Genomic DNA, 115,343 nt, shown 5'->3' on the forward strand with positions numbered 1-115,343 from the left:
ATACTTTTTTTTTGAGAGAGAGAGAGAGAGAGAGAGAGAGAGAGAGAGAGAGAGAGAGAGAGACGTAAATACGAGTTGTACACTGTCAGAAAACCTTATTCCAAATAGTTGAAAAGATTATTTGGAACAGGGTTTTTTGTGCATATATCTTAAATCGACATGAAATATATATATATTTTAATCATGGCTTTTCTTGTATCTGCATATAGTTATGCAAATCCTGTATGGAAGCGAAAAGTTATCAATTACGAACGCGGACAGTATGAGGCAGGGCCTCAGAACTGGATGATAGATCAATCTGAAAACGGATGGATATACTGTGCGAATAATAACGGACTACTTGAATTTGACGGAGTTAACTGGTCTTTATATTCAATCAGGAACCGGATTTTACGTTCGTTAAAAATTGTCAATAATAAAATATTCGTAGGCGGAAGTTCTGAATTCGGTTACTTCGCACCCAATGAGATGGGTTTCCTGGAATATAAATCTTTATCAGAGAAGATTACCGGTTGGACAGGAGAAGTATGGAAGATATTACTGTATAACAATATCATATATTTTATCAGTGATATGCATATACATATGTATAAAGACGGCCTCGGGATAAGAACTATAGCTATAGACAAAAAGATAGATTGTTCGGGTATAGTAGATGGGAAGTTATATATAGGCACCACAGAAGGCATCTTTTTCTTGAATAAGGAGAATAAGGTGGAGTTTCTGTCCACGTCTTCTTCACTATTGTCTCATAAGCTTGTCAGTATTCTTCCATATGAAAATCGGTTATTGGTAACTACCGCACAATTTGGATTGTATTTACTGGATAATAAAAGTATACAAAGAGTACATTCTGTTGCCGACGACTTTATTTTTACAAACCAGATGTTCAGCACTTCTATACTGGGATCGGTGGTTGCGTTAGGCTCAGTACAGAGCGGAACTCTCCTTTTCGATTTAAAGAATTCGCGGTTTAAGGAGATCTACAATCTTGATAATGGTCTGAAAAACAATACCATCCTGAGTTCATTTTTCGATAAAGATAATAATCTCTGGCTAGGACTTGATAAAGGGATCGGTCTTATAGACCTGAATACTCCTGTAAGCCATCTTTATGCCACTGTTTCTCCCGTCGGCACCGGATATTGTTCGGCTTTTTACAGAAATGAATTTTATTTGGGTACTAATCAAGGATTATATAAATCGGACCCGGATGGCACTTGCCGGTTAATAAAGGGATCGGAAGGGCAAATCTGGTCGATGCTGGAATACGATAATTCTCTCTTTTGCTCAGGAGATAATGGAATTATGGTTATAAATGCCAACGGAACATATAAAATAAATATACCCGGGATATGGGAAACTCATCCGATGGCTCCGGATAAGGATAAACTGATAGCAGGAAGTTATTTCGGCTTGGATATTATAGAGAAAAAGAACGGCAGATGGGTGCCATCGCACAGGGTAGGGAATTTTAACAATTCGAGCCGGGGATTCATTGAAGATGAAGAAAATCCTTATAGTTTTTGGTTAGTAAATGATAAGCAGAAAGTAGAAAAGATAACCTTCGATTCTGTATTTTATAGTATAATCAGCAGAAAAGAGTATACGCTGGGAAATTCGAGAACCAGTGAAAACCTGTTTTTCCGGAAAGTTGATAATAATCTTATTATTTGCGGCTTGGATGGAATTTACCAGTATAGCCGTATCACAGACAGTTTCGACAAATATACACAACTCGAATCGATGCTTGAAGGTCCCCGGTATTATGAATTTCTATATATAGATAAACTCAAGAATATATGGTTTGTATCGGATAGCAAATTGAAATTCAGAAAATATTCGCCTAATGGTTACAATGCTTCCATATACAACTGGGGGCTGTCCAATGAATTGATTATTAATCATGAGAACGTTTACCTGCCCGATTCTAAATCTGCGATTATATCTGTAGATAATGCTTTTATAAAGATAGATTTAACAAAAGACATTCATAAGTTAAAAAATATAAAGACTTATATAAAAAGTCTTTCCAGTAGCCGGAATGATAGTATTATCAGTACAGGGCAGGCCTCTGCACTTGTTTCTTTGCCCTATTCTTTAAATTCAATAAAGATAAATTTTGCAGCAACAGACTTCACGCAGACATCGGATATACTATATGTATACAGGCTTAAGGGTGTGGAGGACGAATGGAGCCTGCCCTCACCTATCGCATCGAAAGAATATACAAACCTGTCAGAAGGCAGGTATGTATTTGAAGTAAAAGCGTTTGTAAACGGGAATGCGGATTCGACAAATACGGCCTCTATCAGCTTTATGATTTTGCCCCCATGGTATAGATCTTCATTGGCATATATATTGTATTTCCTGATAATTATTATTTTCTTATTTGTTCTATATAAAAAGACAATCAGTAAACAAAAGAAGATAATATACCAGAAAGGTGAAGAATTAATTGCGCAAACCAAGCGCCATGAAGAAGAAACCAAGCTGAAAGATCAGGAAATATATGAACTTCAGAACGAAAATCTGAAAACTGAATTACGTTATAAAACACAGGAACTCAGTGGATATATGCTGAATGTAATCCGTAAGAATGAAATCCTTGAAGATGTTAAAAGGAATGCATTGAGTATCTCAAAATCTATAGACGAAGAGAAAGAAGTAAATATAATAAAGCAAAAAGTAATCCGTCTGATAAGCCAGATTAACAGCAATATAGAGCATGATACGGATTTTGAAGTGTTCAAATCGAATTTCGACCTTGTACATCAGGATTTTTTCCGGCTATTGGATGAACGGTTCCCGGGATTGAGCCGGAATGATAAAATACTGTGTGCTTACCTGTATATGAACCTTTCAACGAAAGAAATAGCTCCTTTATTGAATATATCTACACGTGGGGTAGAGGTAAACAGATACAGGCTACGAAAGAAGATGAATCTCGACCGGGATGTAAATCTGTCGGAATATCTGCAAAATCTAAAGTAATATTTTGACATTTTGATATGATTGAAGGCTGATATATGAAGATGTCAGCCTTTATTTTTGTTAAAATATTCCCCGTACTCTTTCTTTATATGAAATTTGTCGTTAAACATGCTTAGAAATATATTAAATATTTTCATTGGAAAAAATATAAATCTTATCTTCGGAAAATGCAATTGAGAGGAAGAAAGAATCTACTGATATACTATTTTAGTCCAACTTTCTGCTGCATTTAAATTTAACAAAGTAATAAATCGGTCTGCGACCTTAAGAACTCAATAATCATGGAAATCAGACTTAATAACCAGCTACCTGCATACCCCTCTTTCGTGGACGGAATACGCCGTGCTCCCGACCGGGGATATAAACTGACTCCTGCCCAAACAGAACTAGCTCTTAAAAATGCTTTACGATATATACCTAATGAACTCCATAAAACTCTGGCTCCGGAATTTCTCGAAGAATTGAAAACCCGGGGGCGTATATACGGGTATCGCTACCGTCCACAGGGTGATATTTATCCGAAGCCGATAGATAAATATAAAGGAAACTGTATAGAGGGAAAGGCCTTTCAGGTAATGATAGACAATAATCTGTGCTTCGATATCGCTCTCTACCCTTACGAACTGGTTACATACGGAGAAACAGGACAAGTTTGCCAAAACTGGATGCAGTACCGCCTGATAAAGCAATATCTGGAAGTAATGACTGGAGAGCAAACTCTCGTCATTGAATCGGGTCATCCTTTAGGTTTGTTCAGATCAAAACCGGATGCACCCCGTGTTATCATTACCAATTCGATGATGGTAGGTATGTTCGATAATCAGGCTGATTGGGAGATTGCCGCACAGATGGGCGTTGCCAATTATGGACAGATGACGGCCGGAGGATGGATGTACATAGGTCCTCAGGGAATTGTACATGGTACATTCAATACACTGCTGAATGCCGGGCGGTTGAAACTGGGTATTTCACAGAACAAAAATCTGAACGGTTACCTATTTGTTTCTTCCGGTCTCGGTGGTATGAGCGGTGCTCAGCCAAAAGCAGCCGATATAGCAGGAGCAGTATCTATTACGGCGGAAGTGGATTACTCACGGATAGAAACCCGTTATAATCAGGGTTGGGTACATCATATTGTTACGGATGCGGGCGAAGCCTTTAAATTAGCAAAGACAGCCAAAAGAGAAAGAAAATCTTGTTCTATAGCCTATCTTGGTAATGTTGTCGACCTGCTTGAATATGCCCATAAAAATCAGATACACATCGATTTATTGTCCGACCAGACATCATGCCATGCTGTATATGAAGGAGGATATTGCCCTGTCGGAATCTCTTTTGAGGAGCGCACCCGTTTATTGAAGAAAGACAGGAACACTTTTCGTAAGCTGGTGGATGAATCGTTAAGACGTCATTTCGAAGTAATCCGTAAACTCGTAAATCGTGGAACCTATTTCTTCGATTATGGCAATTCATTTATGAAAGCCATATATGATGCCGGGGTAAAAGAGATTTCTAAAAACGGAATAGATGAAAAGGACGGATTTATATGGCCATCCTATGTCGAAGACATCATGGGACCCGAGTTGTTCGACTATGGATACGGTCCGTTTCGTTGGGTATGCCTGAGCGGAAAGCACGAAGACCTGATTAAGACCGACCATGCGGCAATGGAGTGTATAGACCCTACACGAAGAGGTCAGGACAAGGATAATTACGACTGGATTCGCGATGCTGAGAAAAATCAATTGGTTGTAGGTACGCAAGCGCGTATACTTTATCAGGATGCTTTAGGGCGTATGAATATTGCCCTGAAATTCAATGAACTGGTACGCGATGGTGAAGTAGGCCCTATTATGCTCGGTCGCGATCATCATGATGTAAGCGGTACCGATTCTCCTTTCCGCGAAACCGCCAATATAAAAGATGGCAGTAATGTAATGGCCGATATGGCTGTACAATGTTTTGCCGGAAATGCTGCCCGTGGTATGAGTCTGATTGCACTTCACAACGGAGGAGGCGTAGGTATCGGCAAGTCGATAAATGGCGGATTCGGATTAGTTTGCGATGGAAGTGAACGAATCGATGGTATTATCCGTTCATCTATGTTGTGGGATGTAATGGGAGGAGTTGCCCGCCGTTCGTGGGCAAGAAACGGGAATGCAATAGAAACCTGCGAATTATTCAACCAATCCCATAAAGACGGATACCATATCACGATGCCTTATCTGGCTGATGATGAATATATAAAACAACTTTGTAAATAATGAAGAAACTGGTAACCCTGATATTATTATTCGTTTCACTAAACTCTTTTTCCCAACTGGATCTGGCTAAAGTGGCCATGGATATTACAATAGAAGGAAAATACCTGTATCAGTTGGAAAAAGCCGCATGGAGTGGGACAGATATATTCTCTAAAAGTTATAAAGAACCTCATCGGATAGGAGGCTACTTTTCCTTTATGGATGGTAATAAACCCAAATGTCTGGTCTTTTCTAAAGGGGATAATCCGAGAGTTCTCGGTGTTGTGTCTTTTGGTGATATAAGTATAGTAGAAACAGCTACAATAGATTTTAAGGAAAGAGATTTCAAAGTTTTCGAAAAAGAGTTATATACCATCCGTACAAAAGCTTTCGAAGAAGTGCAGCGGGATACTTTGTTCAAAGCTTATAACAATACCAGCCTGAATTTGATTCCCACTAACAAAGGAGGGGAAAAGATCGTATATGCTCTCACAGCGCCGAAAGTAACGGGCACAGTTCTTTTTGGTAACGATTACCTGATGGTCTTTGACAAAGGCAATAATCTGATAGAAAAGGAAAGGCTTCATCGCAATCTGATTCCTATAAAGTTTGATGATGAACAAGAGGCTATTGCTTCGGTGCATTCCCATGCAGAAGGAACAGACGAATTTATCACAGCCACCGACATATGCACACTGATGCTTTATGCGAAGTTTGCCGGCTGGAAGCAGCATATTGTAACGTCTCGATATTATGTAAGTATCTGGGATTGTGAGAATGAATCGCTAGTTATAATGACAAGGGATGATTATGAGAAATTGGGGAAAGAATCTAAAGAATAAAAACAACATACCATGAGCTCAAACAAAATCGTAGAATGCGTGCCTAATTTCAGCGAAGGGCGCGACTTGGAAAAGGTAGAAAAAATAGCGAATGCTTTCCGTGCAAAAGAAGGCGTAAAGCTACTCGATTACAGCACAGATAAAGACCATAACCGCATGGTCGTAACCGTAGTAGGCGAACCCGAACCTCTAAAGAAAGCTGTAATAGAAGCTATCGGCATTGCCGTAGAAACTATTGACCTAAACCATCACAAAGGGCAGCATCCGCGTATGGGTGCGGTGGATGTAGTGCCGTTTATCCCTATTCGCAATGTGTCGATGGAAGAAGCCATCAATCTATCCAAAGAAGTGGCTAAAGAAGTGGCAGACGAATACAACTTACCCGTTTATCTATACGAGAAAGCTGCATCTGCGCCACATCGCGAAAACCTGGCTACTATTCGCAAAGGAGAATATGAGGGCTTGAAAGATAAAATGGAATTGCCCGAATGGAAACCTGATTTCGGCCCTGCACAGCCGCACCCGACAGCAGGGGCTACCGTTATAGGCGCACGCATGCCGTTAGTGGCTTACAATGTGAACCTGAATACTGATAAGCTCGAAATAGCCGATGCTATTGCCAGGAAAGTACGTTTCCTCGGCGGTGGACTTCGCTTTTGTAAAGCTATGGGTGTGGAGCTTACCGACAGGGGTATTGTACAGGTATCGATGAACCTGACTGATTTTACGAAGACAGCTATCTACCGTGCCCACGAGCTGGTACGCATCGAGGCTAACCGCTACGGGGTAAGTGTTGTAGGAGCAGAAATTATCGGCCTTGTTCCCATGGATGCGCTGATAGATACCGCTGCCTATTACCTCGGGCTGGAAGGGTTTTCTACAAAGCAGGTATTGGAAACCCATCTGATGGAATAAAATAGGATTTAAAGATTTTAAATTTCAAAATTTAAAGATTCAGAATGAAACACGGGAATATCATCATAAAGAACGCAGCGCAACTGGTTACTTGTAGCGGATTCTCGGCAAAGAAAGGAAGGGAGATGTCCAACCTTTCAGTAATAGAGAACGGAACGGTTATCGTTTCCGGTGGCATCATCACCTATGTGGGAAAGGATGCTAATTGCCCGCCGCTATCAGATTTTCCTAACCATGAAATTATCGATGCTACGGGTAAGGCTGTACTTCCTGGCTTTGTGGATTCCCATACCCATTTCATATTCGGAGGATACCGCGAAGAAGAATTCTCGTGGCGTATGCGTGGCGATAGCTATATGTCGATTATGGAGCGTGGAGGTGGTATTCACAACACGATGACCGCGACACGCAATGCTTCGTTCGACGAATTGAAAAATTCGGGCCGGAAACGTCTCAACAGCATGCTGGCAATGGGTGTTACTACCGTTGAAGGAAAGAGCGGATATGGCATGGATAAGGCAACCGAGTTGAAGCAACTCGAGGTTATGAAATCGTTGAATGAAGAACACGCCGTAGATATTGTCAGTACGTTTATGGGTGCGCACGCTACCCCTACGGAATATAAAGGACGGGAGAACGACTTCCTCGATTATATGATTGAAGAAGTAATGCCCGAAGTAAAGGAAAAAAACCTTGCCGAATGCTGTGATATCTTTTGTGAAAAGAATGTATTCGATATCGAACAGTCGCGCAGGTATCTCACCGCTGCACGTGATCTGGGTTTCAAATTGAAAATACATGCCGATGAGATTGTCACTCTGGGCGGTGCGGAACTCGCCGCCGAGTTGAAAGCCCTTTCTGCCGACCATCTGCTACAAGCCTCGGATAAGGGAATCGGGGATTTGGCAGAGAGCGAAGTAGTGGCAACATTGCTTCCATGTACCGCTTTTTCTCTAAAGGAACATTATGCTCGGGGACGTTATATGATAGATTCCGGTTGTGCAGTGGCTTTGGCTACTGACCTGAATCCGGGGAGCAGCTTTACGAACTCTATTCCATTGCTGTTTGCCCTGGCTTGTATCTATATGCAGCTATCTCCCGAAGAAGCTTTGACAGCTTTAACCATAAACGGAGCGGCAGCAGTGGGAAAAGCTGATAAAACCGGTAGTATAGATGTTGGAAAACAGGGTGATCTGGTTATTCTGGAATATCCGTCATATAAATTTCTGCCATATCATATAGGTATGAATATTGTGGAAAAGGTGATAAAAAAGGGGATTCTTTTAGTTTAAAGATTTAAAAAGTTAACAATTTAAGGATTAATTATCTATATCTACAATGGCTAAGATTGAATGCTTTGAAGATTTGGAAGTTTGGAAATTATCAAGAGAATTTGCGAAAAGTATCTATCAACTTACAAGTGAAGGTGATTTTTGCAAAGACTTTCGATTGAGAGACCAAATAAGGGCTTCAGCAGGTTCAATTATGGATAATATCGCAGAAGGATTTGAACGCAAGGGAAATAAGGAATTTGTTCAATTTCTATATATAGCTAAGGGATCGTGTGGAGAAACACGAAGTCAACTATATAGAGCCTTAGATATTCATTATATTGATAAAGAAGTTTTTAATATCCATTATCAAAATGCAATGAGAATATCTCAATCCCTTTCAAATTTTATAAAGTATCTAAGACAATCAGAAATAGATGGAGTCAAATACCGAAAATAAATCATTAAATATTTAAATCTTAAATCATTAAATTATATGCTTGTAAATCTATCAGTTAAAGAATTCCTATCCCAAACAGCCGGCAATGATCCTGTTCCCGGGGGAGGTAGTATTGCCGCATTGAATGCCGCAATTTCGGCAGCCCTTGCCGAAATGGTTGCTAACCTTACCATTGGTAAAAAGAAATATGAAGATAAAGAAGAAATGATGAAGAAGATAGCAGCATCGGCAAACAACTATCGCGCACTCTTTATCCATGATATAGATGCCGATTCGGATGCATATGACAAAGTCTTTGCTGCATTCAAACTCCCGAAAGAAACAGATGAAGAAAAGGCCGAGCGCAGCAAACAGATACAGGCTACTACTAAAATAGCTGCCGAAGTGCCTATGGATGTCGCACGTAAAGCTTTTGCCATAATGGAGGTCATAGAGGAAGTCGCCGAACATGGTAACCAGAATGCCATAACAGATGCTTGCGTAAGTATGATGGCTGCACGTACAGCTGTATTAGGCGCGATACTGAATGTGAAGATAAATCTCTCCGCATTAAAAGATGAAGAGTATACCGCACGTATGAGAGAAGAATGCGGCCAGTTGGAAAAGGCGGCTGTAGCTAAAGAACAAGCTTTGCTGGAAAAGGTAAATAAAACACTATAACCTATGAAGAACGTCTATTATATCGGCTCGGGTGAACTAACCTTCGGAATACTGGAGCAAATCATAAACAAGAATCTGAAACTGGAGTTGGCTCCCGAAGCTAAAGATCGTATCCAGAAATGCCGCGATTACCTCGATGAAAAAATCAAGTCGCAGAAAACTCCCATGTACGGTATTACCACAGGGTTCGGTTCGCTCTGCAACAAGAACATATCTCCCGACGAACTTACCCGCTTGCAGGAGAATCTTGTGAAATCGCATGCCTGTAGTGTAGGCGAGGAGATATCTCCGGTCATTGTTAAGCTCATGATGTTGCTCAAAGCACATGCCCTGTCTCTTGGATATAGCGGTGTGCAGGTAATAACGGTTCAGCGTATTATCGACTTTTTCAATAACGATATTATACCTATCGTTTGCGATCGCGGTTCACTCGGCGCATCGGGTGATCTGGCTCCGCTCGCTAACCTTTTCCTTCCTTTGATTGGGGCGGGAGATGTCTATTACCAGGGTAAAAAGCGTGAAGCAATGAGCGTACTGGATGAGTTTGGCTGGAAGCCTATCCGCCTGATGAGTAAAGAGGGACTGGCATTACTCAACGGTACACAGTTTATGAGTGCTAACGGTGTATTCGCCATGCTCCGCGCATTTGCCATATCAAAGAAAGCGGATTTGATAGCAGCCTTATCACTGGAAGCCTTCGATGGTTGCCTCGATCCGTTCTATGAAGGAATACAAAAGATGCGTCCGCATCAGGGGCAGATCGACACAGCAGCCAACTTCTGCAAACTGCTTGAAGGCAGTGAACTTATTTCGCGGGAAAAGGCTCACGTACAAGATCCTTACTCTTTCCGATGTATTCCACAGGTCCACGGAGCAACAAAGGATGCAATGAACTATGTGGCATCAGTCTTGTTGACGGAGATAAACTCAGTGACCGACAACCCGACCATCTTCCCTGATGAGGATAAAATCGTGTCGGGCGGAAATTTCCACGGGCAGCCATTGGCTCTCTCTTTCGACTTTCTTGCGATTGCATTAGCCGAGCTGGGCAATATTTCCGAACGGCGTGTGGCCCAGTTGATTATGGGCCTTCGCGGATTGCCTGAATTTCTTGTCGCTAATCCGGGCGTCAACTCCGGCTTTATGATCCCGCAATATACATCCGCTTCGATGGTTAGCCAGAATAAGATGTACTGCTATGCTGCATCGAGCGATTCCATCGTATCGTCCAACGGGCAGGAAGACCACGTGAGTATGGGGGCGAATGCAGCCGTCAAATTATTCAAGATAATGGATAACCTGAATCATATTCTTGCAATAGAACTGATGAATGCTGCGCAGGGAATAGATTTCCGCCGTCCTGTAAAAACATCGCCGATACTCGAAAACTTCCTTAAAGAATACAGGAAAGAAGTAGCTTTTATCAATGACGATATTGTGATGTACAAAGAGATACATAAAACAGTGGCGTTCCTCAACAGAGTTTCTCTCGACTTCATTGATTGGCAATAATCTTTTCTATATAATATCCGGACAGCCATAGGTTCTGTTCTTTTATAAATAAGAACCTGATATAAAAAGAGTAACAAAAGTAATACCTTTTTCGGTTTTTTCTTTTGTTACTTTTTCTAATCAATCTTTAAATCCTTAAACATTAAATCTCTAAATCCTAGAACCAGCATTTGGCTCCGCCGATTTTCGATTCAAAAAACTAACACCCAAAAGCTATATATTATAGATAAAGATATTCGAGAAAAATCAACCTGTTTTATATAATCATCGGGGAACGATAATTTTCCGGTCTGACATATTCTTTCTAATTTTATTCCTCATAATAAAACAGCATGCTACGGGATTTTGCAGCCATAGATTTTGAAACAGCCAACGAACAACTATCCAGTGTTTGCAGCGTGGGTATCGTAATAGTGCGGAACGGAATTATCTGTGACCGCTTCTATAGTCTTATACAGCCGGAACCAAACTATTATACTTATGGAAACAGCAATGTGCATGGCCTTACATATGAAGATACTCTAAATGCCGAAGTTTTCTCAAAAGTATGGATGCAAATAGAACCTCTGGTTGGAGAACTGCCTCTGGTTGCTCATAATAAAGGCTTTGATGAAGCCTGCCTGAAAGCTGTATTTAAGACTTACCGGATGGACTATCCTGATTACAGATTCTATTGTACGCTGGCCGCGTCGAGGCGTCAGTTACGCCATCTGCCCAATCATCAATTACACACTGTAGCTGAAGATTGCGGATATATACTTACCAACCATCATAATGCACTTGCCGACGCGGAAGCCTGCGCAGAGATCGCGTTACAGTTATTATAAAACCATGCATTCTGTGCATGACTATACCTCAAAGTGAAAGCCTGTAAATGTTTTTCATAGAAAGGCAAGCAATATTTTTTAAAAAACCGTATATTTGATAATGACTAACAATTGAATGTATGGTACCAAAATCAGATATGAAGCTGGCAGTCCTTATCGATGCCGATAATATACCCTACTCCAACATAAAAGGTATGCTCGATGAAATAACCAAGTTCGGAATACCAACTATCAAACGCATTTATGGCGATTGGACAAAACCCTCTGTCTCGGGATGGAAACAACCCTTGCTCGAACATGCCATAACCCCGATACAACAGTATAGCTACACTACAGGAAAAAATGCAACAGACTCTGCCATGATTATCGATGCAATGGATATATTGCATAGCGACAAAGTAGACGGTTTTTGTCTCGTATCCAGCGACAGCGACTTCACCCGTCTGGCCGTGCGGTTGAGGGAATCCGGAATGTTTGTGCTCGGACTGGGGGAGAAAAAGACCCCTAACCCTTTTATCGTAGCCTGCGACAAATTTATCTACATAGAGATACTTGAGAATTCTGATAATCAGCAGAACACACAATCGCCGGGAGCATCCACAGAAACCAAGAGCCCTAATATTGAACCTGTGAACAAGAAGCTTATCCAGTTACTTAAGAGTACAATCCGCGATGTGGCTGATGATGATGGCTGGGCATATCTCGGTGAGGTGGGTAACCTGATCATTAAGAAGCGTCCCGATTTTGACTCCCGCAACTATGGTTTTCCAAAACTAACCCCCCTGATAAAATCACAGAAAAAGGTTTTTGAAATAGATGAACGGGATATTGACAAGAGCCGCACAAAACTCATTTATGTGAAAGTGAAAGAATAGATATCCTCTAAATTTTTAAATCAATCAACTATATTATTTCTCTAACTATAGGTATATGAATGCCTACAGTCGCCCTCTTTTTTATGCCTCTTAAATGTTATAATACTATAAAATATGTAACAGAGTCTTCAATCCGGCCTGCTTACGGCAATATTTTCCGTATATTGTAAAGAATCAACAAAACATATCAAATTTTTAACATTAAGATGGACAGAGTATTAAAATCATATACTCTCCACAATTTCCTTACTATTCCCCAGATAACATCATTATCGAAGGAAATGGTAAAGGATATCGAAGTTGTAGGAAGAGTATTACCATTTAAAACCAACAACTATGTGGTGGATGAACTGATAGATTGGGATAATCTTGACACCGACCCTATTTTTACATTGAACTTCCCGAGGCGGGGCATGTTAGAGAAAAAGCATTATACAACTGTAGAGCGGCTTTTAAACGAGCATACCGGCGACAACAGGGAGCTAAATGAGAAGATACAGCAAATACGATTATCCCTCAACCCTAATCCGGCCGGACAGGAACATAATGTTCCCTATCTGGGAGAAATAAAGCTGAAAGGTATTCAGCACAAATATCCGGAGACAGTCTTATTCTTCCCCAGCCAGGGACAAACCTGCCATGCATACTGCACATTCTGTTTCCGATGGCCGCAGTTTTCAGGGATGAACGAACTGAAATTTGCGATGAAAGAAGCCGACCTGCTCCTCAAGTACCTGCGCCTGCACACAGAAGTTACCGATGTACTGTTTACCGGTGGTGACCCCATGATAATGAATGCCTCTACTCTGGAAGCCTATATAAAGCCTCTGCTCGAACCGGAGTTCGACCATATCCGCACTATCCGTATCGGAACAAAGTCTCTGGCATACTGGCCATACAGGTATCTGAGCGATAAAGACAGCGATGATATTATCCGCCTGTTTGAACTCGTAAATCGTTCGGGTAAGAATCTTTCCCTTCAGGCCCACTTCAATCATCCGAGAGAACTATCTACCGAAGCCGTTGGACAAGCTATCGCCCGTATTCGCTCGACAGGCTCGCAGATACGCACACAATCTCCTCTCCTGCGCAATATCAATGACAAACCCGAACTATGGGCAAAGATGTGGCGCAAACAGGTAGATCTGGGATGTATTCCATATTATATGTTCATTGCGCGCGACACCGGATCGAAGCATTACTTCGAATTGCCACTGGAAAAATGCTGGCAGATATTCCGCCGTGCTTACAGACAGGTCAGCGGCCTGTGCCGTACTGTCAGGGGGCCCAGTATGAGCGACCATGCGGGAAAGATACAGGTGTTAGGCGTGCAGGAAGTAAAAGGAGAGAAGATATTTGTTCTCCGTTTTATACAAGGACGAAACCCTAAATGGGTGGATATTCCTTTCTTTGCCGAATATGAGCCCAGAGCGACATGGTTCAATCAGTTAAAGCCAGCCTTTGGTGAAGAGAAATTCTTCTTTGAAGAACAACGGACCAAATTGGAAGCCACTAAGCCATTCTTATTCGAATAGTGTCCGTTCTTTTGCTACAATATAAGAGCAGCTTCCGGGTATGATTACGGAAGCTGCTTTCTTTTATTTTGTTTGTACAGGATACCTGTTTCCTTTGTAGCTTTTGAGCATAGCGCGTGTGGAACCTATATTCAGCTTCGAGTCGAGCCGTACCGGCATACGGTTATTATCGTTGGTTATATACACCTTCATAGCTTCTTTCTTATCACTGAAAGCATCATCCATGATACTTAGGGTCAGCTTCATACAGCTATATTTATTATCGTCGTTCGCTTCCACGATCTCTATTCCCTCATATTCTATCACCATATTTACTTTTTTCTTTCCCGAAATAAAGTCGACTTTAACAGTCTCCCCTTTTTTCATTCCGGAATAATTGAGGGTGCGGGCATAATATACAACACTCATCATATCATACATACAAGAATGAGATGTCAGTGTTTCATTAAATTTAAAATCGCCGTTTTTATGTCTTATTGTATTTATGCTTACCTTATCACCTGTATAGGTATATGTTACCCTTTCCTTTGTATAATCTTTACCTTCCGCCGCATTCTTAACATAGGCGAGAGGCACTAAGTCTTTCGTAAGATAACACGACAAAGTATCATTCAGGCTGAATATTTTCCTTGCAGTACCTGTCGACTGAGCCATCAGTGTCATCTTAAGGGCATCGGTATTATTATACCTCTCAGCCACAGTCTTTAATGTAGATATTCCGGCTTTTGTATGGATGAGTCCGTATTTGAAATACAAATCATAAGTCATTTCCTCACCTGCCTGAAAGTAGATGTTATTTATTTTACATTTACCCTGCGCCTGTGTATGCATACTGACTAAAACCAATAACATCAGCGCTATTCCTGTAATTCTTTTAATCATACTCTTATTATTTTACCCGATCGGCATTAATATCCACTGTTCATACTTTGATTACTGCTGCCTCTCGCCCCATATTGGGAATTATTGCTTCTGCTCGAATTCGAATCGGTCGAGTTTCTCGATCTGTCTCTATTCTGCTGATTTTCTTTTTCCTCTTTTTCTTCGAGCTGCTTCCTTCTCGATTCTTTTTCCTGAGGTTTCTGTTTTGTAATTTCCAAAGGTTTCTGCTTCGCCAATGTGGCCGGATCTATTATCCAGGCCTCATCGTCATAGACTTCCGAGAATGCCCTTATTTTATATTCCTTCGGCGAATAACAAACCATTTCCGGCTGCAAACCTTTCTGGAAATCGCCTGTATCCCATATTCCGTTATTATTGCTGTCCAGTACAATGCGTACATAATATGACCCCGGATCCAAATCTTTAAAGACTGCAATATTATCTATGACCCGAGTTTTGCGAATTGGTTTATCCGACTTATCTAAAAGTTCCATAAAAGAGGGAATACTATCTATACCTGCAACTCTGATAGCAAGCTGTCCGTACTGATCTTCGGCCTTTACCTTAAATTTCTGGTCGATCTTATTATTCCATAACCCGTATATACTGTATATAGAAGCCGAGTCTATCTGTATACGGTATTCATTATTATACCCCCATTTATTCCGGATAGTATATTTTCTTGGATTCACACTATCTGCTTCGAGCTGGAACGGAATATCATAATACACAGTATCTCTCAACTGCTGTAATTTTATTTTATTCGATAAAGTATCCATAACAGGCTCTTCAAACAACAGCGAAATGCTTTTATGAGTATCCCATGCAGAGGAAAGGTTATTTGCTATGTTCAGGAAAGTGATTTCAGGTTCGTCACTCTCTTCTTCCTTTTTCTTTTTTTCTTTCTTCTTATCATCTTTTACGGGCTTTCGGGTTCTGTCCATAAAAGTCAGGGTATCAGTTACCGGCAGGGATTGATTCAGCGTATCTGTCTTCAGGTAAGTAACCCGGATAGACAATGTATCTATTGCCATCACCTCTTTGTCCTTGATCCAATATGTAATAGTATCGTTTTTAGGAGTTCGTTCCATTATAAACCAGTCTTTGCTTCCGTCAAAGTTCAACGGCTCTATCTGAGGCATCTCTGTAGGTGCTCCAAAAAAGAGGGACAACTTATTCCGGATACGTTCATGCTTCTGTAAAAACTGACGCTGAAAGCCCGATTTAAACGTCCGTAATATTATATTGTCCGGTAAAAAACGAGTATATTGTACTGCCACAACGGTATCTATCACTTTCTTTTCCTTATCCACATAAGTGGTATCGAAGCGTGAAGCTTTTTCAGATGCAGGCTCCACGATAGTTTCCATAAAAGCAATGGCTTCTGACGGATTATCGTACATATAATCGCGGTTAGAGTCATCCAGCGCGTACAACCTATACTTGCCGGGAGCAACACCACGGATGGTAAAATCACCGGATTCATTTGTGCGCGAGATGCGTTCAAACTTGGTTTTAGTAAAAGCTGTATCGTTCAGATTGGAATGAAGTCCGACATAAATACCTTTTACAGGCTCCAGATTATCTGCTGTAAGTACTTTCCCCGATACGGCCATAGAATCTACTATATCGCCTGTAGAGAAAGAGAAGGAAAAATTCTCTATCGGATTCTTCTCATTATTATCTACGATCGAATTTGTAAAGTCAATCGTATATGTCGTATTCGGCAATAAAGTATCCCTAAGCTCCACATTTACTTTCCTGTTTACCGTATTGATGACGGGAAACGCTTTCTGGGGCGGGGTAATGATTACATTCTCGGAAGGCCTTTCTATCGTAACATTTTCATCAAACTCGATGACTATCTTCCCTTTTTTTACCTGAGTTGCATTAAATCCGGGATTACTCCTTACCACTTTAGGGCCTTCCAGATCATAAGCACCTCCCGTTGGTGATGCCATATTGGCACAAGCTACTGCAATCAAGGAAATTGCAACTAAAATAAGCGAAAATAAGATATGCCTTTTCAAAAAATGTAACATCTGTTTTTCCAAGTTTTACGCAAAAATACAACGTTTTATACATAAATATGTCTCAAAGGACATAAAATAGCTTAAATCAGCCTCTAATCAGAAGCCTCTTCCCACCGAAGGAGAAAATCTGTGTAATAATCTATACAACCTTCTAAAAGGTAACAAAGGTAACAGATATATCAGCTATTAGCTGATAGCTTTTAGCCGTTAGCTTAGGCTATCGCATAAGTGGCTTTCAGTTAGCAGTTAACAATATTCTCACGCAGAGACGCAAAGACGCAAATTCTAACACATCACCATATTTACGTTTATTGACTATATTTGGTTAAAACCTGACAACTTTTTCCTGTTTTATTGCTGTTTATTTCACATATATTAACTATGTGTAGTTAAAAAGTAACAAAGGTAACAGCTTTTTCAGTCATCAGTCATCAGTTAGCAACTTGTATCTCGTACCTTGTCTACTTGTATCTATTTACTCACTATTTATTACTTTTTATCCTTTCGTCCTTTCGGATTTGCAATTCGAAAGTTTCTATTGTCAGGATTTATAATCCGTTAAAGAGCCTGTTGGATTGTAAATCCTGATAATAAAAAGCAGGGGATTACAAATCCCCTGCGACGCAGGGGCAGGGCTGTTAAGTTCTCCTCTTTGGTATATTGTTTTCTGCTGTCATTCTGAACGAAGTGAAGAATCTCGACTCTGAAAAACGAGATGTTTCACTTCGTTCAACATGACAAAGAGGATATGAGGATTCAGAACTTAAGAGCCCTGCCCCTTGGGGAAACAACGGCGGAGCCAATTAGAGGGCTTTCATCCTTTCAAAGAGCTATAAGCCAACAGCTATAAGCTATATACATAGATAAAGTGTTCTCCAAAACTTATAATTTTCTACTAACTGAATCCGCTAGTATTATCTGGCTTTCATTTCCCATATTGAACAATAAATCAATAATACTCATATTGGCTATGAATCCGAATCTTTGTTCAAAAACCTGATAATATGGTACGGGTGAAAAATCTGTATCCGACAATTTCCATTCTTTTTTGGGATGAATCAGTTCTCTGAAATCAGACTCCGTATCCGCAAATTCGGTCTTATAAGTCGCCGTATATTGTATTTGGGGCAGATTTATGTCTAATAAGCGAAGAATCAGATTATTTAGTTCTTCATTATAGTCGAACAAAAAAGAGTACTTTTTATGATAGAAGGGATAGAAATCGTCCTGATAGTATTCGAAAAAAGGTGTCGAATTATAAGCCGATATAATAGCATTCCAGTGCATATGCTGCCAGTTATCATGTTCGGCAATTCTGATATCTTTCATCAAAGTCTTATCTTTTGACGAATGTTCGACCGGAACAGACAGGGATATTTCACCATTCGCCGAAACGATGGTGCAACGGTTACGATATGTTTGCTTAATATAATTGTCGTTTTGCTCGATAAGGACACGGCCGGCAAGAAGAAATTTTGTATAATACTGAACCGGAGCGAGGTATGCAGAAGAAAGGTATATGCTATTTAATTCCATCTGTCACTTATTTTATAGAAGAGAAACAACGTTCCGGCCTTGTGCCGTTTTCATCGGAGCTATGCCAAATCAGGCTGGCCTTACCTACAATACTACTGAACGGAATGAAGCCGATAGACCGTGAATCTGTGGAATGAATACTGTTATCTGACAACATCCAGTAATAACTGTCTTCAAAAGTATAATCAACTTGCCTTATATCATCTATCAACAGTTCTCCCCCTTCAATTTTCACATCTTTTCCTTCCTGTTCCTGCAAAATCATCTGCTTATACATAATAAGGTTATTTTCGTCCAGATCTATTATTTTCCCTTTAAAGGGTATAAGGAACGTATGGCTTTTCAGTGTATCTTTTTTGCAGGGAACAAGCGTCAGCGAATCCGATAAACTTTCATTCAGCACAAATGCATCGTATTTGCTCAAGTGCGTGATTACACTATCGCCCTGCACCGTGCCTACGGGTACAGATATCTGCAACTCCTTAGCTATATCGTCCAGTTCTTTTTTAACCGATACCTTAAAACTGTATTCTTCCATTGTATTGGGACAGCCTGAATACGGCCTTCCGTTGATAATAAACAATCCATTCTCTACCCGCATGGAATCTCCGGGCAACGCAACGCAACGGCTGAGCAACAGGCTCCTCTTATCCAGTGGTTTATCTGTCTCCAGGGGATTGTTGAAAAGCACGATATCCCCCCTATCTACACCGCGTGCAAAAATTCTTTTATATGGTGCCTGCAAAGCGGTAGAGTAAGACTTAATACCGAATATTTTATCAAATGTGAACGGGATGCTCAATAAGGTTACCGGCATACGGATACCATAGGCCGTTTTATTTATCAGTATTTTGTCTCCCCTCAGCAATGTCATTTCCATTTGCGCGGAAGATACAGAAAATGATTCAAGTAAGAAACTACGCACCAGTAAAACAATGAGCAAAGTAACAAGAATTACTTTGCCCAAATAAACGTATATATTTTTCTTTTTTGAAGACATTGAATTAGTTACAGGTTACTTCGCCCTACGGGCAGTTACAAGTTACAAGTCAACAAGTATTTTTCCTCACTCTCCCTGTAAGTCCCCTCCGGGGGATTTAGGGGGCTTCACTTTTTGTTCCCCGATGTAAATAATCTGTTCCAGCGAATCTTACCGCTAAACCATCCTTTATCCTTATCCAGAGACAGCCATATAAACAATGGCTTACCTACGACATGATCTTCGGGAACAAATCCCCAGGAACGTGAATCGGCAGAATTATCACGATTATCACCCATCATAAAGTAATAGTCATATTTGAATGTATAAGAATCGGCCTGTTGCCCATTGATATACACTTTGCCGTCACGATAGTCAAAATCATTATGCTCATAATTTTTGATACAGCGGATATAAGCCGCAACTTTATAATCCACATCTGTATCAAATTTTATAGTTTCGCCACGCTTAGGAATCCATATTTTAGGAAAGTCACCTGAATAACAATCCTGAGCCCATGTAATAGGATATACATAGTCGCCATTACCGATATCACGTTTGATTCCCGCTTTTTTCTTAAACTCATTCATTGGGAAGACGGTCAGTACAAATGGTTTTTCTTTTATTTTTTCAACCATTGCTTTTGTCAGAGGAATCTGATATGCTAGTCCGAAACCGCCATTATTATACTTAAATCCGAGGCTGACCAGCCTCACACTGTCTGCGCCATCTATCCCCATGGGATTAAAAGAATATACCATTTTTTGCCCCATACTGTTGGTATACAAATAGTCATCCTCGCTGGCGCCTAATCCTTCAAATATCTTTGGAGCTATCTCGGTCCCGTCGGTCTGGATAAAATACAGTAACTGCATATTCTCCGGACTGGCAATCGGTTTATCATCTATGTAAACAATATCATTTATAAGTTCTATAGTTTCTCCGGGTAGCCCGACACACCGCTTCACATAATTTTCCCGTCTGTCTACAGGTCTGTATACTATATCTCCATATGTCCTTTTATCACTCCAGACTACATCTCGCCCAACCCTTTTAGCCAGTGCGTAATAATCTCCATTCTGATAATTAAGCGCTACCGTATCTCCGGACGGATAGTTGAACACGACTATATCGTTGCGTTCTATATGCCCTGTACCTGTAAACCGTTTATATTCCAACTGCGGTTTTTCCAGATACGACTTAAATCCGCCAACAGGAAACGTATGCTGCATCAATGGCAGCGAAAATGGAGTCATCGGGGAACGTGCCCCATAACTAACCTTGCTTACACAAAGGAAGTCTCCTACTAAGAGCGATTTTTCGAGTGACGAAGTCGGTATCTGGTAATTCTGGAAAAAGAATGTATTAATGATCCAGACACCTACCAATGCGAAAACGATAGCATCCACCCAGTCGAGGATTTTCCTCACATGCGGGTTTTTAGCATTGCGCCATGCTCCCCACGGGATAAATTTCGTAATATAGATATCTATAAAAACCGGGATAAGAATCAATACTCCCCAGTAGCCTGTCCAGATAACAAATAAAACACACAATATGCAGGCAAGGATGGCATATATCCATTGCCTTACACCGGGCCTCCGTTTTTCCTGTGCGCTATCTTTTCTAGTGTTATTTTCCATATTGTAAGTAAAAGCAGGTTTGCAACCTTATTTTAAAATTTAAGCATATCATCCATTCCCAGAAAGCCTTTTTTACCTTTGGTAAATTCAGCGGCAATAACTGCTCCCAAAGCAAATCCTTTCCGGCTTTTCGCATCGTGCTTGATGCTGATAATGTCGGCATCCGACTCATATATTATTTCGTGTATGCCGGGAACTTCGCCTTCACGGATACAATGGATAGCCAGATCTGATTGTTTTTCTTCAACTTCAAGATTCCAGCGTTCCTTGCGGCTGATATTTTCAATTACACCTTCTGCAAGCGTTATAGCTGTTCCGCTTGGAGCATCCAATTTATGAATATGATGTATCTCCTCCATCTTCACATCATAGTCCGGATAATTATTCATTATCCGTGCCAGATACTTATTCAACACAAAGAAGATATTTACTCCCAGGCTATAGTTCGATGCATAGAAAAAAGTCTGTCCTGTCTCCGAACATGCTTTTTTTACTTCATCCATATGTTCGAGCCAGCCGGTTGTACCTGCCACGACAGGAACATGTGCGGCAAAACATTTCCTGTAATTATCTATTGCACTGTCTGGCGTAGAAAATTCGATTGCCACATCGGCACTTTTGAAAGCGGGCGAACCGAAATCATCCGGATTATTTACATCTATGATAGATACAATATTGTGACCTCTCGAAACAGCTATCTTTTCTATTTCATGTCCCATTTTACCATATCCGATGAGAGCTATATTCATATTTGAGTATTTGTTAATTTAATCGATTAAAGCTTACAAATATACATAAAAACTTATTTCCAAAGGGTTTCCCTTTTAATTAATCCTTGATTATAAGCTTTTTTAAGGCCAAAGGCTTACTTGTCTACCTTCTAAGCAAATCGGCCAAAACAAGTTGCAATTCGGCATTCTTCTTTAATTTCTAGTTTTCACTTAGTTAAGCCTCTTAACCTAGATACAAAAGGTTAGTCGCCCTGACCTCCGATTTCTTACATCAATTAGTTATTCTTAACACTACGATGCACTCGCTGCATCCTCTGGAAATCAAAAAATCTTTATACCCAAATCCCTGATTTTCTTTATATCTTTCACACTTTTTTTACGAAAAACGAGTGCGGCAATGCAAATACCGATCGCCAGACAAAACAATAGCGAAGAGGTAAGAATAAAGTTATATACAGTATCCTGTAGCAATGACGAACCTTCATTATCCGTCCCCTCTTCGTATATCCTGATACAGCCGAGCATTGTACGATAGGCATACAATCCGGGGATCATCGTAATACAGGCAGGAAGTGTAAAGACGACAGGAGGTGTGTGTATGCGGTGAGCGCAATATATACCGGCAAGCCCGATAAATACAGTCCCGCAAAGTGTAGATGCGACCAAACCATAATCCAATTGCAACAGCACAAACCGGATACAATGCCCTACCCCTCCTAACAATCCTGCAATCAGCAAAGCTTTTCGGGGAGTCTCGAAAAGAAGCGCGAAGCCTATTGCTACAAAAAAACTCAGAAAAGCATCTCTTAATATATCTATTATCATCTCTAAAAATTATTAATGCCTATCAATGACATACTCATAAACATACCAATAGCTATACATAGCAAAATAAAGCCGCCGAATGCCCCACGCGCAATACCTGTGGGTATATATCCCTCCAGCAAATCTATAATACAATTAATCAACGGGACACCCGGTATAAGAAACAGTACAGCTGTTGCTACCGATATATCAGGTGATAAGCCACAACCGAACAATACATTCATGCCGGAGATCGTTGTAGTCGCAAAAGCAGAACATACAACGGCAATCATCAGATTGAAACCCTTTTTTACCATTTCCTGACGCACTGTAAGCCCCATGAGTGACGCTATAAAGGCAAAAGCTCCGTCCATCCAGTCGCCTCCGGCAAGCAAACATAAGCAACCACATGCTACCCCGATAAAAACGCGTATCAGCCAGACAGGATGTTTAGGCGCGGCTTTTATCTCATTCAGGCAATTTTCCAGTTCATCCAACGAAATTTTATTCTCAAACAGCTTCCATGTTAACAAACTGGTATTTGTCAATATGCCGAAATGCGCACCATGATGCCTCACCCGCCTGTTTCCGGTTACTGTATTTTCGGGATTTTCACGATCTGTAACCGTTACCGATACAGCAGTAAAGGAGAGAAGCATCTCCACCTTAAAACAAGTCGTATCGGCAATACGCTGCACATTCCGGTTTATACGTTCACAATGGGCGCCTGACTCTAACAGAATCGTACTTACCTCCAAAATCAGATCGGCAAATTTTGTTGCGGGCATACCTTTGTCCTCTGACGAAACATTTTCCATTTTGTTCGCTTTATAAAATTAATCTCCGGGAGAATAAATAATTCCGTCGGTACCTTACATAGAGATTTCTGTTATGCATAATAACTAAAACAATGCAACTTTGACTATTGCACAAAACCAACTCTGTCCGAACATGAATTTTTACTTCTCCGACTTGCCTCTAATCCTCGAAAGACAAAATCATACTATTACTGGCAGGTCTTCTGACTTACTCTTGTTTCTTGCAGCCTTCCCGACAGACAGTTAACAGTGAGCAGTAAACAGTTAATAAAATGATAACTGAAACTAATGACCGGTAACTGTCGATCAGTGGCATTGGGTATCGCTCGAAACAACATCAATGAATGTTAACTGTTCACTGAAAAGAGTTTACAGCAGCGGGCCTGTTCAGGATTTGCACCTGATTCCCTTTTCATTACTTATCCGAAGATGCGGACTTGTAACACCAATAATCGAGTACAAAGTTGGAATAAAAAATTGGAATAATAATATATTAAGAAAGTATTTTTTTCTGTAACTATCGGTAAATTATCAGGAATAAAGATAAATTAATATCGTAAATTATCCGATTTGGAAAACTTTTCAACAATATAAAAATTTTATTTATCTAATAATATGATATTTACAATTTATTTCGGAAAACTTAGTAATTATTTTAAAATAAATAAATCTCATTTTTGAAAACCATATAAAAAAAATAATCTACCTTTGTTATCATATACGGTTCTGAAATAAAATCAGATGAAAAGGGAATCAGGTGCAAATCCTGTACTATCCCCGTAGCTGTAAATTTCAAGAAAAGGTTAGGCCCTCACGCCACTGATCGACAGTTACCGGTCATTAGTTTCAGTTATCATTTTATTAACTGTTTACTGCTCACTATTAACTGAACATTGGGAAGGCTCCTAACCGGGAAATAAGTCAGAAGACCTGCCGTGTATACATTCGTAGCTTTCGGGAGAAAAGCGATAGAATAGAGTATGCGGTGACTTTACATCTTTAATCTCTCTTCGCCTATTTTGGTCTCTATCCCCGTCAGTTACATTGAAACAATGTATCATTAATCAACAATTGACAACGCGAAAGCGGGTCGAATACTTTCTTTTACTTATAACATAATACAACCATGATCCAGACAGTCATAAAAAGAGACGGACGCATAGTCGGCTTCAATGAAGAAAAGATAATGGCAGCTATCCGCAAAGCCATGTTACACACCGAACAAGGAGAAGATTCTTCCCTGATAAGACGCATCACGGATTTTATTTCTTGCCAGGGTAACGAACAAATGACCGTAGAGCAAATTCAGGATATGGTAGAAGTGGAACTGATGAAAAGTCCGCGAAAAGAAGCTGCTAAAAAATATATCGCTTACCGCGACCAACGCAATATTGCCCGAAAAGCCAAGACCCGGGACATGTTTCTCGAAATCATAGAGACCAAATCGAACGATATCACACGCGAAAATGCCAACATGAACGCTGATACTCCGGCAGGAATGATGATGAAATTCGCGAGTGAAACTACGAAGCCTTTTGTTGACGACTATCTGCTGCTGCCGGAAGTAAAAGAAGCCGTCCGCCGAAACTATTTACATATTCACGACAAGGACTATTATCCGACCAAAAGCCTCACTTGTGTACAGCACCCATTAGATAAGATACTTCAGCATGGATTCAATGCCGGACATGGAGAATCGCGTCCTGCCAAACGTATAGAAACAGCGAGCATGATCGGCTGCATATCCATGGAAACAGCCCAGAATGAAATGCATGGTGGCCAGTCCATCCCTGCTTTTGATTTTTATCTGGCACCTTTTGTCAGGCGTAGTTTTATTGAAGAAATAAAAGTGCTGGAACAGATAAACGGACTGGACTACAAACACCTTTACGAAACACCAATAGAGGATTACTTATCAAAAGACCTGACCGGATTACATGGTGACGAAAGAATTATCCAACATGCCATAAACCGTACAGTGAGCCGTGTACACCAGTCGATGGAAGCCTTCATCCATAATATGAACACCATACACTCCCGGGGAGGCAATCAGGTGGTATTCAGTTCTATTAATTATGGAACGGATACTTCTGCCGAAGGAAGATGCATCATGCGGGAACTGTTAATCAGCACAGATGAAGGCGTGGGCAACGGAGTAACAGCCATTTTCCCGATACAGATATGGAAAAAGAAGCGGGGAGTAAGCTATTTACCAACAGACCGGAATTACGATTTATACCAACTGGCATGCAAGGTGAGCGCACATCGTTTCTTCCCTAACTTCCTGAATCTGGACGCGACATTTAACCAACATGAAGAATGGAAGGAAAACGATCCCCGCCGTTTTGAGTATGAGGTAGCAACAATGGGCTGCCGTACCCGCGTATTTGAAAACCGTTTTGGAAAGAAAACATCGGTAGGCAGAGGCAATCTTTCTTTCTCTACACTCAATCTGGTACGCATTGCTCTGGAATGCAGAAACATAGAAAACCAAAAGGAAAGAATCGACTGCTTTTACAGGAAACTGGATCAGATGCTTGAGCTGGCCGCTCTCCAATTGCATCGCCGCTTCGAGTTCCAAAAGACAGCCGCTCCCAAACAGTTTCCTTTACTAATGTCGGTGCTATGGGAAGGATGCGAGCAACTGGCAGGCGAGGATACAATAGAGAAAGTTATCAATCAGGGCACATTGGGCATAGGTTTCATCGGACTTGCCGAAGCCTTGGTTGCCCTTACCGGCAAGCATCACGGAGAAGACGAAAACGCCCAAAAACTAGGTCTGGAAATGATAACATATATGAGAGACCGGGTAAATGAATTTTCTGATAAATATCAGCACAACTATAGCGTACTGGCCACTCCCGCCGAAGGACTTGCCGGGCGGTTTACACGGCGCGACAAAAAAGATTTCGGGCTTATTGAAGGAATTACAGACCGGGAGTATTATACAAACTCTAACCATGTACCTGTATATTACTCATGCAGTGCACATCGCAAAGCTAAAATCGAAGCTCCATATCACGATCTTACGCGTGGAGGACATATATTTTATGTCGAAATGGATGGCGACGCGACTCATAATCCAGAAGCTATTATGACCGTTGTAGATATGATGGATAAATATAATATCGGCTACGCCTCGGTCAACCATAATCGCAACCGTTGCCTGAAATGCGGATACGAAAATGCCGCTACACAAATAAATGAGTGCCCCCGTTGCGGAAGCATGCAGATAGACCGTCTGCAACGTATAACGGGTTATCTGGTGGGTACTACCGATAGATGGAATAGCGCAAAACTTGCTGAACTTAATGACCGTATTGTCCATGAATAGTAATATATCGATACTGGATATTGTACACGACACCACCGTAGATGGCCCCGGATTCCGGACTGCCATCTATGCCGCCGGGTGCACACACCTTTGCAAAGGATGCCACAATCCACATTCGTGGAATATTGAGAACGGTAAAACATATTCCATCGATAATTTATTGGAGGAAATTAAAGAATCGGAGTTTGCGAATGTAACCTTTACTGGCGGCGACCCCTTTATGCAGGTAGAAGGGTTTACAGAACTAGCCCGAAGAATCAAATCCGAAACGGATAAAAATATCTGGTGCTACACAGGCTATATTTATGAACAAATCATAAGGTCAGAAAGGCTATCCCGGATACTTCCCTATATAGATGTACTTGTAGACGGGCGATATGTTGAATCATTAAAAGATGAATCCCTTATCTTCAGAGGTAGCAGCAATCAGCGGTTAATCAATGTCGGAAAATCATTAAAAAGTGCGGCGGTCGTCATCTGGAATAATAACCATTGCATGGAATTATCACATCTACACATACAAAATAAATTTTCTACTGCCAGTCATATAGCAATTTAAGATAAAATATCTACCTTTGTCATGGTTTTGGTGTCATCCTTTATGTTCTTAAAGGATGGTGAAAAGGGAACCGGGTGAGAATCCCGGGCAGACCCGCTGCTGTAAGCTCTTTTCAGTGAACGGTTAATACTAATCACTGATATTTTTTGAACAAAACTTATAGCCACTGTTTTGATAAGCTATTAGCCATTAGCTGATAGCTGTTAGTAAAAAAGCTAAAGGCCAATGGCTAATAGCTATAAGCTGACTAAAGATGGGAAGGCAATTCAAAAATGGAGTAAGCCAGAAGACCTGCCAGAATTGATCAATTAAAAAGCTTTCGGGAAATAAGGCTTGAGAACCATAAAAAGATTCTCTCACTACAAGGTGAGGATTCATTATTATTTTTTCTGTTTCCTTAAGTTCCGAGAGCCATGTTTATTCTTTTTTAGAAGAAATTGGGCATGCTTTTTGTGATATATCTATATGTCCGGTTTTTAATTATTGAAACGCCAAGTTGAATTTAAATAATAACAAATGGAAGCATATAAAGATTTTAAAGGGACCAAGTGGAAAGAAAAAATCGATGTAAATGATTTTATCTTAAAAAATTATACAGAATATACAGGAGATGAATCTTTCCTGGAAGGTGCAACAGATGCCACTACAAAGCTATGGAATAAGCTAAGCGAGATGTTTAAGGTTGAAAAGGAAAAAGGTGTTTATGACGCTGAAACCAGAATTCCTTCTCAGATCGATGCTTATGGCGCAGGGTATATAGACAAGGATCTGGAAAAAATAGTAGGTGTACAGACAGACAAACCTCTCAAGAGAGCTATCTTCCCTAACGGCGGGCTTCGCATGGTACAGCAAAGCCTTGAAGAATACGGCTACAAACTTGATCCGGTTACAACAGAAATATTTTCAAAATATCGTAAAACTCATAACGAAGGTGTATTTTCGGCATATACCGACAGTATCCGTCGCGCCAGAAGCAACGGCTTATTAACGGGCCTGCCCGATGCATACGGACGTGGTCGTATTATCGGTGACTATCGCCGTATTGCACTCTATGGCGTAAACCGGCTGATTGCCGAGCGTGAAAAACGTTACAAGGAATGCGATCCTATCGTTATGACAGATGATCTGATCCGTCTTCGGGAAGAACTGAATTCACAGATACAGGCACTGAAAGCCCTGAAACGCATGGCTGCTGATTATGGATTCGACATTTCAAATCCCGCGACCAATGCTCAGGAAGCTATCCAGTGGACATATTTCGGTTATCTGGGAGCTATTAAAGACCAGAATGGTGCAGCAATGAGCCTGGGACGTGTAACCACCTTCCTCGATATTTACATCGAACGGGACTTAAAAGAGGGGATCATCACAGAGAAAGAAGCTCAGGAGATGATCGACCATTTTGTAATGAAACTCCGTATTGTTCGCTTCCTCCGTACAAACGAATATAATGAACTATTCTCCGGAGACCCTGTCTGGGTTACCGAGTCGATCGGCGGAATGACCAATAACGGGCGTACGATGGTAACCAAAAACAGCTACCGTATGCTACACACCCTCTATAATTTAGGCCCGGCACCTGAACCGAATCTTACAATCCTGTGGAGCGACCGCTTACCTGAAGCATGGAAAAAATACTGCGCGAAGGTATCTATCGACACATCTTCTCTCCAATACGAAAATGACGATCTTATGCGTCCGCAACTGGGAGATGATTATGGTATTGCATGCTGTGTATCGCCAATGCGAATCGGACACCAGATGCAATTTTTCGGAGCCCGTGCCAATTTACCGAAAGCATTGCTTTATACTATCAATGGGGGTAAAGATGAGAAAACAAAGGCTCAGGTATTGCCTAAACACTGGGTAGAAAAGATTTCGGGCGATTATCTCGAATTTGACGAAGTATGGGAAAAGTTTGACCGTACCCTCGACTGGGTTGCTGAGACTTATGTGAAAGCACTGAATATTATTCATTATATGCACGATAAATACTCATATGAGGCTCTAGAAATGGCTTTACATGATGTAGATATCGTACGCACACAAGCCTTTGGCGTATCCGGCCTTTCCATCATCGCGGACTCGTTTGCCGCCATAAAATACGGAAGAGTGCGTATTGTAAGGGATGCTGACGGAGATGCGGTAGACTATATACAGGAAAAAGATTATGTTCCTTTCGGAAACAATGACGATAATACAGATCAGTTTGCCATAGATATAGTGGAGACGTTCATGCAAAAAATCCGTAAGCGCAAAATGTATAAAGATGCTATTCCGACTCAATCGGTATTGACTATCACATCTAATGTCGTTTATGGTAAGAAAACGGGAAATACTCCAGACGGACGCCGCGACGGAACTCCTTTTGCACCGGGTGCTAATCCGATGCACGGACGCGATACCAGAGGGGCCGTAGCATCATTGTCATCGGTAGCTAAACTTCCGTTCGAACATGCAAACGACGGTATATCTTATACATTTGCCATCACTCCCAGTACACTGGGTAAGAACCGTGAGGAAGAGGCTCAGAACCTTGCAGGACTGATGGATGGATATTTCTTGCAAACAGGCCATCACCTGAATGTAAATGTGTTCGACCGTCAACTACTGGTTGATGCGATGGAGCACCCCGAGAAATACCCTCAACTCACAATCCGTGTATCCGGTTATGCTGTGAACTTCATCAAGCTGACAAAAGAGCAGCAGCTGGATGTTATAAACAGAACAATTACAACTACGTTCTAATCTCACATAAGCTAATAAATCAGGCAGTTAGGAATTTTCTGCCTGATTTTCTTCAATATGAAAGGTCGTATTCACTCGTTTGAAACATTCGGCACCAAGGACGGGCCAGGTATCCGCTTTGTATTCTTTATGCAAGGCTGCCCATTGCGCTGTCTCTACTGCCACAACCCTGATACATGGAGGCCAAATGAGGCCAAATATGAACTGACACCTCAACAGGCTTTAGATGAAGTAATAAAAGTAAAAGCATTTGTAAAGGGAGGTGTCACTGTTTCCGGTGGGGAGCCGATGTTGCAACCGGAATTTGTATTGGAGTTATTCAAACTATGTAAAACCGCAGGGATACATACCGCCATAGATACTTCAGGCTTTCTGTTTAATGACAAGACAGAGGAAGTTTTGTCCTATACCGATCTTGTGTTATTAGATATCAAGCATATAAATCCCGATAAATACAAAGAGCTAACTGCCAGACCTCTTGAGCCTACCCTCAACTTTATAGAGTACCTCGCCGAAATAAATAAACCGGTCTGGTTAAGGTATGTCCTCGTCCCTCATTTCACAGATAATGAGGAAGATTTGCATGAGTGGGCCCGGTACGTAAGTCAGTTCAAAAATGTGGAACGCGTTGATATCCTGCCTTTTCATCAGATGGGAATACATAAATGGGAGCAGATCGGACAAGAATACAAGTTGAAGGATATAAACCCTCCATCAAATCAGGAATTGAAGAAAGCGGAAACGATTTTCAAAAGCTATGGACTCAATGTATAATCTCTATTCTTAATTTAAGAGACAAATAATGAAAAACTACAACACTCCGAAAGAGATCACAGAGGAGTTTGCCAATTCAGGTATTTATAAAAGCGATTTACCATTATCCAAATTCAGTCTGATAGCCATACTCGGAGGAGTATTTATTGCCTTCGGCGGATTGCTCTCGGTTATGGTTGCAGGGGGAATGCCCGGAGTAGGTGCAGATAATCCCGGACTGATTAAATTTATTGCCGGGGCGCTTTTCCCTGTCGGGCTTATTATAGTATCCGTCACCGGGGCAGATTTATTTACCAGTGACTGTACAGCGTTTACACTTCCCCTATTGGAGAAGAGACTAAAGACTTTTACTCTCATTAAGCTCCTTATCCTCTCTTACCTATTCAACTTTGTAGGTTCTCAGGTAGTCGCTTATCTGCTCTCGTCAGGAGTCGGACTATTTGATAAAGACCCCTGGCAACATTACCTGCATCACTATGCAGAAGTAAAGGTAAACCAAGACTTTATGACCGTCTTTATCAAAGGAATCGGAGCCAACTGGCTGGTTTGTCTGGGAATGTGGATGGGATATGCAGCAAAAGATATTATAGGGAAATGTATAGGTATATGGATTCCTGTCATGCTCTTTGTTACTTTAGGTTATGAACACTCCATAGCCAATATGTTCTTCATTCCCGCAGCTATCTATTCGGGTGCGGATATCCTTTGGAGTGATTTTATTCTTCATAATTTAATTCCTGCCACACTGGGCAACCTTATCGGAGGGGCTGTATTAGTCGGATGTGTTTATTGGTACCTGTACTCAAGAAAAAAATGATCTTTAATATATTAAGATAGCAGGCCTTTACTTTATAAAGTAAAGGCCTGCTTGTTATTCTCATGATTAGTACTAATCAGTCAATTTTCTTTATAACATTCCTCGCCAACTCTATCTTATATCTCTTACCTTTCATTTTTTCATCCTTAATATTAGACAAAAGTGTTTTCACAGCCGGAAAACGGACAGCTACAAAAGAGATAAAGTCTTTCACTTCTATCAGCCCCAGATCGGCTTTATCCAGCTTTCCCTTCTGCAAAAAGAAGCCGACAATATCACTTTTATTCAACTTGTTTTTCTTTCCCCCACTCACATAGATTGTTTTGTAGTCGGGCTTCTTCGGTAAAGGGTTTCCTGCTTTTAACTCTAATATATCCGTATTTTCAGGGATGTAATCCGGAGTTTTATCTTCTTTATACAATACAATATATGCTGTCCCGGAAGCATGCATACGAGCTGTACGGCCATTGCGATGAACAAATTCACTTTCTTTGGAAGGAAGATGGTAATGAATTACATGTTTCATCTCCGGAATATCCAGTCCTCTGGCGGCTAAATCAGTTGTAACCAGATAATTCAGACTACCATTTCTAAATTGAATAAGAATTTTTTCCCTGTCGTCCTGATCCATCCCTCCGTGATAATATCCGGTCTGTACTCCTTTCTTATTTAATAAATCACTGATGCGTTCCGCTACTTCCCGGTGGTTACAGAAGATAAGCGCCGGCTCGGAACCGAGGGAACATATAAGCTGAAGCAATGACTCTATCTTGTCCTTTTCCGGAGACAGGACAAGTTTAATAGAAAGAGTATCGTTCTTTTCTTCTTGTGTATAATCAAGAATCGCAGGTGATTCCATCTTTACAAAATCAGGAATCTCTACATCGGATGTTGCAGAAAGTAAAACCCTCTTCTGCAAGTTTGGGAATTGGCTGATAATCGTATTCATATCATCCTGGAAGCCCAGTTGCAAGGATTTATCAAACTCATCCAATACTAATATTTTTGCTGAACCGGTACTAAAGGAATTTCGCGCCAAATGGTCTTTCAGCCTGCCCGGTGTTCCTATAAGTATAGCCGGAGGATTACTCAAATTATTAAGTTCCGTCTCAATGGAATGTCCTCCATAACAAACATTCACTTTAAATCTTGTTCCCATTTTCTTCCAGACCTGCTCTATCTGGAGGGCCAATTCACGGGAAGGGACAATAACGAGGCATTGCACGCTTTTTACATCTTCCTTTAATAACCGGAGAACAGGCATTAAATAAGCAAGTGTTTTTCCTGAACCTGTAGGAGACAGCAGGATCGTATTTTGTTTATTAATGATCGTATCCCGGGCAGCAATCTGCATTTGATTCAGAGCTTCAATTCCCAGATTAGATAATATGCTGTTTGTTTGATCTTTTGTTTTCATTATGCAAAGGTAAGGTATTAACCAATCAATAGAAACTAATAGCATATTTTTCAATACTAAGGATATAGACAAATAAATAACCAACCCACCTTGTACATTGAATATACAGAATGGGCCAGGCTATTTCATTAATATACCTTTCTATTTTCCTTTCAGAAGAAACTCTTCAGCTCTTCCGGGACTCATCAATTCCCATAATGAAGCGACAACCCATCCGGGAGCAAAAATATCATTATAAAAGCCTTTGCCGTTTTTACCATAATCCCAATTCGTATGCTGCACTACTTCGGGATAATAGCCGGTTTTGGCAATACCGCACATATGCCCTTCATATGGAAGCAGCTGTCCCATAGAAGAACGTATAACTTTTATAAAATTTCCGAAACGAGGTTCCTCAAACTCGATTGAAAGCCAGTCTAACACCGAACCGAACTCAAAAATGAATACATCAATATGATTGTTCTCTACAGATACATTTCCCCATCCGCGGGTTTTTAACCCGATATCTCCCAGCATTTGACCTTTGGCAAAGGGAACATCCCACATGTAGTACCACGACAGGGTGAAATATGCAGCCTTCCTGCACAGACCGGCATAATATTGTCTTTCCTCACCTTTCGAGATAAGCGCTAAATAATAGGTTGCAGAGGCGGTATACAAAGATGCTTCTTTATCTTCACAATTGGCATCGAGAGTAGATGAAAAATAATCTGCCTTATCTATCAATTCTGTTTTCAGATATTCGGCTGTCTTCTTTGCACTTTTCAGATATTTAACATCACCAAAGTATTTATATGCCATTACCAGAGGCAGAGTAGCGGATGGAGTGCTACTCCCGCTTTTATCGACAACGCTAAAATCGTCCTTAAATTTACGGGGAAAACTTCCATCTTCATTTTGTAAACGAAGTATCCTGTCTAAAATGGTTTTTATGCGGGCTTCCCATTCCGGATGTTTTCGCCCTTTTTCCTTCTCGTATTGCAGATAGTGAAACATAGCATATATGCCCTCGGACTGCCTGCGTATGCTGAACACATCCGTTTCTTTTCCAGCATCCTGATCGACATATTCCCTGAAAAAGCCATTTTTGGTAAAACCATATTCTAAATAACTCAAAAATACTGAATTACTGTTATTCACCAGATCTGATCTCCCATTCAGTTCTCCATATTCATAAGCATTGAACGCATTGAGTAATACCCGTCCGATAAATCCGACCTCTGCAATTCCGTTCTTTTTACAAGTGGCAACCATAAGATGTGCTCCGGAAGAGAATTTCAATTCTTTATCGCTAACAAAACTGTCGGCAAAATACGAAACTATCGTTTGTTTCATCTTTTCGGGAGTAAAAGAATATCGAGCATCAAGCGGCTTTGGCTGATAGGTATCGTAGCTATATTCCCACACCTGCTTCACAAAATCTGAATAATCGGCAGCTTGCCCCATAAACACTTCCCATTCCAAATTGATCGTTTCTCCCTTCTTTATTTCCTGAAAAGCTTCTATAGCCGGAGCTAATGTCAGTTTCCGGATATAGCTTTTAGGCGTTTCCTGAAAAGGATAACCGAATGAAAGATTTGCATTGCCTTTTATTTCCTCAAATCCGGTATAGCCCAGAGAGGTTCTCCCCGAGACAATGACCTCACCTTCTTTGTGAGTAGTCAGGGCATCATATTCCGGAAGGTCGATACGGGTTACAGTCATATACATCCCGCTTTTCTCATTATAGATACCCGTGAGCGGAGTACTCAGGCGGTCTTCCCTCACCGTCCAGCCGGACGATGTGTGAAACGAAGGAGCTTCCTTCGGAGACAGTAAATTGCGGCGATACCAGAACCCGGGCATCAGAAACTGGCAATTGGAATGTATATATCCTGTGGATATATTCTGTGAATACTTAAAGTATGTATCTTCATCGGCTGTGACAGATACTTTGATCCGGATTTTATTATCCGTTTCATTTATTTGTCCCGATATATGTATAGGTAACGATTTGCCGGGTTCCATACTATACCTTCCGTTACCGGCTTCATTCTTTCTTAACTCATAGCTGACTGCAGGATTACCCGGAACTTTTACGGACAAGCTTGCGTTTAATCTGAAGGGATGCGTCGTGGCATAACTTGCACATACAGTCAATAGACTGATACAAAAAGTAAATAATTTTGTTAACATATATCGATTATGAAGTTTGATTCCCCCGATGTCTTTCAAAGGAACTATTAATATTTCTTTTCTTTAAAGACAGAAATCCGGGCAGATCGTGATGAGGATATGTCTCACGTGCATTATAACCCGTATATACAGCCCATAGACTCTTGCGAAAAGTAAATAATTTTGTTGACATAAATATATCAGTTATGAAGTTAAATTCCCGGCTTCGATTGCCCGTCAGGCCTTTTACGCACTTGCCTTCACAAAAAGCGATTAAATCCTGCATAGAGTATCAGCCAGCTATATTATTTTAATAGTCAGAATTGAATAGGTATTTTTCAAAATATTTAGCGAATAAAAGCCCTACAAAGATGAAAAATATGAAATAATCAATACAAAATAATTATTCCAATTCATACAACTTTTGTTTCACCCATTCAATCTCTAGACATTTGTTTCTTACTATTGACAAAGTCTTTAGGTAAAATACCAAATTGTTTCTGAAAGCATTTGGCAAAATATGAAGGTGAATTGAATCCGACCAAATAACAGACCTCATTAACCCGACTGTTTCCGGCGAGCAATAGTTCCGCCGCTTTCTTCAGACGTTCGAGACGTAAATATTCATTCGGGTTCATATTCAGAATCCCCTTGATCTTCCTGTAAAAAACAGACCGGCTCATATGTAAGGTCCCAACCATATCATCCATATTAAATTCAGGATTATCAATATTATCAAGTATAATTTCATTCATCTTTTTCAAAAAGTCTTCATCAGCCTTGGTAAATGCCATGGAATTGGCCGCCACAAGAGGTGAACTGGCAAAAGTTTCTTTCAGCTTTATCCGATTATGTATCAGATTTGATGCGCAGGCTTTCAGATACTCCACCGAGAATGGTTTTTCAATATACATATCAGCACCGGCTTCCAATCCTTCTATCTTGGACTGGAGATTCGTTTTTGCCGTGAGAAGGATAACGGGTATATGACTATAATCAATATTTGACTTCAATATCCGGCACAATTCAAACCCATCCATATGCGGCATCATAACATCAGTTATAATCAGATTCACAATATTACAGTCAAGCACATTTAATGCATCTTTTCCATCTGTGGCCATAAATATGGTATATGCCGACAGTTGCCTTACAATAAAAGCAAGTAATTCCGGATCATCCTCGACAATCAGTATTGCCAATTTTGAAGAAGAATCTTCCGGCTGAACTATAGAGGGAGGTGAAAGAGCTTTTTCATCATAAGCGATCATAGGTAATGCTAAACAAAAGCTATTGCAGTCCATATAGTCTTCTATATATAGACTCCCTTGATGAAGTTTTGCCAGTGAACGGGATAATGCCAACCCAATTCCCGTCCCCGGCAATGGCTTCGAGGTTTCAAAATTGTTGAGCCTTACAAAAGGCTTAAAAACTTCTTCCCGCATGTCCGGCGATATGATATTTCCATCATTCTTTATAACCATCCGCAATTCTCCTTTTTCGTCATTAACATCCAGTTTTACCTCTATATACGTCTGCGCATACTTCATTGCATTACTGAACAAATTACTGATTATCTTGGTAAATGCTTCCTTATCTATATGAGCATACAAGTCCTCATCCGGCAAATGAAGCACAAAATTCAAATTCTTCTGTTGGGTTGATAGTTTGAATTGCAGATAGCAACCCCGCAAAATATCAGAGATATTGCATTCGGTAAAACTAAGCTGAAGACCTTTACTCTCTATTTTCTGGAAATCAAGCAACTGATTTGTCAGATTCAACAGACGATCCGTATTATGATTCATTATATTCAAATCATCCCTTATCATATCGTCTATATAATCAGCTAAAAGAATATTTTCCAGAGGCCCTTTTATTAGCGTCAGGGGGGTTCGTATTTCATGTGCAACGTCAGTAAAAAAACGGATCTTGGCATCGTATATCTCCAATGCTTTCTGCTGCTCAAATTTCTCCATCTCCCTTCGTTCACGTATCGCTGCGCGCTTCTTTACATTATATACGGTATAGTAAATAAAGGAGACAAATATCAGAATATACAAGATATATGCCCATCGCGACAAATAGAAAGGTGGTAAAATTCTTATAAAAAGTATTTTCTCATTCTCTATTGAGGGCATTGTAGGGGCAGATATCTTCAATCGAAATATATAATCTCCGTATTTGAGATTAGAATAATTGATTAGCGAACTTTCGGTCATAGATAGCCAATCCTTATCGAACCCTTCGAGTTTATACTTCAAAATATTTGTATGAGGAGACAGATAACTCAAAGCAGCTACGCGAAAACTGAACGAATTTTGCTTTGAGTTGAGGATAAGGCTATCTGTATAGATAATACTCCGGTACAAAGGAGATTTCTTCTCCCCTACAACAACTCTTTTATTATACAATAGAAAATCGGTTATAACGGGAGTTGGCTTATATTTACTTTCGGAAAAATCTTTCGGCTCAAATTTTATAAAACCATCTATACTCCCCATAAAAAGACTTCCATCCTCAGACTTAAATCCCGACCTGTAATTGAATTGATTACTCAGAATCCCATCTACCACTGTATAATTTTTTATAAAATTATCAATCGGGTTGAAGCAAATGAGCCCTTTATTAGATGTAATCCAGAAAAGACCTTTATCGTCTTCTACAATCTGATATATAACATCATTGGGCAAGCCGTTTCGTTCATCATATCTTATAAAAGTTTCTGTTGACGGGTCGAAGCGGCAAAAGCCACGGCCTTGTGTGGTAATCCATATTTGGTGCCGGCTGTCTTCAAATATACTTGTCACCTTATTGTAAGGTAAACTTTTCTGGTCCGTTTCATTATGCAGGTAGTTTTTCCATTTCTTTTTATTTATATCATAACAAAAAACTCCATCGGAATAAGTAGCCAGCCAGAGGTCTCCGTGCCTGTCTTCTTTAATATCATATATAAATTTACCATTCAGCTCCGGAATTGCAGAAAAATCGTCAGTCGCCCTATTATATTTAAGCAGCCCGAACAAAGTGCCCAAATAGATAGTCCCATCAGATGTACGCAGCATGGCAAAAATATTGTCATCGTTTAATGAATTAGGTGTATTTCCTTTATTATAAGATTTTATATGCCCTGTATTTCTGTTTATTACTTTTACTCCTTTCGAAAATGTACCCACCCATAAGTTATCACCATCGGGTAAAAGGCATTGAACATTGGAAAAAGCTTTACTGGGCTCAAAAAACGAAATCTTATTCGTCTGTGGATTATAGCTGCTAAGTCCCCCGTCTTCAGTACTGATCCAGATAAGTCCCGAAGAGTCTGCGCAAAATTCTCTCACTCTTTTACCGCGCAGGCCGTTAGAAGTATCCGTAGGATAATATTTGTTGAAATATGTATATTGCTTCGGATAATAATTCAGCCCGCCGAAGTACGAACCGATCCAGATACCTTCTTCCCTATCCTTGCATAAGCTATAGATGGCATTATCTGACAAAGAATAGGGATCGTAAAAAGAACTTTCCAAATGCAGGTAGTTATTGGTTCGTAAATTATAAACATATATACCCGATTCAGTCCCAAGCCACAATTCGTTATCCGAATTTATCATTATATCACGAATGAAAATCTTCTCGTTGTCATTATCTATTTGCAACAAATCCCGCACCTTCCCTGAAGAAAGGCTAAGCTCCTTAAGGCCACCTTTTACCGAACCAACATACAAACAGTTATAGGCACCCTGGATAATCTTGAGAATAACGTCATCGCAAAAGACCTTTTCTCCTTTATCATTTGTAAACTCGCTAATGGTTTTCAGATTATTCTCCGAGTAAAACAATCCTTCCCCATAGCTTCCCAGCCATAAAACACCATTCCTATCTTCTTTAAGACACTCAATATTAGATGATATATGATGTTTTTTGAGGTTGTGGTTCTTAAGTAAACCCGATTGTACATCATAACAGAAAATCCCCTGAGATTCGACTGCAATCCAAATGTATGATCCATTCCCTTCTATTGCCGATATCGTCTTATTGATAACCTCTTTGTTATCTGCCTGTACAAGAAATTGTTTAAATTGCTCTGTATATGGATTATATACATATATACCGGCATCGGTTCCCACCCATATTTTACCCCTATTATCTTCATGCAAGACCTTTATATAATTATTACCAATACTGTTTTTGTCGAGAATATCCCGTTTAAATATCCGAAAAGAAAAGCCATCAAACCGGTTTAGTCCATCTTTAGTTCCTACCCAGAGAAAGCCTGTCCGGTCCTGCAATATAGCATTGACAGTGTTCTGCGACAACCCTTCCTGTATCCCGTAACGACTAAAATAATATTGAGTCGTTTGAGAGGAAAAATCTGTAAAAAAAAGACACAGAGACAACAAGAGAAAAAACTTGAGGGTATTCAATCTCATAATCTGATATAGATTATATATTAGCTATTTACGTTTATTTTATCCAGATTTATCCAGGTCGATGGGAGATTTTTCTAGTGAAATAGTCCGGATATTTTTCCATTTTGAATGCAGGCCTTTCTAAAAGAGTTATTTGATTATTACATATTGCGATTCTTCTCCCGGCCTTTTTAGCCTCCACTGTCCGATACAAAAATAAGGCAAGAGATTTTTTATTTGGTTAACGATATGAGTGCGAATGACCTATACGCAAATGTATTGCTATATATTATCCCAAAATGAAAATATCATCCCTTATAATGAAATTTTCATCCCATACCAACCTAAGGCTATCAACTCTTCAAAATTGAGGGATTGATATATCAATAAACAGGTTAAATTTGATATTACATTAGATCAACCTTCTATATTTTTACCAGATGCTTTATACGGAGAGACTATCTCTTTTTATATTTCTCCCGGGACTGGTTTTGAGAAACCGCTTATAGAAAGATAAATATTTACCCGGAAAAGAGCCTTTTACCAACTTAAATTTTTAAAACTAAATCCAATCGCTTTAAATAATAAAAAGTTTATTTCCGTCTTCATTTTTCAGCCTATCAGTATTACCGGGTATTTGTCAGGACAAAGATACCTATCCGGAGAATAATCATGATGTTTCTTCATTAAATTTATGGGGTAAATCAGACAAAAAGAGACTAAAAATAAACGTGGGAAATTTGAACAGGCTCTTAATCTTTTTAAAAAAGTTTATCTATATAAATAAGCCGATAGCCTTTAGCTTATAGCTCTTTGAAGTATTGATTGGCCCCTCCAACCTCCCTTTGGGGCAGGGCTGTTAAGTTCTAATTTTTTATACCCTCTGTGTCATGTTGAACGGAGTGAAACATCTCGTTTCTCAGGGTCGGGATCCTTCGTTCCACTCAGGATGACAGCAGAAAAAACAGAACAAGTAGAGAACTTAACAGCCCTGCCCCAAGGGGAGGGTAAAAAGTAATAGGTAGAAAAAGTGTTACTTTTGTTACCTTTTAATAAGTCGTAAGTTGTATTTGTGTTAACTGCTAACTGATGACTGTTTACTGTTCACCGAAAAAAGTTACATGTGTTACCTTTTAACAAGTAGTGAGCTTTAAGTAATAAGTGGTAAGTCAAGTTTTTTAAGTTACGAGTTGACGACTGCTAACTGTTGACTGTTAACTGATATATCTGTTACCTTTGTTACTTTTTTGCGCCTTAGCGTCTCTGCGAAAGAATGCTATGAATCGCTCACGGAATAGTTACCATTTTAACTATATACAGTTAACAAAAGTAAAAATAAAAAGATGGAAATAGTAAAAAAAGTGTCAGATCTGTCAGATTTTAACATTGTACAGTTAATTAATGCTAAAATATGACGGGCTAAAATAAAAAATAATGACACTGAGGCGTGCTGAACAGGCACGGAGATACACTGAGAAAAATCCGGCTTACGAGAAAGTACTGTTTGGACATTTGTGCCTTCACAAGCATCACTTTATAAAAATAAACCTATAAGGATTATACGGGGCTACCAATTATTTTATAAGTAGCCCCATATTGCTAAAATATATGCTAGCCTTCTACCATTGGATCTGTTGATCTTCGTCCGGAATCAATGTATTCAGGTCACGTTGCATTGACAATATTCCTGTTACTGTATATTTAAGCGGAGTACCGGAAATTGTCGTATAGTCTTCAAATGTATAACTCAAGCCCAAAGTGATATATATATGCTTCATATAGACTTTTGTAGCATCCATTTCTTCTTCTACAGTATAATATGGTTGCCCTTGTACATTGAAGTTTATTTCCGGATTATCCGTATAAATTTCCAGCTTCTTTTTCTGGATATCGATCATCTCATCTGTAAACCTGATAAATATTTTATATAGTTTCCTATCCAGATAGTCTATATCTCTAAGTCCGGCATAAAGAAAAATAGTATTTTCATCCACTACATAAGTCCTTACTGACGACATATTCAAAGCTGTTTCCATATCGGGAGCCAGATATATTTTGTATAGAGTCCCGCTGTATGTACCCGAATAATCATTGAACGGATTAATGTGTAACATAGCCCTCTGATAGTACTTATGGGGGTTAGCCTGATAATTGTATGAAGGATAACTCAATATCCTCAAAGGTAATACCCATTTATCAGTCTGATCCAGATCCCCTAATGTGAACTCGATAGGGACTGTGGTAGTATATTTATCCGCAGGAACGTCTATCGTTTCCGACATGCCATAATAGGTTGTCCCCAGTTGTTTAAAATACAGTTCACTACGATGGCCATATGCTTCTTGGTTCAATACAGCCAATGTATCAGGATCTAAACCGATATGTATAGTCCGGTTTTGGGAATTCATTGTTGAACCACTGATAATGACCGGAAGATTGTAAATCACTTTCCCCTCAGGTTTATAGCGTACATACACAGGAGTCACCCCCAGACTGTTAGGTATAGCTTTGAAAGAGGCTGTCTGTATATATTGCTCATCTTTCCATTCATCGTTGCATGATACACAACATATTATTGTGAACATGGCTAAAAACAGATAATATATATATTTCATTTTCTTCGAATTATAAGAGTTATTCAGGATTAGTCCAACCCGGATTTTGAATCAGTTTCGAGTTACGTCTCAACTCGGTATGATGAATAGGTGAAAACCACATCTTACGGGCAAATATAGTAGGCAGCGAAGGCACTACAACAGGAGTATGGAAAGCCTCAGGCATATCTTTGGTAGCATATGCATTACATCCGTAAATCTGAGCTGCTTCTTCTACCGGAGCATCCATCCAGCGACGAAGATCAAAATAACGGTGCCCTTCTGCAAACAATTCAATCTGCCTTTCACGTTTCAGCTTCTCACGGAATTTATCCTGACTGCCATACACATCTTCTGCATAATCAGGAACTCCGGCACGAATACGAATTAGCTGTATACCTTTCTTTAACTCACTGATAGTACGGCTTACCGAATGCGTTTTAGTACCATCCCACGATTGTATATTATATTGTCCACCCAGCTCATTAAGGGATTCTGCATATATTAACAGTATTTCTGCATAACGTATAGCCGGATCTACTTTCTTTACAAATCTGGATTTATCATACGCAGTAGTGATAGTGTTACTTATATCATAAGGATTTACATACTTTTTGATACCAATGCCTGTGCGCAACCAATAAGTAGCATTCGTGTACCCATTCCCACTTCCGCGGTAGTAAAATACCTGCTTGTTACTTTCTTCATCTTTATCCTTTTCGGCATTCAACAAATTCCAGGTACACCCGTTATAAGCTACGGATGCGTAGAAACGAGGTTCACGATTTACATACTGTTTTGATACCCCGACACCCAAGGTACCTAATTCCGGATATTTGGATAACTCTCCCGAAGTAACCAACCCAGCCTCGCGAGGACGACTATCATAGCGGCCGGCATATCCGGCTAACCCTGCGTACATAGAATTCATTCCCGGACAGTCTGTACCATCTGCCATATAATAAGCATCGCATTGTTTCTGAGTCATACCATGTGAACTATATCCCTTACCATACAAACGAGGTAGTTGGTGGAGTACTAAAGTCGCGATATCTTCACCCGACCCATTCTGTCCCCGGGTAAATATAAGTTCAGGATTCTCATGAGCAGGAACGTCACCATTAAACAATGCACGATATGATTCAAACGGATCTATATTTTGCCAACCGCTCGGCCAATCCTGATTGGAAAAATTACCATCATTAGGAGGAGTTATAGTTACCGGATAAGCAACATCACCTGTCGTTTTTGAATAAGCAACATACAGACTATAATAATTGAGATCCATTACATCCTTAGCGGCAGCGGCGGCCCTGGCCCATTTAGACTCATCATAAGTCTGAGGCAGCAGATATCTATTTTCTTTGTCGATCAAGGCCGAAGCTACATCAGCCGGAGCCTTTCCGTTATACAAGGGACTAGCAGCAAACAACAAAACTTTCGCGCGAAGGGCCAAAGCCGCTCCACGAGTAGGACGGGCCAGATCCTGTACCGCACGTGATGTAGAAGGAAGCATTTCAGCCGCTTTTATCAAGTCTCCTACGATATAGTCCACACATTCATCATATGTATTTCTTGCTTGCGCTACCTCATCATATTCTTTCATATAATCTACAGTTTCGCTTGGAACAATAGGTACAGGACCATACAAACGAAGTATAAACCAATAGAAATAAGCCCTTAAGAAATAAGCCTGTCCTTTTAGGTCGGCAATTTCAGCGGCACTAAATGCTTTGTTCTTATCAATATTATTCAGGAATATTGAAACCTGACGAATCCCTTTATAAGCATTTTCCCAAACATATTGACTTTCGTTATGATCACCGCTCTCCGAATACTGGCCACTTTTCCATCTCATATATCCCTCCGATTCATCACCATAGTACATGTCGTCAGCGAAATTGTAAGGAATACTCTTTTTACTGCATACATCCTGTAAATAGCCGTTGCCCAAATAGGAATAAGCCTGCGCCATCCATTCATTTGTATAGTCCTTACTTTGGAAAACATCCTCTATAGACATACGCTCGTCAAACAGGTAGTCCGAGTCAAGGTAATCCGAGCACCCGCCAAGAGTCAGACTCAAGCCTGTCACAATCAATAAAATTATAATTATTTTCTTCATATACATTAATGTTTATAGTTGAACTGATATCCCTAATGAAATGGTTTTACTAAGCGGATATTTCTTTCCATCGGAACTTCCCATTTCCGGATCCCATAGTTTGAATTTGGAGAATGTAAGCAGATTAGTTCCCACAAAGAAAATGCGTACATTATTCATATACATTTTATTCACCAGGGATGTAGGAAGTGTATAACCGATATCCAGAGTTTTCAGACGTAAATAGGAGCCATCTCTGAGCCAGAATGTAGATCTCTGATAGTTATTCGAATTGCTTCCATAAGTCAGGCGGGGATATTCTGCATTGGGATCTTCGTTTTCACCCAATATCCATCGATTCGAGTTGGCCAGATCATTCAATATATTTCCCCAACCGTCACCTAAACTAAACATATGAACAGAAGAGCCATTGATCTGGAAAGTAGATTTTCCAACTCCCTGAAAATGCACACTTATATCCAATCCTTTCCATTTACCGGAAACTCCAAATCCATAGGTAAGGTTTGGTTTCGTCGTAGCACCGATAGCAACCATGTCATTGGCATCAATTTTTCCATCACCATTTACATCCTTATATTTGATATCTCCGGGCATCACATCTCCGAACGTTTGTGTCGGGCTGTTCCGGATCTCTTCATAATCTTTGAACAATCCTAAGGCAACCAGTCCGCGGGCTTGATTCACGCGATGCCCTTTATCCAGTTTGTACCAATAAATAGAATTCTCCTCATCCCTCTCTATAATCTCATTTTTACTATAGGTCATATTGCCTCGCAGGGTCAGATCGACATTTCCCGCTTTTTGTTTGAACGCGAAGTTTCCATCAAAACCACGGGCTTTTACTTCTCCTACATTCGCCCAAGGATTACTTTCTACCCCTACCGACCAAGGAAGATATTTACGCTCCATATAGATACCCTTACGGTGCTCGTAGAAATAATCGATTGCTCCGGAAATCCTGTTACCCAAGAAGGAATAATCAATCCCTAAATCCTGCTTGGTGGCAATTTCCCAGGAAACGTTAGTAGAAGCAATAGAAGAATAGTACTTACCCAAGTATGTCCTACTATAATCATAGTCTCCGAAATTATAGGCATTACCTGTCGTAGTACCTATTGTGTACAGATAAGGAAAGCGGATATCATTTCCATTGGCATCTTTTAAATTATCATTTCCTGTTTTACCATATGAATAGCGGACTTTAAACATGTCCAGCCAGCTTATATCTTTCAGGAAAGGTTCCCCTGCAATATTCCAGGCTCCGGAAATAGCCGGGAAAAAACCAAACCGATGATCCCTGTGGAAATTTTCTGATCCCGTATATCCGAAATTAAAATCTACAAAGTAACGACTGGCCCAATTGTAATGTACACGTCCGGCCAGGCCTTGATTACGGCGGGCTATCCCATTTTTAAGGTCTGTTCCGATATCTACGGTTTGTATTTTAGAAGATTGCGTGTATTTAAGAACACCTCCAATAGTATGGTTATTAAATCTGCGGTCATAGTGGAATTCCAGTTCAAAGAATTCGTTCCGTTTTCCCTCTGCACCAGAAGTCTGCGACATTGGGGACTCCTTCACAATCTCAGTGAATACGAGATCTCCATTTACATCCCGGGATCTTTCAGCCCTGTACATTGCCGGATTTTTATAGCGCGTAATCCAGCTTTTGTTCTCTGTATCATAGCCAAAACGTCCTGTAGCAAAGAGTCCTTTTGTAATAAAATCAAGTTTTTGCTCCAGAACCACGCTGGTCTGAATATTATTCTCCCAGTTTTCCTGATATCCGGTCATCGTCGCCTGTACCCACGGGTTGAAACGGTATCCATTATCGTTTCCGTAAGCCGGGACATAACCGTTAGAGTATAACTGAGGAACCATGATCGGATTATAACCCATTAATGCTGTCCATATTGCATCACTCCCGATCCCGGCATCGTTTTGCTTACGCAATGAGCCCGAAACACCTACTTTCAACAATGTTGTTTTTGTAATATCAATATCAACATTCATACGGTAAGTATATTTCCGGAAGTTTGCATTCGTATTATAGTCTTTCAAAGACTTATCCACCTTATACATACCTTGCTGGTCCTGATAGCTTCCCGATACAAAATAACGGGCAGTCCTTCCACCGCCACTCATATTCAATGTGGCACGTGAACTCCATGAACCATTCCGCAACAGGACATCCATCCAATCTACATCCGGATACAGATCCGGGTCCAGGCCCAAACGAAGTATCTCCAGTTCTTCAGGTTGAAAGAGAACATCCTGATTACGTGTAATCTTCGCTTCATTCGCCAGGGATGCATATGTATATCCGTCTGCAAAATCCGGTACTTTAGTAAGCATGCTATAAAATCCCTCAACTTTTGCATTTATGTTGATTTTTCCTTCCTTACCACGTTTTGTATTTACCAGAATAACGCCATTGGCACCCTTACTACCATAGATAGCTGTGGCAGATGCATCTTTCAATACGGTAAAAGATTCTATATCTTCCACACTGATCTCATTCAGGTCGCGCTCAAAGCCGTCGACCAGCACCAAAGCCGCACTGCTACCTCCAAATGTGGAAATACTGCGTATCCAGAATTCGGAAGTACTGCCGGGCTTACCGGATGTCTGCATAGCCATAATGCCCGGTACAACACCGGCCAGACCGTCAGCAATGGACGAACTCGGATTTGCTTTTAACGTTTCCACATCCACATTTGTGATAGCCCCTGTCAGGGCAATCTTTTTCTGCACCCCGGTTCCCGTAACGACAACTTCGTTAAGAACACTTTTATCCGATTCTTTCATGACAACATTGACAACCCGCTGCTCCTTCACCAATACCGATACTTTTTCAAAGCCGATATAAGAAAAAACCAGTGTATTGTAAGATGTCATTTTAATCTTATATTTTCCCTCTATATCCGTAATGGCTCCCAGTCCCGGCATATTACTTATGGATACATTCGCCCCTATGATGGGTTCATTATTTGTATCGGTCACGATACCTGTTACTTCTATAGTTTCCTGAGCAAAAGCACCGGCTGAAAATGCAAGTAACAATATACATGTTAATAAAAAGTCTCTCATATCAATATGTGTCTTTCATTTATTATTCTTCATAAGCAATTTTGCGGATACGACGGTTGTTACTGTCTCCGATATAGAAACATTGCTTTTCTTCATCGTAAGCAATTCCGGCCGGATAGGCAAAACATGCTTCCAGGCGTAAGTCTCCATCTCTGTATGATGCTGTTCCAGGGGTGCCTGCAAATGTGGAAACTCTTCCCTGAGGTGTCAGAATACGGATCACATGATTCACCTTATCACAGAAATAGAAATCATATTCGTCTTCCTGACCTTCATAATCAGTATTTTTTACGAAAACTCCTTGTTGAGGCTCATTCACACGAGCATTACTGCCCACACCATCGGTGTAACCTGATTTTTGATCCTGTCCAACTACCAGATACGGCTCTGTAAAAGTCTTCTTCTCCCAATTATAATCAGAGCGCATAATATACTGCCTGTTATTTACTATGATATATGCATAGTTCCCGGTAGGGTGGATGACTATGAAAATTCTTATCGATGAATTTGGGAGCTTGAAAGCCTGTGCTGCTGTTACCGAACCGATATCACCTCTCCAGATAATACCTGTATTATAGAATCCATAGTAACACTCACCATTCACCGGATGCACAGCGGCGGCTCTACATCCACGGGCATTCCACAATGCTACTTTTGTTTTAAAGCCGGAACTACGTGTATACAGATAATTTCCGGGTTGGGTATCCGAACTTTGATCATGTGTCACTATCATATCGCCATCCAAGGTAAAATTGATAGCAGGAACCTGATGGCTACCCGGAAGGCCTGTAGCGAAAGTACTTACATACTCTTTCTCAAAATCGATAAGTCTACACGACTTCTCATAACCTGCTACATACAGGTGGTTCCGATTCTGCGGATCGAATACCAGCCATTCCATTTTTTCAAAACCTCCACAATCATCAAACGGACCATCTTTCACATCATATTTCGTATTATTTTCATATGTTTCCCCAATAAAAGAGCTTACGAGCATTTTCTTTTGATAGGTGAAAAGTTCTCCGGCCTCTGCTTTAGCGATCTTTTCCCCGCTCCCGTCAAGGATACTTACTTCAATATCGCCATCATAAGCTTTTGCAGGGACAATACAATATAAAGACTGATGATTAGCCCCGATTATCCTTGCGTTTTGCCCGCCAATAGTAACTTTGATCTTAGAGAGGTCATTCCCGAAGTTTTCACCATAAATAATCATTTTCTGATTGGCTCCTCCCTCTTTCGGTGCGAAACCGGAAACTACAACAGGCTTCGAAGGATCGAAGGCTTGCGAATCCGTGTCGGATTTATCGTCTTTGCACGATACGCAAAGAACGATCAGCAGCATCAACCAATGCTGAATTTTCATTCTGTTTTTCATTTTCATAAGAATAGGGTCTGAATTTAGTTTGTTAAAACATTTCACAATTGTATCCAAATACAGCATGAGCTGTCTTGTCTGCACGTTTATCGTAAATTAAGTATTTGTTAATTTTCCTTGTTTTCTGACTATTTTCAATTCAATTAAATGGGCGAGACGTATTTCATCGGTATTTCATAGATTGTAATTTATGATTTGTTAACAGCACAAAGGAATGGGAATTTAAATTAGAAAGATGACAGAAAAGTGGCTATAAATAGCACATTTTTCCCAATCGTCATTTTAGAGCGAAAATGAGGGCTAAGCAAAAAAACAAGTATTCTGTTTTCAGCTTCTTTTATATACCGGATGTGAAAAGGGAAATATATAAGTCCCATTCCGGATGATTTGCTTTCCGATGATCCAGCTATTAATATAAAAATTGATTATCAAAGGCTTATTCCAATACAGCCGATTTCAAGGACGAGGGAAAAATTTAACTATAAAGAACATAAAGTTCACAAAAAATCAGAATTTTTAACAACTTCCGCTGCAAATATTCAAAAATTCTACAAAATTGGCCCATATTATAGTACATGTCTTGAAGGTGCAGCTAATTTTGTTTAGCGGAGCAAAATGGAATAAGAAGGATGATCGTATAATATATATATGAGCTTACAGGCTGCTACCCTTTTGGTAGCAGCCTGCAAGTACTGTCATTATCCTCTCAAGGTGAAAGGCAGGATAATTAACATAATATGAAGGAATTAACATCCTAAATCAAAACTTATAACAGTAAATAACGGATGATTACTTCGTTGAAATAACAAGCTCTTTTCCTTCTTTCAATTGTTGGTGGGTAATAAAATAACCATCTATTTTCTTACCGCCATAGCTTATATCAGTAATTTTCTCTCCCGTGCCTTTTCTCTTAATAGTAAAGTTTTTACCATCCAGATTAAATACTACCTTATCGAACAATGGTACAGTGACTATATACTGCGGGTCTGCGGGAGAATAGGTATATAGACCGATTGCATTCAGTACATACCACGACGACATTTCACCTGCATCATCCATACCGCAATACGCTAACCGTTCGGGCCCCATACGATATTGTTCGTTCAGTATCTTATTCAGTATTTTTTGGGCTTTTTCCTGTTTATCAATAAAATAATACATATACGGGATGCTATGGCTCGGCTGATTCCCATGACAATACTGGCCGATGAATGTAGTCAGATTATGTGCCTCATAGTTTTTCCATGGAATAACAAATAAGGAATCGAGTTTTGTCTCGAAAGCCTTTTTACTTGGGTATAAAGCAATAAACCCTTCAGGATCGTGCAAGGCAAAGAATGTCGACTGCCATCCGTTAGCTTCACGGTACATATATTCATAAAAAGGACGTTCAGGGTTGAACGGTGTTATCCATTCTCCATTTTCCAGACGTCCGCGCATCAGTTGGGTAGACGGATCGAACAAATGTTTGTAACTGTCTGTCCTTTTCATCAGCTTATCGTAGTTTTCCTTATCTCCGAGTTCCTTTGCCAGCAATGCCGTGGCATAATCGTCATAAGCATATTCCTGAGTTTTAGTCACAGCCGCTTTAGCTACAGTCTCCAGTTTCGGGTTTTTAATATCCATCTCGAATATCCATCCCCGCTCCATATATTCCTTTATATGCGGACGGCCACCTTTACCTTCAACGAAAGCATTGTTGAGAAGTAATTTGTATGCCGCCTGTACATCAAAATCCCGTATACCCCTCAGATAGCTTCCTGTAACAAATGTAGAAGCATGATCCCCATGAAAGAAACTCGGCATAAACCCTCTGATCTCACCCCGGTCTGTAATAGACCTGATAACATCGGCTGCAACATCCGGCGAGATCATTCCCAGCAAAATCAGTTTATTACGGTAATCGTCCCAAAAAGACGGATCACTGTAATAACGGAATCCTTTGTTTACTACTTCACCTCTGCCATTCACAAACTGTCCGTTGACGTCACTCAATAGTATCGGCCACAAGAAAGCACGGTAGAGAGTAGAATAGAACGTTTCCATCTGTTCTCCGGTACCCCCCGATACCTGTATTTTCGATAGTAAAGTATCCCATGTATTTGTAGCTTCGCTCCTCACCTGATTAAAATCTTTGGCAAGCATCTCTGCCTCAAGATTCATTCTGGCATTTTCGATACTTACATAGGAAAAACCGACTTTCATCTCCAGCGGGTCGTTTATATTCTCATTGTCGAGAAAATTGACAATGCTGACTTCCGTATCACCCTCTTTCAGCTTTTCCACATCTTTTATTTTATGGTTGGTCACAGCATAAAAATAGAATGTAGGGCCGGTTTGCTGATAGCCTGTAAATACATTGTCTCCCGTTTTTTCTATTTTCCAATCCCTTACATGTTCGTTAGAACGAGCCAGATCTGCCAGCAGCCTTTTGTTTTTCCCTATTTTATAGGTATATCTGTGGAAAGCACATCGCAAAGTAGAAGTCACTTCTGCATTTATATCATATTTTTGGAGATAGACCTGATAATACCCGGGACTGGCCGACTCCTTGTCATGGCTGTAAGCCGAGTAATAAGACTTAGGGGCAATCTCTCCGCTAACAGCAACGAGAGGAACATAACAAAGATTCCAATGTCCCTTGCTGGTATGGGCAAAAGCATATATAACCGTATCTTCGTACTGGTAACCTGAGCCGCTGCGCCACATGGTGACAGGCGTTACCTGAACCATCGAATTCGGCACTGATGCTCCCGGATAGGCCTCGGCTCCCCATGCCCTGCGGGTTGGTTTATATCCAAGATCGATACTGTCCCAGAGGGTGGTAGTACCAATAAACGGATTGACATAACCGGTGAGACGTTTTTTACTCTCCTGAGCATAACATCCAACTACAATCAGCATTATTGCTCCGATAATGATAAACTTATTTTTCTTATACATACTCTTTGATTAAAAACAGGTGAAAACCGAAGATTCTTTAAAGCCTGTTTAATTCAAAACAAAATCCAAACAGGCTCTTTTGCCTCTTACTTTAATGCGAATTTGTATTTATGCTCTCCTGAACCTACATTATACTTATTTTCTCCGGCATAAATAGTTGCAGTAGATCCTGCCGGAATTTTCACGGTCATTTCTATATTTTTCCCGTTAGCTTTCCATTCAGAGGATATTTTTCCCCGTACGGAATTATATTCGCCTTTTACCCATTCCAGATCGGCAATGAAATATGGCTTTATAATGATATTTTCGAATCCGGGCCTGGATATATCATAATTAATCCCGGCCAGATAGCTGGACATCCATGCACTGACATCACCCATAAAGACATGGTTTAACGACGCATCGTGGAATTCAGGACTTAACAGCCATGTTTCGGCAAGTGTTGTATAACCTTGGGTCTCTACCCAATATCCCCATGACGGAGCTTCTGTTTTGGTTGCCATTTTATAGGCATCTTCCACGTAGCCATATTTACTCAGCATGCGAAGAACTGTTTTGCTTCCAAGCAATCCGAAATCAAGGAAATGATTATTCTCCGCCACAATTTTTTGAAGATAATCGGCCACTGCCTGCTCTTTACCTTCCGGAACTATCTCCAGATAAAGGGCTATTGCCTGTGCCGTCTGGGTACCGTTTGCATAAACTGCCGTTTCGGGATTGAAGAACTTCTCGTTTATTATTTTTTTCAGCGATTCCGCCTTTTCTTTATACATGCTTGCATCTTTGCCCAATATAGTAGCAAAACGTACCATAAGCATGTAATCGAGATAATAATAAAGCGTGGAGGTATAATCGTTAGGAGTCTGCGCCTTGTAATATACCCAATCGCCTAATCCGAAAGTAAGGAGCCCGTCTTTCTCGTGATTTTTCAGATACTGCAAGTAATTTAGCATTGTAGGATATAGCCGTTCTATACAGCGTTTGTCTGCATAATAATCGTATAATGCATTTGGTATGATAAACAGTGCGGCATCCCATACAGGACCCGGCCAGTCGCCAAAACCCCATCCCGATGATGGGATAATACCCGATATGCCTCCGTTAGAACGCTGATTATCGATGAAGTCGTTCATCCATTTCTCGTAAAATGTAATCCCGTCGAAATTGAGAAGAGCCAGATCCATGGCAATATGTGCATCAGCAGTCCATCCGTTCTTCTCGCGTTGAGGGCAATCGGTAGGTATGCTGTGAATATTTCCCCGGTAGCTTTGGTTGGTTGCAGCCCATATTTTGTTCAGGAGCTTGTTGGAGCTGCTGAAATGTCCCACTTGCGGTATATCCGTATGCAGGAACAAGCCCGTGATATTATCTTCGGTAAGCGTTACAGGGCGGTCGGTTTTTACTTCTATATATCTGAAACCATGGTAAGTAAATTGAGGTGTGAATTCTTCTTGTTTCCCTGAACCTTTTAGTATGAATATATCTGTTTGGAAAACCTCTCCCGGTTTCTCCGGACGATAATAAACATCAATATTTCCCGGTTGCAAACGGCCATCGTCTTTCAGTAATTCTCCATGCTGCAAAGTAAAGGTTGTACCTCTTTCTCCTTTTACATTCAGACGGCATACTCCTGCTATATTCTCTTTTAAATCAAAAACAAAGATAGTATCACCAAAGGATTTTAATAATGCAGGCTTTATTTCTTTTGTTATCCGGATCGGTGGCATCTGCTGGGAAACTATTAATGGAGCCGGACTGTCTGTTATTTTAGCTGCTATCCAGTTTTTTTCATCGAAACCTGTATTGTTCCAGCCTTCCTCTTCCAAACGGCCGTCGTATCTGTCGCCACTATATATATTATTATAGATATACGGGCCTGTATTGGTCTTCCATGTATCATCCGAAGCAATTACGTCCGTAATACCATCTGCATAAGTAATCCTTAATTCGCATAATAAACGAGGACGGCCACGCCAGTCGGCCCTTTCAAAATCCCAAACAGCCTTGCTCTGACAATTATAGAAGCCATTACCTAATACTACGCCTATGGCGTTGCCGCCTCTGTTTATTAATGACGTGATATCGTGAGTCGCATATAATATGCGTTTGTTGTAGTGTGTATATCCGGGGTCCAGATAACTATTGCCTACCCTCTCCCCATTGAGAAACATCTCATAATAAGCAGTTCCTGAAATATAGAGAGTAGCATGGGCTATATTTTTTTCGACTTTGAATTCTTTTCTGAAAAGTGGTGCCGGCTCATATTCTTTATCATGGGCATCGGATATCCAGCGGGCATCCCAGTCGGATTGAGATAGTTTTCCCATGCCGAACATATTGATTGTAGAAATACAAGAGTCTCCCTTATTGCCCCAAACAGTGACGTCCCAATAGTAACGCTGATGTGATTGCAGCTTTTTATCTCCGGTGTATTCTGAAGAAAGAAACTGACCGTTAGTCATTCCGGAATCCCATATATCAGGAGTTCCGGATAGTAATAATGAAGAATCAGTTGCAATTCTGATGCGATACGTTTTCTGGAGGAAGTCTTTAGCATCATTGAGCTTCCAGTTAAACCGCGGTTGAGGTGTATCCAGACCTAACGGGTTATCGAGGTATTCGCATTGGGCACTTGTAATTGATACTGTTGCATCTTTCTGGCAAGAAGCAAATAAAAGTGCTATACATATAGCTAGTATATTCAGATGTATCGACCGGGTATTTGTCATGGTATTTTAGGTCTTCAGTATTTATACAATGAGTGACAGGAGATTTTTCCCGCTCCTGCCACTCTATTCTGTTTATTTAATGCTATTCAGTAGTTCTACTTTCCCCTCATTAATCTGCTTTAAAATCAACTCTCCGAACAGAGTGTTTTGCCAGGCAAACCAAGAACGGGTAAAGTTCTTCGGATCATCCTTGTGAAAGGATTCATGCATAAAACCAGTACCGGCATCGGTATTCATCAACATTTCTATACATGTCTTGATTTCTTCATCGTTGTGGCTGGTAAAAGCCTTCATCATAATACTCATTGGCCAAACCATATCGTAACCAATATGAGGCCCCCCAATTCCTTCTCCGGCCGTACCTTTGAAGAAATAAGGATTGTCTTTGCTCCATACAAATTTCCGCGTATTCTGATAGATAGGATCATTAACATCCACATCTCCTAAATAAGCCAAAGACAAAAGGCTGGGAGCATTAGAGTCGTCCATCAGGTACTGGTTGCCAAATCCATCTACTTCGAAAGCATAGATGGTACCGTATTTCGGGTGATTGTAAGTTGCATATTTCTTCAAGGCTGTTTCTACTTCCTGAGCCAGGTCGCGACATTCCTGAGCCTGTGCGGGACGGTTACTTACCTCGGACAATATCTCGGCTGCTTTTCTGAGCGATGTTACAGCAAAGAAGTTGGAAGGTACCAGAAACTGGAAGGTAGTAGCATCATCAGACGGGCGAAAACAGGAGACAATCAATCCTACAGGATTTACAGGATTACCTAATCCATCATTGTTTAAAGTATCTAACTGGCGTTCGGTTGTCCTTTGGAATTTGTAAGGCCCTACTCCATCTTTACGTTGTTGCTCTTTAAACGTTTTCAGAATATTTGTGATCGCTTGCAACCATTCTTCGTCGAATATACTGGTATCTCCTGTGGTTTTCCAATAGTGATATGCCAGACGAAGAGGATAGCAAAGAGAATCGATTTCCCATTTCCGTTCATGCAACTCCGGCTTCATATCCGTAAGGTCACTCATCCACTGGTGATCGGGATTAGGATCATGTGGATCTATAAAAGCATTGGCATAGGGATCGATTATAATACATTTGAACTGGCGGCGGATAACACCTGCAAGCATAGCCTTCAATTCAGAATCCTGATTTGCCAGTTGTACATAAGGCCAAACCTGTGCTCCCGAGTCGCGTAACCACATCGCATGAATATCACCGGTATAGACCACTGTATCGTCCTTGCCATCTGTTTTTCGGTAACGCACGGTTGTATCCAGCGTATTAGGAAAACAATTTTCGAACATCCAGGCCAACTTTTGGTTGGTGAGCATTTTTTTTACGCGGACAATTTCATTCTCCACCGCGTTCGACTTAAAAAAGCGGTCTTTTTGAGGAGGGCGGTTACTCTTGTATTTATTATCCACATTCAACATATTCTCAATATTCGTATTGTCTTTAGGGAGAGCCAGCGTATGCGAAGCCTGTACTTCCCCAGCCATAGAGAGTGCTGCCACTACACTGCACAATAGTGTAAGCTTTTTCTTTTTCATTTTGCTTGATTTGATTAATTGCTATTAATAAAGTTACTTATATTTTTTCAGATTAGCCATACGCCCGTATATTTCAACCATGGCAGCCTGTGTTAGCAACCATTTTTTTGCATCTTGATTTTTGCCGCTGAAATCTGTACTAAACAAACCGTTCTCATCCCTGGCATTATTCCACGCATAGTCTAAGCTTTTGCCGAATGCCTCGATATATATTTTATTATTATCCAGATTATATAATTCAATAAATCCTCTTAACATGACTGCAGTAAACCAAACATCACCTTTCTTTATCATACGGAATTTCTCCCCGTCTTTTCCTGTGAAATCCGAAAAGAAATAGTTGTAACAGGCCTGTGCTATGTTTTGCGCTTCGACAAGATATTTTTTGTCATTTGTCAGTTTATATAATAATGCTGCCGATTGCATCATCTGCCCACTATTGTATGCGTATTTGGCTTTGCTTATTTTGCCGTCTAAACTGATATTATCAAAATATAAGTAGTCTGTATCCTGCAAATGGAGCTTAGTCCATTCATATAATTCTTTTCCCTTATGGAAATAAGCACTGTCATTTGTCGCCTGAAAAAGCTTAAATGCGTATACAGCTCCGGGAGCATTGGAACATGTATTTTTAGACTCTTTTTTTTGTTCGCACCAGTAAATGCCTCCATTCAGTTTTTCATCCGTCCCGCTTAAAATAAATTCCCATATCAGTTTGGCTTTGTCAAGATAAGCAGTTGTTTTAGTCAACATATAAGTATCGGTGAAGTCAATCCCCAACCATACATTGTCATCATAGAAGCGGTCAGATACAGGAGCCGAATTGATATAAGAAGCATAGGCATAGGGAATTCTCTTTGTATCGAAATATTCTTCAAGCCCCGGTAATACCTGCTTCTCGAGAATTTCGCAGTATTTGTTCTTATCTCCGGCTTCCATCATTACATTGACGGCAGAGAATGTGCCTGAATAGGGCCAAAGATACGAATATTGATTCGGTCTATTATTTTGTTCATCCGTAGCAAGATAGGTTGCAGTATATTTATTGTCGAAAGGAAAGGTCTCGTGCAATAAATGAGTACCGGGTGCTGAATAGTTTTTATAAAGAGAGTCCAGTGTAACCCGGGCTCTCTCTAAGTTTTTATTTCCAGCACCTGCATCATTTACTCTGCCTGCACAACTTATCAGCGTGAAAACACTAAGAAATGAGAGGAGAACATAGGAAATTCGCATAACACTAGTTTTATTATGTTTTTATAAAATACCTTTCTTTTCCAGCAAAGCCATAGCTTCAATTGTTGTTGCAGCACTGATTGCCGAACGGAGATCACCCCATGCCTCAGTTTCCGTAGGTGTTAACCACCAGGTATAACTAAATTTAATATCCGGAAATTTTTGAGTTCCCTTAATCCACATGTACTCCGCATTATTTTTGAGGAATGCCACATAACGGGCCTTATCCGCCTGAGAAAGATCAGGATGCTGGATCAGAATCGTGAAATAACGCACAAATATTCCTTTGAACAGGTTACAGTCATGACCTCCTCCATTATCTGATTGTTCGCCATAATCCCTCATTACTCCATTTGTCACATTTATATTATAAGTTATATGGTAATTGGTAATACTGAGCGCGTCGTTCCAGTACGTCTTATCGCCGGTAATATCATACAACTCCAATGCCGCTCCCAGATATGTGCCAACATCGTAAGAATAATCGTTTCTGGTATCATTTATATTTTCAAATACCCTGCCCGAAGAAATTATTGTACGATAATATTTCATCCAATCATATATCCTCTTAGCCCATTGAAGATCGTTTAGGCCTTCTACTACCTCATCCGGATATTTCTTATATCTACGGGCAGCGATAATAGCGGCAGGTCCATTGGCAGGAATTCCTTTACCGTCACCTTTTACATCTGAATCTTTACGCCATTGAATCCCGCCTCCATCAGTGTCTGTCCATCCTTTCGCAATCCAGTTCCATAAGTCCCTTGAAGACGCTTCGTATCTCGTATCTCCGGTTGCTTCCAATGCTCTCATATGAGCCAAGCCATGCCAACCCATATCATCATAATATTCATTCTCCCAATTATTACTATACCAGTTTTTCTGTCTTACTCCTTCATACCAATCATAAATAGCCTGCTTGTATTTATTGTCATTGGTGCGCAGATAGGCATCGACCAGAACATCCAAGCCGTGTGCTTCGGGCCAATAGTCATTCCATGCAACCTGCCCATCATAAGTATTATTGAAGCAATGACTCGTCGTATTCCAATATCTGTTTACAAACGAAGTGGTACTACTGTCTACTGCGGCAGCCCAGCTTACTGTATAGAAACCATCCTTTACCTTTATCTGCCCATCAATGTAACCATCATCATATTCAACACAGGACGAGAGAATCAATGCTATGATAAAAGGTATTATATATATTTTTTTCATAAATATAGCTTTTTATTTTTTACAAGAGCAGGCTATAGACCTGCCCTTGTTTTTGAATTCTCAATATTTAATTTTTCTGTACGGTATGTGTGTAGTTCGCCCCTCCCTGCATATAAAGGGTAACTGTTACATTTGAATTATCCATCTCTCCGGCAAATTTCCATTTATCATCCCATTGAGTCACATTGTCCAATAATTTCACATAGTAATACGATGCAGGCGAATTAGAACTCGGACGGCTATCAGTACCATTCAATGTCCCTATCTGTCGTGTTCCCTTATCTGTTTCCAATTGGAATTTGTACCGTTCATCCCTACCCCAGCTTTCTTGTTTAAATTCTACATTACCTGTTCCGGCCCAAACTCCTAATCCGACATAGTTCATATCTATAATAACTTTATTATCAGGACAGAACCATACTCCCATTTTTGTTATCCGGGTCATCGTTGTTCCTTTGTTTGAGAAGTCGAGAGTTATACGGTAAATACCTTTTGCGTCCACTGTAGTAGCTTCGCCATTGTCTGCATCGGCCAATTTTCCGGCAGCATCAATGTAATATATTTCAGGTTCGCCCGAAGTTCTGTCAACGAATGTATATGTGCCCTGATTGTCCAGTTCTGTATATATTTCAAATTTACCATCACCTACATTTTGCATTAATATAGCTTTAGATAGATCCGCTCCGTTCTCGGTAGCTTCTCCGGTAATATATACATTATCAGGAATAACTTCAAATCCTTCCAGACGTGTTACTACCAGTTTATTTTTTTGCGGACAAACGGCTGAACTGATTCCACGCCAGGAAACAACCGACCAATAGATTGTACCTGTTTCGCCGGTCGCAATTCCGGCCGCGGAAGATGCCCTGTTTATATCAACATGCGAGATATTAGCATACAACTCCTTGCCATTGTTATCGGAGGCCAGCCTGTAAACAGGATTCTCCAAATCAGATTCTTTATAGAATACAACTTCGTATGCAACAAGTTGCCCGTCCTGGGCGTGGCTTTGAGACCACTGGAAACGGAATGATGCTCCCTGTTGAGAACTCAACTGCAGATTCTGATTGTCTACAGGTGCATATAAGTTGTCCACAGGTGTTACGTTCGGGTCATGATATTCCATATCATCACTTTTGCAGCCAACCATTACAAGTACGGCGGAAAATAAGATAAGAGCTTTATATATTATAGTTTTCATATTATTTTATATTTTAATATTTATTTAAATAGCTTATAACTAATATTAATATCCCGGGTTATTCGGCTTAAGATTTGGATTTATATCCATTTGCGACAATGGTACAGACCATAGATAATCACGGGTATTATTAAATTTATATTCTCCTGCACGCAGATAACCACCATCTATACTTGAGGAAGAGCCTCCAAACTTAAATCCATGAAGATATCCGCTGAGAACCTGGTCTCCTATCTTCCAACGTTTAATATCGAACCAACGCAAACCTTCGAGAGCCAGCTCGACACGCCTTTCATTCCTGATAATGTCCTGCAACTCCTGCTTACTCTTCGCAGCAGGATAATCCAGAGCAGCCGCAGTTGTATGCCCGGCCCGTGCACGGATAGGTTTAATAGTAAGTCCCCAATCTTCCGAACTGATTTTATCTAATTCGTTACAAGCTTCAGCATACATCAATAGTACATCAGCATAACGAAACATGATGATATTCGTACTGTTTTTCATATTCGCTCCCATGTTCCAGTCATAATACTTGCGTACATAATATCCGGTTTTGGTTTGCAGTTCCAACATTCCTTTATAAGAATCGCTTGTTCCTGAACCCAGTTTTGTTTTTATAATATTAATAGAGCCATCTTTATTCAGCCACTCATAATTATCATACACTATTGTTCCCCACAAACGGGAATCTCTATTTACATACGGATTGTTTTCATCATAACCAGGATCTTTATCAGCACCTTTTACCGGAAGCCCGTTCATTGTCAGATAAGAGTCTACCAGTTCCTGCGTAGGATTGTCTGCAGATATTTCTGCATATTTAGTAATTGGAGCCATGCCTTTCATATCGGTCCATGTCTTTAAATCCGGAACATATGTGATATCCAGAATAACTTCTCTATTATATTCCTCTTCAGGAGTAAAAAGCCTGAAATAGCTTTGTATAGGATTTTGCGGATATTCAAACAACTTGTATTGCCCATACTTATCCTGTTCTTTTATAAGGCGTCCTGCATATAATTTTACCTTTTCGTAATTGTTTTCGTAAAGATATGCACGTGCCTGAAAAGCGCATGCGGCACCGAGGGTTATACGTCCGTTTTCAGCAGCAGGAAGATTATCGACCTTAGGCAGATAGCCTCTGTTGAGAATATCTTCAAGTTCGGTATGTATAAACTCCATTACAGTCGCCTTTGACGTACGATTTATATCATAAGAATCTTCCAAAGAAAGCTCGGAGGTAAAGAATGGTATATCACCATAGTAATTGGTCATTCTAAAGTAGATGAAAGCCCTTATAAAACGTATTTCGTCGATCATCCTGTTCTTTGCATTTTCACTTAAACCCGGTACTCGGTCTATATTTTTGAGGAATACATGGCATGTTTTAATTCCTCCGTAAGAATCCTTCCATTCATTTTTGAACAGATCTAAAGAGGGGGTAGCCTGACCTCTGCGTATAGTGCTGGGATCACTTGAACCATAGGTATGAACCATATTATCACTAAGGAATTCATCCCGCCACATTATGCCGGCATTGTACATTTGGTTGTATGCCATATTTACTACCAGCATAGCCTTGGACTCAGATGTCCAGTATTTAGCATCCGTAAATTTGTCGCGAGGTTCTCTGTCGAGGTCTTCACAAGAAGAGAAGAGCAAAATCCCTGCGAGTATGGTTGCGATATATAATAAATTTCTCATATTCATATACTTATTTAAAATTCGATGTCAATACCAAATCCGTAATATTTAAGAGTAGGATAATTCCGTCCACTGTTTGTTCCACTTCGTCCCATGTTATTGTCATACTCTGATGATTCGGGATCAATGAACGAATTTTTTGACAGTGTGAATAAATTCTGAGCATTTACATAAGCCCTGGCTCTACCTAGTCCTATCTTTTGTACGATTTTCTTAGGAATAGTATATCCCACCTGGATATTTTTCAGACGAAGGTATTTTCCATCCAGAATAAAAATATCAGAACCACGTTTCCAGTTATTTGCAAAAGAATCGGAAGAATCGTCTGTCAAACGTGGATATTTGGCATCGGTATTTGCTGTAGACCAGGTATCGAGTTGGTGCTTATACATTACCGGATACCAGGCACCACTATGAAACGGTACATAGATATCACCGCGAAGCGCTTGCTTACGCTGGCCCACACCTTGTATCAGCATCGACAGGTCGAATCCTTTATAATCAACATTGTAGGTAAACCCAAAAGAATAGTGAGGGAAACCATCACCCAAATAAAAACGGTCATCGTCATTTATTATACCATCGCCGTTGCGGTCAACAAATTTCAGGTCACCCGGCTGGATATTTTTTACATTATCAGGGATGGCCGAATTTTTAATTTCATCATAGCTTTGGAAAAATCCATCCGTTTTTAATCCATAATATGCTCCTAAAGGCAAGCCTGCACGTGTAATATATCCTACATTGCTATCGACTGTCTCAATCTGCTCTTGCGGTATATCAGTAACTTTGTTTTTTGAATTTGCTATATTGAATGAAAAATTATGATTGAAACCTGCTGCACTTAATCTGTAATTCAGGGTAACTTCCCATCCGCGGTTTATCATTGACCCGATATTGACACGTTCCAATTCTGTACCATAGACACTTGGAGTTATCGGCTTATCCAGCATATCAGTTGTTTTCTGATCGAAATAATCCAGATTAACGGTCAAAGAATTTTTTAAGAATGTGAAGTCAGCTCCAATATTGAACGTTTTCACTTTTTCCCATTTCAAGTCAGGACTAGCTTCTACAAATCCGGTTCCCGATACGGCAGAGTTATTGAATCCGGCACTGTTCGTATAAGCTGTATATGTTGTAAAATACAGATAGTCCGGTATTTCCTGATTACCAAGGATACCCCATGAACCACGAATCTTGAGATCTCCTATCTTGTCACGATAAAAGTCCATAAACGATTCTTCAGATGGACGCCAACCTAATGAGACAGAAGGGAATGTTCCCCACCGGTTATCTTTAGGGAAGCGGCTTGAGCCGTCGGTACGTACAGTTGCTTCTGCATAATATTTATCTGCATAATTGTAATTTACACGGCCGAAAACAGATTGGATTACACGTTCGGTAGTATTGTTCACCTCTGTTCTGCTTTCATTAAATATTGTTTGCGTCTCCCCTTCTGAAATAGGTATTCCCAAGTCTATATCGGTATATTTTGTTTTTACATCTATACCCTTGTTATTCAAAAATTCCTGGGAGACTCCGGCCATTGCTGAGAGAGTATGTTTTCCAAACTGCTTATTATAATCGAGTAGAAACTGTGTATTTATAAATGTCCCTTTAAATGAATAATTTTCCGTGTCACGATCTGTATTTTCAGTTCTCGCAATTTCTGAACTATTCTGTTTATAAAGATTATATTGGAGCCTGCGTATAAAACGGGAATTAGACGTCAGGTCGAAACCGAATACTCCTCTGGCTTTAAGATTGTCGATTATCTTAAAGTCTAAACTAAGACCTAGATTCATTAAGTCGTTATTATGCTTATTATAGCCCCCCAATTCGAGTGCAGCAGCAGAATTTGTACTAATAGAACTTTGAATATATCTTCCCGATGCATCTCTTGGTGTATTGTAATAATATTTCGGTGTACGGGCTGCATCAGCGATTTTGAAACCGGCATTCGCTTCATCCCCCTTTATATCGTTTCTTGTATACCCTAATATTACATTGAGTTTCATTCGCTTATACTCAGTCGTGAGATTGGTGCGTAAATTATATCTTTTGATACCATAATCGGGGCCTATGAAGTTGCTACCCTGATTGTAATATCCACCGGAAACCATATACGTTGAGTTAGTTGTTCCACCAGAAACGCTGACATTGTAGGATTGCTGAAGGGCTGTTTTGAAAATATAATCCATCATCCATTCAGCATCATCATGATCTTTCAGGTCTTGAATCTGCTGAGGGCTGTATGCCAGGCTGTTTCCTCCGTTTGCTAATGCTACATTCATCATCGTCGCGTTCTGCCAGCCATCGAGAGGTGTATACAAAATATTAGGAGATTCGAAACCTACCGATCCGCTAAAGCGAACTGTCGGCTTTGCATTTTTTTCTCCTTGTTTAGTTGTAATCAAAATAACACCACTAGCCGAACGTGATCCATAGATAGCTGTACTACCAGCATCTTTGAGTACAGATATATTTGCTACATCGGCAGGATTCAGCTTGTTCATATTATCGATATCAGTGATCATACCGTCGATAACAACCAAAGGAGTATTATTTGTCTTCGTTTTAACCCCGCGAATATTTATATTCATTGTATTTTCATTCGGGTTCATACTCCGTTGCTGGATTACAAGATTGGGTGACGCTCCTTGCAATGCCTGTGCCAGATTAGCAACAGGACGATTTTCTATCGCTTTGGAAGTTATCTGGTCAACAGCTCCTACAACGTGTCTGCGTGTAGTAGTTCCATAACCGATAACAATTACCTCATCAAGCATTTTGGTATCTTCTTCCATTATAATATTGAAGAATGAAGTACTCCCGGCTTTTACTTCCTGGGTAAGGAATCCAACATAAGAAAATACCAGAATATCGTTTTCATTACAATTGATAGTAAAACCACCATCGATATCAGTTACCGTTCCATTAGTTGTACCTTTTACAGTCACACTTACCCCTATCAAGGGCTCTCCTGCACCATCTTTGATAATACCTTTTACGGCTGCTTGTATTGATGGCGGAGTAACTAAATTATCAGTTTGTTTTGCATACACTCCTTCTGTGGTAAGAGACAGAATGAATGCCAGCAGCAAACTAAAAATCAAAGATTCACACTTTTTGCAAGTCATACATGTTTGATTTAATTAATTATTCGATAAAATATTAGATTTAGTAAATAGATAAGATTATCGCTGAGTAAACGATAAGAAAAAAACAGGTCAACTCGAACTTTCTTTTTCCATAAATATTAGCATTTTATGATTATTAGATTAATGTGCTTATTAAAAGTTTATCTTGATCTTTTAAACTTTAATTAACACAAAAATAGACTCGATAACTTTTTTCTTTATACGAATTTGCGACATAAAAATATCTGAAACTGCTTCGGTATTTGATTCGTACTTTTTAGTCTTAAATTCGTACTTTCCTCAATGTTAAAGCATTTGGAGACAATTTCTATATATCTTTTTTATATCAAACAATATCTAAAAAGTACTATATTTGTAGCACTTTGTTATCTCACTATTCAATATTCCACTCTTACGTTTAATTGTGGAATAACTCTAAAAAAGCCAACACCATGAAATACAGCTCACAACTAAACAGGCTTGTGTTATTTACAATCTCAATAATTTTATCCAACTCTATATGTGCTTATAGCCTCCGGCAATATTCAAGTAAAAACGGGCTTTCCAATAGCGCGATATTATCAATGTATCAGGATAAAGAAGGCCTCATGTGGTTTGGTTCTTGTGAAGGATTAAATATGTTTGATGGTTTAAGGTTCCAGGTCTTTATGCCCTCGAATGAGGAGAATATCCTGTCCGGAAATATAATTGAAAGTATTCTTGAGGCAGAGGACAATACGCTGTGGATACAGACAAATTATGGATTAGACCGTTTGGACAAGCAGCTCAAGACAGTCCGTACCTTTAAGGAATTTAAGGGTAAAAACTGGGTTATCAAAAATACGGCAAACGATATTTTTGTTGTAAAGAACGATAATTACCTTTACTATTATGTCGCAAAAGAAAATAAATTCCATAACATATACATAGAGAATCTGGTATTCGATGATATTCTGCAAATTGTTATTGATAAAGGAAATACCTTATGGATTTTCATGAAAAACGGTAAATATTTCAGTTATGGCGTTCATTTGGATGAGAATAAGGAACTAACCCTGACCAAAAAGAATTATTTTACCAATAAAGAAAATATTATCTGGTGTTTTTATGAGGATGGTATCTTCTATTTTGTAGATGACACCTATGCACTATATGAATTTGATCCTATTTCGAAGAATAAATACTATATACATGACATATCTGCCGAGGTGGTCAAATATGGAGATATATCATCTATCATCAAATATAAGGATAACTATTTCATCGGGTTTAAGAATAGCGGCTTGATTATACTGCAACATATGCCAGAACAAAAAAAGCGTTTCTCTATATATGAAGTAGATATAAAATCGGGTATTTTTTGCCTGATGAAAGATAAATATCAGGATATTGTGTGGGTCGGGACCGATGGGCAGGGAGTATATATGTATTATACCGATTCGTATACAATAAAGGCGACATTGTTCCGGGATCTTCCTCATAATATAAACAATCCCATAAGAACATTCTTTCTCGATGATAAGAATACATTATGGATTGGAACAAAAGGGGACGGTATCCTTTCTCTTGGCGGTTATGATATTGCAACAAGCAGCCAGGCTACATCGGCTCAATTTCAGACAATTAATAGTCAACTGAAAGATAATTCGGTTTATACAATAGTTCCCAGTAAAAAAAATATCTTATGGATAGGAAGCGAAAAAGGAATAAATTATTATTCATATAAGGATAAAAAAATCAAGAATATAGATGTCTCCATAGACGGAAAGCCTGTACAATATGTTCATTCGATATGCGAATTTAACGACTCCACACTTTGGATAGCCACAGTAGGTGAAGGTATTGTAAAAGCGCGTTTGGGCGGAGACAATGACAATCCCGTAATAAGTAATGAAAAATTGTTTTTGTTTGATGAGGGCAAATTTTCTTCAAACTACTTTTTTACGACATATAAAGAAAACGATTCTGTTATCTGGTTTGGAAACAGAGGATACGGCGCTTACAGGATTAATAATTATACTGAAGATATTGAAACTTTCACCTTTGACCAAAACGATAGAAATCAGACGTTAAATGATATTTTTTCAATTCTGAAAAACAAAGACGGCTATTGGTTTGGAACAAGTTACGGACTAGCGCGGATGTATGATGACGGAAAAAAACAAACTTTTGATAAAGAGAACGGATTTCCTAATAACGCTATTCATGGTATCCTCCAGGATTATTATAACAACCTATGGCTAAGCACAAATCAGGGGCTTATCAAATTTAATATAGCACAAAATACATTTCAGACATACCGGCAACATAACGAACTGGAAGTGACTGAATTCAGTGATGGCGCTTACTTTAAGCACGAAAACACAGGTGTCTTATTTTTTGGCGGCATTAATGGATTTATAACAATTATCGCCAATGAACTAGCAAAAGAGGATTATAGTCCGCCTATACAGTTCAATGGTTTATCCATATTCGGTAAAGAGAATAATATATTCGACTTTTTAGAAATAAACAATGAGGATAAAACGCTGAAACTAAATTACAGGCAAAATTTCTTTTCTGTATCTTTTACTGCTGTGGACTATATACATGGCAACGATTATACTTACTTCTATAAACTGGACGAATTGAGTACGGACTGGATTGATAACGGCACTTCCAATACAGCAGCATTTACGAATATTTCTCCGGGTAAGTATACTTTGTTGGTGAAGTACAGGAATAATATAACCGGAAAGGAAAGCCCTGTACAATCTTTATTTATAGATATACTCCCTCCCTGGTATCTCACCAACATGGCTTATCTGGTATATGCCATCCTCTCCCTTTTCATCCTGTTCATTATCATACGGTTCTCTATCAAATGGTATAAGATGAAAAAGGATAACATTATAGAAAGGCTGAACCGTCAGCAACGGGAAGAAATTTATGAATCCAAACTTCGCTTCTTTACTAATATTACGCACGAACTATGTACTCCTCTGACACTGATATACGGCCCGTGCGAAAAGATACTTTCATATAAAAATACAGATAATTATATAAACAAATATGCAACCCTTATTCAGCACAATGCCGAAAAACTAAATGGCCTGATTTCCGAGCTCATCGAATTCAGACGATTGGAAACAGGTAATAAGACCCTTGAAATAAGGAATCTTTCCGTATCGGAGTTAACCCGTAATATAACAGATTCGTTTACAGAACTAGCTGAAGCTAAAGGCTTCGAATATGAAGTCAGCATTGAAGAAAATGTTTTGTGGAACACCGATCCGGGTTGCTTATCCAAGGTTGTAACCAACCTTATTTCAAATGCTTTTAAATATACATCCGATAATGGGAAAATAGGTTTTGAGCTATTTGTCAAAGGGGGAAAACTTAATATTGCAGTCTCAAATACAGGAAAAGGTATTAAGAAAGAAGATATAGCCAAGATTTTTGACCGCTATACAATTCTTGACAATTTTGAAGGACTGAATAAGAATAAAGTGTCTCCAAGAAATGGTTTGGGGCTGGCGATTTGCCATAATATGGTAAAATTACTTGAAGGTGAGATAAATGTATCCAGCACTCCTAATGAAGTGACCGTATTTACTGTAACTCTTCCTGTTGTGGAAGTTACTGACGACTCACCGGTTTACGACAGTACAGAGCTGAGCCTTATAGAAGAAACCCTGCCTGTTAATCCGGAAAATTCACCCATACCGGATGATTACATACTGCCCGGATATGATAAAGAAAAGAAAACAATAATGATTGTAGACGATGATCCGTCTATGCTGTGGTTTGTAACGGAGATTTTTATAGAACAGTACAATGTAATACCTATAAACGATGCGAAGGAAGTAATACCTTGCCTGAAAAAGAGCCTTCCCGATCTTATAATTTCGGATATAATGATGCCTGATATCGACGGATTGTCACTAACAGCCTCAATAAAGGCGGATAAACTCCAAAACCATATTCCTTTAATTCTTTTGTCGGCTAAAAATACCGAGGAAGACCAGATCAGAGGGATTGATTCGGGAGCTGAAGTGTATATCACCAAGCCATTCAATGTAAAGTATCTGGAAAAAGTGGTCGAACGGTTAATTAAAAGAAAAGAAGATTTACAGCAGTATTTCTCTTCGGCTTTAAGCTCTTTTGAAGTAAGTGAAGGGAAACTTACGCATGAGGAAGACCGAAGATTCATGGAAAAAGTCTATGAAATAATAGAAACGAATATTGCAAATCCGGATCTTTCTGTAGAGACTATCAGTTCTTCCTTAGGATATAGCACCCGCCAGTTTTATCGGAGACTAAAAGATATTACTCCCAAAAAAACAGTCGATATAATTAAGGAATATAAACTGGATGTGGTAAAAAGGTTGTTGATCAGTACAAATTTATCTGTTGATGAAATTATGGATAAAACAGGCTTCGTAAATAGAGGAAACTTTTTCAAGATATTTTTTCAGAAGTTTGAAACAACACCTAAAAAATACAGGGAAGAAGTCCGTAAGAATGCAGGAAAATCTACAGACGCCCCTTTATAAATTATTGTTCACATCTATATGCATTAATAAGTATATAGATGAGATAATCTGTATATTTACCGTAGGCTCTAATTATTCTACGAAGTTCAAATCTCTAAATCTTAAACTAATCTATTACAGTTGTTCAAGATATTCGGTAGGGCTTTCACCATAAATATCTTTAAAACATTTAGCGAAATAGGATGGAGAAGAGAATCCGGCTTCATATGCCACTTCGGATATCGATTTAACTTTGCTGTTCAGCAATTGTTTTGCGTATTTAAGCCTTACTATCCTGATCAACTCGTTAGGAGAATAGTTTGTTAAAGATTTTATCTTTCGATAGAGTTGCGAACGAGATAACTTGAGATGATCAGCCAGTTCGTCCACATTTAATTCCGAATTGGAAATATATTCTTCAACATAAGCCTGAAAGTCATTGATAAAGTTTTGCTCCATCTCTCCCAACGATTCTTTTTTTGTGTCATTTATCAGGTTGTTACCAAAAGCCTCCTTTATTTTCTGACGGTTCTCTATCAATTTACACACCCGTATTTTCAGCAGGTGTGCATTGAACGGCTTGGGGATATAAGCATCCGCACCACTTTCAAAGCCTATTAATTTTTGCTCATCGAGGGAACAGGCAGTCAACAAGATAATAGGTATGTGGTTGGTCGATACATTCTCTTTCAACAAACTACATAGCTCAAATCCATCTTTTCCGGGCATCATTACATCACTGATAATAATATCAGGAATGAACTTCTTTGCCTTGCTAAGCCCGTCTACTCCGTTATCTGCCGTTATGACATTATATTCTTTGTTGAGTATATGCTGAATGAATTTACACATATCGTAATTATCCTCGACGACCAGCACCACAGGCTTATCCTCATCTTCAGAGGCTGTTAATTGTAGCTCCGGCCCAATCTCATCTGTCTCTGACTCGAGTCTGGATTCTGTATATCCTGAAACATATGAATCGTACATCGCCGGATTGTCCAGAACAAGAGGCAACAGGACACAAAATGTAGTCCCCGCACTTTCGTCACTCCACACATCTATTTTCCCTTTATGTGCCTCTACAAGCGCAGCAGTCAATGAAAGGCCTATACCTGTACCCTCGCTACCCTGATCTACCTTATAAAAACGATCGAAGACATTTCTCAATATTTCGGGCGGTATATATGATCCACTATTAAATACTGATAATTCGGCAAAATCCCCTCTTTCCAGATTCTCCTTTTTTAACTTGACCTCAACTTCTCCTGATATATTTACAAACTTCAATGCATTTGATATAAGATTAAAGTATATCTTTTCTACTTTTTCTTTATCAAAAACCATATCGAATGAAGTACCATCTGTCGAAAAAGAGAAGTTCACTCGTTTACGCTTAATCCATTCACTGAATAATGGATTTACATCTTCTATAAATTCTTTCAGGTTCCCTTCCGAAAAATGCATATTCATTTTGCCATTTTCATAGCTCCTAAACTCAATAATTTCAGAAATGAGATACAATAGACGGTTACTATTTTTCTTAACCAGGGTAAGTAGTTCATGTTGCTCCTTCGTCAGATATCCGTCGGTAAGCAAAGATTCTACAGGTCCCAGTATGAGAGACAAAGGTGTCTTGAACTCATGAGAAATATTAGTAAAAAAGACTAATTTGGCATGCGTCGCCTCTTCCAATTGTTTCGATATAGCCAGCAATTGTTCTTTCTGCTCCCTGAGTTCTTCTGCCTGACGTTTTATTTCTTCATTTTGATGAGCAAGCAGCCGGTTCGCTTTACTTTTCGCCCGGTAAGCTTTAAATGAAATGAGTAAAAAGAAGGAAATAAGAACAATGGCTATAATAGAAATATAAAATAACGTCTTCTGATTGGTATACCTTACCAAGCTATCGTTTAATGAAGAATTTATAGAATCTATCTTCAACTGCTGTTCGGCTATTTGTTCGGTCTGCAACTGCAATACCCGCACATTGCTTTTATCAATAACGGTAGTGTACAATGTGTTTTCCCTATGAAATGGCTGATTTTTCAATATCTTCATTGCCAGATCAACAACTTTATCTCCTCCCGTAGGATAAATGAAAGATGCGTCCTGAACATTATTCTGGATATTCTGGATTCCTCCGCCTTCACCGGACAGAGCATCAACCCCTATAATAAATGGAGTCTTTCCTGTATACTTCCGGGATGCTTCGTATACACCTGCAGCCATTGGATCATTCATAGCAAACACCAGGTCTATATGTTCATACTCGCGCAATATATGGCTCATCTGAAGTTTAGCTTCCTCTTTCAGAAAATTTCCACGAGCCTCGGCAATAATCTGTATTTCAGGATAATTCTTTAGTCCATCAATAAATCCTGCATGACGCTCAGCGTCGGAAGTAGACCCATTCCATCCTCTCATCTCAACGATGTTTCCTCTTCCATTGAGTATACCTGCAGCATAAAGCCCGACTTCTTTGCCAATCTGATAATTATCGGCACCTACATAAGCTGTATAATCCTCTGTATCTATTCTTCGATCGACCAATATAACAGGGATACCGCTTTTATAGGCTTTTTGTATTACCGGTGTCAGAGCTTTCGATTCGTTAGGCGATATAATCAGGAGATTCACACTTTGTTCTATTAACCATTCGATATCTTCTATCTGTTTTTGTGTATCATCTTTTACGCTCCGGATGATAATATTTGCATCCTTATGAAATCCGATTTCGCGTTGCATCTCATTATTCATCGTTTCACGCCACAGATCATCGCTACACTGCGATACACCTATGGTATAACGAGTATCTTTGTCTTGCTTACAAGATAAGAAGAGAAATAAAGCGATAAAACAGAGCAAAACTTTAATTTTCATGGCATCAAATTTAGAACAAAGTAATAAAAGTACAAAAAGCACTATTATGTTTAAATGGTGCTTTTTTAACAATATATGATAATAGATTAACCTCTATTGTGGAACAGGTCTAAATAAGCATCAGCCAGTTTCGGCATTGCTCCATGTTGCAAACAGACATAGGCAGAAACCTCTACTGCTAATTGATGGGCATCCTCGATCCGCTCTCCATGCAAATATGCCGCAACAAAAGCCGCCGTAAAAGAGTCTCCGGCACCAACAGTATCCGCGACATGGACTTTTGGTGTAGGCTGGTATGATGTCTGGCGAGCAGTAAATACGAAGCTGCCTTCAGTTCCTTTTGTTAAGATAAGAATATTAAGATTATATTCATCGAGAAGCCTTTTACAGATATCCTGTTCCTCTCCATTCCAATCGAAAAGGGCTGCGATTTTAATAACCTCTTCATCATTAATCTTCATCATATTAGCCATTTGCAATGATTCTTCTATGATCTCTTTGGTGTAATAATCTAAGCGTAAGTTGATATCGAATATCTTCAGACTGTCTTCGGGCATAGCAGCCAGAAACTTGCGGATAGTCTCACGTGAAACAGCACTTCGTTGGGCTAAGGAGCCAAAACATACAGTCTGCGTATTTTTTGCCAGATTCTCGGTACGGGCCGTAAATGGAATATTATCCCAAGCTACGTCTTCACAAATCTCGTATTGCGGTACGCCCGATTTATTAAGCGTAACTTGTACTGTTCCAGTTGGATAATCGGTTGTTTCAATCAAGTAATTCAATTTTTTATCTTCTAAGCCCGATAAGATTTCTTTTCCCAAAAGGTCTTCACCAATCGCACTTACTGTATATCCGTTGAATCCGAACTGAGATACATGATAAGCAAAATTAGCGGGTGCTCCTCCCAAAACTTTACGTTCAGGGAATACATCCCAAAGGATTTCACCTAATCCTACTACAATATTTTTCATTTTGTCTATTATTTTTTCAATTTCACATTATGCAACTGTTATACTCCCTTTTAGCTTAAACGATATAAACAACAGGTAAACAACACCTATACTCATTACAGCCAACGCCCCTATCTGTGATGACAGCATGTCGGTAGCCAACCCCATGAAGAACGGGAAAACAGTTCCTCCGAAAAGTCCCATAATCATAAGTCCCGATGCTTCATTTTTCTTATCAGGATTTTGGAGTAAGGCTTGAGAGAAGATTATAGGGAAAATGTTTGAATTACCGAAGCCGATCAAAGCTATCGCAATATATAATGCAATCTTATTATCGAAAGTAAAAAATACCAGCATTGACAAGATCATACAAATGACACTTATCCCAAAGAATTTTTTAGGTGAAAAACGGGCTAATATAAATGCTCCACTAAAGCACCCTATTGTACGGAACAGAAAATAGACACTCGTCGAGTAAGTTGCATCCTGAAGAGTTATTCCCAAACGTTCCATTAATATCTTAGGAGCTGTTACATTAATACCTACATCAATACCCACATGGCACATTATTCCCAGAAAACAAAGCAATATAAATTTATTACCCAGCAAGGCAAAACACTCCTTAAATGATGCATTCTTACTATCTTCCTTTTCTTCATATATAGACGTGAATCCGAGCCAAAGGATCGCAATAACAGCTATTACCATGAATAAAGGGAATAGTAAGCGCCAATTCTCGAACATAAGTGCAGCCCGGGCCATTATGATAGGTGCTATAAAAGAAGCAATCGCCTTTATGAATTGTCCGAAAGTAAGGGAACTTGCCAGTTTATCTCCCTTTACGATGCTCGACAGCAATGGATTTAATGAAACCTGCATCAATGTATTACCAATCCCTAATAAGGAGAAAGATATGAGCATAGAGATGTATGAATAACTGATAACAGGTATAAGTAATGATGTTGCTGTTATAATGAGACTCAGAATTACAGTTCTACGCCGGCCTATTTTACCCATTAATACTCCGGTAGGTACCGAAAAAAGCAAAAACCAGAAAAAAACCATCGATGGGAAAATATTCGCTTCGGTATCGGTCAGCACCAGGTCTGCCTTTACATAATTAGATGCAGCACCTACCAGGTCTACAAAGCCCATACAGAAGAAAGCCAGCATCACAGGCAATAGGCTTACGTATATACTTTTTTGTTTCATTTCAGATCATTATTATTTTAAATTATAGATATTCATATCTTCTATATCAATTGTTTCCCCATCAGTTGCGAATACCAGTGAGTTGTACGGCTCGGTAGGAAAAACAAGATTCGTTTGCACCAACTCTCCGTCATTGACAAATAATTCGGTAGAAGCTTTATCAACAAACAGTCTTATTTTATAATAATCTTTGGCAACCAGCGGTGCATTAATAAGGACCGTAGCAAAATTATTGGAGAAATCAATCAGGCCGCTTTTCGCCCGGTCGACAGAAAGGGTATTTTTCTTCAGGTCGAATATGAAACGAATGTTTTCTCCTTTTATGTTTACCAATTTAAACTCAAAACGATCCACTCCTTTCGGTTTTACTGAAAATTCAATCTCATAAGCTCCTTGGTTGTCTTTCAATAATTTCTCAAGGGTATATGCCTTGTTCACTTGTTTGTTTCCAATCTTTTTACCGTTTCTTCTTAAGTCTGGCGTTTCTGCAATAGGAGGACTAGCCACCACTAAATGCTTACCGTTGTGTACCAGTTTCAATTCACGCACTAATGTGTTAGCGCTCGAAAAGTTTAGCGAAGGAACAGAATTTGCATAATCCCAATTGTTCATCCATCCTATAAACAAGTGACGTCCATCTTTTGCCGGAACATTATTCCATGTTACTCCTGCGTAATTGTCCCGTCCATAATCGAGCCATAAAGGATAGCTGAGATTATCGGCCCTGAATGTTTTACCATCGAAGCTGCCTATGAAATACTGGGTAGCGCTGCCTCCATTAGGTCCTCCGGGGTTGATGCTTACAAACAATACCCATTTCGTTTGTCCATTATATGTCAAAGGGAGTAGATCAGGGCATTCCCACACCCCTGCATGCGAGCCTGTACCTTCTCCAAATTCGCTCAGTTTATTCCATTCCTTGAGATTTTTCGAGCCATAAAATGTAATCGTTTGCGACGTGGCTAAAGACATTACCCACTGCCCCGAAGCATCATGCCAAAAAACTTTCGGATCGCGGAAATCTGCAATATCAGGATCTGCCAATACAGGATTATGACCATATTTGGTGAATGTACGCCCCTTATCCGTACTATATGCTATAGATTGTGTCTGGGACTTTCCGGCTGAAGTATATATAGCTACCATTGCGTCTTTACCGAAGCCTGCCGTATTATCCTTATCAATAACAGCGCTGCCTGAAAAGATTGAACCGAGCGAATCGGGAGCTAAAGCAACCGGCAGGTATTCCCACTTTTTAAGATCTTTGCTCACACTATGTCCCCAGTGCATATTTGCCCACTTCGATCCATATGGGTTATACTGGAAAAACAGATGATATTCGCCATCAAAATAAACCATGCCATTAGGATCGTTCATCCACCCGTACAGTGGAGTATGATGATATAATGGACGATATGTTTCATCATAATTAAAATTAAAAGAATCAGATTGCTTAATATCATTCAAATGCTTATCTGTCTTTTTCGCATGGGCAAAAGTCAATGTTACTTTTTTCCCTATATATTTCTCAATATCTATGGGAACCCAATAACCTATTTTCTCTGTCTGGGCAACTCTTATGTACATTGGTACACCTATGGTTGTACCCTCGACTCCAAGTGTTATAAGAGATTCGGGACTGTCATCGTCAATAGGGACAAGGATATATTTCTTGTCGGCATCAAAGACTAATTTATGGTCAATCATGAATACACTTTTTTCTGTATTACTTTGTTCTATTTGGTCTACCAGTATATGTCCCCATCCACCGCGCTGATTATCAACAATACGAATGATCGCTTTTTGTCCGGTATATTCCTTCACATTCCATGTTATCCATTGCAATGTTTCGGTCTCTACAACAGAACGCGATTTATAAATACTTTTATTATTTATAACTAATTCGATATAAGTGTCCTGATTCATTCCACCACCTATCAGAAAGTTGATATAATCACGTTCAATAGTGAAATCTTGTGAGATAAGAGTTCCGCGGGAGTCATCTCCTCCGTTAAAACTATTAGCCAGGAACTTCCCTTTAAAGCCTTCTACATTCTGTTGCCCGGCATAATTTCCTGTGGCAGGTGTTGCACCGAAAGCATCGCCCTCGACTGTCCACTTATTATAAGTGCCGGATTCAAAATCTTCTATAATAATATCTGATTTTGTGGCACAACCAATAAGGGTGAAAGCCAGAAGACCACTATATATTTTTAATTTATTATTCATTTATATCCTGTTTTGAAAGGTTTTATTTCAAATAAAGTTTCATGTTCAATTAATAATAACCGACTTTAAGATTGCTCACTTCGACAGTTCCTGAATAACTGTTTATAGACCATAGATTCTTTTGTATCCCATAAATACGATTTGTATAGGCAACATTATCATTGATATATACTACACAAACCGAATTATCTGTACATATAGTCACATTATACACATTACCAGCGGGAGTATCGAAAAGATAACCGTCTATCCCGGCAATGAAACCTTTCCCTGCCACACCTTCCTCTTCAAAGTTTATTTTTCTCTTATTGTTATTATCTTCCGGATTCACGACAATTGTATAGTATTTTTCTGAATCTGTACCACGAACAAAAGAAAAACCAAACTTGTCTGCATTGCTTGCCGTTTTCACTGTAAATGAAATTTTATTATGCGCATTCAAGCGGTTGAAAAGCGCATACGAATTGCCGGTCAGAGTATAACTTCCGCTGTTTTCAGATACACCTTCACTCTTTTCCATTACTTTCACAACGGATTCGACATTATATTTCCGGCTAATACCTTCTACCAGCCCAAAAGATATTGTACCATCTTGATGTTGAACAATTTTATGGGCAACTAAATTTCCTGCCCATTCCGGTTCATTATCGGCGCCAACATCCGTATTATCATTGCCCGGGCGAGTCGGACACCATCCCCAGATATAGCGGTCTGTTCCGTCCGAGGCTGTTTTTCCGGCATAGAAGGCTCGGGAATCTAAAACTCCTTCTTTGCTGTCAGGAAAGGTAAGAGGATCTGACGATTTCTTCAACTCATCCAATGTGCACCCTTTAAAATATTGAACTTTACGGGACCATTTGGACATATCCGAATAAACGAGATACCACCAGTCACCCATTTTAAATACATCGGGACACTCATAAAAACGATCCCAGTGCATAGGCATAAATACACCTGCGTGATTCCAGTCTTTCATATCAGTAGACGTGTACTCGGCCAATACGCCTCTTCCATCTTTAGTGGTGGATACCAGCATATGGTATTTTCCATCTTCCCCTTCAAATACAAACGGGTCACGAAAATCGTTCTTGCTATAACCATCGGGATCACCTTTCAGATAGAAATTACGGTCTTTAGTCCAGTTCATGAAGTCACTGGAAGTCGCTACCATTACAACCTGACCATTTTCCGAAGACGTAGGCCTATATTTATTACCTGTATAGAAAGTGTAGTACAATTTATCCGCAGTATTATAAATAGTACTGCCTGTGCCAATCGCAGCATCCTGTTCAGCCAATCCACCACAAGAAATTAGTTCACCTAAAGCAATGTAATTACCTGCATCTTTAGTACTTAATGCCCAAATCGGATGGTAAGTCCCTGCCTGATTAGGACGGAATTCTTGTAAATACATTATCTTAAAATCCTTTGCAACCGGATCATAGAACGGCATCGGGTCTCCTACATAACCTGCATAAGGCTTATAATAAGTATCAAAACTTTTCGCATCAGTAGATTTAAAATAAGTAGCTGTTCCGTCCCAGTCTTTCTGAGTCAACACCGGATCATTGTTGTCACTGCAGCCTACAAAAGAAGTGAGCAAGGCAGCTAAAGTAAGTGAATATATCATTGTTTTCATAGATTATGTCTTTTATTTACTCATTAAATAATTAATTGCGTTCTCAGTCATCCGGGCTACATTCCCATGGTATTTATCCGCTGAAACATCTACTCCAAAAGCATACCAGTCATAACACCCCGAACCGATACATACAATGCCTCCCTTGGTATCTGCCGGTAAGTATTCCCATGCTACGATAGCACCATCGCCACCATAACCTAAATCAACTCCACCGGTTTTTTGTCTCCATGTCTCGTTATTAGCATAACCTCCCCAGTCAGAACCTATATGCCATTGTGCTGTACTATTCGTAATTCTGTATCCGGTATCGCATGTATATACATTGCTTGTTTCACCGTTCACCATTACCAGATTCTGATAAAGCGGATGGTCTTCATGTCCTTTCATCGAGAAACTCCATGGGCCACCGGTAATTTCCCCCGTTTCTTCCGACTGTCCCCAGCAGTTGTTAGGATTATTGCCATCCAGAGTCGCTCCTATTTTTGCAGCATAGAAAGTTGCATAGCGGGTGAGTAATAAGTTCACCCCATTATTATATAATTCTTTCATCTTAACCAAAGCGTTGACCGCAGCAGGAGCTGCCGCATCAAATTTGGTCATTGTATCAATTCCTCCATCAATATGCAGATGCCACCACATTATCTTACATTCGCTCAAGTCCACTCTACCGGCTTGTACATCTTCAAAAGAGATATATTGCGAATTTGCAATATTATTGAGCATCCAGGTAGCTGCCTCTTTTTCTTCAGCATTCAGCAAATCGATTGATGCAGCTAAACCGACATATACAGCACTTGGTGCATCCGTAGGGATGACTGTTACGGTATAAACTGCTGATGCTGTATTATATGTTACGGTAAAATCAACAGGATCGGTAAAATCAGCAGCCAGTCCTGATGCCGGTGTTACAACAGCACCGTCAGAAGTAGTTATTACCGGAACTAAATTCTTTACATCAACCGAGCCAGGAACACGTACTGTAATACTGCGTTTTGTATGGTCGATAACTCCGGCATATACATCATTCAACTTGAATGTAAGAATCTTCGCCTCATCATGCTTAATATTCACAGTATAGTCCATAAAAACATCGCTATTGGTGATTTTTATAACCTGAGGAAAAGAGAAATTCAGGACATCGCCTATCTTTACAGATGCTTTTGCACCATCGGAGAATTCGATAGCAGTAACAGTCATGGCATCCGTATCATATACTTCGGGAACTCCTACTGTTATCGTTTTCGCAGTACGGTCTATTACTCCCGAATAATTGTCATCCAGAGTAAAAGAAGAAATCCATGTATCTCCATCCAACTGAAGATCCGATTTATTGTCATCACTACATCCTGAAGCAACAAATACGATTGCACTTGCCAGAATAAACAAACTTATTTTATCTATTATCGTTTTCATATATTCGCGATTATAAAAAGATTACTATTACCATCCACCTATGTTCTGAGTATATTTTCCATTACTGGCACTCATTTGAGCAAATGGGATAGGGAGATATTCATTTTTATTCTTTGTAAATGAAGCGTTGGAATAGATAGTACAGTCATTAGCCTCTTGCGCAAAAAACTTGTTCAACACTTCAGCCGCTTCTCCCCATCTAACTAAATCGAAGAAACGCTCTGATTCGAGAGCCATCTCTACACGGCGTTCGAACTTCAATAAATTAAGAGCTTCCTGTTGTGAATAAGATCCCGTATAAGTTTGAATATTGAAATGGACACCATATTCCGTTTCATAATCTGAAACCATCGCAGTACTCTGTTTGGCACGGCTGCGTACCTGATTTATCAGGCTGATGGCTTCATTTATACGGCCATCGTTTAGCTGGATCAAAGCTTCGGCACGCATCAGTAATACATCAGCATAGCGCAACACGATACGATTCATAGGCGAACCCCACCATGAGCCCTTAATCAAATAATCGCCATCAGGATCAACGTTATGTTTCAATGTCACATAGTAGCCATAAAGCCCGTTACTACGACTCCATGTGGTAGACTCATCCATCATATAATTTTTGTTGAACTCGTAAGGGAATCCCGGCATACCTACAGTCAGGAATAAACGGGGATCTGCATAATCTGATTGAGGATCGTAATCCTTATTATTGAATGAATCAAATAAAGGGTAACCATTATTATCTGTTCTGAATGCGTTTACCAAGTTCTGGCTTGGTTTGTAAAAGTCACAGCCTCCGTCAGTTACTCCCGGAATATTGGGAACAATCAAACCATAAGACCAATTACAGTTACCATTGTTAGTACCATCATTCATTGAATATTGCATTGCCCATAGGGATTCCGGGCCATTTTCGTATTGAGGTTCGGGACGGAAATTGTTGTGGAAGTCTGGTTCTAACGCATAACCTCCTGCCGACATAATGCTGTTTTCTGTATATTTTACTACCTGCAACAGATCTTCTGTTCTGATGCCTGTCACTTCGTGACTTTTAGCATTGTCCTGATGGTATGCCTTATATAAATAAGTCTTTGCCAGATATGCAGCTGCCGCAGCTTTAGTAGGACGTCCCTTATCAGATTGTTTGACAGGAAGGTTATCATAAGCAAATTGGAAATCATCAGCAATCACCTGCCAACCTTCATCATTTGTATAAGCCGTATTAGAAAGAAAATTATATTCTTCCGGCGACAAACCGGCATCGTTAGCAAACACGATATTTTTGTATAGGCGTTTCAGCAAGAAATGGCCATGCCCTCGTAAAAAACGCATTTCGGCAATACGTTGCTGTTTCAGTGAATAAGTGTTTCCATCAACTTGCTCGAGCAATTGCAGGGCTGTATTTACACGTGATATGCAATTGTACAAACGCTGCCACATATCGCTGATATTCCAGGCAGTAGTCATGATTCCCTGCGAAACATCCAATGCATGAAATACATCGCCATCTTCCGTTCCATTACCTCCTTTATAGGCATCGTCTGAACGTACATCATAGTTCCACATAGAGAAGGAAGAATTGATATCTTCGGCGGTAATCCATACCGCATAAGCTGATATAACCAGGTTATCAATATACGCGGGGTCCTTAAGTTGTTCATCACTGATAGTTCCCTGAGGCACCTGGTCCTCCAGAAAACCGGAACAACCGCTATACATAAGTGAAAGTCCTAGAATTGCTATATATATTATTTTTTTCATAAGAAACTGATTTATTTTATTAAAAACCGACATTAACCCCAAAAGTCAAATTCATCGGAATAGGATAACCATAGTTTGCATTTTCAGGGTCTACACCTGTAAAACTCTTGCCTTTGATTGTCAATGTATTTTGTGCACTAAAGTAGAAACGGAGACGACTCATTTTCAACTTTTTCGCAAAATTTTCAGGGACATTATAACCGAGCTGTATATTACGTAGTTTCAAGAAAGAGCCATTCTCTACAAAATAAGTAGAGACACGCTTCTCATTATTTAAATCGCTGCGCGACAGTGCAGGAATATCCGAATTAGGATTAGTTGGAGACCAAGCATCAAGTACACGGTCGCCCTTGTTCAAGAAACCTATATTAAGACCGCTCCACAGATCAGTTTCTTTCTTCAAATCACTAATTACATCTACACCTTGTACACCTTGCCAGAACATAGTAAAATCAAAGTTCTTGTATTCCAGATAGATATTAAATCCATAGCTAAACGATGGAGTAGGATCATAAATCCATTGTTGATCTCTTTCATCAATCACACCATTATTGTCCAAATCGCGCCAGCGGATACGTCCTAAACCTGCACCTTCCTGTATTGCATGATTATCGACTTCTTCCTGAGATTTGAAAATACCGTCGGCTACATAGCCTACCTGAGAACCATTAGCATGCCCAATCACGCTTTGGACACCATTACCTCCAAAAGTTCCATTTGCTGCAACTGTAGCCGGCAATGCTGTAATTTCATTCCGATAAGAAGATATATTTGCATTTAAGTCGTACTTCAGACCAAAAGAAGTTTTATTGCGATAGCCGAGATTGAATTCAAAGCCGGTATTCTTCATTTCACCGGCATTAATCCATTGGGTACTACCTTCTCCCATTGCCGCAATACCTGCCATTTGCACCAAAATATCTGTTGTTTTCTTATAGAACATATCGAATGATCCATACAAACTCTGTTTAAGAACCGAAAAGTCAAGCCCGAGATTGGTTTGGGTCGTTGTTTCCCATTTTATATCATTATTGCCTATTTGGTTACGCTTGAACCCAGATTGCAAGATACTTCCTCCGTTGGTTCCGGCAATATCATAAGAAGTACCATAGCTTTGTCCTCCCGATTCTGTTACACCATAATTAGGAACATAAATAGTATAGCGGGCAATATTGGATATTTCCTGATTGCCTGTCTGCCCCCATGAACCACGGATTTTCAAATCATCGATCCAAGTGAGGTCTTTCATAAAGTTTTCACTGCTTATACGCCATCCCAACGAAAAAGAAGGGAAAGTTGCATATCGGTTATTCTTTCCGAAACGGGAAGAGCCATCATGACGTAAGGTTAATGAAGCCAGATACTTATCATCATAAGTATAATTCAACTTTCCAAAGAATGAAACCAAAGAGAAACCTTCTCCCGAACCGTAAGCCTGTGCCGTACCCGAACCGGCATTTGGCCACATATAATCGGGATTTAAAATGGAGAAATCTTCTTTATAGCCAGAGAAATAACTATCATCTTCACGGTTAAGTTCCGTACCCACCATCGCATCACCCCGATGTTTGCCTACTTCTACATTATAAGTGGCAATAGCATTCCACATCCATTTAGTCCAATGTTCTTGTTTGGCTTCCACGGCGTTCTTGTTGTTGGCAACATTCCCTTCAGTGATCGGATAGGTAAAGATGCGTTGTGATTTCTGGGCATAATCCAATCCGAATGTAGAACGCAGATTAAATCCCTTAAACGGATTGAGGTTTATATAAGCATCACCAAACATGCGCCAGTATGTATAACGGTTATCTGAGTTACGGTCTAATCTTGCAACCGGATTTTCACGGTCTGGATAACCGCCTACAGGGCCTGCATATCCTCCATTGATATCATAAACAGGGAGAGAAGGGTTAAACTGTAATACATTCTGCAAAAATCCTCCCGGAGCCTGTACTTCCGAAGTCCGGTTCAAAGTGAAATGCTCTCCGACAGTTAACATTTTACCGATCAGGTTATATTCGGTATTCATACGAGCTGAAAAGCGTTCAAAATCAGTATCTTTTATGATACCCAGATTCTTATAATAACCCAAAGAGAAAAACGAACTCCCTTTTTCCGAACCATTGCTTACTGATACATTATATTGCTGTATAAAACCGGTACGGGTCGTTTCATCAAACCAGTCTGTATCTGCCGCCGGAACTGTGTTGCCGGAATCAAGATACTTAGACATACTGATACTGTTCAGCTGCGGGTACCCATCTGCATTGTATCCCCAATTATATTTATAGCCCAAAGCATTTGTATTAGGATCTTGCCCTTCATTTACGTAAGCTTGCCACATGGCGCGGCCATATCCTTCGGAGTTTAATACTTTCATCTTATTGGTATACATGGAAGCTGCAATAGAGGCATCAAAATTAATTTTCAACTGACCGTTTCTGCCTTTTTTAGTTGTAATGATGATAACGCCATTTGCAGCACGAGATCCATAGATAGAAGCAGAAGCCCCATCTTTCAAAACCTGAATGGACTCGATGTCATTACCATTCAATTCGTGCATTCCCGATTTAGTAGGCACACCATCTATAATGTAAAGAGGGTCATTGTTATTCAAGGTTCCTATACCCCGGATACGGATGGTAGTATTACCGCTCGGATTACCATCAGCTGTAATATTCATTCCCGGGACACGTCCTTGCAGGGCTTTCATCGGATTGTTCTCATTCTGCTTTGCAATTTCATCTATACTGACTACAGAGATAGCACCGGTCAGATCAGCTTTGCGCTGGGTGGTATATCCCGTTACGACTACTTCTTTTAACATTTCCTGGTCTTCTTCCAAAACAATATTCAATATAGCCTGCGCTTTTACCTGAACAGCCTTAAATCCGACATAAGAAATAAGAAGTTCTGTCCCATCCTCAACTGATAGTGTAAAGTTGCCTTCAGGATCGGTAGTAGTTCCATTTGTTTTTTTATTAGTATCCAGTACTGTAGCACCAATAATTGGTTCTCCATCAGTTTTGGAAACCACTTTTCCTTGTACTGTCAGGGTTTGCGCCTGAACAATCGTGCACATTAAAAGGAAGAGTGCACATAGAAGTGATTTTTTCATGCCTTCCATTCTTAGATTCTGTTATATTAATGTTTCAAATAGTTATGTTTGATCAACCTCTATTAAGGAGATCATGTTTGTCTTTGGCTCTAACATCCCTTCTACTTCCGATTCCAGGTATAGATAGCCCCATAATATGAGAAAAGAAACAACTTGAAGATTTTCCTTATTTTTTTCATCATGGTATGAATTTAGAAAATTGGTTAATTATTACTATTACAAATCGATCTGCATACAAAGAACTTTTTATTAAAGCATCAGGGCTATAAAAAAATGGTCAAAAGCTATCAAAAATGTTGCTTTGCATTATAAAGCAATGGTGTAGCAGAAAGAATACAATAATAAAAATCCTCATTATCAGACAAGTACATAAAATAAAGCAGGATAGAGATAAATCAACATAACAACTTTTCAACTTACTTTTTACTTAATACTTCAAAGAACTCCTTTTTTTGTAAACTAGTACACTAAAAGCTAATACTGTCTTGTACTAAAATAGCTTTACAAAAAATAGAGTTTATAACCTTTAAAAAGTATTAAGATAGCCCGTCAAGTACATAAGGATTTTCCATGCATGGGAGCCAATAAGCTCCGTATCTATTTAATCCCCAAGTTTGAACAGGTAGGTCTTCACATAGGACGGGATACCTTTTTGAACCTATTAGCTGATAATCATATGCTAGTAAAGTGTAGCCGAAGCCGTCGCAAGACTATCTTTTCTCATCACCGGTTTTGATCCGGGACTACAACCCAACTGTTCCTAATCAACTATGAATAAGTGATATTACTTATATAGAAGTCGGATATGGCTTCATATATCTATCATTGATTACCAATGCTTTCTCTTGCAAAATTGTTGGGTAATTTTGCTTACCCATACCTCTGGAAAGAAAATAAAGCTGACACAGAATATAAGGAAGCATGGAGTGATCCGAGAATATCTAAAGTGGAAAAGAATCATAAAGAACAAGATAAATATCTGAATATTTCAAAGAATTTGAAGAAAAGTATGCGTAAAAAAAGATAGTATGTAATCAAACTCAATTCAATCTGACAGGGTGGCTTATCTATGATTGTCAGATTACTATCTATGGTTTATTCAGTCTCGTGATCTCCATTGGTAAGAATACTTTGTCGTCGTATTATCTGTTTCAAAACAAGCAGTTATCGGAATACTCATAAAAAATCCCTCCAAATATCCCATTTTAAGAGAAGTATTTGGAGGGACTTATAGCTAAAACGATTTCTTTCTTTACTGTCTGTTGAAACTGATTTTTGCGATGGCTTTTGTCGCCTGAAAATTCACAGGATCACTAATACCCAGTTCAATCAATTTATCCAGTTGCAATCCATTGCAATAGAATGTATAGTCTTGTTCAATGGTCAATATCCCATTTTCAACCGATGCCTTCATCGAATAGGATTCACTACTCTTATTTATTAAAGTTAATACTCCTTCAGAAAAAGTATAGGTACCGGTACTTGGTTCAGGTTCATCCTTATCTTCTTCTATAAAGGTTCCATCACTTTTAAGGGTAATCGTGGTTTCTTTGAAATCATCTGTCGCTGCTGCAATGATTTCCGGTTTTATTTTTTCATCATTAACTGTACTATTGGTTTTGATTTCTCCGGCTGCCACGGATTTGAATTTCCATGTCCCGACAATGGAATTATTCTCTTTTTCCTCGTCATCATTAGAACAAGAAACTACAGTTAATGACAGGAATAATACCATCGACATAACCGATAAAACTTTTAATCTTTCTTTCATTTTCTTTTGTTTTAAATTAATAATTAAGTGAGCGAATTTATATTTTATATAAGTTTATATTTTGTCTGTTCCCTTATTTGCTGGGAGTCAAAAACTACAGGAATATCCAATTGTAGCCAAAGAGTTATTTGTTGCCGGCCGGTTCACCACTGACCGCCATTGGAAGTTATAGGCTAAGGTGATTGAATGCCGCTGTATAGGTGAATAGGAACTGTTGATACGGCACATAAAAACTTCATTCTGTTTTGTCCCTTCCAGACTTCCGGTATTATAAGATAAAGATCCTGCCAGATTGACTTTCTTTTTAAACAGACGGCTCGAAATTCCCAGTGTCGGACCCCAGGTTAGCGTGTTGCCATTCAATATTCTACTATTGTTAAAATTCAAGGCACCGTTTAGAGATAAACCTGATTTCAAAAAAGTCCAAGAGTAAGAAGTGCCGGCATTTACCATTTCTGTTACACTTCCCGGATGATATATCCCGCCTTGCTTATTTGCGGCATCCTGATAGGACAGGTTGATATTCAGGTTATGCAACTGAACTTCATTCTTTTTGGTAATAACATTCATATTCAAATTCGCCGACTGGCTGAGCTGTACAAAATTCAACGTATCCAGCCTGTCCAGGTTATTCTCCTGATTGATCAGCTCGAAGTTGGAGCGAACATTGGTATAAGTCTGAAAGTTGGTATAGGAAAGGTTTGCATTCACCCTTTCACTGAAAGAGGCTGTTACATTTCCGGAAGCCACAACCCTCGAAGATGCGCTGGCCTTGCTTTTTTTCAGGTCGTCATGCTCATAGCCCACACTCAGGCTGACACTCATCTTATTTTCCCAAAACGACTGATAAGCATTGACTGTTATATTCTCTATATCATTCGTAAAGTAATAAGCCCCTAATGTGCGGTAATTCGGATCGATACGCTCATAAGCTACACCGAAACGGTTTGTCTCGCCTACATAACTTAACTGCGCCTTGAACGCATGGTAAACGGCAGAAGACATATTACTACCCGCCCACAGACCTAATATACCGTCCATATCATCATCTGCTGAGCGTATATCTGTAGTTAGCATGCTTATTCCGTATTCTCCGCTGACTTCGATAAAATTGACTGGCTTGTACAGGAATGATATGCTTCCGGCCAGATTTTCCATTGGCGTTATACCGAGGCTGTCAGGGGGAATAGCCAATGAAGATATTTTATCCTTTGCACTGAATAGATTAATTGATACTTGATATTTTTCCTTAACCCTGCCTGCTTTGAATCCGTAACCCATGCGCTTATAGGTTGGAAGGAAAGCCGGATTGGAGTCATCAAATTCTACTGCTTTCTGAAAACGTCCGTACATAGCCGAAAATTCCCAGCCGTCGGGTGTAAGTTCCACTCCGGCCCCGGTAAAGATATGCCCGTTCAGCGTATAAGGAGAGAAAGTCATCGAAACGTCCCCGATATGCCCTGTAATCCATTTATACGAAGGATGGATACTTAAACGGTTGGGGCTCGATGGAAGCTTGTAACTACTACCGGAATTGGTAAGGCTGAATGAAAATGGAAGATTGACCTGCCCGTATATATTCAGATTGACATTACCGTTCAGGTAATAGGCCCAGGGGTCACGCCCAGAAGCTCCGTTTCCTGCATTGACAACGGAATTCGCGGAGAAACCTCCTGTCAGTTTCAACGGATTGCCTTTTCCAAACAGGTTTTTCATATCTTCAATACGAAAGCTTTGTGCTTGTAAGTTTGTTGTAGTTATTATAAATAAAGCCGTTAAGGGTATAAAGAGGCGTCTAATCATTTTTCTGGATTTTGATATCTGTTAGTATATATGAGCTTTCTTTACCTGAGTTTATCAATGCCTTTATTAAAATCGCACCTTTACGACCATCCGAAGTTTCAAACAATACGACGCGCGGCAGTGGGCTGGCGGTGAAGAATTCGTCCCGATAGCTTACTGTTGAAATCTGTAGGTTTTTAAGTAAAGCGTCTGTTGTCATTGTATTAAACTGGTCGGGAGTAAGGGATATGGGGCTCAATTCTGTTTTGTTTATGAATTTGGTTGGCTTGGCGTTGGGTATTTCGGGTAATGCTGTTTCATACAGCTTGTCCGGTGAAACAAATTGGTTATAGGTAAAATCAGCGTTTAATCCGAAAAAGGCAATATCGACCAGCGCTCCATTGCCGCTGTTGATCTCAGAAGTCTTGAATACGCGCCTTAGTTTAGTTGAGTAAAGGGAACCTATTGTTTCCGAGGCTGTATTAATGCCTAACTTTATATCCTTATGGGTTCTCAGGTTTGTATTTGCCTTTACTGTGATATTCTGTGAGACCCGCTTGGTATATTTTCCATTAGACACATTCAGGTAAACGGTATATTGCCCGGCAATAGGGAAATGGATACCGGCTTCGGCTGAAGTATTATTTGTAATGGTAGCATTGGCGCATTCCCACCAAAGGGTTTCAACACCTTGTAACTGTGACTCAAAAGTTGCCCGCAAAGGGGCTTCCATATCATCCATATCTTCAAAAGAGGGTATAATGCTAAAAGAGACATCCAACGGTTCGCGGACAGTGATCTCCTGTTCTGATGTAAATATTGCACTGCCGTTATCGACGGTCAAGCGGATGGTGTATGTTCCTTGATTGGCGTAAGTAATGTCCGGTGGATTTTGCTCGTCATAGGAGGATGGTTCGCCTCCCTCAAATGTCCAGTGATATGTGCTTCCACCTACTGAGAGGTTAGTTATTTTGTATATCGCAGGAGCGTAATTGTTTATATCTACTTCGCCTTTAAATCGCGCCGTTACGGCGCTGTCTACTCTTACAGTATATGCTTTTGATATGCGGTTGCCGTCATTCCATGCTTCTAATGTAATCATGTGTTCTCCGGGTTCCGTAAATACAACTGTTCCCGGATTTTCCTTTGTAGAAGTAGCAGGTTCGCCGCCTTCAAAAGTCCACTGAAAACTACTCGCGCTTTTTGTTCTGTTCTCTATAGTTACGGACAGGGGCGAAGTGTGATTGCCATCCTTGATATGTAAAGCAACGTCTATCTCAACAGGGATAGTCTGCTCGGTGTGGCAGGAGTAGAATTGTATCAGTGTTAGCAGGTATATTAGTTTTTTCATTTATTGTTATTCTTTTATTTTCAGGATTTATAATCCGCTATGTATTCGAATGGATGAGGATAGAATCCCCTCGTTCGGTAGCGGAGAAAAAACATCAAGCCAATCTTTAACAGCAAAGCTGATAAAGTAAAGCCCATCCGGATTATGAAATTTATACCTTCTACTCATAATAGTTATAATCTATTTTTGCTGCGCAACACACGGACTAGAAGTCCGCGCGAGCGGGTGTCTGGAATTTCTAAAATCCATTTTCTTTTAATCGAACTATAAAATCATTATGTATTCTTAATAATTCATTTAGTATGTTTTGTAAATCTTCTATAGAAGTAGCAATAGGAAATTTATGTTTTACCATGTTATTAAAATCTGCATTTTGCAAAGTAGCAATACTATTAAATCTACCTGATATGTTTTCTGAATCGTCATTATATCGTATGGTATAAAAACATTCTATGAAACCATATTTAAAAGAAAAAAGAAATCGGATTATATAATTACTAATAAAATAATCTTTGTAGAACAACTTCTCTTTCGAACTAAACTCCATATCAATTTTGTTCATGAGTAATATTTCTAAAATATCTTTCTTCTGGAAATTTTTCCCATTATCAAAATCAGAATATCGATTACATATATCAATATATTTTTTTGAGAATTCTATTTTATTTAAAATGTCTATTAATTTATTTTCCATATTGCATTTATTCGTCTAAATATTTAATTCTAATTTCAACACTTTTTTTCGTATTAAAGTCACGGAGAATTTTTTGATATTCTGTACTGCTTTCAAAGAACATTTTATTGGAGCTTGGTATTTCCAGATAATAATCTCCTTCTAAAATTCCTAACGTTTTACTTGAATTAATTTTAGTGCCTTTTTTGTATTTCGTTATTAATTCATTTAAATAATTTTCGAAAGTTTGAGGTTGAATTTCAGATAAAGTTGTTGCCTTTCGAGAAATTATCTCTTTTCCAGGAATATAAGAATCTAAACGTTTGCCATTTTCTAATACAATTTCGTTATAATCATAAGTATCTCTTGCTTTCCTATTAAAGTCATTACCGCGTTTAAATAGAGCCTGTACCTCTTCCCAAGATAATTTCTTACTTTTTGAAGCGGCAATATCTTTAATTTCGTCTCCTAATTCTTCGACAATATCCTTATCAAGGATTCCATCTTTAATAGCTTTGGTAATATTACTACTTACGCCATCTTCAATAGCATCATCAAAATGCCGGATTATATTTGTAGCAGCTTCCTCTAATACATCATCTGCTTTTTTCTTGACGAGTTCCCCAGTCTCCTCGACCGCATCAGTCAATTTTTTCCCTTTCGTCGCAAAGCCTCCATAGAGCATACTTGCCACTTGAACTCCGTCTTTTCCTATTTCGTGGTAAGTTATATAATCCGGGCTGTTAGCATACTTATCCCATTTATCTTTAATAGCTCCGGCGGCAGCTTCTTTTATCGTGCTTAGGTTAATCCCCTTGATGCTGTTCCACATGGCTTGAGCCATCTCTTTATCGGTCGTAATCTCAAGTCCGAGTTTTACCAGTTGTGCCGTACCGGTTATCTCCTCAATCGCTCCGTCCGCTACTCCTACAAAGGTAGGCGCAGCCTTTAACGGATAATCCTTATATTTAGGATCGCTTTGGTTCCAGTATGTTTCAGGCAAAGCCGCATGATCGTAAATAGACGTTCCGGCATCACATAAGACACTTCCCCATTCATACCAGCGTAAGCCATCGCCAAAGCGGAATTCGCCTCCATCTTCCGTTGCAAAAGGAGTTACAGTTGTCTGGGATATTTTTGTATTACCGTTTTCATCGACTTGGAAAGCATCCAGTTTTTTGTTGATAATATCGGTTATAACTTGTTTGGTTTCATCATCCCAATTACCGGATATTTCCGCTTTCCATTTCTTCGCAGCTTGGTCATACTTATACTCGACACCGCCTTTGCCGCCTGTGGTTAATTCGTGCTTTTTACCGTTCCGGTCTGTTATACTGACATTCCAGTTACTGATAAGGCGTTTATTCAGGCCAGAGAGGTTAGACCCCATACTTTTCCAATCAGGTTCGGAACTAACTGTTCCTGCGCAAGGATTTTTGACAGGTGCCGAATAGACAAGTGTTGACGATTGGATATTATTTTTATACCCGGCAGCCCGTTCAAAGAAGCTAAACACATCAGAAGTAGAAAATACAGATTTATCCAATACTCCGAATGTAATCTTATATACATTTAATACAGATTTATCTTTATCAAAGATTATCCGATAGACAATGTCATTATCTTTTACACTTCTCAAAGTCGAACTGCGAGATGTGTTATTCTTCGTATTCAGGTAATCCTTAAAGTAAAAGCCTGTTCCGGTGCTTTCGGTTTCATCACAAACCCATTTGTTCCCTTGTTCATCTGTAAATGCAAACAAGTAATCATTGTAGCCTGTTGTTGAGCAGAACGGATGTATTGTAATCTTTTCCAGTTCAATCACACGTCCACCCGGTAAGCCATATAATGCTTTTTCTTTAATATAAAGCCCGTCAGATTTTGCACTCATCCCGCTCTTATCCTTCTGGAACAACCCTATCACATGCCCCGGCGCCCTTGTCTGATCCCATTGCAGTTTCACCAGTTCCGTACCAGTTCCGTACTCCATCAGGTTGTCTTTTAGGTCTCCTTTACCGAAACTGTTCCGTACCGGCCTGTCGAACGGATGCTCCAGATTGAATGCACCGTGACCGACTTCATGGGCAATAGTCCGTATAGTCGCATTCGGGAACAGGTAGCCAAACTGCGAACCCAGCGGCATATCGCCTTCTGTTCCGCTTTCGCTGGCTTTATCACCTATTACAAATAGATACAAACCATCTTCCTGATACTCTCCCGACTGCTTAAAGGCTTCGTTAATAGCCTTCATATCATCGGTAAACATCGACAACAATCCGCTGCCCGTCACATTAAAGGTCGAGCCATTCTTTGGTGTATAGCTGAACGGTTTCTCCAGCACATTCACCGTCCAGTGAATACCCACCTTGCCGTATATTTCATTCAGGCCGTTTTGTACGGCTTGCCCATCCAGATTGTTATTTTTTCCATTGACAGGAACAAGGGTCACTTTCCTTTCCAGTGGCTCATGGGTAAAGATATTCAGCTTGCCCAGTGTCTCATATTTACCGTCGCCTATGTCCTGTACGGCATACAGTTCCTGCCCGTCGTTAGCCTGTCCGCCGACGATGGTCAGCGTCCACCCTTTGGTTTGGTTATCATATGTTGCCGGATATTCCCTGCCTTTACCCGTTACAAAGCGTACTTTCTCAGGAATAAGCTTATTATCCTTATTTTCTTTAATATATACGGCTATTTCATCACTCGCACCCGGCAACATAAACTTGGCCGAGGCTGTTATGGCTGTACCTTCTGCTTTGTACTGGTCTTTGTACTCGGTTACCTTGTCATATACATCCCTGTATTCATCCAAAGCATATTTTGTATTCTTGGTCGATTTGAATGATAAAGCAGCAAGCTTGCTTTGTGTATCTCTCGTTGCGTTATCCAGCTTGATTTCCGAAACTTTGGAAACAGGCTTCACCTCTCCCTTTTCGTTTACTTCGTAGGTATTGCCTTCCTTATCCTCGATAGTAGCCGGCATGGTATCCGCTTCTACCTTATGCTCCTTACCTTCGCTGTCGGTCAGGATAAAGGTGTATTTGCCGTTCTCGCCCTTAGATATAGTATAGTCGGTTCCTTCCTTTACTTCATCCTTTGTCCCATCTGCTTTTAACGGCAGGGCTTTAATGTCCGGATTGATTGTATAGTCTACCTTAAAGGCCGCCTGTTCTTCATCGCTGCGGATATCCCCCACACCTTTACCTCCTGTCTGGTACTGGTCGGCATCGAATAAAAGGTTATTGTTCTTCGTGTCGTATTTCGTTTCGAAGAAACCTTCTACCAGCCGGTTATCGGTATTGACAACAATATCTTTGAAAGTTACCGCTATCTGAGCTCCCTGTAAGTACGGAATGCCCACATACCCCTCGCCGGTGAACCGTCCAGAACCGCTTACCTTTGTGATAAACACAGGGAAATCTCCCACCAATACAGGCATGCCTGATTGCAGTTCGCGCGCAGGAGTCCGGTTGGTCAGGCTGATATCCGGCATCAACCCGCAATTAGGCCCGTTTTCCTGTCTGTCGGGTATATGGAAAGCCTGAAGATCATTATACCGGAAAGCATCCCCTGCCACACAGCGCGATCCGATGCGGTATTCATAATCTTTTCCCGCCTGCAAGTTATACAGTTGGCTTAACAATGGTTTATTTATAGTTCCGGTATACCATCTGCTTGTTCCCTTTTTACGGTATTCGACGGTATATTCCATCGCCCCGACATCCTGCCAACTAATATCGACATGCCCGTTTTCATAGATGGCTCCGCAGCTTTGCACGGTTTTGCAGTCGGCGGTGTAATCAAACCAGGATACCGGACTATAACCATTATTTTTAAAAACACTGATCTCATCTACGCCTTCACGGGCTTTGGCCTGTACCCTCCAGGCATAACGCATGCCCGGAATCAATAATGGTTGCGCAACGGTATGTATAAAGGATGTGGATTTGGTCGTTTCGGTATAAAGAACCCTCGAATAATCAAAGGCAGCTTCGGGGGCTACCTGTTTGTCATAAATTTCGACCAATGATATATCGTATTCCGTCCCGTAAGCTGCTGCTATGGAGTTCATATGCTTAGGCGTCCATGAGAACATAATGGACGGGATATTGTTTTCTTTTATTACCGAGCCTTTTTGCGGCAGGTTCAGTACCGGCGGTTCCCCCGAAGCGATCATCGCCTGGGCAAAGCCCGTTTTCGTATTGCTGACAAGGCGGTTTGTCCCAACCTCATAGGCTTCAAAATGAAAACGGTAAAAATTATCGGGGAGCATCTGTGTCCGGTAGAACTCGCTCTGCCCTCCGCTGACCCGCAGGTTCTCCTTTTTGAAATAAGGTTCCAGATCGTTCAGCGACAGGGTCAAGGGCATACCTGCCTGAAGCTCTATTTGCGGGGTATAGACCTCCGGTGGAGTAACCGCTGAAAACGAAGAAGAAAGTATCTTCATACGGAGATATACTTTCACCAGCGGTTGCTGCATATCCGTATTAATAAGCATTACTTTCAGCTTTGCCTGTGTCCCGGTATAGTAAGCCGGTATATGAGCTGTGTATGGGGGCGCCAGCTGGGTGTACACCTGTACCGGATAGGTTTGTTGCTGTCCGTATGTTCCCACACTAGCCAGACACAGGATCAGGATGTACATCCAACGCAGGAATACGTTGTTCATAATCTGTCGCTTATTATACTGCCGGTTCATCTATATTTTCGTTTTATTATTTACTATTCTAATTATTATTACTTATTCTTTCGGGCTCTTACCTGACAATCATTTTAAGATTCATATGCCCGGACGCTGTTTCCAGAACAATGACATAGACTCCCGGAGCAATAGACTTATTGTAAGGAATGTCATATTCCTTTTGTCCCGCGTACTTCTTGTCACTGACTGTATTCCCGGTACCAATATTGATAATGCGCAGGCGGATGGCGCTGGTCTTGTTCAATGTAATCTTCACATTAAAGTTGCCGTCGTTCGGGTTAGGGTATACATAATATTTCTCAATAATAGATTCCCCGAACGCATCATCCTCTGTTCCATCCCTGTCTACAACAGTGATCGTTTTGAATATTTCCTGAAAACAATCCCCTTTATGAGCTCTGAAGCCGATCTTGTAATATCCTGTTTCAGAGAACAGAACCCTGGCATAATGCTCATCCATCTCAACGACTTTTAGCGAGTCGGAGTCTTCAATCAACCATTCCACATTGTCAGGGTTTGGATTGCTGATATTGGCTATTACTACCGTATCTCCTGCAAAGACTTCTGTTGCGACGAAGATCTCAGAGCTAATATCTATATTTTTTACATTGATGTTAATTTCATCCGTAGCCTGACATCCTTTACTATCGGTTATTGTAAGTTTATAAGTTCCCGCTTTATCGACTGTAATTTCGGACGAAACAGCATTGAATGAATTCGGGCCGGTCCAGCTGAATTTTGTTTTCGTATCTGCAACAGCAGGTGCTAAGGTCAGGCTCTGCCCGTTACACAAAGTACGGTCTTCTCCCAGATATACCGTCAAGGGTTCAGGATCGGATAGGATAAAGTTATCTGTATATGTGCAGCCGGCTTTGTCGGAAATAACCACCGTATATAATCCGGCTTTAAGATTATTCAGATCTTTGCCGGTAGTTCCCGTATTCCATTTATAAGTATATGGAGTCGTACCGCCTGTAACTTGTAACTTAATACTTCCGTTATCCGCCCCGTAGCATACAGGGTTTGTTGTTACGGCAGTAACTTGTAAATCTGCAGGTGTCGAAATTTTTGCGATAGCTGTGGTTTCACATCCCCTGCTGTCGGTAATAAAGGCATAATACCTTCCTGCAGGCATATTGCTTACATTCGCCGTCTTATCCCCGGTGCTCCACTGGTAACTGTATGGCGCCGTACCGCCTGTGACGCTGACGGAAACCGTTGCGGTCTGTCCGCAGGTAATGCTTGTCTCAGTAGCTGTAGCCTGCAGCAATTCAGGTTGTTTCAAATTGTAATTGACCGATACCGCATTTACAATGCGACTGTAGTCTTCTATTTCGACTTTATAATTGCCGGTGGGTATATTGGAGAGAATGCTGTCCCGTTCTTTGGCAAGCAAGGTATATCCTGTTCCCGGTTCTTCCTTATACCATTTATAGACATAAGGCAGGCGTCCGGCCACTGGGTTTTGTATACCTCCTGTGGCATGAATGATAAGCTGCCCGTCAGACATGCCGTTGCAGGATATAAAATGGGATTCTTCCACGCTTGCCAGCAACTCATCGGGTTCAGAGATAGTATAAAACTCCATAACTATACAAGAGGCATTAGCCTCCGGATAGGCTCCTGCATAATTCCTGTCTTTTACTTCTATGGTATAATTTCCTTTCGGTATATTATTCAGCAATGAAACATATTTACCGTTTTCAATAGAACCTGTTGCAGACAAGGTTTGACCTATATTATTCTTCCAAATCACATTATAAGTGTTGTCCACATTTGGCGTACCTCCTTCTATTGTAATCTTTATATTCCCGTCGGAGCGGCCGAAGCCCGAAGCATCGGTTTTAGACATGCCTGAGATCGCTAACGGTGTGGCAGGTTGAGCCAAGGTGATTTCGTGTATATCTTCCGAGTTTATCTGCGCGTAACATTCGTTGGCATCCTGTATATAGACACTATAGGTTCCGGAATAAAGGTTGTCTATCAGGAAGGTCTTATGATCCGGATTGACGGGGTATTCTATATAGTTGGCTTCTGTTCCCGCCTTTTTACAGAAGAGCCTGTAACTTCCTGTTCCGCCTGATACCTCTATCCTGATAAAGCCGTCGTTCAGGTCGTGGCAGGAAATATCCCGTGTGGTTAATACAGTGGTTAGTAATGTTGGTTGGGTAATTTCAAAAATTCCGGATTCGATGGTATTGGCGGTGCGGCTGAAGTCTTCGATCCTTACCTTATAGAATCCTGCCGGACGCTGTTCTAAAATGCTGTCTGTTTCATTCGGGATAAGCACTGCATTACCGTTTTCTATTTTGTACCATTTATAGCTATACGGGTAGATTGTCTGGAGGTTAGGTACTCCCCCTTTTGCATGGGCAACCAGCGTTCCCGTAGCTTCTCCGTGACAGTAGATGCTGTCTGTCTGTACCAGTTGTACAACCAGAGGATCGGGCTGGGTAAGGATATAAGTAGCTGTCGCATAGCAGGTATTAGCCATACCTCCATAATTGTTGTCCCTTATCTCTACAGTGTATGTTCCTTTGGATTGGTTTTGTATCTTTGAGGTAAATACACCGTAGGCATCAAAAGCGTCAGTGCTTGTTATTACTGTACCGGAGCTATTCTTCCAGATAATATCGTAGTACGGTGCGGAGGTATTCATCGTCCCTCCGGCTACTTTGATTGCTATTTCTCCATCAGAACGCCCAAATCCGGATACATTGATTCGGTTTGTTTCTGTAATGGATAAAGGAGCCATCGGCTGGGTTAATATAATTTCATAGACATTATCTCCGTTTATTTTTGCATAGCAACTGTTTGCATCAAGAATATATACATTATACTTCCCATGATAGAGGTTATCCATATAAAACGTATTATCTCCCGTATTAACCGAATATTCCCTATATGCGGTATCTGTCCCTTCCTTTTTGCAAAAAAGTTTATAACCTCCCGTCCCTCCGGATACACTTATATGGATAAACCCTGTGTTTTCGCCATAACATCCTATATTCCGGGTTGTAAGCATTGTAATAAGCAATGCGGGCTGTGTGATTTCAAAAACTGCCGACTCGATGGTATTGGCCGGGCTGCTGGCATCTTCGATCCTTACCTTATAAGACCCGGCGGGACGGTTTGACAGGATGCTGTCGCTTTGATTCGGGATAAGTGTAGCATTTCCATTTACAACCTTATACCATTTATAGTTATACGGCATGCTTGAGAAACTGCCGGATACGCCGCCTCTTACATGAGCCACGAGCTGCCCCGTTTCTTCTCCAAAGCAATAGACTCTATTTGTATTTTCCAACTGTAAAGTCAATGCTTCCGGTTGGATAACCGTAAAGCTTGTAGTTACATAACAGGCATTGGCCACACCTGTGTAATTCCTGTCTTTTATTTCTACCGTATAAATACCATTGGAAAGGTTTTCTATCTTCGAGGTAAAGATATTGTCCGTTCCTGTCGATTCGCTGCTTGTTATCGTTGTTCCCGAAGCATTTTTCCATGTTATATTGTAAAACGGCGCTGACGGATTAGGTGTTCCGCCTTTTACCTGTATGGTAATGCTTCCGTCGGAACGGCCGAAACCGCTAACCGGTTTTACAACAGTATTGCTTATCTCCAGAGCCTGCGAGGGTTGGCTGATAGTGATTTGCGCAACGTCGTTTCCTCCTACCGGGGCAATGCATCCATTAGCATCGGTAATGTATATCCAATATTCGTTAACCGTAAGGCTATTCAGGGTAAATACGCTTCCCTGCGGATTTAACGGCTGGCCGTAGGCCGCGTCGTCTTTTAATTTGTAATAGAGCTTGTATCCTCCGACTCCACCGGATACTTCAATACGAATCGATCCATTATTGCCTCCGAAGCATGTCACATCCTGTTTGGACAAGCTTGAGGCTAAAACTGCCGGTTCGTTCAGGATAAACTCGTTTTCGGCTATATTTACAATCCGGCTCCGATCTTTGATTTCAACCTTATAATCGCCTTTGCCCAGGTTCGGGGCAATGCTGTCGGTTATAGGTATGGTTTGGTATGCGGTGCCGTTCTTTTTATACCATTGGTAGGTATAAACCTGTCCGGGTTCCAGTATTCCCCCGCGGGCGTGGGCAACCAATTCTCCGTTTGTATCTCCGTTACATAATACAGCTCGCATATCTTCGATGGTTACAATCAGTTCTTCGGGCTGAACGATTGTTATCTCATCCGTAAAGGTACAGTTATTGGCGTCCTTAATCTCTACGGTATAAGTCCCGGCAGGGATATTCTTAACTGTCGTCCTGAATTTTGCTCCCGAAGGATCGTTCTCGAGGGTTGTAACCAGCTGGTTAGTAATTTTATTTTTCCAGGTGGCGGTATAACTGTTTCCTGTTAACGGTGTTCCCCCATCGCCTTCCAGTGTCACTGAACCGTCGCTCCTGCCATAACCCGAAGGTTTCGTGGAAGCCTGGAAAGCAAAATCCAGCGCTTTAGCAGGCTGGGTAAGGGTTACTGTCCGGATAATGATGCCGTCTACATCACGAAGTTCGCAGTTATGGCTGTCTGTAACATAGTATTCGTAAGTTCCGGGTTGCAGATTGGACAGGATGGTTTGGGAGGAAGAAGTAAAAGCTGTTGCCGTATAGCTTCCGCCCTGTCCGCGCCAGTGAAGGGTATAACTGCCATCACCGCCGGAAGCTGCGACGGTAATAGAGCCGTTATCAGCTCCAAAACAGGTGATATTGGACGAACTGGCTGTCGAATAGGCAAGGAGAGGAAAAGGTTCTATTTTTCCCGGTTTTTTATGGTCCGGTCCGTCGGAGTAAGTCGTATTGCCATTGTAAATACCTGATACCTGTATCTCATAATTGCCTGCATCCAGGTTGTTTAAATAAAAACTGTTATCGCTGTTCAAAGTAGAAATTGAGATATCTCCTAATGTTGAGGTTGTCAGGTTCTTGTAGTATATTTGTAATTGTTCACCGGACAATAAGGCTCTGTCCAACTGCACTTTCAGTTTCCCGTTTGCTGCGCCGACGCAGATTTTGTCTATAGCTGTAACACTCAGAATACGGGGAGCGGATTTACGGATACTATAAGAAACGGTAGCCGATACACAGTCATTGTTACATGCGACCTGTCGGAAATCGACAGATTGGCCTGCATAATTCTCGGCATTATTTCCTAATATATCTTTAGCATTAATTGTAATAGAAGATTGTCCATTGTATTGGGGTAAGGATACCCAGCTAGAACCAGTTATACGGTATTGCCAGTTATACTCTGCATATTTAAAATTGGAATGAGAATTGATAGTAACCCTTTCTTCTGTCGGAAGAAAGTTATTTGATGGATCATTATCTACAATAACCAGTTTAGGCCTTATATAAAGCGTAAACGAGGAATTCCAAAGACCCTCACCATCCGTATCTTCATTCGTAAATTGGGTAAATTGAAAAGCCAATGTGTAACAAGATACATTTAATCCGGAATTTAGGCTACCAGAATTATGCGGTCTGGTACCACGACAACTGCTGCGTTGATACCTCGTTGTTGAAAAAAATAACTTGGTGATATTTTTGTTAGCACTGAAAGTGCTTAATGTATTACTCTTGCTAAAGTTTTGCCGAGGAGAGTTTTCTCCATATTCAGTGTCAAATATTTTCTTAACCTCATTTCCTGTACTATTATTTAAAGTCATTTCCACATATGCACGTCCACAATGGTGATTGCTTGCACCCTGTAACCAACCTATAAAATAAACTTCATACATTCCTACAGGTGCTTGCGTCTGGGAGTACAAACCGGTTATATTGACTGCCAATAAAATAAATAGAAACAATTGCTTTTTCATATATTTTGTGTCAGGTTTTTTAAGGTTAATAATCAACAACAATCGTCTTAGCTTTCGACATCCGGCCTTCATCTGTAATATACAGGATAGTATAGCTATAGTGGTTTCCGGGAGATACTATTTCGTCTGTAATCCGTGTTTGGATTGACTCCACCTCCTTCCATAAAGCTGTTTTTTCATTTTCAGCAGCTTTATAAATCCTATATAGTTTTGCTTTCTCATGCTTTTTCCACGACAGTTCGATATAGCCTTTATTAATGTCCGCATATGAAGTAAAGCCTGCTACTCCCTCCGGTATGGCATCTGCCGTGATATCCACTTCCAGAGGCTGCGGGGAAAAAGATTTCTTCCCGTTTACGGCAGTAGCGACCAGGCTGTAACGGTATTTTCCCGCTACAGGGATTTCATCCGAGTAAGACGTTGTATTATAATCACCTGAAAATACTGTCCTGGTATATTCCGGGTTGTCAAAATTCGTCCGGATCAGTTTATAGGTTATATCCGGATGTCCGGGGTTTGGGGTCCATTCAATAGCAACTTTATTATCCGACAATAATTTATACCCGGTAATAACAGGCTCGTCCGGGGTCTTATTATTGGGCTTGGCGGCTTTGACCGGCATACATGGTTCCGATTCATTATAGCGCTCATCGATAGCTGTCAAGCTGTAATAGACATAGCTATTACCCAAATCAAGGGAAAGCGTATCGGCATAATGGTTTTGAGTAATAAATTCCGGTGTTATGGATGATTTCTCCTCGTTTTCCGTAAAAGAACGCAGGATGCGGTAACCCAATAAGTCCGGTTCCTGATTTGCACTCCAGGATAAACAGACAACTCCCGCAGAGTCTATTTCTACTTTCAATCCTGTGGGGACAGCAGGAGGAATGGAATCTACCTGCCTCAGCAAAAACGGGAAAGACTCGGTTTTACGGCCATCATTGACTTTTACCTGTAATTTAACATACGATCTGACCTCGGTTAAGGGAAACTCCAGTTCCCTTTTATCCAACGGGATATTGTCTAATAGAGACTGATATTCCCCGTCTATATCTTTTGATGCCGACAGGCTGAACTTTTCAATCTGGCTGTTGTCCTCACATTCAAATTCCCAGTAAATCTTTGCACGGTCCTTATCTGTGAAATCCCCACTGTAAATATAAGGGATACAACTTAAAGCTTTTTCTCCTTTTCCGCTGACTTCTCCACTGTAAGGCCCCGTCTCATCGAATCCGGTCAGCCCGGTTATGCGGTAAGTATAAAAAGTTTCATTGTTTGCCAGACTGTCGGTATAGAAAACTTCCTTCATTTCACCGTCGAGGGCGGTAACGGGCAGGTCTGTTATCTTTTTAAAAGTTCCACCCTCTTTTTTACGCTCGATATGGTAGGAATGGTAGGTATCCGACAACAAGGTATAGTTCCATGATAGCATGACGGACTTGTCTCCAAACAGAGCATTTAACCCGATGGGCTTGGGCAGTTCCTTTTTATCTTCCAATCCTATATAGACAGCCGCGGTATCTCCCTGTAGACTTTCAGGACGGTTCAGGTAAATACGGTACAGGTAACGCTCGTTCTCTTTTACCGTATTATCCGTCCATGCCCAGCCGGCCAATACTGCTGCCTTATAATCGTATTCAGCCATAAAGACCGAAGTGGAAAAACGCTGTTCCAACTCGTTTGCCTGGTTAATAATACTGCCGATATCATTATTCCCCGAAGCGCTGAGCTCAAAGTCTTCGCCGTAAAAAGCCTGTGCGATGACGGCTGCATAATCCGACTTATTAGCATATTCTTCCCAGTCTGCCAAAGCTCGTGGTTTTAAGTTCTCCACAAATATTGTCTCTCCGGGAGTTTCCTGCCACCTGTTATCAATCATTACAGTGTAGCGCTTGACTGTATATCCGTATTTAATCCCGTCAGACCACGCCCTTGTATTCCCCGGAGACCAGCGAAGTTTTATTTCATTCTTATCTGCAACAAAACCTTTGGCCCGGAAATTTTCTATTGGTGTAGCGGTGGCATTATATTCCTGAGCTGATAATGTAATATTATTCTGTACAAACTGTAACAAGAATAAATATATAATAAGTTTTTTCATCATTCCGTAATTCTATAAATGTGTAAGATTATTATCGCCAGTCCAGTGTATTTATATAATCCATCTGCCTGTTAGTTCCCGCTTTTCCACCCGGAAGGTTGTACCGGAAGGTTGCTTTATAGTTCCCCTGCCTGATAAACAAGAAGTGGCTGTTGATCAATGGCATCAGCGGCTGCATGTTAATACCCTTATCGAATGAATTCACTGCTTTTGTCCTCAGTTCGTAATAGTCTTTACTGTAATAGTAAGGCAGTTCATATACGAACGGCAGTATCTTCGACATAAAATCGTTAAAGGCATCCCCGGATATATAGCCCAGGTACCCGTCATACAAAGGGAAAGCCTTGGACGGAGGTACGCCGTACTCATTTACATCCCTGCCGGTAATGGTAATGCCTTTTTGTGGATACCAGTTATAGACTAAAGGCGCAATATCCTTTGTGTAATAATCATTATCCATCGCCGCTTCCGCAGATACCAGAGGTGCTCCTGCGGTATATCCGTTACCTGTAAGCTCCGCTTCATCGAAAGCTTCGTAGCTATCCCTCGATTTAAGGAGCAATGAGCGTACATCTGTATTTACATAACGGGATGTCGGTTCCATCTGTAATACAGACAGTTTTTGGCCGAAAGTATTGTATTGGCTTGTCCGGAAAGGGTATTTCAACACTTCCAGTACGCCGTCCTTTTTAATTTTTTGTGCAGCCTGCTGCATATAGTCTACAGAGAAGGATTCTCCGTCTGCATCGGTCAATGTGTCGGTCGTTTTCCGTGTTTCTGATGTTTGTCCGGTTTGCCCTCCTGCGGAGGCGGCAAATACCAGTTCATAGTCTGTCTGGTTTACGACATTAGGCAGGGAATAATTAATACGTGAATCCGAACTGCTATATCTGAAAGCCGCCTTTGCCATATTGCCGTTTTTCGCTGAAAAATTGGCGTCATACTCGAAGTTATCAGGAAACAGATAGCTTTGCCCTTTTTTTAGCTGCACATAGCCGGCATTTACCTCTTCCTTAAAGAAATTCCGCTGTCCCACAACCGGATAACAATATGCGATATTGGTAAGCGGGATATAATTGGGAGCGCCGCCTGTCTTGAATGAGGCTTCCTTCGACTCCCTGGCTATATTCCCGTTTTGTGAAACCACAGACCAGCTTCCCCCTTTGTATTCTTCAAAATTTACAGATACGGATACTTTCATATCATTATACGGAGGCAATATCTCTTTTGACTCAAATGTGGCCGCATCATTAGCCTTATTCATTTTCACCTTACCTTCAACCTTTTGGTTTTTGCTGTCCGTTATAGAGAAGTCGGCAAGTTTTATCCGGTAGGATTTAATATTCCCGCCTTCATCCTCGATATCGAAAGGTTCTCCCAAAGGCATATTGAAGGTAGCCTGCGGAGACAGGAATACATCGACATCCGTATCTCTGTCATAGGGGGTCAGGTCGGCGATTAAAGGCATATCAAGCGGGGAGCCGTCTCCATTGATAGCGACGAGCTTACAGTCATTGCCGAAGCTCATTTTCATTTTCATATTGGCTTTGATAAGGCCTCCAAGTACATTCAGCCTGACGGCCAGCTGTCCGCCTATCCAGGTCGGATTAGGCAAACGCGCCTGTAATAATGCCGCGGCAGAGCCTTTAATAATTGTGATTTTCTTTTTGATAAACAAGAGTTTGATTTTTACCCCCAATTCGCCCGACAAGTAAGCGTAACACTGTCCGTTGGCATACCACCCGTCCATTCCGACAGGGGTATTGCTTCCTTCGCAGGCATAGTTACTCATGTCACGGAGCATAATGTCAAAGCCTGCCCCGGCCATAAAGCGGGCATACAGGATCAGAAAAGTCATATCCCCCGTATCGAACGAGAAGCGCGAGCCGAAAGCGACTCCCTTGCCCGCCGCTGTCAGGTCCGGGCTTTTCATATAGTCCGCCTCCTGCGGAGTGATTCCCAGTATATCAATAACTTCGTTGGGAACGATCGGGTTTTCCAGCTTGTCGCCAAGCATAAAATAGGATTGCGTACTCAAGGATAACGGCCCCAGTCCCAGTTTTAGCCCTACCGGATTATTGGGCGTGCCTACATGAATATACCAACTCTGAGGAGAACAGTGGAGTTTGGCCCAGCCTGCCTCATTATTGTTGCCTGTCCCGCGCAAGATGCCACCCGGCGCATAGACCATCACCCTGAAATCGGCATCGAAGGTCTTCGAAGGGAAATCATAGTCCATGGCCATATAGGCATTGATTGCCCCTGACAGTTTAAGGTCGGGCAATATCTTTTTAGTTATATCCGAGCCGGACATATTGCCCGGCAGCTTATCCGTTAAACTGTTGCTGATATTTTCAACCTTTGCCTGCGCATTCTTATGCATGTCACCGAGCTTGCCCAGTTTGCCGGTCATATCAAGCGGCGACATAAACTGTGCGCTGCCGTAAAAGCGGATATTCTTTATTCCCCCGGAGGACAGGAAGTTCATTTCAAAAAGGGCGTCTCCGTTCAGGGCCAGCTTGCTTCCGACATGATATGAAACCCCAGCCTTCAGGCCTAATGATACTTTGTCATCCGGCGCATAGGCCTGGAGTTTGCTTCCTCCGGCAGGCGACATCCGGTAATAAGCGCCTCCGGTAAACCCGTTCAGAAATACCGGGCCTACAGGGATACCTGTTCCTTTGAATTCTGCCTGCCCTTCTACATACCAGTAGCGGAAATCCTTATTGCCGAAGACGGAGGTAACCCCTACTTTCAGGCCTGATGATAATGCACCGAAAGTCGCCTGTATATACCCTCCGAAATAATTCCCGTATATGGGGTGGTCTTTTTCTATCCGTATCTCTCCATCCAGGCTAAAGCCGGCCAGTTGCGTGTTTTCAAGCTTGATAGCTCCGATAGAAAGCCCCTTGAATCTCCAACGACCGTTCGTATACTGCGAGGCTAGTTCCAGGCGTCCTCCTGCCGCTATTTTCTCCTGCATCAGGTTGACTTTGATATCGAATCCAAGCGTAGCCAGGTCGCTAGCCGTTTTAAAGCGTATATCGCTTATTGTGACAGGAAAATTGTTCAGTTTGACTTCCCCGCCGTATTCTACGGATTCCACCGAAAAGTAAGGGGATTCCGTCGCGAATACGAGCTTTCTGAAAACGACCTGTTCCATTTTAAGACCGTCTTTATCGATACCCATCGAGCCGTTTAAAACGAGCCTCGGGCTAAAACGCCTGTCCTTCACCTGCATTAACAGGTAGGAAGTCGGATCAAGGTGCATTTGGGCTTGTCCGAATATGTCAAAAGAGAGGTTTTCTCCCAAGCCGACCTTGAACAAGTATTCATTATTGGATATGTATGCTTCATAAGGACGCGGCTGGCTCTTCTCCGAGATGGGAATATTGATCTGTCCGCCAAAACCAAAACCTTTGATATTATTCGCTAACAATGACAAACGGAAATCTTCTACTGAGAATCCCCAGCCCGAAGCGTCTCCGGTTTCCAGCGATAATATATTTTTACCTGTGATATCACCTGTGATGCCATTCTCGTCTATCAGCAGGTGTGATGCTTCCAGGATGATCCTTTTTCCCGATTGTTTATTCTTAAACTGTTCCGGAAGAGTTAATGTAAACCGGTCAACATACAGACCCCGCCATAAGTCGGGATCGGGTAATGTAAAATATTCTCTGAAATATTGAGGGTCAAGAGTAAATGATACGGGATTTTTCAGATCACTTAAATCCAATGTCGCCCTTGACAGGCTGAACTCAAAACCTTCGGCTCCTTTTATTTCGAAGGCCGGAAGCGAAATTTCCGCGATCAGGTCGTTCCAATCATAGATAACGGTACGGAAACTGCTTGTTACGGGTTTATTCTTATTCGATACCAATACAAATGTATTCGGGTTTAATACGATATCGGCATCTATAGATAATTCTTTGAAGTTGCCATTACAGTCCAGGGATACATAGGTATTGGATTCAGCCCTTCCTGTACTGTCATTCAGGCTACCTTTGAAAACGATATCTCCCAAATTACCCAAAGAAAGGGGAATATTATTTAATAAGGATAATTTAACATCTCCAACTAAATCGCCTGTATTGGTTATTTTAACATCTGTGGCTCCGAATAGTAATTCTTTATCTTTAGCATTACCGGATTGAGGAATGCGCATCTTCATCAAAAGTGTTAATTCTCCATACTGATTACCGAAACGCACATTAGTGACAGCAAGGGTAAAGGGGATATTTCCGGCTATCTTCTTTATTCCCACAGGCAGATTGTAGGCTTTGCCGACCTGTTCACCTGTTCCAATACCCAGGTTATCAATGAATCGGTTCTGGGACTCGATAATAGCAAAGTCTTCCTGTGCCCTGTCTGCTTTTAATAAGGGCTGAGAAATAAGACTTACTCCAAAATAAAAGAAAAACAGAGTAATAAAAAGGACTTTTTTATTTAACAATAATATAGATAAAGGGAACGGCATATTATGTAATTCTTGAGTTCAGTGTTTGGTTATTTAAGATAATTTTTCATTATCACGGCACAAAAGTCAAAAGTAGTAAAAAATTTTAACAATTATCTTTTTTGTAAAAAAAATTAAATTAAACTTATTTTGAATGATTAATATACCACTCTGATTCTTTGTGAAAGCAATTTTCTATACCTTTATCTTCTTTCTGATAATTAATAACCTTCATCACTTCATCTTTGATTATTGCTCTTTTGATGGTTTCTTCGTGAAATTTTGATACTTTATACTTCTTGAAAGGATAGAAGCCTGATTTAACAATCCCTTCTTCCATAGCTAAGTTATAAACGGCTCTAAAGGTTCTAAATCTTATGCCAATGGTATTTTCAGATTGAGCCCTTTTTCTCAGCTAAAGTTCATACCTCTTTAGCCACTGTATATCTATTTCAGAAAACAATATTTCAAGATGCTTATTAAATTTTAATAAGGAGTTATAAACCTGCTGTATAGATTCAGCATATCCATACCTCTTTTGTTCCTTTGCTTTATAGAAAGGGGATTCTCCATTCTTGAAGGTTGTGAATTTGTAGCAAATCACATCAATGTTTATGCTCATTTTGGTTAACACAATTTAGAACACAAACGAATATTTTATCCAGTATTTATACAAAAAAAGAGTTACATTTCTGTAACTCTTTGATGATAAATGCTTTAAAAGTGGTGCCACCAGGAATCGAACCGGGGACACAAGGATTTTCAGTCCTTTGCTCTACCAACTGAGCTATGGCACCAATGTTTGTAGTTTTGTAGTCTTGCGTTTGCGTGTGCAAAGATAGGATATATTTTACATTTACCAAAAATATCGTATAAAATATTTCAATATAAAGAAACAGTGCAAACAGAACATAACATAATTATCTGATTAAAAACAATTTACACTAAATATATCCGTCCATTTTGTATTATCCTCTCCCCTATTTATCGTTTCCTTAGCTAATATTATCCCTCAATTTCTTTAAAAAAGTGACAAAAGTAACAGTTTCTTCCATATTTTATGAAGTATTACTTTTCCTCCCCTATCGAGTCCCAACCTTGAGCCTTTAGTTCAATTTCGGTTCCGTCACGGGTTTCCATCACAAGGCCTAAACCCTCTTTTGTTATATGTCCGATGATATGGGCACCTTTTATCTTCGATACCTTATCATGCAAATACAAAGGTACCGTAAAGAGCAATTCGTAATCCTCACCTCCATTCAGAGCGACCGTCGTCACATTCATATTAAATTGTTCCGCCATCATGGCCGTCTGATAATCTATCGGGACACGCTCTTCATAAATATGGCATCCAACCTTACTTTGTTTACATATATGCTTCAACTCGGAGGACAAGCCATCCGATATATCAATCATCGATGTCGGTACAATGCCTTCTTCTGCCAGAAACTTTACAATATCTTTACGGGCTTCCGGTTTCAACTGGCGCTCAAGTAAATACTCTTTCCCTGTAAAATCAGGCTGAAAGTCTTTTTCTCCTCCATATACTGCTTTTTCACGTTCCAGTAATTGAAGCCCCATAAAAGCTGCACCTAAATCACCGGAAACACAAATCAGATCCGTCTCTTTTGCACCATTACGATAGGATATTTTACTTTCTTCACCTTCACCAATACAAGTAATGCTGATAGCCAGACCTGTAAGTGATGCGGATGTATCTCCCCCTACCAAGTCTACGCCATACTCTTCACAAGCCAAACCAAGCCCTTCGTAAAATGTTTCCATATCTTCTACCGAAAAACGTTTCGAGAGACCTAACGAAACTGTTATCTGTTTAGGCTGACCGTTCATAGCATAAATATCAGAAAAATTGACAACAGCCGACTTGTATCCAAGATGCTTCAATGGCACATACATCAGGTCGAAATGAATACCTTCGAGTAAGAGATCAGTGGTTACCAATGTCTTTTTATTACCGTAAGACAAAACAGCGGCGTCATCTCCCACTCCTTTTTCAGAGCTGGTATTCTTTAGTTCAATATTCTTTGTCAGGTGATCGATAAGGCCGAATTCACCCAGGCTTGCTATTTCTGTTCGTTTCATTCCTTCAGATTTTGAATAATACACAAAGTTAGATATATAAAAGGCAACAAAGGTAAATAAGTTCTATAATCGGCTGATAATAAATATATAAACCTACTTTTCAAATTCAGCAAGTAACAAACCAGTAACAAAAATGCAAAAAGCAATATCAGTCCGGTAGGTTACTGTATGTAAAGGTACTTTTCTTTTCCGATATTACAAACTACTATTCTTTTGCTTTCCGTGACATCATTATACAGGCAATAGCCAGAAGATAAAAAAAGAAAACCGCAGTCAGTTTGTTAGTCCGGCTTATTCCTCCCGAACCTGACCGTTCAGATGCTTAGTATTCAAACTATATTCATAAAAAAATTAACAAAACCCTTTTTTGTTAAAAAAATAACATTTACATTTACCCCTGAATCGGATTTATATCGCAAGCGGCGAGTAGTCTGGTTTTATTTATTGAATTAAATAAAGAGACATTATAACTATCCTTGTTTAAGAATCTGACAATTTTTTTACTGAAAAGGATGGTAAAAAATGTTCCACATCTTTTATTATATACAAGGGGTGTGGGATTGTCTGTTTATCTTTTCAGGTGGGCTTTCTCAGAGCCTTTAAACAGGATAAATTATAACAGTTCCCATGCCTCTTTCTTTATATAACCTTAATCCATCCGGACGGGGATCGCCGGATAACCTGATACAATGAAAACTACTGTCGGCTTTACGGCTGTTATTCCAACTGCTTCTTCCCGTTTGCGACAAACGGACATTTTTCAGGATAGCAGTTGATTTTACTAACTTTCATACTTATGGCAGCAAGCTATATGCAACCTGTCCGTCAAACCATTCATACGGGTTTGACAGGAATTTTCTATTAAAATAATATAAACATTTAATTTATAATGACATATGAGAATATGCATACTTGTTTTACTATCATCTGTAGCTGTATGTAGCTACGGACAGTTGAATACAGCCCACAACCATTACCGCCCGGGCGATGTGTTAATAAAACAACAGGTCGAATATACCGATCCCGGCAGTTCCGGAGGAAACAAAACCTGGGATTTCAGCAAGCTCAAAACCATCAACCAGGAATATACCCTAACCTATGATTTGCCACCACTGGAAGGCGATTCGGTCTATATCGTGGGGGATATGCGCTATAATAAGAAAAATATACAGGAAAACAGACTGGTTACAGGCACAGAGCATAATACGATGTATTATTACCGCCTTACAAACGATTCCCTGTTACAACTGGGCCATGAAAACCCATCCGTAAAATTGGCTTATACTTCCCCTATGACACTGATGCGGTTCCCTTTGAATTACGGGCAAACTGTTTCATCCGCTTATAATTCGGAAGGGCTGTATTCGGGAACGGTAGATATCCGTACACAAGGAACTATGACAACTGCGGCCGATGCCTACGGTAAAATAATCCTGCCTTCCGGGGATATATTAAGTCCTGTATTAAGGGTAAAGACAACGCAGACAATTTACGATATTCCCAGAGAAGGAAGTTTCATAGTAAATGAGACTGATAATACGGGTAAACAGTTAGAGACCTGCCGCTGGTATAGTAAAGGCTACCGCTATCCAGTCTTTGAAACAGTAAGGAATATCAACCTTTCGGACAGCTCGGAGATATTTTCAACAGCTTTCTTTTTCCCTCCACAAGACCACCTGTATCTGGATACCGATCAGGAGAATTTAGCCCTGCTGGATGAGTTGTGGAATATGGATGAAAACAAGACAACAGAAAATTCGGATTCGACAGCAAAGATCGCAACGATAGAAGATTATATCGTTTGTGAGTTATACCCCAATCCGGTTGTATCTACCCTTAACCTAAAATATGAATTAAAGCAGGATGCAAAGGTCGCTTTTGAGCTATATTCGATAGAAGGATTGTCTGTAAAGAAGATAAAGGCTCAATCCAAATCAGCCGGAACATATTACGAAAGTATCGATTGCAGTAGCCTGCAACCGAAGAACTATGTACTCAGAGTGATAGCTAATGAGTTGTTTGTTAATCAAGTGATTATTAAAAAGTAAAAGATTATGATACCGTATTTATCGATATACAAAAAAATAATATTGGCTATATTATTGTTACTTACAACGGTCGGGAAAGCGCAACAAGTTACGACAAGTGAAGAAAAATATAAAGTTACCCCAGTTTCTCCTAATACAGCTTCGTTAGGAATGTATGGGCACACGCCAATAGGGTACTATACAGGCACTCCTAATATTAACATTCCTCTATATGAGATAAATTTAGATGGGAAAAAAATACCAATTACCATTTCTTATCACGCTTCCGGTATTAAAGTATCTCAAGAGGCGAGTTCTATTGGGTTAGGATGGACTCTGAATATAGGAGGGTGTATCACTAAAACAGTATTAGGAGGAGATGATTTTAAACCAAATAATACAGCTTATAAAGGTTTTTACGAAGATAATGTCTCTTTAGCTAAAATGGATAGTACAATCTTTGCATCCAAAAAAACAACAGGAAATGTGTATGGTAAATATTATTCATATCTTGAAGGATTGGGGGATTCTGAACCCGATATGTATTATTATAATTTTGCAGGCTATTCCGGAGAGATGTTCTTTGATCGTATAAATACTGTATATAAAGGACATAAAAATACAAACACAGCAGCTAAAGCAATTTTACAAAGCCCTAAAGAGTATATAAGCTTTTTGTACAATCCTTCTACAGAAGTATGGTCTGTTAAAGATATTAATGGATATGTTTATGGTTTCAAAGAAGTTGAAACATCTGCGACATATTCATTTACGAGTGGAAGTAGGTTGACATATGATGAACAATATCTCAAAGGATTACAGCTTTATCAGATGATGTCTAATGTCACTACGGCATGGTATTTAGAATATATTGAATCTCCTCAAAAAAACAGAGTTACATTTGAATATCAGGAAGAGTATCTATATACTCCTGTGACTTTAATTGAAAATGTATATCTCTATGACGGGACGCAACTTATGGAGTATATAAGCTATGATGTCGATCCTCAGGGGAGTAAAGTGAGTTTAAAAAGAAGTTATGAAAAATATACTTATTCATATAATAAAATAAAACAGCTAAGGCCCACGAGGGTTTCTTTTGATGGAGGCACTGTCCTAATCAATGCTGATGACAGGATTGATCTTGAAAAGGTACCTAATGCCAATACTCCTAAAAAAATAACATCGATACAAGTTAAAAATAATTTGGATCAACTGATTAAATCATATTCTTTTTTATACAGCTATCGAGGGGGCGATAATTATATTTCCTCGAGACTTTTTTTAGATAAATTGAGTGAAAATTATGACGGAAAAGAAGCTGTTTATACCTTCAAATATAATGAAGGAAGCTTGCCTGCAAAAAACTCATTAGAGACAGATTTTTGGGGATATTATAATATGGGGCAGATTGAAGGAAGCCCGACATCTTTTGTTACAGTACCATCCATTAGCTCGATAGGAAAGATGCATTATGGAAGGAATAAACGACCTGTTCCGGAGCTGCTTCAGAATGGTATACTTACGCAGATTCAATATCCAACAGGAGGTATAACCGAATTATACTACGAGCCTCATGATATTGATTTATTTCGTTCCTATCTAACAAGCTCACTTGTATCAAAAAGTATTGTCTCAAAAGCATATATACCTGCTAGTGCAAATGATAGATGTAAATCCCCCGCAAATACAAGTCCACAGAAATTCTATGGCGATGAATTTGTCATCGAAGAATATACTGAAACCGCAGAGTTGGATTTTAGAATAACAGACCTGTGCTATTCATGTACATGTAGCGATCCTCCTGGAATAGCAAATGAAATCTATGTTCGGCTTGAAGCTTTTAATGGGACGAATTTTGTTAATTATAAGGATATTTATAAGACAGAACCAATGTACTTCTTAAAATTTTATCATTCTGAAATGAAAAAATCCGGAGGGACCATTAATAAAAGTAATCAATCGGCTTTCAAGGGCCTTCCTGTCGGAAGATATAGGTTGTGCGTTGATGTTAGATCTTTATATTTTGTCGATTTTCAAATATATGCAGCAGTAAAATATTTGAAAAAAGAAGAGCGGAAAGACGAAATACATGCAGGAGCCGGCATACGGATAAAGAAAATAATTGATAACGGGTCTGGTCAACGGGAAGTAAGGACTTTTACATATTCGAAAGCAAATTTAATGTATCAACCAACCTTCAATGAGTATCAGATAATTGCAGCAGACTATTTTATCATTTCCCCACTCAGGGGAGGAAGTGCCAGCACAATCACTCCGGCGAGTAAAAACGTTGATAGTAGAGAATATCTTTTAGCTAACACCTCATCAATAGTTCCTTTTAGCAATGCAGCCCAAGGTAGTATTGTGGGATACAATTCTGTTACAGAGATTTTTGGAGAGAATGGAGAAAATGGAAGTGTTGAATACAATTTTATTAATAAAGCAAATACAACCATAGGAATGGCTGCTCAAAGCTATATTCCTTTCTTCCCAACAAGAAAAAACTACTTAAATGGTTTTCCTTTAAATACAACGAGATACTCTAAAAATAAAGAAATAGTAAACAAAGAAATATACAATTACACAACCAATAATATAAAGGATATTACCGTATTCAAAACCCATGTACCATCACCATTGGCTCCAAGCCATGGGGCTTTTTTCGGTTTTTACAATATCAACGTAGAAGAAACCACCCTTGGTGATAAAACTATCACTTCTTATATAAACGGCCAAACAGCTCAGACCTCAAAAACGAATTATACATATAATTCCGATTATCTTCTTGTTGCATCAGAAATAACAGCAGACAGCAAAGGGAAAGAAGTCAGCAAAATAAATAAATATCCTTTTGATTATACAGATAATATTAACAAAGGAATGGTAGATAAGCATTTAATAGGTGTTCCCATTGAAGAAATTACGGCTATTAACTCAGAAGTCGTTTCTGCCAGTAAAACTGCATATAAAGACACGTTAGGGCTGTATTTCCCGTCAAAGACCTATTCCTTTAATTCTAATACCCCCCAATCGTTATCGAACTATTCTAGTTATTTCAAGAATGATTATACATTTATTAAATATAATAATAAGGGAAAACTATTGGAATTGATTACTCCGTCTCAAATACTTATATCCTATTTATGGAGTAGTAATAATTTATATCCAGTAGCTGAAATAAAGAATGCGACATATGCTCAATCTGTAAATGCCTTCAAAGACTATAATCTTTCAGGCACAGGTATTCTTGATCCAGATAAAGAAAAACAAGTAAGAGCGATTTTAAAAGATGCTCTTGTGACTACTTACACCTATAGACCACTTATCGGACTATCAACAGTTACCGACCCATCAGGAATAACAACTTACTATGATTACGATGCATTCGGGCGATTGAAAGAAACCTATATTTATAAGGATAACATTATCGCTCCTGCCAATAAGCAAGCTGTGCAAAAATATGAATATCATTACCAGAACCAATAAAAACTAACCATTATTATGAAAAAGAATATTTTAATTGTCCTGTCACTTGTAATGACAACAATTATATATGCTCAAGACCAGACTGTAAACGGAAATCTTTTACAACAACTAAACAATCAGTGGCTATCTCCAGCTAAACTACAATTAGGAAGAAGCAATACTAGTATGGTAGAAAACAAAGCCGTCATAGGAGTAACAAACGGGAACTTACATTTGGACTCCTATCCGGGATATGGATTATATTTGAATTATTACCAGAAAGATAGTAATTCCGGGAATAAAGGGATGATGATATCACCAAATGGTAATGTTGCTGTCGGCACAAGTTCCCCTCGTGCACGTTTCGATGTTGGCGATTTATCCCAAAATACCCTAAAATCCGTATTAGGCCGATTGGGCGAAGGCGATAATGAGAGTGATGGCACTTACTTGGGGGTGAAGTCATATCGTACACAATCTATTAATGGGGAGTCCTTAATTAATGTAAAATCGTTTAGTCTTGAGCATAAATTCTATGGACTTACTAATAGCAGTATTAATTTCTATAGGGGATGGTCTAAGCAGGGTGGTTCTTTAGGTATTTCTGTCTATGATGGAAGGGAGATTGCCCGTTTTCATTCGTCAGGGATTGATGTCAACGGAA

The 115,343-nt window shown here is 40.0% G+C and carries 60 protein-coding genes, 1 tRNA gene, 2 pseudogenes and 3 riboswitches (1 of these 66 running past the window's edge); of the genes and pseudogenes, 21 read left to right on the forward strand and 42 right to left on the reverse strand.

Annotated features, from left to right (window positions below):
* Nucleotides 1–159: 159 nt before the first annotated feature.
* From B3317_RS12265 to B3317_RS12315, 11 genes are all read left to right on the forward strand, one after another.
* The gene (locus tag B3317_RS12265) at nucleotides 160–2,994 is read left to right on the forward strand and encodes a helix-turn-helix and ligand-binding sensor domain-containing protein (protein WP_291111923.1); all 2,835 of its coding nucleotides are present in this window, start codon (nucleotides 160–162) and stop codon (nucleotides 2,992–2,994) included.
* Between the two features lie 281 nt (nucleotides 2,995–3,275).
* Nucleotides 3,276–5,258, forward strand: a complete 1,983-nt coding sequence (locus B3317_RS12270) for a urocanate hydratase (RefSeq protein ID WP_291111926.1) — start codon at nucleotides 3,276–3,278, stop codon at nucleotides 5,256–5,258.
* Complete coding sequence (locus B3317_RS12275) at nucleotides 5,258–6,079, forward strand: hypothetical protein (protein WP_291111929.1); 822 nt, start codon at nucleotides 5,258–5,260, stop codon at nucleotides 6,077–6,079. Before B3317_RS12270 ends, B3317_RS12275 begins: the two co-directional genes overlap by 1 nt.
* Before the next feature lie 12 nt (nucleotides 6,080–6,091).
* A complete protein-coding gene (ftcD, locus tag B3317_RS12280) occupies nucleotides 6,092–6,994 on the forward strand; it encodes a glutamate formimidoyltransferase (protein WP_291111932.1) in 903 nt (300 codons plus the stop codon).
* A 44-nt stretch (nucleotides 6,995–7,038) separates the two neighbouring features.
* Nucleotides 7,039–8,286: an imidazolonepropionase gene (gene hutI / locus B3317_RS12285; RefSeq protein WP_291111935.1), complete on the forward strand. Its 1,248-nt coding sequence runs from the start codon at nucleotides 7,039–7,041 to the stop codon at nucleotides 8,284–8,286.
* A gap of 46 nt (nucleotides 8,287–8,332) precedes the next feature.
* On the forward strand, nucleotides 8,333–8,725 hold the full coding sequence (locus B3317_RS12290; protein WP_291111937.1) for a four helix bundle protein: 393 nt from the start codon (nucleotides 8,333–8,335) through the stop codon (nucleotides 8,723–8,725).
* A 36-nt stretch (nucleotides 8,726–8,761) separates the two neighbouring features.
* Nucleotides 8,762–9,385 carry a cyclodeaminase/cyclohydrolase family protein gene (locus B3317_RS12295; protein WP_291111939.1) on the forward strand — a complete coding sequence of 208 codons (624 nt, stop codon included), beginning with the start codon at nucleotides 8,762–8,764 and terminating at the stop codon, nucleotides 9,383–9,385.
* A gap of 3 nt (nucleotides 9,386–9,388) precedes the next feature.
* Complete coding sequence (hutH, locus tag B3317_RS12300) at nucleotides 9,389–10,897, forward strand: histidine ammonia-lyase (protein WP_291111942.1); 1,509 nt, start codon at nucleotides 9,389–9,391, stop codon at nucleotides 10,895–10,897.
* A gap of 332 nt (nucleotides 10,898–11,229) precedes the next feature.
* Nucleotides 11,230–11,724 carry a 3'-5' exonuclease gene (locus tag B3317_RS12305; protein WP_291111945.1) on the forward strand — a complete coding sequence of 165 codons (495 nt, stop codon included), beginning with the start codon at nucleotides 11,230–11,232 and terminating at the stop codon, nucleotides 11,722–11,724.
* A gap of 119 nt (nucleotides 11,725–11,843) precedes the next feature.
* Nucleotides 11,844–12,599 (forward strand): NYN domain-containing protein, encoded by a 756-nt coding sequence (locus B3317_RS12310; protein WP_291111948.1) that lies wholly within the window; start codon nucleotides 11,844–11,846, stop codon nucleotides 12,597–12,599.
* Between the two features lie 206 nt (nucleotides 12,600–12,805).
* Nucleotides 12,806–14,134: a KamA family radical SAM protein gene (locus B3317_RS12315; protein WP_291111951.1), complete on the forward strand. Its 1,329-nt coding sequence runs from the start codon at nucleotides 12,806–12,808 to the stop codon at nucleotides 14,132–14,134.
* A gap of 63 nt (nucleotides 14,135–14,197) precedes the next feature.
* On the opposite strand, the gene B3317_RS12320 is transcribed toward B3317_RS12315, so the two are convergent.
* The 8 genes from B3317_RS12320 to B3317_RS12355 form a co-directional block, all read right to left on the reverse strand.
* Complete coding sequence (locus tag B3317_RS12320) at nucleotides 14,198–15,016, reverse strand: DUF3108 domain-containing protein (protein WP_291111953.1); 819 nt, start codon at nucleotides 15,014–15,016, stop codon at nucleotides 14,198–14,200.
* 26 nt (nucleotides 15,017–15,042) lie between these two features.
* A complete protein-coding gene (locus B3317_RS12325) occupies nucleotides 15,043–16,977 on the reverse strand; it encodes an Ig-like domain-containing protein (protein ID WP_291111956.1) in 1,935 nt (644 codons plus the stop codon).
* 954 nt (nucleotides 16,978–17,931) lie between these two features.
* Entirely contained in the window at nucleotides 17,932–18,585 is a 654-nt protein-coding gene (locus B3317_RS12330; RefSeq protein ID WP_291111958.1) for a WbqC family protein, read from the reverse strand.
* Between the two features lie 7 nt (nucleotides 18,586–18,592).
* Nucleotides 18,593–19,552, reverse strand: coding sequence for a signal peptidase I (lepB, locus tag B3317_RS12335; protein WP_291111961.1), 960 nt, complete (start codon nucleotides 19,550–19,552; stop codon nucleotides 18,593–18,595).
* Between the two features lie 140 nt (nucleotides 19,553–19,692).
* Nucleotides 19,693–21,207 carry a S26 family signal peptidase gene (locus tag B3317_RS12340; protein ID WP_291111964.1) on the reverse strand — a complete coding sequence of 505 codons (1,515 nt, stop codon included), beginning with the start codon at nucleotides 21,205–21,207 and terminating at the stop codon, nucleotides 19,693–19,695.
* A 32-nt stretch (nucleotides 21,208–21,239) separates the two neighbouring features.
* Nucleotides 21,240–21,956, reverse strand: coding sequence for a 4-hydroxy-tetrahydrodipicolinate reductase (gene dapB, locus B3317_RS12345; protein WP_291111967.1), 717 nt, complete (start codon nucleotides 21,954–21,956; stop codon nucleotides 21,240–21,242).
* A 303-nt stretch (nucleotides 21,957–22,259) separates the two neighbouring features.
* The gene (locus B3317_RS12350; RefSeq protein ID WP_291111970.1) at nucleotides 22,260–22,763 is read right to left on the reverse strand and encodes a threonine/serine exporter family protein; all 504 of its coding nucleotides are present in this window, start codon (nucleotides 22,761–22,763) and stop codon (nucleotides 22,260–22,262) included.
* A gap of 2 nt (nucleotides 22,764–22,765) precedes the next feature.
* A complete protein-coding gene (locus tag B3317_RS12355) occupies nucleotides 22,766–23,560 on the reverse strand; it encodes a threonine/serine ThrE exporter family protein (protein ID WP_291111973.1) in 795 nt (264 codons plus the stop codon).
* A 176-nt stretch (nucleotides 23,561–23,736) separates the two neighbouring features.
* A riboswitch (cobalamin riboswitch) is annotated at nucleotides 23,737–24,025 on the reverse strand.
* A gap of 239 nt (nucleotides 24,026–24,264) precedes the next feature.
* A riboswitch (cobalamin riboswitch) is annotated at nucleotides 24,265–24,512 on the forward strand.
* Between the two features lie 174 nt (nucleotides 24,513–24,686).
* Between B3317_RS12355 and B3317_RS12360 the strand changes: the two genes are divergently transcribed.
* From B3317_RS12360 to B3317_RS12380, 5 genes are all read left to right on the forward strand, one after another.
* Nucleotides 24,687–26,894, forward strand: coding sequence for an anaerobic ribonucleoside triphosphate reductase (locus B3317_RS12360; RefSeq protein WP_291111977.1), 2,208 nt, complete (start codon nucleotides 24,687–24,689; stop codon nucleotides 26,892–26,894).
* Complete coding sequence (gene nrdG / locus B3317_RS12365; protein ID WP_291111980.1) at nucleotides 26,887–27,453, forward strand: anaerobic ribonucleoside-triphosphate reductase activating protein; 567 nt, start codon at nucleotides 26,887–26,889, stop codon at nucleotides 27,451–27,453. The genes B3317_RS12360 and nrdG overlap by 8 nt, the downstream gene beginning before the upstream one ends.
* A gap of 11 nt (nucleotides 27,454–27,464) precedes the next feature.
* Nucleotides 27,465–27,766: riboswitch (cobalamin riboswitch) on the forward strand.
* A 203-nt stretch (nucleotides 27,767–27,969) separates the two neighbouring features.
* Complete coding sequence (gene pflB / locus B3317_RS12370) at nucleotides 27,970–30,201, forward strand: formate C-acetyltransferase (RefSeq protein ID WP_291111983.1); 2,232 nt, start codon at nucleotides 27,970–27,972, stop codon at nucleotides 30,199–30,201.
* 57 nt (nucleotides 30,202–30,258) lie between these two features.
* Nucleotides 30,259–30,975: a pyruvate formate-lyase-activating protein gene (pflA, locus tag B3317_RS12375; protein WP_291111986.1), complete on the forward strand. Its 717-nt coding sequence runs from the start codon at nucleotides 30,259–30,261 to the stop codon at nucleotides 30,973–30,975.
* Nucleotides 30,976–31,003: 28 nt separating this feature from the next.
* Nucleotides 31,004–31,792, forward strand: a complete 789-nt coding sequence (locus B3317_RS12380; protein WP_291111989.1) for a formate/nitrite transporter family protein — start codon at nucleotides 31,004–31,006, stop codon at nucleotides 31,790–31,792.
* A 76-nt stretch (nucleotides 31,793–31,868) separates the two neighbouring features.
* Here B3317_RS12380 and B3317_RS12385 read toward each other — a convergent pair whose 3' ends face one another.
* The 15 genes from B3317_RS12385 to B3317_RS12455 all read right to left on the reverse strand — a co-directional run bounded on the left by B3317_RS12385 (nucleotide 31,869) and on the right by B3317_RS12455 (nucleotide 64,684).
* Nucleotides 31,869–33,212 carry a DEAD/DEAH box helicase gene (locus B3317_RS12385; RefSeq protein ID WP_414647499.1) on the reverse strand — a complete coding sequence of 448 codons (1,344 nt, stop codon included), beginning with the start codon at nucleotides 33,210–33,212 and terminating at the stop codon, nucleotides 31,869–31,871.
* Between the two features lie 138 nt (nucleotides 33,213–33,350).
* Entirely contained in the window at nucleotides 33,351–35,384 is a 2,034-nt protein-coding gene (locus tag B3317_RS12390) for a hypothetical protein (RefSeq protein WP_291111994.1), read from the reverse strand.
* 416 nt (nucleotides 35,385–35,800) lie between these two features.
* A complete protein-coding gene (locus tag B3317_RS12395) occupies nucleotides 35,801–39,790 on the reverse strand; it encodes a hybrid sensor histidine kinase/response regulator transcription factor (RefSeq protein WP_291111996.1) in 3,990 nt (1,329 codons plus the stop codon).
* Nucleotides 39,791–41,388: 1,598 nt separating this feature from the next.
* Entirely contained in the window at nucleotides 41,389–42,384 is a 996-nt protein-coding gene (locus B3317_RS12400) for a DUF4973 domain-containing protein (protein WP_291111998.1), read from the reverse strand.
* 19 nt (nucleotides 42,385–42,403) lie between these two features.
* On the reverse strand, nucleotides 42,404–44,488 hold the full coding sequence (locus tag B3317_RS12405; protein WP_291112001.1) for a RagB/SusD family nutrient uptake outer membrane protein: 2,085 nt from the start codon (nucleotides 44,486–44,488) through the stop codon (nucleotides 42,404–42,406).
* Nucleotides 44,489–44,500: 12 nt separating this feature from the next.
* The gene (locus B3317_RS12410; RefSeq protein ID WP_291112004.1) at nucleotides 44,501–47,578 is read right to left on the reverse strand and encodes a SusC/RagA family TonB-linked outer membrane protein; all 3,078 of its coding nucleotides are present in this window, start codon (nucleotides 47,576–47,578) and stop codon (nucleotides 44,501–44,503) included.
* Between the two features lie 22 nt (nucleotides 47,579–47,600).
* Nucleotides 47,601–48,944 carry an IPT/TIG domain-containing protein gene (locus tag B3317_RS12415; RefSeq protein ID WP_291112007.1) on the reverse strand — a complete coding sequence of 448 codons (1,344 nt, stop codon included), beginning with the start codon at nucleotides 48,942–48,944 and terminating at the stop codon, nucleotides 47,601–47,603.
* An 801-nt stretch (nucleotides 48,945–49,745) separates the two neighbouring features.
* Nucleotides 49,746–51,899 (reverse strand): GH92 family glycosyl hydrolase, encoded by a 2,154-nt coding sequence (locus B3317_RS12420; RefSeq protein WP_291112009.1) that lies wholly within the window; start codon nucleotides 51,897–51,899, stop codon nucleotides 49,746–49,748.
* A gap of 86 nt (nucleotides 51,900–51,985) precedes the next feature.
* Nucleotides 51,986–54,628 carry an alpha-L-rhamnosidase gene (locus tag B3317_RS12425; RefSeq protein WP_291112012.1) on the reverse strand — a complete coding sequence of 881 codons (2,643 nt, stop codon included), beginning with the start codon at nucleotides 54,626–54,628 and terminating at the stop codon, nucleotides 51,986–51,988.
* Between the two features lie 72 nt (nucleotides 54,629–54,700).
* The gene (locus tag B3317_RS12430) at nucleotides 54,701–56,185 is read right to left on the reverse strand and encodes a glycoside hydrolase family 125 protein (RefSeq protein ID WP_194225104.1); all 1,485 of its coding nucleotides are present in this window, start codon (nucleotides 56,183–56,185) and stop codon (nucleotides 54,701–54,703) included.
* A gap of 33 nt (nucleotides 56,186–56,218) precedes the next feature.
* Nucleotides 56,219–57,418 (reverse strand): glycoside hydrolase family 76 protein, encoded by a 1,200-nt coding sequence (locus tag B3317_RS12435; protein ID WP_291112017.1) that lies wholly within the window; start codon nucleotides 57,416–57,418, stop codon nucleotides 56,219–56,221.
* Nucleotides 57,419–57,439: 21 nt separating this feature from the next.
* A complete protein-coding gene (locus B3317_RS12440) occupies nucleotides 57,440–58,636 on the reverse strand; it encodes a glycoside hydrolase family 76 protein (protein WP_291112020.1) in 1,197 nt (398 codons plus the stop codon).
* Between the two features lie 67 nt (nucleotides 58,637–58,703).
* Nucleotides 58,704–59,837: a SusE domain-containing protein gene (locus B3317_RS12445; protein ID WP_291112022.1), complete on the reverse strand. Its 1,134-nt coding sequence runs from the start codon at nucleotides 59,835–59,837 to the stop codon at nucleotides 58,704–58,706.
* Nucleotides 59,838–59,882: 45 nt separating this feature from the next.
* Nucleotides 59,883–61,541 (reverse strand): RagB/SusD family nutrient uptake outer membrane protein, encoded by a 1,659-nt coding sequence (locus B3317_RS12450; protein WP_291112024.1) that lies wholly within the window; start codon nucleotides 61,539–61,541, stop codon nucleotides 59,883–59,885.
* Nucleotides 61,542–61,555: 14 nt separating this feature from the next.
* The gene (locus B3317_RS12455) at nucleotides 61,556–64,684 is read right to left on the reverse strand and encodes a SusC/RagA family TonB-linked outer membrane protein (protein WP_291112026.1); all 3,129 of its coding nucleotides are present in this window, start codon (nucleotides 64,682–64,684) and stop codon (nucleotides 61,556–61,558) included.
* A 452-nt stretch (nucleotides 64,685–65,136) separates the two neighbouring features.
* Between B3317_RS12455 and B3317_RS12460 the strand changes: the two genes are divergently transcribed.
* Nucleotides 65,137–69,219, forward strand: a complete 4,083-nt coding sequence (locus B3317_RS12460) for a hybrid sensor histidine kinase/response regulator transcription factor (protein WP_291112029.1) — start codon at nucleotides 65,137–65,139, stop codon at nucleotides 69,217–69,219.
* A 114-nt stretch (nucleotides 69,220–69,333) separates the two neighbouring features.
* On the opposite strand, the gene B3317_RS12465 is transcribed toward B3317_RS12460, so the two are convergent.
* From B3317_RS12465 to B3317_RS12500, 8 genes are all read right to left on the reverse strand, one after another.
* Nucleotides 69,334–72,078: a hybrid sensor histidine kinase/response regulator transcription factor gene (locus B3317_RS12465; protein ID WP_291112032.1), complete on the reverse strand. Its 2,745-nt coding sequence runs from the start codon at nucleotides 72,076–72,078 to the stop codon at nucleotides 69,334–69,336.
* 86 nt (nucleotides 72,079–72,164) lie between these two features.
* Nucleotides 72,165–73,052 carry a carbohydrate kinase family protein gene (locus B3317_RS12470; protein WP_291112034.1) on the reverse strand — a complete coding sequence of 296 codons (888 nt, stop codon included), beginning with the start codon at nucleotides 73,050–73,052 and terminating at the stop codon, nucleotides 72,165–72,167.
* A 27-nt stretch (nucleotides 73,053–73,079) separates the two neighbouring features.
* Entirely contained in the window at nucleotides 73,080–74,243 is a 1,164-nt protein-coding gene (locus B3317_RS12475; RefSeq protein WP_291112036.1) for an MFS transporter, read from the reverse strand.
* Between the two features lie 12 nt (nucleotides 74,244–74,255).
* Nucleotides 74,256–76,472: a GH32 C-terminal domain-containing protein gene (locus B3317_RS12480; RefSeq protein ID WP_291112039.1), complete on the reverse strand. Its 2,217-nt coding sequence runs from the start codon at nucleotides 76,470–76,472 to the stop codon at nucleotides 74,256–74,258.
* Between the two features lie 49 nt (nucleotides 76,473–76,521).
* A complete protein-coding gene (locus B3317_RS12485; RefSeq protein ID WP_291112041.1) occupies nucleotides 76,522–78,111 on the reverse strand; it encodes a glycoside hydrolase family 32 protein in 1,590 nt (529 codons plus the stop codon).
* A 12-nt stretch (nucleotides 78,112–78,123) separates the two neighbouring features.
* Nucleotides 78,124–79,527, reverse strand: a complete 1,404-nt coding sequence (locus B3317_RS12490) for a DUF4960 domain-containing protein (protein WP_291112044.1) — start codon at nucleotides 79,525–79,527, stop codon at nucleotides 78,124–78,126.
* A gap of 27 nt (nucleotides 79,528–79,554) precedes the next feature.
* Entirely contained in the window at nucleotides 79,555–81,288 is a 1,734-nt protein-coding gene (locus B3317_RS12495) for a RagB/SusD family nutrient uptake outer membrane protein (RefSeq protein WP_291112047.1), read from the reverse strand.
* Nucleotides 81,289–81,307: 19 nt separating this feature from the next.
* Nucleotides 81,308–84,406, reverse strand: coding sequence for a SusC/RagA family TonB-linked outer membrane protein (locus tag B3317_RS12500; protein ID WP_291112050.1), 3,099 nt, complete (start codon nucleotides 84,404–84,406; stop codon nucleotides 81,308–81,310).
* Nucleotides 84,407–85,241: 835 nt separating this feature from the next.
* On the opposite strand from B3317_RS12500, the gene B3317_RS12505 reads away from it, so the two are divergent.
* Nucleotides 85,242–85,433 (forward strand): hypothetical protein, encoded by a 192-nt coding sequence (locus B3317_RS12505; protein WP_291112052.1) that lies wholly within the window; start codon nucleotides 85,242–85,244, stop codon nucleotides 85,431–85,433.
* 225 nt (nucleotides 85,434–85,658) lie between these two features.
* Here the strand turns inward: B3317_RS12505 and B3317_RS12510 are convergent, their stop codons facing one another.
* From B3317_RS12510 to thiL, 11 genes and pseudogenes are all read right to left on the reverse strand, one after another.
* The gene (locus B3317_RS12510; protein ID WP_291112055.1) at nucleotides 85,659–86,177 is read right to left on the reverse strand and encodes a lipocalin family protein; all 519 of its coding nucleotides are present in this window, start codon (nucleotides 86,175–86,177) and stop codon (nucleotides 85,659–85,661) included.
* An 87-nt stretch (nucleotides 86,178–86,264) separates the two neighbouring features.
* Nucleotides 86,265–87,893, reverse strand: coding sequence for a hypothetical protein (locus B3317_RS12515; RefSeq protein ID WP_291112057.1), 1,629 nt, complete (start codon nucleotides 87,891–87,893; stop codon nucleotides 86,265–86,267).
* A gap of 79 nt (nucleotides 87,894–87,972) precedes the next feature.
* On the reverse strand, nucleotides 87,973–89,310 hold the full coding sequence (locus B3317_RS12520; RefSeq protein WP_291112060.1) for a PKD domain-containing protein: 1,338 nt from the start codon (nucleotides 89,308–89,310) through the stop codon (nucleotides 87,973–87,975).
* 238 nt (nucleotides 89,311–89,548) lie between these two features.
* Nucleotides 89,549–90,004: a hypothetical protein gene (locus B3317_RS12525; RefSeq protein ID WP_291112062.1), complete on the reverse strand. Its 456-nt coding sequence runs from the start codon at nucleotides 90,002–90,004 to the stop codon at nucleotides 89,549–89,551.
* 7 nt (nucleotides 90,005–90,011) lie between these two features.
* The gene (locus tag B3317_RS12530; RefSeq protein WP_291112064.1) at nucleotides 90,012–94,652 is read right to left on the reverse strand and encodes a hypothetical protein; all 4,641 of its coding nucleotides are present in this window, start codon (nucleotides 94,650–94,652) and stop codon (nucleotides 90,012–90,014) included.
* 88 nt (nucleotides 94,653–94,740) lie between these two features.
* Nucleotides 94,741–100,521 (reverse strand): T9SS type A sorting domain-containing protein, encoded by a 5,781-nt coding sequence (locus B3317_RS12535; protein WP_291112067.1) that lies wholly within the window; start codon nucleotides 100,519–100,521, stop codon nucleotides 94,741–94,743.
* A 25-nt stretch (nucleotides 100,522–100,546) separates the two neighbouring features.
* Nucleotides 100,547–102,625 (reverse strand): fibronectin type III domain-containing protein, encoded by a 2,079-nt coding sequence (locus tag B3317_RS12540; RefSeq protein ID WP_291112069.1) that lies wholly within the window; start codon nucleotides 102,623–102,625, stop codon nucleotides 100,547–100,549.
* A gap of 28 nt (nucleotides 102,626–102,653) precedes the next feature.
* On the reverse strand, nucleotides 102,654–107,102 hold the full coding sequence (locus B3317_RS12545; RefSeq protein ID WP_291112071.1) for a hypothetical protein: 4,449 nt from the start codon (nucleotides 107,100–107,102) through the stop codon (nucleotides 102,654–102,656).
* Between the two features lie 124 nt (nucleotides 107,103–107,226).
* Nucleotides 107,227–107,703 (reverse strand): annotated as a pseudogene (locus B3317_RS12550) (phage integrase SAM-like domain-containing protein).
* Between the two features lie 102 nt (nucleotides 107,704–107,805).
* Nucleotides 107,806–107,878, reverse strand: a tRNA-Phe gene (locus B3317_RS12555).
* A 271-nt stretch (nucleotides 107,879–108,149) separates the two neighbouring features.
* Nucleotides 108,150–109,184, reverse strand: a complete 1,035-nt coding sequence (gene thiL / locus B3317_RS12560; protein ID WP_291112074.1) for a thiamine-phosphate kinase — start codon at nucleotides 109,182–109,184, stop codon at nucleotides 108,150–108,152.
* Nucleotides 109,185–110,080: 896 nt separating this feature from the next.
* On the opposite strand from thiL, the gene B3317_RS12565 reads away from it, so the two are divergent.
* From B3317_RS12565 to B3317_RS12575, 3 genes and pseudogenes are all read left to right on the forward strand, one after another.
* Complete coding sequence (locus B3317_RS12565; protein WP_291112078.1) at nucleotides 110,081–111,232, forward strand: T9SS type A sorting domain-containing protein; 1,152 nt, start codon at nucleotides 110,081–110,083, stop codon at nucleotides 111,230–111,232.
* 6 nt (nucleotides 111,233–111,238) lie between these two features.
* Nucleotides 111,239–114,700, forward strand: coding sequence for an RHS repeat protein (locus B3317_RS12570; protein ID WP_291112080.1), 3,462 nt, complete (start codon nucleotides 111,239–111,241; stop codon nucleotides 114,698–114,700).
* A 15-nt stretch (nucleotides 114,701–114,715) separates the two neighbouring features.
* A pseudogene (locus B3317_RS12575) lies at nucleotides 114,716–115,343 on the forward strand (hypothetical protein); its annotated part runs 34 nt beyond the window's last position; the annotation flags it as partial.

Source organism: Dysgonomonas sp. UBA7710 (assembly GCF_002482385.1).
Taxonomy (GTDB): Bacteria; Bacteroidota; Bacteroidia; order Bacteroidales; family Dysgonomonadaceae; genus Dysgonomonas.

Bases quoted from the DNA above. Each gene is read 5' to 3' on its own strand.
- B3317_RS12265 (WP_291111923.1), top strand. From the start codon at position 160: ATGAAATATATATATATTTTAATCATGGCTTTTCTTGTATCTGCATAT.
- B3317_RS12270 (WP_291111926.1), top strand. From the start codon at position 3,276: ATGGAAATCAGACTTAATAACCAGCTACCTGCATACCCCTCTTTCGTG.
- B3317_RS12275 (WP_291111929.1), top strand. From the start codon at position 5,258: ATGAAGAAACTGGTAACCCTGATATTATTATTCGTTTCACTAAACTCT.
- ftcD (WP_291111932.1), top strand. From the start codon at position 6,092: ATGAGCTCAAACAAAATCGTAGAATGCGTGCCTAATTTCAGCGAAGGG.
- hutI (WP_291111935.1), top strand. From the start codon at position 7,039: ATGAAACACGGGAATATCATCATAAAGAACGCAGCGCAACTGGTTACT.
- B3317_RS12290 (WP_291111937.1), top strand. From the start codon at position 8,333: ATGGCTAAGATTGAATGCTTTGAAGATTTGGAAGTTTGGAAATTATCA.
- B3317_RS12295 (WP_291111939.1), top strand. From the start codon at position 8,762: ATGCTTGTAAATCTATCAGTTAAAGAATTCCTATCCCAAACAGCCGGC.
- hutH (WP_291111942.1), top strand. From the start codon at position 9,389: ATGAAGAACGTCTATTATATCGGCTCGGGTGAACTAACCTTCGGAATA.
- B3317_RS12305 (WP_291111945.1), top strand. From the start codon at position 11,230: ATGCTACGGGATTTTGCAGCCATAGATTTTGAAACAGCCAACGAACAA.
- B3317_RS12310 (WP_291111948.1), top strand. From the start codon at position 11,844: ATGGTACCAAAATCAGATATGAAGCTGGCAGTCCTTATCGATGCCGAT.
- B3317_RS12315 (WP_291111951.1), top strand. From the start codon at position 12,806: ATGGACAGAGTATTAAAATCATATACTCTCCACAATTTCCTTACTATT.
- B3317_RS12320 (WP_291111953.1), bottom strand. From the start codon at position 15,016: ATGATTAAAAGAATTACAGGAATAGCGCTGATGTTATTGGTTTTAGTC.
- B3317_RS12325 (WP_291111956.1), bottom strand. From the start codon at position 16,977: ATGGCATCACCAACGGGAGGTGCTTATGATCTGGAAGGCCCTAAAGTG.
- B3317_RS12330 (WP_291111958.1), bottom strand. From the start codon at position 18,585: ATGGAATTAAATAGCATATACCTTTCTTCTGCATACCTCGCTCCGGTT.
- B3317_RS12340 (WP_291111964.1), bottom strand. From the start codon at position 21,207: ATGGAAAATAACACTAGAAAAGATAGCGCACAGGAAAAACGGAGGCCC.
- dapB (WP_291111967.1), bottom strand. From the start codon at position 21,956: ATGAATATAGCTCTCATCGGATATGGTAAAATGGGACATGAAATAGAA.
- B3317_RS12350 (WP_291111970.1), bottom strand. From the start codon at position 22,763: ATGATAATAGATATATTAAGAGATGCTTTTCTGAGTTTTTTTGTAGCA.
- B3317_RS12355 (WP_291111973.1), bottom strand. From the start codon at position 23,560: ATGGAAAATGTTTCGTCAGAGGACAAAGGTATGCCCGCAACAAAATTT.
- B3317_RS12360 (WP_291111977.1), top strand. From the start codon at position 24,687: ATGATCCAGACAGTCATAAAAAGAGACGGACGCATAGTCGGCTTCAAT.
- nrdG (WP_291111980.1), top strand. From the start codon at position 26,887: ATGAATAGTAATATATCGATACTGGATATTGTACACGACACCACCGTA.
- pflB (WP_291111983.1), top strand. From the start codon at position 27,970: ATGGAAGCATATAAAGATTTTAAAGGGACCAAGTGGAAAGAAAAAATC.
- pflA (WP_291111986.1), top strand. From the start codon at position 30,259: ATGAAAGGTCGTATTCACTCGTTTGAAACATTCGGCACCAAGGACGGG.
- B3317_RS12380 (WP_291111989.1), top strand. From the start codon at position 31,004: ATGAAAAACTACAACACTCCGAAAGAGATCACAGAGGAGTTTGCCAAT.
- B3317_RS12390 (WP_291111994.1), bottom strand. From the start codon at position 35,384: ATGTTAACAAAATTATTTACTTTTTGTATCAGTCTATTGACTGTATGT.
- B3317_RS12395 (WP_291111996.1), bottom strand. From the start codon at position 39,790: ATGAGATTGAATACCCTCAAGTTTTTTCTCTTGTTGTCTCTGTGTCTT.
- B3317_RS12400 (WP_291111998.1), bottom strand. From the start codon at position 42,384: ATGAAATATATATATTATCTGTTTTTAGCCATGTTCACAATAATATGT.
- B3317_RS12405 (WP_291112001.1), bottom strand. From the start codon at position 44,488: ATGAAGAAAATAATTATAATTTTATTGATTGTGACAGGCTTGAGTCTG.
- B3317_RS12410 (WP_291112004.1), bottom strand. From the start codon at position 47,578: ATGAGAGACTTTTTATTAACATGTATATTGTTACTTGCATTTTCAGCC.
- B3317_RS12415 (WP_291112007.1), bottom strand. From the start codon at position 48,944: ATGAAAATTCAGCATTGGTTGATGCTGCTGATCGTTCTTTGCGTATCG.
- B3317_RS12420 (WP_291112009.1), bottom strand. From the start codon at position 51,899: ATGTATAAGAAAAATAAGTTTATCATTATCGGAGCAATAATGCTGATT.
- B3317_RS12425 (WP_291112012.1), bottom strand. From the start codon at position 54,628: ATGACAAATACCCGGTCGATACATCTGAATATACTAGCTATATGTATA.
- B3317_RS12430 (WP_194225104.1), bottom strand. From the start codon at position 56,185: ATGAAAAAGAAAAAGCTTACACTATTGTGCAGTGTAGTGGCAGCACTC.
- B3317_RS12435 (WP_291112017.1), bottom strand. From the start codon at position 57,418: ATGCGAATTTCCTATGTTCTCCTCTCATTTCTTAGTGTTTTCACGCTG.
- B3317_RS12440 (WP_291112020.1), bottom strand. From the start codon at position 58,636: ATGAAAAAAATATATATAATACCTTTTATCATAGCATTGATTCTCTCG.
- B3317_RS12445 (WP_291112022.1), bottom strand. From the start codon at position 59,837: ATGAAAACTATAATATATAAAGCTCTTATCTTATTTTCCGCCGTACTT.
- B3317_RS12450 (WP_291112024.1), bottom strand. From the start codon at position 61,541: ATGAGAAATTTATTATATATCGCAACCATACTCGCAGGGATTTTGCTC.
- B3317_RS12455 (WP_291112026.1), bottom strand. From the start codon at position 64,684: ATGACTTGCAAAAAGTGTGAATCTTTGATTTTTAGTTTGCTGCTGGCA.
- B3317_RS12460 (WP_291112029.1), top strand. From the start codon at position 65,137: ATGAAATACAGCTCACAACTAAACAGGCTTGTGTTATTTACAATCTCA.
- B3317_RS12465 (WP_291112032.1), bottom strand. From the start codon at position 72,078: ATGAAAATTAAAGTTTTGCTCTGTTTTATCGCTTTATTTCTCTTCTTA.
- B3317_RS12470 (WP_291112034.1), bottom strand. From the start codon at position 73,052: ATGAAAAATATTGTAGTAGGATTAGGTGAAATCCTTTGGGATGTATTC.
- B3317_RS12475 (WP_291112036.1), bottom strand. From the start codon at position 74,243: ATGAAACAAAAAAGTATATACGTAAGCCTATTGCCTGTGATGCTGGCT.
- B3317_RS12480 (WP_291112039.1), bottom strand. From the start codon at position 76,472: ATGAATAATAAATTAAAAATATATAGTGGTCTTCTGGCTTTCACCCTT.
- B3317_RS12485 (WP_291112041.1), bottom strand. From the start codon at position 78,111: ATGAAAACAATGATATATTCACTTACTTTAGCTGCCTTGCTCACTTCT.
- B3317_RS12490 (WP_291112044.1), bottom strand. From the start codon at position 79,527: ATGAAAACGATAATAGATAAAATAAGTTTGTTTATTCTGGCAAGTGCA.
- B3317_RS12495 (WP_291112047.1), bottom strand. From the start codon at position 81,288: ATGAAAAAAATAATATATATAGCAATTCTAGGACTTTCACTTATGTAT.
- B3317_RS12500 (WP_291112050.1), bottom strand. From the start codon at position 84,406: ATGAAAAAATCACTTCTATGTGCACTCTTCCTTTTAATGTGCACGATT.
- B3317_RS12505 (WP_291112052.1), top strand. From the start codon at position 85,242: ATGCTTTCTCTTGCAAAATTGTTGGGTAATTTTGCTTACCCATACCTC.
- B3317_RS12510 (WP_291112055.1), bottom strand. From the start codon at position 86,177: ATGAAAGAAAGATTAAAAGTTTTATCGGTTATGTCGATGGTATTATTC.
- B3317_RS12515 (WP_291112057.1), bottom strand. From the start codon at position 87,893: ATGAAAAACCTGTTTGGAAAAGGCAATCCGTTGAAACTGACAGGAGGT.
- B3317_RS12520 (WP_291112060.1), bottom strand. From the start codon at position 89,310: ATGAAAAAACTAATATACCTGCTAACACTGATACAATTCTACTCCTGC.
- B3317_RS12525 (WP_291112062.1), bottom strand. From the start codon at position 90,004: ATGGAAAATAAATTAATAGACATTTTAAATAAAATAGAATTCTCAAAA.
- B3317_RS12530 (WP_291112064.1), bottom strand. From the start codon at position 94,652: ATGAACAACGTATTCCTGCGTTGGATGTACATCCTGATCCTGTGTCTG.
- B3317_RS12535 (WP_291112067.1), bottom strand. From the start codon at position 100,521: ATGAAAAAGCAATTGTTTCTATTTATTTTATTGGCAGTCAATATAACC.
- B3317_RS12540 (WP_291112069.1), bottom strand. From the start codon at position 102,625: ATGATGAAAAAACTTATTATATATTTATTCTTGTTACAGTTTGTACAG.
- B3317_RS12545 (WP_291112071.1), bottom strand. From the start codon at position 107,102: ATGCCGTTCCCTTTATCTATATTATTGTTAAATAAAAAAGTCCTTTTT.
- thiL (WP_291112074.1), bottom strand. From the start codon at position 109,184: ATGAAACGAACAGAAATAGCAAGCCTGGGTGAATTCGGCCTTATCGAT.
- B3317_RS12565 (WP_291112078.1), top strand. From the start codon at position 110,081: ATGAGAATATGCATACTTGTTTTACTATCATCTGTAGCTGTATGTAGC.
- B3317_RS12570 (WP_291112080.1), top strand. From the start codon at position 111,239: ATGATACCGTATTTATCGATATACAAAAAAATAATATTGGCTATATTA.